Origin of the sequence: Escherichia sp. MOD1-EC5189, assembly GCF_002966045.1 — a bacterium.
Taxonomy (GTDB): Bacteria; Pseudomonadota; Gammaproteobacteria; order Enterobacterales; family Enterobacteriaceae; genus Escherichia; species Escherichia coli_F.
Genome location: NZ_PTRX01000012.1, coordinates 1 through 115,343 on the forward strand (window position 1 = coordinate 1; position 115,343 = coordinate 115,343).

General features: G+C 48.7%; 103 protein-coding genes and 3 pseudogenes (1 of these 106 running past the window's edge). 50 read left to right on the plus strand and 56 right to left on the minus strand.

Annotated features, from left to right (window positions below; all coding sequences use genetic code 11):
- From ATB02_RS12260 to ATB02_RS12275, 4 genes and pseudogenes are all read right to left on the minus strand, one after another.
- Positions 1–1,095, minus strand: a pseudogene (locus tag ATB02_RS12260) (IS3-like element IS150 family transposase); the annotation flags it as partial.
- 296 nt (positions 1,096–1,391) lie between these two features.
- Entirely contained in the window at positions 1,392–3,461 is a 2,070-nt protein-coding gene (glyS, locus tag ATB02_RS12265; protein ID WP_105271653.1) for a glycine--tRNA ligase subunit beta, read from the minus strand.
- Positions 3,462–3,470: 9 nt separating this feature from the next.
- A complete protein-coding gene (glyQ, locus tag ATB02_RS12270) occupies positions 3,471–4,382 on the minus strand; it encodes a glycine--tRNA ligase subunit alpha (RefSeq protein ID WP_001168544.1) in 912 nt (303 codons plus the stop codon).
- A gap of 94 nt (positions 4,383–4,476) precedes the next feature.
- Positions 4,477–4,776, minus strand: a complete 300-nt coding sequence (locus ATB02_RS12275; RefSeq protein ID WP_000980161.1) for a YsaB family lipoprotein — start codon at positions 4,774–4,776, stop codon at positions 4,477–4,479.
- Between the two features lie 174 nt (positions 4,777–4,950).
- Here ATB02_RS12275 and wecH point away from each other — a divergent pair, with 174 nt between their 5' ends.
- Entirely contained in the window at positions 4,951–5,946 is a 996-nt protein-coding gene (wecH, locus tag ATB02_RS12280) for an O-acetyltransferase WecH (RefSeq protein WP_105271654.1), read from the plus strand.
- A gap of 41 nt (positions 5,947–5,987) precedes the next feature.
- Here the strand turns inward: wecH and yiaA are convergent, their stop codons facing one another.
- The 4 genes from yiaA to xylA all read right to left on the minus strand — a co-directional run bounded on the left by yiaA (position 5,988) and on the right by xylA (position 9,828).
- Complete coding sequence (gene yiaA, locus ATB02_RS12285; RefSeq protein ID WP_001296808.1) at positions 5,988–6,425, minus strand: inner membrane protein YiaA; 438 nt, start codon at positions 6,423–6,425, stop codon at positions 5,988–5,990.
- 45 nt (positions 6,426–6,470) lie between these two features.
- Positions 6,471–6,812 (minus strand): inner membrane protein YiaB, encoded by a 342-nt coding sequence (gene yiaB, locus ATB02_RS12290; RefSeq protein WP_010360977.1) that lies wholly within the window; start codon positions 6,810–6,812, stop codon positions 6,471–6,473.
- A gap of 167 nt (positions 6,813–6,979) precedes the next feature.
- Positions 6,980–8,434: a xylulokinase gene (gene xylB / locus ATB02_RS12295; RefSeq protein ID WP_032304020.1), complete on the minus strand. Its 1,455-nt coding sequence runs from the start codon at positions 8,432–8,434 to the stop codon at positions 6,980–6,982.
- Positions 8,435–8,505: 71 nt separating this feature from the next.
- Complete coding sequence (gene xylA, locus ATB02_RS12300; protein WP_001149573.1) at positions 8,506–9,828, minus strand: xylose isomerase; 1,323 nt, start codon at positions 9,826–9,828, stop codon at positions 8,506–8,508.
- Between the two features lie 365 nt (positions 9,829–10,193).
- Between xylA and xylF the strand changes: the two genes are divergently transcribed.
- From xylF to xylR, 4 genes are all read left to right on the plus strand, one after another.
- The gene (xylF, locus tag ATB02_RS12305; RefSeq protein WP_001296518.1) at positions 10,194–11,186 is read left to right on the plus strand and encodes a D-xylose ABC transporter substrate-binding protein; all 993 of its coding nucleotides are present in this window, start codon (positions 10,194–10,196) and stop codon (positions 11,184–11,186) included.
- A gap of 77 nt (positions 11,187–11,263) precedes the next feature.
- Positions 11,264–12,805 (plus strand): D-xylose ABC transporter ATP-binding protein, encoded by a 1,542-nt coding sequence (xylG, locus tag ATB02_RS12310; RefSeq protein ID WP_105271655.1) that lies wholly within the window; start codon positions 11,264–11,266, stop codon positions 12,803–12,805.
- Positions 12,783–13,964: a xylose ABC transporter permease XylH gene (gene xylH / locus ATB02_RS12315; protein WP_000045978.1), complete on the plus strand. Its 1,182-nt coding sequence runs from the start codon at positions 12,783–12,785 to the stop codon at positions 13,962–13,964. Before xylG ends, xylH begins: the two co-directional genes overlap by 23 nt.
- A 77-nt stretch (positions 13,965–14,041) precedes the next feature.
- Entirely contained in the window at positions 14,042–15,220 is a 1,179-nt protein-coding gene (gene xylR, locus ATB02_RS12320; protein ID WP_000494495.1) for a D-xylose utilization transcriptional activator XylR, read from the plus strand.
- 108 nt (positions 15,221–15,328) lie between these two features.
- Here the strand turns inward: xylR and ATB02_RS12325 are convergent, their stop codons facing one another.
- Positions 15,329–16,153 carry a protein bax gene (locus tag ATB02_RS12325; protein WP_001364291.1) on the minus strand — a complete coding sequence of 275 codons (825 nt, stop codon included), beginning with the start codon at positions 16,151–16,153 and terminating at the stop codon, positions 15,329–15,331.
- A 319-nt stretch (positions 16,154–16,472) separates the two neighbouring features.
- On the opposite strand from ATB02_RS12325, the gene malS reads away from it, so the two are divergent.
- Together malS and avtA are read left to right on the plus strand one after the other, a co-directional pair.
- Positions 16,473–18,503 carry an alpha-amylase gene (gene malS, locus ATB02_RS12330; RefSeq protein WP_105271656.1) on the plus strand — a complete coding sequence of 677 codons (2,031 nt, stop codon included), beginning with the start codon at positions 16,473–16,475 and terminating at the stop codon, positions 18,501–18,503.
- Between the two features lie 177 nt (positions 18,504–18,680).
- Positions 18,681–19,934: a valine--pyruvate transaminase gene (gene avtA, locus ATB02_RS12335; protein WP_039020896.1), complete on the plus strand. Its 1,254-nt coding sequence runs from the start codon at positions 18,681–18,683 to the stop codon at positions 19,932–19,934.
- Positions 19,935–20,085: 151 nt separating this feature from the next.
- Here avtA and ATB02_RS12340 read toward each other — a convergent pair whose 3' ends face one another.
- Both ATB02_RS12340 and yiaJ read right to left on the minus strand, forming a co-directional pair.
- The gene (locus ATB02_RS12340; protein WP_001353579.1) at positions 20,086–20,559 is read right to left on the minus strand and encodes a 4Fe-4S binding protein; all 474 of its coding nucleotides are present in this window, start codon (positions 20,557–20,559) and stop codon (positions 20,086–20,088) included.
- Between the two features lie 101 nt (positions 20,560–20,660).
- Positions 20,661–21,509 (minus strand): IclR family transcriptional regulator YiaJ, encoded by an 849-nt coding sequence (gene yiaJ, locus ATB02_RS12345; RefSeq protein ID WP_000514241.1) that lies wholly within the window; start codon positions 21,507–21,509, stop codon positions 20,661–20,663.
- A gap of 200 nt (positions 21,510–21,709) precedes the next feature.
- On the opposite strand from yiaJ, the gene yiaK reads away from it, so the two are divergent.
- The 9 genes from yiaK (at position 21,710) to araD (ending at position 29,758) form a co-directional block, all read left to right on the plus strand.
- Positions 21,710–22,708 (plus strand): 3-dehydro-L-gulonate 2-dehydrogenase, encoded by a 999-nt coding sequence (yiaK, locus tag ATB02_RS12350; RefSeq protein WP_105271657.1) that lies wholly within the window; start codon positions 21,710–21,712, stop codon positions 22,706–22,708.
- Between the two features lie 11 nt (positions 22,709–22,719).
- Positions 22,720–23,187: a YhcH/YjgK/YiaL family protein gene (locus tag ATB02_RS12355; protein WP_088542263.1), complete on the plus strand. Its 468-nt coding sequence runs from the start codon at positions 22,720–22,722 to the stop codon at positions 23,185–23,187.
- 117 nt (positions 23,188–23,304) lie between these two features.
- Complete coding sequence (gene yiaM, locus ATB02_RS12360) at positions 23,305–23,778, plus strand: 2,3-diketo-L-gulonate TRAP transporter small permease YiaM (protein ID WP_000721665.1); 474 nt, start codon at positions 23,305–23,307, stop codon at positions 23,776–23,778.
- 2 nt (positions 23,779–23,780) lie between these two features.
- On the plus strand, positions 23,781–25,058 hold the full coding sequence (yiaN, locus tag ATB02_RS12365; RefSeq protein WP_000279617.1) for a 2,3-diketo-L-gulonate TRAP transporter large permease YiaN: 1,278 nt from the start codon (positions 23,781–23,783) through the stop codon (positions 25,056–25,058).
- Between the two features lie 12 nt (positions 25,059–25,070).
- On the plus strand, positions 25,071–26,057 hold the full coding sequence (gene yiaO / locus ATB02_RS12370) for a 2,3-diketo-L-gulonate TRAP transporter substrate-binding protein YiaO (RefSeq protein ID WP_105271658.1): 987 nt from the start codon (positions 25,071–25,073) through the stop codon (positions 26,055–26,057).
- Between the two features lie 3 nt (positions 26,058–26,060).
- A complete protein-coding gene (gene lyxK / locus ATB02_RS12375; RefSeq protein WP_105271659.1) occupies positions 26,061–27,557 on the plus strand; it encodes an L-xylulokinase in 1,497 nt (498 codons plus the stop codon).
- Positions 27,554–28,216: a 3-keto-L-gulonate-6-phosphate decarboxylase UlaD gene (gene ulaD, locus ATB02_RS12380; protein ID WP_105271660.1), complete on the plus strand. Its 663-nt coding sequence runs from the start codon at positions 27,554–27,556 to the stop codon at positions 28,214–28,216. Before lyxK ends, ulaD begins: the two co-directional genes overlap by 4 nt.
- Positions 28,209–29,069 carry an L-ribulose-5-phosphate 3-epimerase gene (locus ATB02_RS12385; protein WP_002431801.1) on the plus strand — a complete coding sequence of 287 codons (861 nt, stop codon included), beginning with the start codon at positions 28,209–28,211 and terminating at the stop codon, positions 29,067–29,069. Before ulaD ends, ATB02_RS12385 begins: the two co-directional genes overlap by 8 nt.
- Complete coding sequence (gene araD / locus ATB02_RS12390) at positions 29,063–29,758, plus strand: L-ribulose-5-phosphate 4-epimerase (protein WP_000893136.1); 696 nt, start codon at positions 29,063–29,065, stop codon at positions 29,756–29,758. Before ATB02_RS12385 ends, araD begins: the two co-directional genes overlap by 7 nt.
- A 31-nt stretch (positions 29,759–29,789) precedes the next feature.
- Here the strand turns inward: araD and ATB02_RS12395 are convergent, their stop codons facing one another.
- On the minus strand, positions 29,790–30,605 hold the full coding sequence (locus tag ATB02_RS12395; RefSeq protein ID WP_105271661.1) for a helix-turn-helix domain-containing protein: 816 nt from the start codon (positions 30,603–30,605) through the stop codon (positions 29,790–29,792).
- 225 nt (positions 30,606–30,830) lie between these two features.
- On the opposite strand from ATB02_RS12395, the gene ATB02_RS12400 reads away from it, so the two are divergent.
- Positions 30,831–32,231: an MFS transporter gene (locus ATB02_RS12400; RefSeq protein WP_000204811.1), complete on the plus strand. Its 1,401-nt coding sequence runs from the start codon at positions 30,831–30,833 to the stop codon at positions 32,229–32,231.
- Between the two features lie 10 nt (positions 32,232–32,241).
- The gene (locus ATB02_RS12405; protein WP_105271662.1) at positions 32,242–34,212 is read left to right on the plus strand and encodes a glycoside hydrolase family 127 protein; all 1,971 of its coding nucleotides are present in this window, start codon (positions 32,242–32,244) and stop codon (positions 34,210–34,212) included.
- A gap of 129 nt (positions 34,213–34,341) precedes the next feature.
- Here the strand turns inward: ATB02_RS12405 and ATB02_RS12410 are convergent, their stop codons facing one another.
- Complete coding sequence (locus ATB02_RS12410; RefSeq protein WP_105271663.1) at positions 34,342–35,082, minus strand: MipA/OmpV family protein; 741 nt, start codon at positions 35,080–35,082, stop codon at positions 34,342–34,344.
- A gap of 123 nt (positions 35,083–35,205) precedes the next feature.
- Here ATB02_RS12410 and ATB02_RS12415 point away from each other — a divergent pair, with 123 nt between their 5' ends.
- Positions 35,206–36,180 (plus strand): LysR family transcriptional regulator, encoded by a 975-nt coding sequence (locus tag ATB02_RS12415; protein ID WP_000164020.1) that lies wholly within the window; start codon positions 35,206–35,208, stop codon positions 36,178–36,180.
- Here ATB02_RS12415 and ATB02_RS12420 read toward each other — a convergent pair.
- Together ATB02_RS12420 and ATB02_RS12425 are read right to left on the minus strand one after the other, a co-directional pair.
- Positions 36,177–37,313 (minus strand): HlyD family secretion protein, encoded by a 1,137-nt coding sequence (locus tag ATB02_RS12420; protein WP_000364885.1) that lies wholly within the window; start codon positions 37,311–37,313, stop codon positions 36,177–36,179. The two genes, ATB02_RS12415 and ATB02_RS12420, sit on opposite strands and share 4 nt — an antisense overlap.
- 5 nt (positions 37,314–37,318) lie before the next feature.
- Positions 37,319–37,642 (minus strand): DUF3302 domain-containing protein, encoded by a 324-nt coding sequence (locus ATB02_RS12425; RefSeq protein WP_105271664.1) that lies wholly within the window; start codon positions 37,640–37,642, stop codon positions 37,319–37,321.
- A gap of 182 nt (positions 37,643–37,824) precedes the next feature.
- Between ATB02_RS12425 and ATB02_RS12430 the strand changes: the two genes are divergently transcribed.
- On the plus strand, positions 37,825–38,139 hold the full coding sequence (locus ATB02_RS12430) for a hypothetical protein (RefSeq protein ID WP_123059847.1): 315 nt from the start codon (positions 37,825–37,827) through the stop codon (positions 38,137–38,139).
- Here ATB02_RS12430 and ATB02_RS12435 read toward each other — a convergent pair.
- The 14 genes from ATB02_RS12435 to ATB02_RS12505 form a co-directional block, all read right to left on the minus strand.
- On the minus strand, positions 38,136–38,546 hold the full coding sequence (locus ATB02_RS12435; protein ID WP_000499744.1) for a type II toxin-antitoxin system HicB family antitoxin: 411 nt from the start codon (positions 38,544–38,546) through the stop codon (positions 38,136–38,138). The two genes, ATB02_RS12430 and ATB02_RS12435, sit on opposite strands and share 4 nt — an antisense overlap.
- Positions 38,547–38,562: 16 nt before the next feature.
- On the minus strand, positions 38,563–38,748 hold the full coding sequence (locus ATB02_RS12440; protein WP_000833473.1) for a type II toxin-antitoxin system HicA family toxin: 186 nt from the start codon (positions 38,746–38,748) through the stop codon (positions 38,563–38,565).
- Between the two features lie 277 nt (positions 38,749–39,025).
- Entirely contained in the window at positions 39,026–40,564 is a 1,539-nt protein-coding gene (gene aldB, locus ATB02_RS12450; protein ID WP_000183978.1) for an aldehyde dehydrogenase AldB, read from the minus strand.
- A 200-nt stretch (positions 40,565–40,764) separates the two neighbouring features.
- Entirely contained in the window at positions 40,765–41,916 is a 1,152-nt protein-coding gene (gene yiaY, locus ATB02_RS12455) for an L-threonine dehydrogenase (protein WP_105271666.1), read from the minus strand.
- A 189-nt stretch (positions 41,917–42,105) separates the two neighbouring features.
- Positions 42,106–43,950, minus strand: a complete 1,845-nt coding sequence (selB, locus tag ATB02_RS12460; RefSeq protein ID WP_105271667.1) for a selenocysteine-specific translation elongation factor — start codon at positions 43,948–43,950, stop codon at positions 42,106–42,108.
- Positions 43,947–45,338 carry an L-seryl-tRNA(Sec) selenium transferase gene (gene selA / locus ATB02_RS12465; protein ID WP_000206234.1) on the minus strand — a complete coding sequence of 464 codons (1,392 nt, stop codon included), beginning with the start codon at positions 45,336–45,338 and terminating at the stop codon, positions 43,947–43,949. The genes selB and selA overlap by 4 nt, the downstream gene beginning before the upstream one ends.
- 97 nt (positions 45,339–45,435) lie before the next feature.
- On the minus strand, positions 45,436–46,044 hold the full coding sequence (locus ATB02_RS12470; protein WP_000779792.1) for a glutathione S-transferase: 609 nt from the start codon (positions 46,042–46,044) through the stop codon (positions 45,436–45,438).
- 156 nt (positions 46,045–46,200) lie between these two features.
- Entirely contained in the window at positions 46,201–50,010 is a 3,810-nt protein-coding gene (locus ATB02_RS12475; protein ID WP_105271668.1) for a S6 family peptidase, read from the minus strand.
- Positions 50,011–50,181: 171 nt separating this feature from the next.
- Positions 50,182–50,700, minus strand: coding sequence for a fimbrial protein (locus ATB02_RS12480; protein ID WP_105271669.1), 519 nt, complete (start codon positions 50,698–50,700; stop codon positions 50,182–50,184).
- On the minus strand, positions 50,693–51,214 hold the full coding sequence (locus ATB02_RS12485) for a fimbrial protein (protein ID WP_105271670.1): 522 nt from the start codon (positions 51,212–51,214) through the stop codon (positions 50,693–50,695). Before ATB02_RS12485 ends, ATB02_RS12480 begins: the two co-directional genes overlap by 8 nt.
- A 13-nt stretch (positions 51,215–51,227) precedes the next feature.
- A complete protein-coding gene (locus ATB02_RS12490; RefSeq protein WP_105271671.1) occupies positions 51,228–52,199 on the minus strand; it encodes a fimbrial protein in 972 nt (323 codons plus the stop codon).
- Between the two features lie 29 nt (positions 52,200–52,228).
- Positions 52,229–52,909: a fimbrial chaperone gene (locus tag ATB02_RS12495; protein WP_001334045.1), complete on the minus strand. Its 681-nt coding sequence runs from the start codon at positions 52,907–52,909 to the stop codon at positions 52,229–52,231.
- Between the two features lie 7 nt (positions 52,910–52,916).
- Positions 52,917–55,274 carry a PefC/AfrB family outer membrane usher protein gene (gene pefC, locus ATB02_RS12500; RefSeq protein ID WP_105271672.1) on the minus strand — a complete coding sequence of 786 codons (2,358 nt, stop codon included), beginning with the start codon at positions 55,272–55,274 and terminating at the stop codon, positions 52,917–52,919.
- A gap of 71 nt (positions 55,275–55,345) precedes the next feature.
- Complete coding sequence (locus tag ATB02_RS12505; RefSeq protein WP_001361567.1) at positions 55,346–55,873, minus strand: fimbrial protein; 528 nt, start codon at positions 55,871–55,873, stop codon at positions 55,346–55,348.
- Positions 55,874–56,667: 794 nt separating this feature from the next.
- On the opposite strand from ATB02_RS12505, the gene ATB02_RS26925 reads away from it, so the two are divergent.
- Together ATB02_RS26925 and ATB02_RS12515 are read left to right on the plus strand one after the other, a co-directional pair.
- Positions 56,668–57,123 carry a sigma factor-like helix-turn-helix DNA-binding protein gene (locus ATB02_RS26925; protein ID WP_274540901.1) on the plus strand — a complete coding sequence of 152 codons (456 nt, stop codon included), beginning with the start codon at positions 56,668–56,670 and terminating at the stop codon, positions 57,121–57,123.
- A 191-nt stretch (positions 57,124–57,314) separates the two neighbouring features.
- Positions 57,315–58,144: pseudogene (locus ATB02_RS12515) on the plus strand (helix-turn-helix transcriptional regulator).
- Between the two features lie 155 nt (positions 58,145–58,299).
- Here the strand turns inward: ATB02_RS12515 and ATB02_RS12520 are convergent.
- Positions 58,300–59,436 (minus strand): HlyD family secretion protein, encoded by a 1,137-nt coding sequence (locus ATB02_RS12520; RefSeq protein ID WP_105271674.1) that lies wholly within the window; start codon positions 59,434–59,436, stop codon positions 58,300–58,302.
- 2 nt (positions 59,437–59,438) lie between these two features.
- Entirely contained in the window at positions 59,439–59,801 is a 363-nt protein-coding gene (locus ATB02_RS12525; protein WP_000479624.1) for a DUF3302 domain-containing protein, read from the minus strand.
- A 536-nt stretch (positions 59,802–60,337) separates the two neighbouring features.
- Here ATB02_RS12525 and mtlA point away from each other — a divergent pair.
- The 3 genes from mtlA (at position 60,338) to mtlR (ending at position 64,349) form a co-directional block, all read left to right on the plus strand.
- Positions 60,338–62,251 (plus strand): PTS mannitol transporter subunit IICBA, encoded by a 1,914-nt coding sequence (gene mtlA, locus ATB02_RS12530; RefSeq protein WP_000093242.1) that lies wholly within the window; start codon positions 60,338–60,340, stop codon positions 62,249–62,251.
- Between the two features lie 362 nt (positions 62,252–62,613).
- Positions 62,614–63,762 (plus strand): mannitol-1-phosphate 5-dehydrogenase, encoded by a 1,149-nt coding sequence (mtlD, locus tag ATB02_RS12535; RefSeq protein ID WP_105271675.1) that lies wholly within the window; start codon positions 62,614–62,616, stop codon positions 63,760–63,762.
- On the plus strand, positions 63,762–64,349 hold the full coding sequence (gene mtlR, locus ATB02_RS12540) for a mannitol operon repressor MtlR (protein WP_000228261.1): 588 nt from the start codon (positions 63,762–63,764) through the stop codon (positions 64,347–64,349). Before mtlD ends, mtlR begins: the two co-directional genes overlap by 1 nt.
- 10 nt (positions 64,350–64,359) lie before the next feature.
- Here the strand turns inward: mtlR and yibT are convergent, their stop codons facing one another.
- Positions 64,360–64,569: a protein YibT gene (yibT, locus tag ATB02_RS12545; protein WP_000517099.1), complete on the minus strand. Its 210-nt coding sequence runs from the start codon at positions 64,567–64,569 to the stop codon at positions 64,360–64,362.
- Between the two features lie 283 nt (positions 64,570–64,852).
- Here yibT and ATB02_RS12550 point away from each other — a divergent pair, with 283 nt between their 5' ends.
- The 7 genes from ATB02_RS12550 to trmL all read left to right on the plus strand — a co-directional run bounded on the left by ATB02_RS12550 (position 64,853) and on the right by trmL (position 76,004).
- On the plus strand, positions 64,853–65,215 hold the full coding sequence (locus ATB02_RS12550) for a YibL family ribosome-associated protein (protein WP_000665680.1): 363 nt from the start codon (positions 64,853–64,855) through the stop codon (positions 65,213–65,215).
- 562 nt (positions 65,216–65,777) lie between these two features.
- Positions 65,778–66,467: a DUF3251 domain-containing protein gene (locus ATB02_RS12555; protein ID WP_105271676.1), complete on the plus strand. Its 690-nt coding sequence runs from the start codon at positions 65,778–65,780 to the stop codon at positions 66,465–66,467.
- A 43-nt stretch (positions 66,468–66,510) separates the two neighbouring features.
- Entirely contained in the window at positions 66,511–71,448 is a 4,938-nt protein-coding gene (locus tag ATB02_RS12560) for a YadA-like family protein (RefSeq protein ID WP_105271677.1), read from the plus strand.
- Between the two features lie 416 nt (positions 71,449–71,864).
- Complete coding sequence (gene lldP, locus ATB02_RS12570; RefSeq protein WP_001297977.1) at positions 71,865–73,520, plus strand: L-lactate permease; 1,656 nt, start codon at positions 71,865–71,867, stop codon at positions 73,518–73,520.
- Positions 73,520–74,296 carry a transcriptional regulator LldR gene (lldR, locus tag ATB02_RS12575; RefSeq protein WP_105271678.1) on the plus strand — a complete coding sequence of 259 codons (777 nt, stop codon included), beginning with the start codon at positions 73,520–73,522 and terminating at the stop codon, positions 74,294–74,296. The genes lldP and lldR overlap by 1 nt, the downstream gene beginning before the upstream one ends.
- Positions 74,293–75,483 carry a quinone-dependent L-lactate dehydrogenase gene (gene lldD / locus ATB02_RS12580; RefSeq protein ID WP_105271679.1) on the plus strand — a complete coding sequence of 397 codons (1,191 nt, stop codon included), beginning with the start codon at positions 74,293–74,295 and terminating at the stop codon, positions 75,481–75,483. The genes lldR and lldD overlap by 4 nt, the downstream gene beginning before the upstream one ends.
- A gap of 47 nt (positions 75,484–75,530) precedes the next feature.
- The gene (gene trmL / locus ATB02_RS12585) at positions 75,531–76,004 is read left to right on the plus strand and encodes a tRNA (uridine(34)/cytosine(34)/5-carboxymethylaminomethyluridine(34)-2'-O)-methyltransferase TrmL (protein ID WP_000932361.1); all 474 of its coding nucleotides are present in this window, start codon (positions 75,531–75,533) and stop codon (positions 76,002–76,004) included.
- Positions 76,005–76,056: 52 nt separating this feature from the next.
- Here trmL and cysE read toward each other — a convergent pair whose 3' ends face one another.
- The 5 genes from cysE to ATB02_RS12610 form a co-directional block, all read right to left on the minus strand.
- Positions 76,057–76,878, minus strand: a complete 822-nt coding sequence (cysE, locus tag ATB02_RS12590) for a serine O-acetyltransferase (protein ID WP_001277561.1) — start codon at positions 76,876–76,878, stop codon at positions 76,057–76,059.
- Between the two features lie 79 nt (positions 76,879–76,957).
- Entirely contained in the window at positions 76,958–77,977 is a 1,020-nt protein-coding gene (gene gpsA, locus ATB02_RS12595; protein WP_001076194.1) for an NAD(P)H-dependent glycerol-3-phosphate dehydrogenase, read from the minus strand.
- Positions 77,977–78,444, minus strand: coding sequence for a protein-export chaperone SecB (secB, locus tag ATB02_RS12600; protein ID WP_000003377.1), 468 nt, complete (start codon positions 78,442–78,444; stop codon positions 77,977–77,979). Before secB ends, gpsA begins: the two co-directional genes overlap by 1 nt.
- Before the next feature lie 62 nt (positions 78,445–78,506).
- A complete protein-coding gene (gene grxC / locus ATB02_RS12605) occupies positions 78,507–78,758 on the minus strand; it encodes a glutaredoxin 3 (protein WP_000024392.1) in 252 nt (83 codons plus the stop codon).
- Positions 78,759–78,899: 141 nt separating this feature from the next.
- Entirely contained in the window at positions 78,900–79,331 is a 432-nt protein-coding gene (locus ATB02_RS12610; RefSeq protein ID WP_001156181.1) for a rhodanese-like domain-containing protein, read from the minus strand.
- Between the two features lie 244 nt (positions 79,332–79,575).
- On the opposite strand from ATB02_RS12610, the gene gpmM reads away from it, so the two are divergent.
- From gpmM to ATB02_RS12630, 3 genes are read left to right on the plus strand one after another with little or no spacing between them, the layout of a single operon-like run.
- A complete protein-coding gene (gene gpmM, locus ATB02_RS12620; protein ID WP_001353573.1) occupies positions 79,576–81,120 on the plus strand; it encodes a 2,3-bisphosphoglycerate-independent phosphoglycerate mutase in 1,545 nt (514 codons plus the stop codon).
- Between the two features lie 33 nt (positions 81,121–81,153).
- A complete protein-coding gene (envC, locus tag ATB02_RS12625) occupies positions 81,154–82,413 on the plus strand; it encodes a murein hydrolase activator EnvC (protein WP_230146813.1) in 1,260 nt (419 codons plus the stop codon).
- A gap of 3 nt (positions 82,414–82,416) precedes the next feature.
- Positions 82,417–83,376 (plus strand): divergent polysaccharide deacetylase family protein, encoded by a 960-nt coding sequence (locus tag ATB02_RS12630; RefSeq protein WP_000483841.1) that lies wholly within the window; start codon positions 82,417–82,419, stop codon positions 83,374–83,376.
- On the opposite strand, the gene waaH is transcribed toward ATB02_RS12630, so the two are convergent.
- The 4 genes from waaH to yibB form a co-directional block, all read right to left on the minus strand.
- Positions 83,363–84,397, minus strand: coding sequence for a UDP-glucuronate:LPS(HepIII) glycosyltransferase (gene waaH / locus ATB02_RS12635; protein ID WP_000982074.1), 1,035 nt, complete (start codon positions 84,395–84,397; stop codon positions 83,363–83,365). The two genes, ATB02_RS12630 and waaH, sit on opposite strands and share 14 nt — an antisense overlap.
- A gap of 411 nt (positions 84,398–84,808) precedes the next feature.
- Complete coding sequence (gene tdh / locus ATB02_RS12640) at positions 84,809–85,834, minus strand: L-threonine 3-dehydrogenase (protein ID WP_000645982.1); 1,026 nt, start codon at positions 85,832–85,834, stop codon at positions 84,809–84,811.
- A gap of 13 nt (positions 85,835–85,847) precedes the next feature.
- On the minus strand, positions 85,848–87,044 hold the full coding sequence (kbl, locus tag ATB02_RS12645; protein ID WP_001213834.1) for a glycine C-acetyltransferase: 1,197 nt from the start codon (positions 87,042–87,044) through the stop codon (positions 85,848–85,850).
- A 274-nt stretch (positions 87,045–87,318) separates the two neighbouring features.
- Positions 87,319–88,176, minus strand: coding sequence for a protein YibB (gene yibB, locus ATB02_RS12650; protein ID WP_000842814.1), 858 nt, complete (start codon positions 88,174–88,176; stop codon positions 87,319–87,321).
- Positions 88,177–88,479: 303 nt separating this feature from the next.
- Here yibB and rfaD point away from each other — a divergent pair, with 303 nt between their 5' ends.
- The 4 genes from rfaD to rfaL are packed head-to-tail and all read left to right on the plus strand — an operon-like array spanning position 88,480 to position 92,669.
- Positions 88,480–89,412 carry an ADP-glyceromanno-heptose 6-epimerase gene (gene rfaD / locus ATB02_RS12655; protein WP_000587750.1) on the plus strand — a complete coding sequence of 311 codons (933 nt, stop codon included), beginning with the start codon at positions 88,480–88,482 and terminating at the stop codon, positions 89,410–89,412.
- Positions 89,413–89,421: 9 nt separating this feature from the next.
- Entirely contained in the window at positions 89,422–90,468 is a 1,047-nt protein-coding gene (gene rfaF, locus ATB02_RS12660) for an ADP-heptose--LPS heptosyltransferase RfaF (protein WP_000699228.1), read from the plus strand.
- A 3-nt stretch (positions 90,469–90,471) separates the two neighbouring features.
- Positions 90,472–91,464 (plus strand): lipopolysaccharide heptosyltransferase RfaC, encoded by a 993-nt coding sequence (gene rfaC / locus ATB02_RS12665; RefSeq protein ID WP_105271680.1) that lies wholly within the window; start codon positions 90,472–90,474, stop codon positions 91,462–91,464.
- On the plus strand, positions 91,461–92,669 hold the full coding sequence (gene rfaL / locus ATB02_RS12670) for an O-antigen ligase RfaL (protein WP_105271681.1): 1,209 nt from the start codon (positions 91,461–91,463) through the stop codon (positions 92,667–92,669). The genes rfaC and rfaL overlap by 4 nt, the downstream gene beginning before the upstream one ends.
- Positions 92,670–92,703: 34 nt before the next feature.
- Here rfaL and ATB02_RS12675 read toward each other — a convergent pair whose 3' ends face one another.
- The 7 genes from ATB02_RS12675 to rfaQ are packed head-to-tail and all read right to left on the minus strand — an operon-like array spanning position 92,704 to position 99,656.
- Positions 92,704–93,846: a lipopolysaccharide N-acetylglucosaminyltransferase gene (locus ATB02_RS12675; RefSeq protein ID WP_105271682.1), complete on the minus strand. Its 1,143-nt coding sequence runs from the start codon at positions 93,844–93,846 to the stop codon at positions 92,704–92,706.
- Positions 93,847–93,854: 8 nt separating this feature from the next.
- Complete coding sequence (locus tag ATB02_RS12680) at positions 93,855–94,868, minus strand: glycosyltransferase family 8 protein (protein ID WP_105271683.1); 1,014 nt, start codon at positions 94,866–94,868, stop codon at positions 93,855–93,857.
- A gap of 24 nt (positions 94,869–94,892) precedes the next feature.
- On the minus strand, positions 94,893–95,600 hold the full coding sequence (rfaY, locus tag ATB02_RS12685; protein WP_000639950.1) for a lipopolysaccharide core heptose(II) kinase RfaY: 708 nt from the start codon (positions 95,598–95,600) through the stop codon (positions 94,893–94,895).
- Between the two features lie 25 nt (positions 95,601–95,625).
- Positions 95,626–96,633, minus strand: a complete 1,008-nt coding sequence (gene waaO / locus ATB02_RS12690; protein ID WP_105271684.1) for a lipopolysaccharide 3-alpha-galactosyltransferase — start codon at positions 96,631–96,633, stop codon at positions 95,626–95,628.
- Positions 96,634–96,686: 53 nt separating this feature from the next.
- Complete coding sequence (gene rfaP / locus ATB02_RS12695) at positions 96,687–97,484, minus strand: lipopolysaccharide core heptose(I) kinase RfaP (RefSeq protein ID WP_024212122.1); 798 nt, start codon at positions 97,482–97,484, stop codon at positions 96,687–96,689.
- On the minus strand, positions 97,477–98,601 hold the full coding sequence (locus tag ATB02_RS12700) for a glycosyltransferase family 4 protein (RefSeq protein ID WP_001604104.1): 1,125 nt from the start codon (positions 98,599–98,601) through the stop codon (positions 97,477–97,479). The genes rfaP and ATB02_RS12700 overlap by 8 nt, the downstream gene beginning before the upstream one ends.
- Entirely contained in the window at positions 98,598–99,656 is a 1,059-nt protein-coding gene (gene rfaQ, locus ATB02_RS12705; RefSeq protein ID WP_105271685.1) for a lipopolysaccharide core heptosyltransferase RfaQ, read from the minus strand. The genes ATB02_RS12700 and rfaQ overlap by 4 nt, the downstream gene beginning before the upstream one ends.
- A gap of 412 nt (positions 99,657–100,068) precedes the next feature.
- Between rfaQ and waaA the strand changes: the two genes are divergently transcribed.
- Positions 100,069–101,346: a lipid IV(A) 3-deoxy-D-manno-octulosonic acid transferase gene (gene waaA, locus ATB02_RS12710; protein WP_000891553.1), complete on the plus strand. Its 1,278-nt coding sequence runs from the start codon at positions 100,069–100,071 to the stop codon at positions 101,344–101,346.
- Positions 101,347–101,353: 7 nt separating this feature from the next.
- Positions 101,354–101,833: a pantetheine-phosphate adenylyltransferase gene (coaD, locus tag ATB02_RS12715; protein WP_001171862.1), complete on the plus strand. Its 480-nt coding sequence runs from the start codon at positions 101,354–101,356 to the stop codon at positions 101,831–101,833.
- Between the two features lie 38 nt (positions 101,834–101,871).
- Here coaD and mutM read toward each other — a convergent pair whose 3' ends face one another.
- From mutM to radC, 4 genes are all read right to left on the minus strand, one after another.
- Entirely contained in the window at positions 101,872–102,681 is an 810-nt protein-coding gene (mutM, locus tag ATB02_RS12720) for a bifunctional DNA-formamidopyrimidine glycosylase/DNA-(apurinic or apyrimidinic site) lyase (protein ID WP_001114527.1), read from the minus strand.
- 97 nt (positions 102,682–102,778) lie between these two features.
- On the minus strand, positions 102,779–102,946 hold the full coding sequence (gene rpmG / locus ATB02_RS12725) for a 50S ribosomal protein L33 (protein WP_001051798.1): 168 nt from the start codon (positions 102,944–102,946) through the stop codon (positions 102,779–102,781).
- A gap of 20 nt (positions 102,947–102,966) precedes the next feature.
- On the minus strand, positions 102,967–103,203 hold the full coding sequence (rpmB, locus tag ATB02_RS12730; RefSeq protein WP_000091955.1) for a 50S ribosomal protein L28: 237 nt from the start codon (positions 103,201–103,203) through the stop codon (positions 102,967–102,969).
- A 216-nt stretch (positions 103,204–103,419) separates the two neighbouring features.
- The gene (gene radC, locus ATB02_RS12735) at positions 103,420–104,088 is read right to left on the minus strand and encodes a RadC family protein (RefSeq protein ID WP_001297375.1); all 669 of its coding nucleotides are present in this window, start codon (positions 104,086–104,088) and stop codon (positions 103,420–103,422) included.
- 171 nt (positions 104,089–104,259) lie between these two features.
- On the opposite strand from radC, the gene coaBC reads away from it, so the two are divergent.
- From coaBC to slmA, 3 genes are all read left to right on the plus strand, one after another.
- On the plus strand, positions 104,260–105,480 hold the full coding sequence (gene coaBC / locus ATB02_RS12740) for a bifunctional phosphopantothenoylcysteine decarboxylase/phosphopantothenate--cysteine ligase CoaBC (protein ID WP_000050139.1): 1,221 nt from the start codon (positions 104,260–104,262) through the stop codon (positions 105,478–105,480).
- On the plus strand, positions 105,458–105,916 hold the full coding sequence (gene dut, locus ATB02_RS12745) for a dUTP diphosphatase (RefSeq protein ID WP_000976070.1): 459 nt from the start codon (positions 105,458–105,460) through the stop codon (positions 105,914–105,916). Before coaBC ends, dut begins: the two co-directional genes overlap by 23 nt.
- 106 nt (positions 105,917–106,022) lie before the next feature.
- Positions 106,023–106,619, plus strand: a complete 597-nt coding sequence (slmA, locus tag ATB02_RS12750; protein WP_000818601.1) for a nucleoid occlusion factor SlmA — start codon at positions 106,023–106,025, stop codon at positions 106,617–106,619.
- 43 nt (positions 106,620–106,662) lie between these two features.
- On the opposite strand, the gene ATB02_RS12755 is transcribed toward slmA, so the two are convergent.
- The 3 genes from ATB02_RS12755 to rph all read right to left on the minus strand — a co-directional run bounded on the left by ATB02_RS12755 (position 106,663) and on the right by rph (position 109,342).
- Positions 106,663–107,622, minus strand: a complete 960-nt coding sequence (locus tag ATB02_RS12755) for a reverse transcriptase family protein (protein WP_103253763.1) — start codon at positions 107,620–107,622, stop codon at positions 106,663–106,665.
- Positions 107,623–107,918: 296 nt separating this feature from the next.
- Positions 107,919–108,560: an orotate phosphoribosyltransferase gene (pyrE, locus tag ATB02_RS12760; protein WP_000806154.1), complete on the minus strand. Its 642-nt coding sequence runs from the start codon at positions 108,558–108,560 to the stop codon at positions 107,919–107,921.
- Positions 108,561–108,625: 65 nt separating this feature from the next.
- The gene (gene rph / locus ATB02_RS12765) at positions 108,626–109,342 is read right to left on the minus strand and encodes a ribonuclease PH (protein WP_001247087.1); all 717 of its coding nucleotides are present in this window, start codon (positions 109,340–109,342) and stop codon (positions 108,626–108,628) included.
- Positions 109,343–109,468: 126 nt separating this feature from the next.
- Between rph and ATB02_RS12775 the strand changes: the two genes are divergently transcribed.
- The 3 genes and pseudogenes from ATB02_RS12775 to ATB02_RS12785 all read left to right on the plus strand — a co-directional run bounded on the left by ATB02_RS12775 (position 109,469) and on the right by ATB02_RS12785 (position 112,284).
- Positions 109,469–110,332 carry a YicC/YloC family endoribonuclease gene (locus ATB02_RS12775; RefSeq protein WP_000621336.1) on the plus strand — a complete coding sequence of 288 codons (864 nt, stop codon included), beginning with the start codon at positions 109,469–109,471 and terminating at the stop codon, positions 110,330–110,332.
- Between the two features lie 220 nt (positions 110,333–110,552).
- Positions 110,553–111,376: pseudogene (gene dinD / locus ATB02_RS12780) on the plus strand (DNA damage-inducible protein D).
- Between the two features lie 290 nt (positions 111,377–111,666).
- Positions 111,667–112,284 carry a trimeric intracellular cation channel family protein gene (locus ATB02_RS12785; RefSeq protein WP_000924289.1) on the plus strand — a complete coding sequence of 206 codons (618 nt, stop codon included), beginning with the start codon at positions 111,667–111,669 and terminating at the stop codon, positions 112,282–112,284.
- Here ATB02_RS12785 and ligB read toward each other — a convergent pair.
- The gene (gene ligB / locus ATB02_RS12790) at positions 112,281–113,963 is read right to left on the minus strand and encodes an NAD-dependent DNA ligase LigB (RefSeq protein ID WP_105271686.1); all 1,683 of its coding nucleotides are present in this window, start codon (positions 113,961–113,963) and stop codon (positions 112,281–112,283) included. The two genes, ATB02_RS12785 and ligB, sit on opposite strands and share 4 nt — an antisense overlap.
- Positions 113,964–114,220: 257 nt before the next feature.
- Between ligB and gmk the strand changes: the two genes are divergently transcribed.
- The 3 genes in view from gmk to spoT are tightly spaced (at most 54 nt apart) and all read left to right on the plus strand, a layout consistent with a single transcriptional unit that may run on beyond the window.
- On the plus strand, positions 114,221–114,844 hold the full coding sequence (gene gmk / locus ATB02_RS12795; RefSeq protein WP_001295237.1) for a guanylate kinase: 624 nt from the start codon (positions 114,221–114,223) through the stop codon (positions 114,842–114,844).
- A 54-nt stretch (positions 114,845–114,898) separates the two neighbouring features.
- Positions 114,899–115,174: a DNA-directed RNA polymerase subunit omega gene (gene rpoZ / locus ATB02_RS12800; RefSeq protein WP_000135058.1), complete on the plus strand. Its 276-nt coding sequence runs from the start codon at positions 114,899–114,901 to the stop codon at positions 115,172–115,174.
- An 18-nt stretch (positions 115,175–115,192) separates the two neighbouring features.
- Positions 115,193–115,343: the start of a bifunctional GTP diphosphokinase/guanosine-3',5'-bis pyrophosphate 3'-pyrophosphohydrolase gene (gene spoT, locus ATB02_RS12805; RefSeq protein ID WP_032185484.1), read on the plus strand. Its footprint extends 1,958 nt past the window's final position; the window shows 151 of its 2,109 coding nt (coding positions 1–151); the start codon lies at positions 115,193–115,195; its stop codon lies off the right edge, out of view.

Here is a 115,343-nt window from a genome sequence, read left to right on the forward strand (position 1 = left end):
ACTGCCATCCCTGGTCAGAGTGCAGAACAGGATGCTCGTGAGGATTAAGCTTTTTGAATGCCTGATCGAGCATATTCTCAACCATGTTCATCACTGGTCTTTCCGAAAGGCTGTAAGAAATAACTTCGTTGTTGAAGAGATCTATTACTGGAGACAAATACAGCTTGCGCCCATTGACTGCAAATTCAGTAACATCGGTAACCCACTTCTCGTTTGGCCGCGTAGCCTTGAAATCTCTTTGGAGAACATTAGGGGCGGTTTGCCCTACCTCTCCTCTGTAAGAGCGGTATCGCTTGACCTTAATCGCTGCTTTAAGTGAGAGGGTTCCCATCAGGCGCTGAACAGCTTTATGGTTAATCTGTTTCCCTTCTCGATGAAGAGACAGCGTTACCCTACGGTATCCGTATCGGCCTCTATTCTCGTGATAAATCTCACTAATACGCTTTTTAACGTCCGCATACTTGTCAGGCTTGCTGAGAGCCTTTAGATGATAATAAAACGTACTGCGCGGTATCTCCGCAGCCCTGAGAAGCTCATCAAGAGGATAAAACTGCCTTAGCTCGTTGAGTACTTTAACTTTTTCGTGGGATGAGCTAAGGCTTTCAGCTTTTTTAGATACATAAGCCGCGTTTCAAGAAATCGAACTTGCCTTTCAAGATCCTCAATGCGTCGGTCTTTTGACAGCTCCAATGCTGATGCCGCTTTTTCTGGATCAACTGATATTGCAATGTTTCTTTTGGTGCCAATCTTGAGCGCGCGTAAACCAGCTTCTCCGCGCTCTTCATAGACCTTCAGCCACCTGGCTACAGAACCACTACCAGCAAGCATAAAGTGAGCAGCAGCCTGATTAAGGGACATGTGCTGCTCGATCACAGCTTTCACGACCTTAATACGCAACTCTGGATCAGCACTAACGCCTTTAGGTTTGGGAATTAAACCTTTTTCTCCATGTTTTTCATAGAGGGCAACCCATGTCCTGACCTGGGTTCGGGGGACACCAAAACGTGCCGAGATGATCCTGTAACCATCATCAGTTGTGAAGTAGTGATTCACGACTTCAAGGCGCTTTTCAAAAGGGTATTTTGGCTTTGACATATTAGGGGCTATTCCATTTCATCGTCCAACAAAATGGGTGCAGTACACTTTGATTTATAGTCAGGTGGGGCTTTTCTCTGTCTGCCTTTCGGTGAATACCTGAGACAAACAGTCTCAAGCACCCGCAGCTATTCTAGCTTAATAAGTTCGTTTCTTCTCCTTGATATAATCCTAAAAAAATCTCATAAAATTAATATATGAGACAATCTTTATTCATCAGAAGATTATTAAAGGTTGCTCTATTATTTAGCGATAAAAAAGCCTGCCAGATGGCAGGCTTTTTAATAACGACGTTATTACTGCAACAGCGAAATATCCGCAACTCGCAGGAATAATTCGCGCAGTTTCTCCAGCATGGTAAGACGGTTGATTCGCAATTCTTTGTCATCAACCATGACCATCACTTTATCGAAGAAGGCATCAACCGGTTCACGCAGCTCAGCCAGTTCGACCAGCGCATCCTGGTAACGACCTTCAGCAAAGTACGGCTCTAGCTTGTCACGTAGCACCACAACCTGCATCGCCAGTTTAATTTCTTCCGGCTCTTTCAGAGTAGAGGCATTCACGCGGTCGCTCAGCACTTCGTCAGATTTCGCCAGAATGTTAGATACACGCTTGTTCGCCGCCGCCAGTGCTGCAGCTGCATCCAGGGTACGGAAGTGCGATACCGCTTTCATTCGGGCATCGAAATCAGCCGGACGAGTCGAACGACGCGCCAGTACCGCCTGGATGGTGTCAACGGTGTAACCTTCGTCCTGATACCAGGCGCGGAAGCGACCGAGCATAAAGTCGATAACATCATCAACCACGTTGGCATTAGTCAGCTTATCGCCATACAGACGCACTGCTTCTTCGGTCAGGGTTTGCAGGTCAAGATTGAGGTTCTTCTCAACGATAATACGCAGCACGCCAAGTGCGGCACGACGCAACGCAAACGGGTCTTTGTCGCCTTTCGGATGCTGGCCGATACCGAAGATACCCGCCAGAGTATCCATCTTGTCAGCTATCGCCAGCGCACAGGCTACCGGGTTAGACGGCAGGTCATCACCGGCAAAGCGCGGCTGATACTGCTCGTTCAGCGCCACGGCAACATCTTCCGCTTCGCCATCGTGACGCGCGTAGTGCATCCCCATAACGCCCTGGGTGTCGGTGAACTCGAAGACCATGTTGGTCATCAGGTCGCACTTGGACAGCAGGCCCGCACGGGTTGCGTGGTTAACGTCAGCGCCAATCTGTTCAGCAATCCAGCCAGCCAGCGCCTGGATGCGGTCAGTTTTGTCGCGCAGTGTACCCAGCTGTTGCTGGAACAACACGGTTTGCAGGCGCGGCAGGTTATCTTCCAGCCGTTTTTTACGGTCGGTGTTGAAGAAGAACTCGGCATCCGCCAGACGTGGGCGAACGACTTTTTCATTACCGGAAATAATTTGCTGCGGATCTTTCGATTCGATATTGGCAACGAAGATAAAGTTCGGCAGCAGTTTGCCGTCGTTCGCATACACCGGGAAGTATTTCTGGTCACCTTTCATGGTGTAAACCAGCGCTTCAGACGGCACCGCGAGGAATTTCTCTTCGAATTTTGCGGTCAGCACAACCGGCCATTCCACCAGCGAAGCGACTTCTTCCAACAGGCTTTCGCTTAAGTCAGCGTTACCGCCAATCTTACGCGCCGCTTCTTCGGCATCGGCTTTAATCTTCGCCTTACGTTCTTCGTAATCGGCGATGACTTTCCCGCGCTCACGCAGAATTTCCGGATACTGATCAGCATTGTCGATAGTGAATTCCGGCTCGCCCATAAAGCGGTGGCCGCGAATCACGCGATCGGACTGAATGCCCAGAATGGTAGCCGGAATAACTTTGTCGCCCAGCAGCAGGGTCACGGTGTGAACCGGACGCACGAAGTGCACGTCGCTTGCGCCCCAACGCATCAGTTTCGGGATCGGCAGCTTCGCCAGCGAAGTGGCGACCATATTCGGCAGCAGGGCTTCGGTGCTTTCGCCCTTCACGTGGGCGCGATACAGCAACCATTCGCCTTTATTGGTAGTCAGACGCTCAGCCTGGTCAACGGTAATACCGCAACCACGCGCCCAGCCTTCTGCCGCTTTGCTCGGTTTGCCTTCAGCATCGAACGCCTGGGCAATCGCCGGGCCGCGTTTTTCGATTTCACGATCCGGTTGCGCTTCCGCCAGGTTAGCTACTTTCAGCGCCAGACGACGCGGAGCAGCAAACCATTGAACGGTGCCGTGTGCGAGGCCAGCGTTATCCAGCTCCGCAGTAAAGTTCGCAGCAAAGGACTCAGCCAGGCTGCGCAGTGCTTTTGGTGGCAGCTCTTCAGTGCCGATTTCCACCAGAAAAGTTTTCTCAGACATAGCCGCCTCTTACTTATCTTTGTTGCACATCGGGAAGCCGAGGGCTTCACGGGAAGCGTAGTATGCTTCTGCCACTGCTTTGGTCAGGGTGCGAATGCGCAGAATATAGCGCTGACGCTCAGTGACGGAGATAGCTTTACGCGCATCCAGCAGGTTGAAGCTGTGGGCGGCTTTCAGAATACGCTCGTAGGCTGGCAACGGCAGCGGATTTTCCAGCGCCAGCAGCTGCTGCGCTTCTTTCTCGTATTGCTCGAAGCAGGTGAACAGGAAGTCCACATCCGCGTATTCGAAGTTGTAAGTGGACTGCTCCACTTCGTTCTGATGGAACACGTCGCCGTAGGTGGTTTTACCCAGCGGACCGTCGCTCCAGACCAGGTCGTAAACGCTGTCTACGCCCTGAATGTACATGGCCAGACGTTCCAGACCGTAGGTGATCTCGCCGGTAACCGGTTTACACTCCAGACCACCAACCTGCTGGAAGTAAGTGAACTGCGTCACTTCCATGCCGTTCAGCCACACTTCCCAGCCCAGCCCCCAGGCACCCAAAGTCGGGTTTTCCCAGTTATCTTCCACGAAACGGATATCGTGGATAGTCGGATCCATGCCCAGCTCTTTCAGGGAACCGAGGTACAGCTCCTGAATATTGTCCGGCGATGGCTTAATGACCACCTGGAACTGATAGTAGTGCTGTAAGCGGTTGGGGTTTTCGCCGTAGCGACCATCGGTCGGGCGACGAGAAGGCTGAACATAAGCAGCCGCCATCGGTTCTGGCCCCAGCGCGCGCAGACAGGTCATTGGGTGAGAGGTTCCCGCGCCGACTTCCATGTCCAATGGTTGAACAATGGTGCAGCCCTGGCGAGCCCAGTAATCCTGTAAGGTCAGGATCAAGCCCTGGAAGGTCCTGGTATCAAACTTTTGCATATTATTTCGTGCTGGATACGTGTGGATTTAAAGGAAGGGATCAGTATACCCGCTGGATGGAAGATATACAGTACGAAACGGGAAAAAGCAGGGCTTAACGCATGGAAAGATGCAAAAAATGGCCATCCGCGTCAAAAGAACAGACAAACTGCTCTTTCCGGAAGGTATAACCACGCATTTCGTAGCTTCCCTGGAACTGTTCGAAGGCGGTGACGTCGATTTTTTGCTCGCCGGTGTTATAACGTTTTGCCGCCTGATCCTTGCATAACGCTTCCATATTCAACGAACGCAGCGGATCAACTTTTACCCGTTGTGCTTTCTGCACGGGTGGCGGTGTCGAGCATCCCACTAACACTACAAGCGCCATTGCCGGAAAGAAAGAGTTCATCATCATTAAATTACCGTCTGGTTTGCAGGTGAGTCTTATTATTTATATCGGTATAGTGGCTGATATCTTACGAATTTCCTTAAGCCTCTATAAGCTGTAGTGATAAAACTCAGATTATTCCAGTGCGCCAACCGAATGATTTATCGGTCAGACTTTTTTTAACCAGATACAGAGACACAGATGCAGCCCAAAATTTACTGGATTGATAACCTGCGAGGGATAGCGTGTTTAATGGTGGTGATGATTCACACCACAACCTGGTATGTGACCAATGCTCATAGTGTTAGCCCCGCTACCTGGGATATCGCCAATGTTCTGAATTCTGCCTCTCGTGTCAGCGTGCCGCTATTTTTCATGATTTCCGGCTATCTCTTTTTTGGCGAACGCAGCGCCCAGCCGCGCCATTTCTTACGTATCGGCTTATGTCTGCTTTTTTATAGCGCAATCGCACTGCTCTACATTGCGCTGCTTACCTCCATCAATGTGGAGTTAGCGCTGAAAAACCTGCTGCAAAAGCCAGTGTTTTACCACTTATGGTTTTTCTTCGCGATTGCGGTGATTTATCTGGTTTCACCGCTGATTCAGGTGAAGAACGTCGGCGGAAAAATGTTGCTGGTACTAATGGTGGTGATTGGTATTATCGCTAACCCAAATACTGTGCCGCAGAAAATTGACGGTTTTGAATGGCTGCCAATTAACTTATATATCAATGGCGATACTTTTTACTACATCCTGTATGGCATGTTGGGCCGCGCTATAGGGATGATGGACACACAGCATAAAGCACTGTCGTGGGTGTGCGCCGCACTGTTTGCGACGGGGGTTTTTATTATCTCTCGCGGGACATTATATGAATTGCAGTGGCGCGGAAATTTTGCCGATACCTGGTATCTTTACTGTGGGCCGATGGTTTTTATCTGCGCAATCGCACTATTGACTCTGGTTAAAAACACGCTGGATACACATACTGTTCCCGGGCTTGGGCTGATATCACGCCATTCTTTAGGTATATACGGGTTCCATGCATTGATTATCCATGCGCTGCGCACCCGGGGGATTGAGCTTAAAAACTGGCCAATACTGGATATTATTTGGATCTTTTGCGCGACGTTGGCAGCGAGTTTGTTACTTTCTGTGCTGTTACAACGAATCGATAGAAACAGACTAGTGAGTTAAGTAAAAGCCCGGTCACATTGGACTGACCGGGCTTACGTGAATTATTCGCTGTATTCTTCCTGGGTAACCTGTGTTTCTTTTGGTGGGTTTATTCCGGCATCACGAATATTCTTCTGCACCGCTACTGCACCAAACAAGCTTAAGAAGAAAGCCAGCCCATAAAAACCTTTTTCGCTGAGTAATAACGTCGCATTCCACAGACCTACCATCAATAACGCAACAGAGATAATAAAGACAGTCAGGCAGGTCATATAATAAATGGAGGTAGTCGGTATGCCTTCATACTTGTCACGAACGGTCTTTTGATAAGATGCCGCAGAAAACAGTCCTAGCACCAGCACGGCAAAATAATATCCTTTTTCATTTAACTGCATCTCTGCATTCCATAGCCCTAATAGATAGGTAACGATACCACCAACAAGAGCTATCCATGACACAATACTGAATGCCGGAGAATAGGTTGATATTTTGTTGTCCATCACAGTATTCCTTTCATTCCTGAATGTGTAAGAGCTTTATGTTGCTCATGCCGAGCGAAACAAACGCATTTGACCAAACAAGCAAACAAAAAAGGCGATGGGATAAATCACCATTTCATAAGCATTGATAGGCGCATTTAAAACACCGATAAACAAGAGACCGATTGTGATTAACGCTACCAACTGGCAGACATGGATAAAAAAATCATCCAGTTGCCCGAGTTTTTCAGCACGAAGATATGCATAGTTGCCAAAAGTTGCCGTCATTAACACGCCAAGAAAATAGCCTTTTCCACTTAACAATGGGCATGAGATCCATAGCCCAAGCAGATAAACCAGCGCCCCGACAACAAATAATAGTTTTGCCACAGTCTTTGAGGTTTTCATAACGATCTCCATATCTACCAGCGATACATTACGAGTAACCAACGAAAGACAAAACTGAAAAATGCCATTAACAAATGATTTCAGAATAAATTCATACTAAATATTAATTAATTACTGATATATATAGATGTGAATTATCCCCCACCCGGTCAGGCAGGGGATAACGTTTACGCCATTAATGGCAGAAGTTGCTGATAGAGGCGACGGAACGTTTCACGTCGTGGCTGATAAGTGGCATAACGCTGCGCATCTGGTAAATGCGACTGTTCTAACGGCAGTTGTGGCAACAACTCAATGAGCGATTTCTCTGGATTCGCCGCAATCTGCGCCAGCCTTGCTGCGCCCAGTGCTGGCCCCACATCCCCCCCCGTGCGGTAATCGAGTTGCTGACCGCTGATATCCGCCAGCATCTGACGCCAGTACTCACTACGCGCCCCGCCACCAATCAACGTAACACTTTGCGGTTTAATGCCGCAGGCATGCACGACATCCATGCCATCTGCCAGCGCATAACCCACGCCTTCCAGCACTGCTCGCGCCAGTTCATTGGGGCCATGTTGATGAGTCAAACCAAAGAAAACCCCCTTCGCCTGGGGATTATTGTGTGGTGTACGCTCGCCGGAAAGATAAGGCAGAAACCAGACAGGCTCGGCACTTTCATCAGCCTGTTGAGCAGCCGCGATTAAAGCTGGGACATTGTTCAGGCCCGTTAATTTCGCGGCCCAATCCAGACACGACGCTGCACTCAGCATCACAGACATTAAATGCCAACGCTGCGGTAGCGCATGGCAAAAGCTGTGTACGGCGCTTTCTGGCTTGCTTAAGAACCCTTCGCTGACAGCAAAATAGACCCCCGACGTCCCCAGCGATAACATTGCCTGATTAGCATCAACCATTCCTACACCAACCGCACCAGCTGCATTATCACCACCGCCTGCGACAACTGGCACTGCCGCCATACCCCATGCTTTCGCAACTTCAGGTAGCAAAGCACCAGTAATTTCGCTGCCTTCGTATAATGCGGGCATCTGGTCACGAGATAAGTGGCAAGCCTGCAGCATGACGTCACTCCAGTCACGCTTTGCGACATCCAGCCACATGGTGCCAGCTGCGTCAGACATATCGCTGGCAAACTCCCCCGTCATACGCAGACGCAAGTAATCTTTCGGTAATAATACTTTGTCGATTTGACGGAATATCTCCGGCTCATGCCGCTGAACCCATAGCAATTTAGGCGCAGTAAATCCGGGCATCATCAGGTTACCGGTAATCACCCGTGATTGCGGAACTCGCGCTTCCAGCAAAGTGCACTCTTGCGCACAGCGCCCGTCGTTCCACAAAATGGCAGGGCGTAATACCCGTTGCTGGGCATCCAGTAAGGTTGCACCGTGCATCTGGCCGGCAATACCCAATGCTTTAACGTCCTGCAGAGAATGCTGATCGCCCAGAGCTTTCATTGCGCGATCAGTTGCCTGCCACCACTGTTCCGGGTCTTGTTCCGACCAGAGTGGATGCGGGCGCGAAACGGTCAGCTTTTCCGTTTGCGAAGCAACCACCTCACCCTGCTCGTTGAGCAAAATAACTTTTACGCCCGAGGTGCCAAGATCTATCCCGATATACATATCGATCGTTCCTTAAAAAAATGCCCGGTATCGCTACCGATAACCGGGCCAACGGACTGCACAGTTAGCCGTTATTTGTCGAACAGATAATGGTTTACCAGATTTTCCAGTTGCTCCTGGCGACCACTCTGATGCACCGGAGACAAATTATGTTCCTGAGCATATTTGGCTAAATCTGCCAGTGACATTTGGCCTTTCAGGATTTGCTGGCCTAATTCGCTATTCCAGCCGGAATAACGCTGCGCGATGCGTTTATCCAGCTCGCCATCTTCAATCATGCGTGCTGCAATTTTCAGCGCCAACGCCATCGTATCCATCGCGCCGATATGACCGTAAAACAGATCATATTTATCAGTACTTTGACGACGGACTTTGGCATCGAAGTTCAGACCGCCGGTGGTGAAACCGCCTGCTTTGAGAATTTCATACATCACCAGCGCATTCTCTTCCACACTGTTCGGGAACTGGTCGGTGTCCCAGCCCAGTTGTGCATCGCCACGGTTGGCGTCGACAGAACCGAACAGGCCAAGCGCAATGGCGGTGGCTATTTCATGATGGAAAGAGTGACCTGCCAGCGTCGCGTGGTTAGCTTCAATGTTCAGTTTAATCTCTTTTTCCAGACCAAACTGTTTCAGGAAGCCATACACCGTCGCGGCATCGTAATCATATTGATGTTTAGTCGGTTCTTGCGGTTTCGGTTCGATAAGCAACGTGCCCTGGAAACCGATTTTATGTTTATGCTCAACCACCATCTGCATAAAGCGGCCCAGTTGTTCACGCTCCTGACGCAAGTCGGTATTTAACAGCGTTTCGTAACCTTCACGACCGCCCCACAGAACATAGTTTTCACCGCCCAATTTATGGGTTGCTTCCATCGCCGTAACGACTTGCGTCGCCGCCCAACTGAAGACTTCAGGATCTGGGTTCGTCGCTGCGCCCGCGCCGTAGCGAGGGTTTGTAAAGCAGTTCGCGGTTCCCCACAGCAGCTTCACGCCGCTCTCTTCTTGCTTGCCTGCCAGGACATCAACCATTTGCGCAAAATTATTGATGTACTCTTTTAACGAAGCACCCTCAGGGGAAACATCCACATCGTGGAAGCAATAAAATGGCACATGTAACTTGTGGAAAAACTCAAATGCGACATCTGCTTTACGCTTCGCCAACGCCAGTGCCTCACCAGGCTGCTGCCACGGACGATTAAACGCCCCCACACCAAACATGTCCGCCCCGTTCCAGCAGAAGGTGTGCCAGTAGCAGGCGGCAAAACGCAAGTGCTCTTCCATACGCTTGCCCAACACCAGTTCGTCGGGATTATAGTGATGGAATGCTAACGGGTTAGAGGATTTTGAGCCTTCATAACGAACGCGATCGAGCTGGTCAAAATAGGCTTGCATATTGAACTCCATAATCAGGTAATGCCGCGGGTGATGGATGATGTCGTAATATTGGGCACTCCCTTTCAGTTGCTCAATTATGTTATTTCACACTGCTATTGAGATAATTCACAAGTGTGCGCTCGCTCGCAAAATAAAATGGAATGATGAAACTGGGTAATTCCTCGAAGAGAAAAATGCAATAAGTACAATTGCGCAACAAAAGTAAGATCTCGGTCATAAATCAAGAAATAAACCAAAAATCGTAATCGAAAGATAAAAATCTGTAATTGTTTTCCCCTGTTTAGTTGCTAAAAATTGGTTACGTTTATCGCGGTGATTGTTACTTATTAAAGCTGTCCTCTAACTACAGAAGGCCCTACACCATGAAAATAAAGAACATTCTACTCACCCTTTGCACCTCACTTCTGCTTACCAACGTTGCGGCGCACGCCAAAGAAGTCAAAATAGGTATGGCGATTGATGATCTCCGTCTTGAACGCTGGCAAAAAGATCGAGATATCTTTGTGAAAAAGGCAGAATCTCTCGGCGCGAAAGTATTTGTACAGTCTGCAAATGGCAATGAAGAAACACAAATGTCGCAGATTGAAAACATGATTAACCGGGGTGTCGATGTTCTTGTCATTATTCCGTATAACGGTCAGGTATTAAGTAACGTTGTAAAAGAAGCCAAACAAGAAGGTATTAAAGTATTAGCTTACGACCGTATGATTAACGATGCGGATATCGATTTTTATATTTCTTTCGATAATGAAAAAGTCGGTGAACTGCAGGCAAAAGCCCTGGTCGATATTGTTCCGCAAGGTAATTACTTCCTGATGGGCGGTTCGCCGGTAGATAACAACGCTAAGCTGTTCCGCGCCGGACAAATGAAAGTGTTAAAACCTTACGTTGATTCCGGAAAAATTAAAGTCGTTGGTGACCAATGGGTTGATGGCTGGTTACCGGAAAACGCACTGAAAATTATGGAAAACGCGCTGACCGCCAATAATAACAAAATTGATGCCGTGGTTGCCTCAAACGATGCCACCGCAGGTGGGGCAATTCAGGCATTAAGTGCGCAAGGTTTATCAGGGAAAGTAGCAATATCCGGCCAGGATGCGGATCTCGCAGGTATTAAACGTATTGCTGCCGGTACGCAAACTATGACGGTGTATAAACCTATTACATTGTTGGCAAATACTGCCGCAGAAATTGCCGTTGAGTTGGGCAATGGTCAGGAACCAAAAGCAGATACCACACTGAATAATGGTCTGAAAGATGTTCCCTCCCGCCTGCTGACACCGATCGATGTGAATAAAAACAACATCAAAGATACGGTAGTTAAAGACGGATTCCACAAAGAGAGCGAGCTGTAAGCGTTACGCCCCGGCACAGAGCGGGGGCGTGATTTCTCTCCATGCCGTGTAAATTAATTGGCTTAGGTGGAGTCGTTATGCCTTATCTACTTGAAATGAAGAACATTACCAAAACCTTCGGCAGTGTGAAGGCAATTGATAACGTTAGCTTGCGGTTGAATGCCGGCGAAATCGTCTCACTCTGCGGGGAAAATGGGTCTGGTAAATCAACGCTGATGAAAGTGCTGTGTGGTATTTATCCCCATGGCTCCTACGAAGGCGACATTATTTTTGCGGGAGAAGAGATTCAGGCGAGTCACATCCGCGATACCGAACGCAAAGGTATCGCTATCATTCACCAGGAATTGGCCCTGGTGAAAGAATTGACCGTACTGGAAAATATTTTCCTGGGTAACGAAATAACCCACAATGGTATTATGGACTATGATCTGATGACGCTACGCTGTCAGAAGCTGCTCGCACAGGTCAGTTTATCCATTTCACCAGATACCCGCGTTGGCGATTTAGGGTTAGGGCAACAACAACTGGTTGAAATTGCCAAGGCACTTAATAAACAGGTGCGCTTGTTAATTCTCGATGAGCCGACAGCCTCATTAACTGAGCAGGAAACGTCGGTTTTACTGGATATTATTCGCGATCTACAACAGCACGGTATCGCCTGTATTTATATTTCGCACAAACTCAACGAAGTCAAAGCGATTTCCGATACGATTTGCGTTATTCGCGACGGTCAGCACATTGGTACGCGTGATGCTGCCGGAATGAGTGAAGACGATATTATCACCATGATGGTCGGGCGAGAGTTAACCGCGCTTTACCCTAATGAACCACATACCACCGGAGATGAAATATTACGTATTGAACATCTGACGGCATGGCATCCGGTTAATCGTCATATTAAACGAGTTAATGATGTCTCGTTTTCCCTGAAACGTGGCGAAATACTGGGTATTGCCGGACTCGTTGGTGCCGGACGTACCGAGACCATTCAGTGCCTGTTTGGCGTGTGGCCCGGACAATGGGAAGGAAAAATTTATATTGATGGCAAACAGGTAGATATTCGTAACTGTCAGCAAGCCATCGCCCAGGGGATTGCGATGGTACCCGAAGACAGAAAGCGCGACGGCATCGTTCCGGTAATGGCGGTTGGTAAAAATATTACCCTCGCCGCACTCAATAAATTTACCGGCGATATTAGCCAGCTTGATGACGCGGCAGAGCAAAAATGTATTCTGGAATCAATCCAGCAACTCAAAGTTAAAACGTCGTCCCCCGACCTTGCTATTGGACGTTTGAGCGGCGGCAATCAGCAAAAAGCGATCCTCGCTCGCTGTCTGTTACTCAACCCGCGCATTCTCATTCTTGATGAACCTACCAGGGGTATCGATATTGGCGCGAAATACGAGATCTACAAATTAATTAACCAACTCGTCCAGCAGGGTATTGCCGTTATTGTCATCTCTTCCGAATTACCTGAAGTGCTCGGCCTTAGCGATCGTGTACTGGTGATGCATGAAGGGAAACTAAAAGCCAACCTGATAAATCATAACCTGACTCAGGAGCAGGTGATGGAAGCCGCATTGAGGAGCGAACATCATGTCGAAAAGCAATCCGTCTGAAGTGAAATTGGCCGTACCGACATCCGGTGGCTTTTCCGGGCTGAAGTCACTGAATTTGCAGGTCTTCGTGATGATTGCAGCTATCATCGCAATCATGCTGTTCTTTACCTGGACCACCGATGGTGCCTACTTAAGCGCCCGTAACGTCTCCAACCTGTTACGCCAGACCGCGATTACCGGCATCCTCGCGGTAGGAATGGTGTTCGTCATAATTTCTGCTGAAATCGACCTTTCCGTCGGCTCAATGATGGGGCTATTAGGTGGCGTCGCGGCGATTTGTGACGTCTGGCTAGGCTGGCCTTTGCCACTTACCATCATTGTGACGTTGGTTCTGGGACTGCTTCTCGGAGCCTGGAACGGATGGTGGGTTGCATACCGCAAAGTCCCTTCATTTATTGTCACCCTTGCGGGCATGTTGGCATTTCGCGGCATACTCATTGGCATCACCAACGGCACGACGGTTTCCCCCACCAGTGCCGCGATGTCACAAATTGGGCAAAGCTATCTACCTGCCAGCACCGGCTTCATCATTGGCGCGCTTGGCTTAATGGCTTTTGTTGGCTGGCAATGGCGCGGAAGAATGCGCCGTCAGGCTTTGGGTTTGCAGTCTCCGGCCTCTACCGCAGTTGTCGGCCGCCAGGCATTAACGGCGATTATCGTCTTAGGCGCAATCTGGCTGTTGAATGATTACCGTGGCGTTCCCACTCCCGTTCTGCTGCTGACGTTGCTGTTACTCGGCGGAATGTTTATGGCAACGCGGACGGCATTTGGAAGACGCATTTATGCCATCGGCGGCAATCTGGAAGCAGCACGGCTCTCCGGGATTAACGTTGAACGCACCAAACTTGCCGTGTTCGCTATTAACGGATTAATGGTAGCCATCGCCGGATTAATCCTCAGTTCTCGACTTGGCGCTGGTTCACCTTCTGCGGGAAATATCGCCGAACTGGACGCAATTGCCGCATGTGTGATTGGCGGCACCAGTCTGGCAGGCGGCGTCGGGAGCGTGGCCGGAGCGGTAATGGGGGCATTCATCATGGCTTCACTGGATAACGGCATGAGTATGATGGATGTACCGACCTTCTGGCAGTATATCGTTAAAGGTGCGATTCTGTTGCTGGCAGTATGGATGGACTCCGCAACCAAACGCCGTTCTTGATTTTCATAAAAGTTTTCTCAAAACCGGTAACTTATTACCGGTTTTGAGTTTTTGCATGATTCAGCAGGAAAAGAACCATGTTTACTAAACGTCACCGCATCACATTGCTGTTCAATGCTAATAAAGCCTATGACCGTCAGGTAGTAGAAGGCGTAGGGGAATATTTACAGGCGTCACAATCGGAATGGGATATTTTCATTGAAGAAGATTTCCGCGCCCGCATTGATAAAATCAAGGACTGGTTAGGAGATGGCGTCATTGCCGACTTCGATGACAAACAAATCGAGCAAGCACTGGCTAACGTCGACGTCCCCATTGTTGGGGTTGGTGGTTCGTATCACCTTGCCGAAAGTTACCCACCCGTTCATTACATTGCCACCGATAACTATGCACTGGTTGAAAGCGCATTTTTGCATTTAAAAGAGAAAGGCGTTAACCGCTTTGCTTTTTATGGTCTTCCGGAATCCAGCGGCAAACGTTGGGCCACTGAACGCGAATATGCATTCCGTCAGCTTGTCGCCGAAGAAAAGTATCGCGGAGTGGTTTATCAGGGGTTAGAAACAGCGCCAGAGAACTGGCAACACGCGCAAAATCGGCTGGCAGACTGGCTACAAACGCTGCCACCGCAAACCGGGATTATTGCCGTTACTGACGCCCGGGCGCGGCATATTCTGCAAGTATGTGAACATCTACACATTCCCGTACCGGAAAAATTATGCGTGATTGGCATCGATAACGAAGAACTGACCCGCTATCTGTCGCGTGTCGCCCTTTCTTCGGTCGCTCAGGGCGCACGGCAAATGGGCTATCAGGCGGCAAAACTGTTGCATCGATTATTAGATAAAGAAGAAATGCCGCTACAGCGGATTTTGGTCCCACCAGTTCGCGTCATTGAACGGCGCTCAACAGATTACCGTTCGCTGACCGATCCCGCCGTTATTCAGGCCATGCATTACATTCGTAATCACGCCTGTAAAGGGATTAAAGTGGATCAGGTACTCGATGCCGTCGGGATCTCGCGCTCCAATCTTGAGAAGCGTTTTAAAGAGGAGGTGGGTGAAACCATCCATGCCATGATTCATGCCGAGAAGCTGGAGAAAGCGCGCAGTCTGCTGATTTCAACCACCTTATCGATCAATGAGATATCGCAAATGTGCGGTTATCCATCGCTGCAATATTTCTACTCTGTTTTTAAAAAAGCATATGACACGACGCCAAAAGAGTATCGCGATGTAAATAGCGAGGTCATGTTGTAGCGATGATGAGAATTGTCGGCGTCGCATCAGGCAACGCTGCGTGGTTGTCGCATGCGGCGTGAACGCCTTATCCGACCAACAAGTCGGATAAGGCTTCAGGGAATACAATTACATATGCGCCGCGATTAACCGTTGGTTATCCTGGTACATTGCGAACAGGTAGTTGTTATAACTCTTCCCTTTGGTCGAGTAGCCCTTCAGCTTGTGAATCATCGCTGTGGCAGTCACTTCCTGATCCGCTTTACGCAGTTGTGCACGCGATTTACGGAACGAAGAGTAAGCCGGGTGAGTATTCAGGTTAGTGACATAGGCGCTCACCGATTCTTTGACAGAACTGAACTGTGAGTACCCCTTCACTTTACCCGGCGCATTGGTACAACGTCCTTTCATGCACTTCATGCCGAATAGGTTGTTGTTGCTACGCGCCAGTTTCGACGTTCCCCAACCGCTTTCTGCTGCAGCCATCGTCGCCACCATACTGGTAGGAATAATGTCTACGCGTTCAAGCAAGGTATTCCACGGGATTTTTCGCGTATTACCGGACCACTTCACCTTGTAGCGTTTGGCGATGTCTTTCAGACGCGCACGCTCAGCAGGTGACCATTGGCCCTGATACTGTTTTGAAATGAGCCAGTTACGTTCCGCAGTAATGGCCGCATTTTGGCTGGTAATGTAAGGCATTACGGTCCGGAGAAACGCTTTTTTCCTTGGTGTTCCGGAAGGGTATTTTCGCAAATCAGGAAGTGAACTACTCTTTGCACTATTGCGAGAATACTCTTGTTTACTGCTTACCTGTTTATTACTAGCTTTAGTTAAGTGGGACTTTTGACTCGCTGTTGTTGTGTGCGTCTTCGCTAACACCTCACTCGAAAACACCAGAGTGAGTAACATAAGAATCATCGCCCCATATCGTCGTATGGGAGTCAAAATCATCAGGTCTCCTGGTCGGATTTAATCATTCCAACACCTTATATTTTTCACAAATTTGAGAGTTGAATCTCAAATCATATCAAAAATAGCCGTCAAGAGCACCCCAAGGAATAGTCCAAATCTGAAACTATGTCACGTGTTAACGATTCAGATTGGCGCTAAATCGCAGAAAATGTGGGGTTTATCGCAAAATTCGGCCGTTTTTTGCGCGCGATCGCTCACCCTTGCTTCTCATCCTGTGGACTTACCGCTCAGGGATGAGTTTTGTCTGGCTTATCGCTGGCAAACTGTCTGAAATCGCAGCAATAAGGACTCATCCGCCATGAAACTCGCCGCCTGTTTTCTGACACTCCTTCCTGGCTTCGCCGTTGCCGCCAGCTGGACTTCTCCGGGGTTCCCTGCCTTTAGCGAACAGGGAACGGGAACATTTGTCAGCCACGCGCAGTTGCCCAAAGGTACGCGTCCACTCACGCTAAATTTTGACCAACAGTGCTGGCAGCCTGCGGATGCGATAAAACTCAATCAGATGCTTTCCCTGCAACCTTGTAGCAACACGCCACCTCAATGGCGATTGTTCAGGGACGGCGAATATACGCTGCAACTAGACACCCGCTCCGGTACACCAACATTGATGATTTCCATCCAGAACGCCGTCGAACCGGTAGCAAGCCTGGTCCGTGAATGCCCGAAATGGGATGGATTACCGCTCACACTGGATGTCAGCGCCACTTTTCCGGAGGGAGCCGCAGTCCGGGATTATTACAGCCAGCAAATTGCGATAGTGAAGAACGGTCAAATAACGTTACAACCCGCTGCCACCAGCAACGGTTTACTTCTGCTGGAACGGGCAGAAACTGACACATCCGCCCCTTTCGACTGGCATAACGCCACGGTTTACTTTGTGCTGACAGATCGTTTCGAAAACGGCGATCCCAGTAATGACCAGAGTTACGGACGTCATAAAGACGGTATGGCAGAAATTGGTACTTTTCACGGCGGCGATTTACGCGGCCTGACCAACAAACTGGATTACCTCCAGCAGCTGGGCGTCAATACTTTATGGATAAGCGCCCCATTTGAGCAAATTCACGGCTGGGTCGGCGGCGGTACAAAAGGCGATTTCCCGCATTATGCCTACCACGGTTATTACACACAGGACTGGACGAATCTTGATGCCAATATGGGCAGCGAAGCCGATCTACGGACGCTGGTTGATAGCGCGCATCAGCGCGGTATTCGTATTCTCTTTGATGTCGTGATGAACCACACCGGCTATGCCACACTGGCGGATATGCAGGAGTATCAGTTTGGCGCGTTATATCTTTCTGGTGACGAAGTGAAAAAAACGTTGGGTGAACGCTGGAGCGACTGGAAACCCGCCGCCGGGCAAACCTGGCATAGCTTTAACGATTACATTAATTTCAGCGACAAAACAGGCTGGGATAAATGGTGGGGAAAAAACTGGATCAGAACGGATATCGGCGACTACGACAATCCTGGATTTGACGATCTCACCATGTCGCTGGCCTTTTTACCGGATATCAAAACCGAATCAACTACCGCTTCTGGCCTGCCAGTGTTCTATAACAACAAAACGGATACCCACGCTAAAGCCATTGACGGCTTTACCCCTCGAGATTACTTAACCCATTGGTTAAGCCAGTGGGTCCGTGACTACGGAATTGATGGTTTTCGGGTCGATACCGCCAAGCATGTTGAGTTGCCCGCCTGGCAGCAACTGAAAACCGAAGCCAGCGCCGCACTTCGCGAATGGAAAAAAGCGAATCCCGATAAAGCGTTAGATGACACACCGTTCTGGATGACCGGTGAAGCCTGGGGCCACGGCGTGATGCAAAGTGACTACTATCGCCACGGCTTCGATGCGATGATCAATTTCGATTATCAGGAGCTGGCGGCTAAAGCAGTCGATTGTCTGGCGCAGATGGATACGACCTGGCAGCAAATGGCAGAGAAATTGCAGGATTTCAACGTGTTGAGCTATCTTTCGTCGCATGATACTCGTTTGTTTCGAGAAGGGGGCGACAAAGCAGCAGAGTTATTGTTATTAGCGCCAGGTGCAGTACAAATCTTTTATGGTGATGAATCCTCTCGTCCGTTCGGTCCTACCGGTTCTGATCCGCTGCAAGGCACGCGTTCGGATATGAACTGGCAGGATGTTAGCGGTAAATCTGCCGCTAGCGTCGCGCACTGGCAGAAAATCAGCCAGTTCCGCGCCCGCCATCCCGCAATTGGCGCGGGCAAACAAACGACACTTTCGCTGAAGCAGGGCTACGGCTTTGTTCGTGAGCATGGCGACGATAAAGTGCTGGTCGTCTGGGCGGGGCAACAGTAACGTTTCCGGCTTCCCGTTCGTCAGTACCTCGGGAAGCCGCCAACCAGGATAAAATGTCAGCCCTAATCAGCGTTGCAGGATAAAGCACCGCTCCCACTTCAACAGACCGATTTGCACCCCAGCAAATGTAGCGTTATTGTTACCTTCCTTGCTACAGAGTTCGACAGATATCCCGCTATGACATTCTCCCTTTTTGGTGACAAATTTACCCGCCACTCCGGCATTACGCTGCTGATGGAAGATCTGAACGACGGTTTACGCACGCCTGGCGCGATTATGCTCGGCGGCGGTAATCCAGCGCAGATCCCGGAAATGCAGGACTACTTCCAGACGCTACTGACCGACATGCTGGAAAGTGGCAAAGCGACTGATGCACTGTGCAATTACGACGGTCCACAGGGGAAAACGGAGCTACTCACACTGCTTGCCGGAATGCTACGCGAGAAGTTGGGTTGGGATATCGAACCACAGAATATTGCACTAACAAACGGCAGCCAGAGCGCGTTTTTCTACTTATTTAATCTGTTCGCCGGACGCCGTGCCGATGGTCGGGTTAAAAAAGTGCTGTTCCCGCTGGCACCGGAATACATTGGCTACGCTGACGCCGGACTGGAAGAAGATCTGTTTGTCTCTGCGCGTCCAAATATTGAACTGCTGCCAGGTGGCCAATTTAAATACCACGTCGATTTTGAGCATCTGCACATTGGCGAAGAGACCGGGATGATTTGCGTCTCCCGACCGACGAATCCAACAGGCAATGTGATTACTGACGAAGAATTATTGAAACTGGACGCACTGGCGAATCAGCACGGTATTCCGCTGGTGATTGATAACGCTTATGGCGTCCCGTTCCCGGGTATCATCTTCAGCGAAGCGCGCCCGCTGTGGAATCCGAATATTGTACTGTGCATGAGTCTTTCCAAGCTGGGACTACCGGGTTCGCGCTGCGGCATTATCATCGCCAATGAAAAAATCATCACCGCCATCACCAACATGAACGGCATTATCAGCCTGGCGCCTGGCGGTATTGGTCCGGCGATAATGTGTGAAATGATTAAACGTAACGATCTGCTGCGCCTGTCTGAAACAGTCATCAAACCGTTTTACTACCAGCGTGTTCAGGAAACTATCGCTATCATTCGCCGCTATTTACCGGAAGATCGCTGCCTGATTCATAAACCGGAAGGAGCCATTTTCCTCTGGCTATGGTTTAAGGATTTGCCAATTACGACCGAGCAGCTCTACCAGCGCCTGAAAGCACGGGGCGTGCTGATGGTGCCGGGGCACAACTTCTTCCCAGGGCTGGATAAACCGTGGCCACATACACATCAATGTATGCGTATGAACTACGTGCCGGAGCCGGATAAAATTGAAGCGGGGGTGAAGATTCTGGCGGAAGAGATTGAACGCGCCTGGGCTGAAAGTCATTAAAAATTGCCTGATGCGCTACGCTTATCAGGCCTACATCATTTCTGCAATATATTGAATTTGGAATAATTTGTAGGCCGGATAAGGCGTTTAAGCCGCATCCGGCATAAACAAAGCGCACTATTCCTGCGTTAAAAAACGCCGGAAAAACGTTTCAAACAGACTGCTGCCGTAGCCGATGCCGCTGCACTTTCTCGACATCCATGCATTGCAACGCTTGTGTTGGGCAAGCTTCAACACAAGCCGGTCCCGTCGCCCGATGCCAGCACAGATCGCACTTAATCGCCCTCGCCTTTGTGCGTGAAGAAACGACCTCCATCGCACCAAACGGGCAAGCCAGCATACAGCTTTTACAGCCAATACAACGTGATTGTTCAACGAAAATATGCCCATGTTCGCGACTTATCGCGTCAACAGGGCACACATTTGCGCACGGTGCATCTTCACACTGATGGCAGGCTACTGCCGTGGTGTAAGTATGATCTTTAATGACACGAATACGCGAAATAAACTCACCGGGTGACAACGCAGCGCAATCCTGATTCTCCTGATGCGACACTGCGCAAGCCACTTCACAGGTACGGCAACCGATACATTTCGTCGCATCCGCAATAATAAACCGGTTCATGATCACTCCTTTGCACTAAAACAGCAGAGTGCCAGAGAGCGCGTCTCTACTGCTTTGATCCAACGAAGGAAATGTTAAAGTTTTGGCACTTGTCCAGAGCGTTATGTGATCGCGCCCTGGTCGTCCCTGACAGTAAATCCCAGTTCATTAGAAATAGCCTGCGCGGTTTCACGCAGTGGTTTCAGGAGATTTTTCTCCCCCACCTGTTTCAGACGTGATGTCGAAAGCGAAATCGACACGGCGTACGGCACCCGCCCATGAATATCAAACACCGGAACAGCAATACAGGAGACGCCGAGTTCGTTTTCTTCTCTGTCCATCGCCGCTCCGCTTTCACGAATGTGCGCCAGTTCGTCGAACATCGCGGGCAGCTCGGTAATGGTATTGCGGGTTAACGGCTGGATCTCATGCTGATGGCTTTCCCAGTATGACTTCACGTAGTCCGGGTGACCAAACGCCATGTAGATCTTGCCCATTGCGGAACAGTAGAGCGGCATATGCTGGCCTATATAAGCTCGGGTTCGCAGCATCCCGGTCGTGGGTTCCAGCTTATAAATCAAAATAGCGTGATCGTCTTCGCGGCTGGAGAAGTTAATGGTTTCACCAGTGGCGATGTTCAGTGCCTCAAGATGCGGAGCGGCGATATGAATGATATTCAGCGAAGACAGCGCCTTCTGCCCGACGGCAATAAATTTGGTAGTCAGGCGGTAACTCCCTGCGGCGGGCGCGGTGGTCACATAGCCGCAGGATTGTAATCCCTGCAATAAGCGATGGACGGTACTCTTATTTAAACCAGCCAGCTCCGAAAGATGCGCCAACGGACAACCGTTTGGATAGTTGCTCAAAATCTCAATCAGCATCAACCCGCGAAACAGACTTTGGCTTCCGGCTGGACGCTCTTTTTCCTGCGCCATCTCGTTCTCTTTTTTTCCCATCACTTCTTTCCCCATTTTGTCGCGTCCTGATGGTAGCGCAAAGTGTGCCGTAGTTCACGATCTCGACAGATAATTTATAACCACTTGATTTTTAAGTTTTTTGAAATTCATCAATCAGATTGCTTTGTTAAAAAGCGATCGATATATTTGAAATCAGATTTCGCATATTGAAATTTTAAGCCAAAAAAGCGATCAAAAAAACAAGGAAGCCAGGGATGAAAGTGACATTTGAGCAGTTAAAAGCAGCCTTTAATCGAGTCTTAATTTCACGCGGCGTTGACAGCGAAACGGCTGATGCCTGTGCCGAAATGTTCGCCCGCACCACCGAATCCGGCGTTTATTCTCACGGCGTCAACCGTTTCCCTCGTTTCATTCAACAACTGGAAAACGGCGATATCATTCCTGATGCCCAAGCCAAACGTATAACCAGCCTCGGCGCAATTGAACAGTGGGACGCCCAGCGTTCGATCGGTAACCTGACAGCGAAAAAGATGATGGATCGCGCCATTGAACTGGCTGCCGATCACGGTATTGGTCTGGTGGCGTTGCGTAATGCCAACCACTGGATGCGCGGCGGCAGCTACGGCTGGCAGGCGGCGGAAAAAGGCTATATTGGCATTTGCTGGACCAACTCCATCGCCGTAATGCCGCCGTGGGGCGCAAAAGAGTGTCGCATCGGCACTAACCCGCTGATCGTCGCCATTCCTTCTACCCCAATCACCATGGTCGATATGTCGATGTCGATGTTTTCCTACGGCATGTTAGAAGTTAACCGCCTGGCGGGCCGTCAGTTACCGGTCGATGGCGGCTTTGACGATGAAGGCAACCTCACCAAAGAACCTGGTGTAATCGAGAAAAATCGCCGTATTTTGCCAATGGGTTACTGGAAAGGTTCCGGTATGTCGATCGTATTGGATATGATCGCTACTCTTCTTTCTGACGGCGCGTCAGTTGCTGAAGTCACCCAGGATAACAGCGACGAATACGGTGTTTCGCAAATCTTTATCGCCATCGAAGTGGATAAATTGATCGACGGCCCCACCCGCGATGCCAAGCTGCAACGCATCATGGATTATGTTACTACCGCTGAACGCGCCGATGAAAACCAGGCCATTCGCTTACCCGGCCACGAATTTACCACCCTGCTGGCAGAAAACCGCCGTAACGGTATTACCGTTGATGACAGCGTATGGGCAAAAATCCAGGCGTTATAAGGAGATAAGCCATGATTTTTGGACATATCGCGCAGCCTAACCCGTGCCGTTTGCCCGCTGCTATTGAAAAGGCGCTCGATTTTCTGCGCGCCACTGATTTCAACGTCCTGGAGTCGGGCGTTGTCGAAATCGACGGCAAAAATATTTACGCACAAATTATCGACTTAACGACGCGTGCAGTAGAGGAAAACCGTCCGGAAGTGCATCGTCGGTATATCGATATTCAATTTCTGGCGTGGGGCAAAGAGAAAATCGGCATTGCTATTGATACAGGAAATAATAAAGTCAGCGAATCACTATTAGAGCAGCGCGATATTATTTTTTATCACGATAGTGAACATGAATCATTTATAGAAATGATACCGGGTAGCTACGTTATTTTCTTTCCTCAGGATGTTCATCGACCAGGCTGTATTCTGCAAACAGCCTCTGAGATACGAAAAGTTGTGGTTAAAGTCGCATTAACGGCGCTAAATTAATCGAATAATCGTCTACGCCAGAACGCCTGGGTAATGTTATTGCTCTAACTATATTAATAATTCAGGTTGCTGCACATGCAACTTGAATTATGACAAACATAGCCTCAAGGAATAGCTATGAAAAAAATACTTGAAGCAATACTGGCGATTAATCTCGCCGTACTTTCCTGTATTGTGTTTATAAACATTATTTTAAGATATGGTTTTCAGACAAGTATTTTATCTGTAGATGAATTGTCGCGTTATTTATTTGTCTGGTTAACCTTTATTGGCGCGATTGTGGCTTTTATGGATAACGCCCACGTTCAGGTCACCTTTTTGGTGGAGAAACTCTCCCCCGCGTGGCAGCGGCGAGTCGCTCTGGTTACCCATTCCTTAATCTTATTTATTTGTGGCGCTCTGGCCTGGGGCGCAACGCTAAAAACAATTCAGGACTGGAGCGATTATTCACCGATCCTCGGCTTGCCCATCGGCCTGATGTATGCCGCTTGTCTGCCCACCAGCCTCGTTATCGCATTCTTTGAGCTGCGCCTTTTATATCAACTCATCACGCGTAGCAATTCTCTAACGCCGCCACCGCAAGGAGCTTAATCATGGCTGTGCTGATTTTTCTGGGCTGCCTGTTGGGTGGCATTGCTATCGGTTTGCCTATTGCCTGGTCGCTACTGTTGTGCGGGGCGGCGCTTATGTTCTGGCTGGATATGTTTGATGTCCAGATCATGGCGCAAACGCTGGTAAACGGTGCTGACAGCTTCTCCCTGCTGGCGATTCCGTTCTTTGTACTGGCGGGTGAAATCATGAATGCGGGCGGCTTATCAAAACGCATTGTTGACCTGCCGATGAAACTGGTGGGGCATAAACCAGGCGGGTTGGGCTACGTCGGCGTGCTGGCGGCTATGATTATGGCGAGCCTTTCCGGTTCTGCTGTTGCGGATACCGCCGCCGTTGCCGCGCTACTGGTGCCGATGATGCGCAGCGCTAACTACCCGGTCAACCGTGCTGCGGGGCTGATTGCCTCTGGCGGGATTATCGCGCCAATTATTCCCCCTTCCATTCCGTTTATTATCTTCGGTGTTTCCAGCGGATTATCCATCAGTAAGTTGTTTATGGCGGGCATTGCCCCAGGCATTATGATGGGCGCAACGCTGATGCTCACATGGTGGTGGCAGGCCAGTCGTCTTAATTTACCCCGTCAGCAAAAAGCAACGAAACGAGAAATCTGGCAATCTTTTGTTTCCGGTATCTGGGCGCTATTTCTTCCGGTCATTATTATTGGCGGCTTTCGCTCCGGTCTGTTTACCCCTACCGAAGCCGGGGCCGTTGCTGCTTTCTATGCGTTGTTTGTCGCCACAGTTATTTACCGTGAAATGACCTTCGCCACACTTTGGCATGTACTTATTGGCGCAGCGAAAACGACCTCAGTGGTGATGTTTCTGGTGGCCTCGGCACAAGTTTCCGCCTGGCTGATCACCATTGCTGAACTGCCGATGATGGTTTCTGATTTACTGCAACCGCTGGTCGATTCACCGCGTCTGCTGTTTATCGTCATTATGGTGGCTATCCTGATTGTCGGCATGGTCATGGATTTAACGCCGACGGTATTAATTCTTACCCCGGTATTAATGCCTTTAGTTAAAGAGGCAGGAATCGATCCGATTTATTTCGGTGTCATGTTTATCATCAATTGCTCAATCGGCTTAATTACACCGCCTATCGGTAATGTGCTTAACGTTATTTCAGGGGTGGCAAAACTCAAATTCGATGATGCAGTCAGAGGCGTTTTCCCTTACGTCCTGGTTTTATATTCCTTATTAGCCTTATTTGTTTTTATTCCCGATCTCATCATCCTCCCGTTGAAATGGATTAATTAAAAGGAAAATATAATGAAATTACGCTCTGTAACCTACGCATTATTCATTGCTGGCCTCGCTGCATTCAGTACGTCTTCGCTGGCGGCACAATCATTACGTTTCGGTTATGAAACTTCACAAACCGACTCACAACATATTGCAGCGAAAAAATTTAATGAATTATTACAGGAGAGAACCAAAGGTGAGCTGAAATTAAAATTGTTCCCGGACAGTACTCTCGGCAACGCGCAAGCGATGATCAGCGGCGTGCGTGGCGGCACTATTGATATGGAGATGTCTGGCTCGAATAACTTTGCCGGATTATCACCAGTGATGAACCTGCTTGATGTCCCGTTCCTGTTCCGCGATACCGCCCACGCGCATAAAACGCTCGACGGCAAAGTCGGCGATGAACTGAAGGCCTCCCTTGAAGGTAAGGGACTGAAAGTACTGGCCTACTGGGAAAACGGCTGGCGCGATGTCACCAACTCACGCCAGCCAGTTAAAACACCTGCCGACCTGAAAGGGCTGAAAATACGCACCAACAATAGCCCGATGAATATCGCCGCATTTAAAGTATTTGGCGCTAACCCTATCCCGATGCCGTTTGCCGAAGTCTATACCGGACTGGAAACACGCACTATCGACGCTCAGGAACATCCCATCAACGTCGTCTGGTCGGCAAAATTTTATGAAGTGCAGAAGTACCTTTCTCTGACGCACCATGCCTATTCCCCGCTTTTGGTGGTGATCAACAAAGCGAAGTTTGATGGCTTAAGCCCGGAGTTCCAGCAAGCGCTAATTTCATCTGCGCAAGAAGCGGGTAATTACCAGCGCAAATTGGTCGCCGAAAATCAGCAAAAAATCATCGATGGCATGAAAGACGCGGGCGTAGAAGTCATCACCGAACTTGATCGCAAAGCCTTTAGCGACGCACTGGGTACTCAGGTCCGCGACATGTTTGTAAAAGATGTTCCGCAGGGCGCTGACCTGCTGAAAGCCGTGGATGAGGTGCAATAAATCATGACGCAATACTGGCTGGGGTTAGATTGTGGCGGAAGCTGGCTAAAAGCCGGCCTGTATGACCGCGAAGGCCGGGAGGCAGGCGTGCAGCGCCTGCCGCTGTGCGCATTGAGCCCGCAGCCAGGTTGGGCAGAGCGCGATATGGCAGAACTGTGGCAATGCTGCATGGCTGTCATTCGCTCCCTGCTTACCCATTCCAGCGTTAGCGGGGAGCAAATTGTCGGCATCGGTATCTCCGCACAGGGAAAGGGCTTGTTTTTGCTGGATAAAAACGACAAGCCGCTCGGTAACGCCATTTTGTCCTCGGATCGCCGGGCGATGGAAATCGTTCGTCGCTGGCAGGAAGATAGCATCCCGGAAAAACTCTACCCGCTGACCCGACAAACCTTGTGGACCGGGCATCCGGTGTCGCTGTTACGCTGGCTGAAAGAGCACGAACCAGAACGCTACGCGCAAATTGGCTGCGTGATGATGACGCACGACTACCTGCGCTGGTGTTTAACCGGTGTCAAAGGCTGCGAAGAGAGCAATATTTCCGAATCCAATCTCTACAACATGAGTCGCGGGGAATATGACCCGTGCCTCACCGACTGGCTGGGGATCAGTGAAATCAATCACGCCCTGCCGCCTGTTGTTGGATCTGCCGAAATCTGCGGGGAAATCACCGCTCAGACAGCCGCACTGACCGGTCTGAAAGCGGGTACGCCCGTTGTCGGCGGCCTGTTTGATGTGGTTTCTACCGCACTCTGCGCCGGAATCGAAGACGAATTTACCCTCAATGCGGTGATGGGGACCTGGGCGGTGACCAGCGGCATAACCCGCGGTTTAGGTGGCGGTGAAGCGCATCCGTATGTCTATGGCCGCTACGTTAACGACGGTGAATTTATCGTTCACGAAGCCAGCCCTACCTCTTCCGGCAATCTCGAATGGTTTACCGCGCAGTGGGGAGAAATCTCGTTTGCAGAGATCAACCAGGCTGTTGCCAGCTTACCGAAAGCCGGTGGCGATCTCTTTTTCCTGCCGTTCCTGTACGGCAGCAACGCCGGACTCGAGATGACCAGCGGTTTCTACGGGATGCAGGCCATTCACACCCGCGCACACCTGTTGCAGGCCATTTATGAAGGCGTGGTGTTCAGCCATATGACCCATCTCAACCGGATGCGCGAACGTTTTACTGATGTGCACACCCTGCGCGTCACTGGCGGCCCGGCGCATTCCGATGTCTGGATGCAAATGCTGGCGGACGTCAGCGGGCTGCGTATCGAACTGCCGCAGGTGGAAGAAACCGGCTGCTTTGGTGCGGCACTTGCCGCCCGCGTCGGCACCGGAGTTTATCGCGATTTCAGCGAAGCCCAACGTGATTTACAGCACCCAGTACGCACCCTGCTGCCGGATATGACCGCACATCAGCTTTACCAACAAAAATACCAACGCTATCAGCATCTCATTGCCGCACTTCAGGGCTTTCACGCCCGCATCAAGGAGCACACATTATGAGCCGACCACTTCTGCAACTGGCCCTCGACCACTCATCACTTGAAGCCGCACAGCGCGACGTTACGCTGTTAAAAGACAGCGTCGATATCGTCGAAGCGGGCACCATTCTCTGTTTAAACGAAGGGCTTGGCGCGGTGAAAGCCTTGCGCGAACAGTGCCCGGACAAAATCATCGTTGCTGACTGGAAGGTCGCCGATGCTGGTGAAACGCTCGCGCAACAGGCGTTTGGCGCAGGCGCTAACTGGATGACCATCATCTGCGCTGCGCCGCTCGCGACGGTAGAAAAAGGCCACGCAATGGCGCAAAGCTGCGGTGGTGAAATCCAGATAGAGCTTTTTGGTAACTGGACGCTGGACGACGCCCGCGACTGGCATCGTATTGGCGTGCGGCAGGCCATTTATCATCGTGGCCGTGACGCGCAAGCCAGCGGGCAACAGTGGGGCGAAGCCGATCTGGCACGCATGAAGGCGCTTTCCGATATCGGCCTTGAGCTTTCCATTACCGGCGGGATTACGCCTGCTGACCTGCCGCTGTTTAAAGATATCCGCGTGAAAGCGTTTATTGCCGGGCGGGCGCTGGCAGGCGCAGCAAATCCGGCACAGGTAGCTGCCGACTTCCATGCGCAAATCGACGCTATCTGGGGAGGCGCACGTGCGTAATCATCCGTTAGGGATTTATGAAAAAGCACTGGCGAAAGATCTCTCCTGGCCGGAGCGGCTGGTGCTGGCGAAAAGCTGTGGCTTTGATTTTGTCGAAATGTCGGTGGATGAAACTGACGAGCGACTGTCGCGCCTTGACTGGAGCGCCGCACAAAGGACTTCGCTGGTTGCCGCGATGATCGAAACGGGCGTTGGGATCCCGTCGATGTGCCTGTCCGCACATCGTCGTTTTCCCTTTGGTAGCCGTGACGACGCGGTACGCCAGCGAGCACGGGAGATCATGAGTAAAGCAATTCGTCTGGCGCGCGATCTCGGTATTCGCACCATTCAACTGGCGGGCTACGACGTCTATTACGAAGCCCATGACGAAGGCACGCAGCAACGTTTTGCCGAAGGGCTGGCGTGGGCGGTTGAACAGGCAGCCGCCGCGCAGGTGATGCTGGCGGTGGAGATTATGGATACCGCGTTTATGAACTCCATCAGCAAATGGAAAAAATGGGACGAGATACTCGCTTCGCCGTGGTTCACTGTTTACCCGGACGTCGGCAACCTTAGCGCGTGGGGCAATGATGTTCCCGCCGAACTGAAACTGGGCATTGACCGTATCGCCGCGATCCACCTGAAAGATACCCAGCCAGTGACCGAGCATAGCCCCGGACAGTTCCGTGATGTGCCATTTGGCGAAGGCTGCGTCGATTTCGTTGGTATCTTCAAAACGCTGCATGAACTGAACTATCGCGGATCATTTCTGATTGAGATGTGGACCGAAAAAGCCAAAGAGCCGGTGCTGGAGATTATTCAGGCACGGCGCTGGATTGAAGCGCGTATGCAGGAGGCCGGATTTATATGTTAGAACAACTGAAAGCCGATGTACTGGCGGCAAATCTGGCGCTTCCCGCTCACCATCTGGTGACGTTTACCTGGGGCAATGTCAGTGCGGTAGACGAGACGCGGCAATGGATGGTAATTAAGCCTTCCGGCGTCGAGTACGACGTGATGACCGCCGACGATATGGTGGTGGTTGAGATAGCCAGCGGCAAGGTGGTGGAAGGTAGCAAAAAGCCCTCGTCCGATACGCCAACGCATCTGGCGCTTTATCGTCGCTATGCAGAAATTGGCGGTATTGTGCATACCCACTCGCGCCACGCCACCATCTGGTCGCAGGCCGGGCTGGATCTCCCCGCCTGGGGTACCACGCACGCCGATTATTTCTATGGCGCAATCCCCTGCACGCGACAGATGACCGCAGCGGAGATTAACGGCGAGTATGAATACCAGACCGGCAAAGTGATCATTGAAACCTTCGAAGAACGTGGCAGGAGTCCGGCACAAATCCCGGCGGTGCTGGTGCATTCTCACGGCCCGTTCGCCTGGGGTAAAAACGCCGCCGATGCGGTGCATAATGCCGTGGTACTCGAAGAGTGCGCCTATATGGGCCTGTTCTCGCGCCAGCTTGCGCCGCAGCTTCCTGCGATGCAAAACGAACTTCTGGATAAGCATTACCTGCGTAAGCATGGGGCCAATGCCTATTACGGGCAGTAATCTCTCAGACCGGGGCTTCATTGCCCCGGCACTACGAATTGATATGTTCCTTACTGTAACGTCGCTTCCACGCAGCTGGCGTTAAACCGGTGTGTTTGCGAAAAATCTGTCGGAAATAGCCAACGTCATTAAACCCGCACAACGCCGCCACTTCCGTGAGCGATCGCGCTTCGCTAATTAACAGCTTTTCGGCTTCGCGCACCCGCTGGCGGTGGATTGCTTCTGTTAACGTCAGATGAAACACCCGCCGATAGACGCGCCCAAGATAATCGGCATTGCAGTACAGCTCGCGGGCTAAAAGCGCAGTGGAAAGCGGGCGATGATATTGCGTGCGGATCAGTTTCTGCGCTTTCCAGGCAAGCGTGGTACCTGCGGCATCGGCCTGTTCATCAAGACGCGCGTCACGGGTGAGTTGCTGCAAAATCAGCAGCACAATAAACTCCAGCGCCGGAGTGCGTTGATGCTTTTCCTGTTCGCTTAAGAACTGGCGAAACAGGGCCACCAGCGCCTGCGGATCGGCAACCTTCGTTTGTTGCGGCACGCTAAGATGAGTGAGCCAGCGCGGGTCGCTATCCGGCGCTTTAACCTCAAAATGCAGCCAGTAAAATTTGAGATCGGCGGGAAAATCCTCTACCCCAACATGCTGTCGGTTCGGCCAGAGCAATAAACTCTCTCCCGCATCAACCTGAAATATCTGCTCTTCTTCCTGAATCGTTAATCGACCTTTTTCGACAAAGATAATTTCCCATGACTCCAGCCGCCTTGCCGGATGCCTCCCTACGCCACGGGAAATAAATAATCCACCATTTTGCACTTTAATCGGTAACGTCATGGATAATTCGAGCATTGATATGTAATTTCCCGCTTATTCATTAATGATTAAACACATTACCTTTTGATTATTAATCAAAAACATTAATTTCACCTGATCCAATTCACACTTTTAAATTCAGGTCGGAATCGTCACCTTTTTTTACTCTTTTCTCGCCTTGTTGATATTCCCGTTCACGGCAGAATTAATCATGTCATTTCAATAAAACTAAAAATTGCTCCCTATGCACGAGGAATATCTATGACCTCTACACCGATTACTACCGCTGATATCGCTAAAGGTAAAATTGACGATGCGTTATCTGTACGGGAAAAAATAGGCTACGGCCTGGGTGACGCAGGCGGCACCGTAATAACTTGCCTGATCATGAACTTTCTCACCTTTTTCTACACCGACGTTTTTGGCTTAACTCCGGCGCTGGTCGGCACGCTGTTTATTGCACTGCGCGTGTTTGATGCCATCTCCGACCCGGTGATGGGCGTCATTGCCGACCGGACGCAAAGTCGCTGGGGGCGCTTTCGTCCGTGGCAGTTGTGGATTGCCATTCCCATCGGCATTATCGGCATCCTGACGTTCACCGTGCCAGATGCCAGCATGGGAGTAAAAATCGCCTGGGCGTTCGGCACTTACCTGCTCCTTTCAGTCGGTTATACCGCCATCAACGTGCCGTACTGCGCGCTGATCAACACCATGACCACCCGCCACAATGAAGTGATCTCCTGCCAGTCCTGGCGATTCGTTCTCTGCGGCGTAGCGGGATTTCTGGTTTCGGTTGGCCTGCCGTGGATGGTAGATCTCTTCGGTCAGGGTAATGCCGCGCGCGGCTATCAACTGGGCGTCGGCGTGCTGTGCGCCATCGCTGTGGTGATGTTCCTGTGCTGTTTCTTCTGGGTTCGTGAACGGGTGCCACTCTCCACAATGGGGAAATTTACCCTGCGCGAACATCTTGCCGGGCTGCGAAACAACGACCAACTGCTGCTGATGCTGGTCATGTCTTTCCTGCTGATTAACGTCTTTAATATTCGCGGCGGTGGGTATATGTACTTCATTACCTACGTCTTACAAGGCAGTACGGGCTACACGTCGCTGTTCTTCACTATGGTCACCTTCGCCTCCATTATCGGCTCGGTGATTGTCAGCCCGTTAACGCGACGTTTCGATACCGTCAAAATTTACTACTACACCAACCTGCTCCTCGCCGCGCTGGCGGTGTTGATGTGGTTCCTGCCTTCTGGCCCGGCTTATCAAACGCTGTGGCTGGCGGTGATCCTTGGTAATGGCGTGATTCTTGGCTTCACATTGCCATTGCACTTCTCATTGATGGCCTTTGCCGATGACTACGGCGAGTGGAAAACCCGCGTACGTTCTTCCGGCATGAACTTCGCCTTCAATCTGTTTTTCATCAAGCTGGCCTGGGCCTCCAGCGCCGGGATCATCAGCCTGCTGTTTATTTTTGTCGCCTACCAGCCAGGCGTGGAAAACCAGACCGCCAGTTCGCTTGGCGGGATCGCGGCGATGGAAACATTGCTGCCTGCGCTGTTCCACCTGCTGCTGGCGATGGCGATCCGCTTTTGCAAACTCAATAACCCTATGATGTCACGCATTGCTAGCGACCTGCGTCAGCGTCATGTACAGCCTTAAGGAGCACAAGATGAACATTTCGGAAGTCGATCTGCATAAACTGACGGTCAGCGATCCGTTCCTCGGTCAGTACCAACAACTGGTCCGCGACGTGGTGATTCCTTATCAGTGGGATGCCTTGAACGATCGTATCCCAGAAGCGGAACCCAGCCATGCGATTGAAAACTTTCGCATTGCCGCAGGACTGCAAGACGGTGAATTTTACGGGATGGTGTTTCAGGACAGCGACGTCGCCAAATGGCTGGAAGCGGTAGCCTGGTCGCTGTGCCAGAAGCCGGATGCCGAACTGGAAAAAACTGCTGACGAGGTAATCGAACTGGTCGCTTCCGCCCAGTGCGAAGATGGCTATCTCAATACTTACTTTACGGTAAAAGCGCCCAAAGAACGCTGGAGCAATCTGGCGGAGTGTCATGAACTTTACTGCGCCGGTCATCTGATTGAAGCCGGAGTCGCCTTCTTCCAGGCCACGGGCAAGCGGCGCTTGCTGGAAGTGGTTTGCCGTCTGGCCGATCATATCGACAGCGTATTTGGTCCAGGTGAAAGTAAGTTACACGGTTATCCTGGTCACCCGGAAATTGAACTGGCACTAATGCGCCTGTATGAAGTGACCGAAGAGCCGCGCTACCTGGCGCTGACGAACTATTTTGTCGAACAGCGTGGTGCGCAACCGCACTATTACGACCAGGAATATGAAAAGCGCGGGCAGACCTCGCACTGGCACACCTACGGCCCGGCGTGGATGGTGAAAGACAAAGCCTACAGCCAGGCACATTTGCCCATCGCACAGCAGCAAACCGCCATTGGTCACGCGGTACGTTTTGTCTACCTGATGACCGGCGTCGCGCATCTCGCGCGTTTAAGTCACGATGAAAGCAAGCGTCAGGACTGCCTGCGGCTGTGGAACAATATGGCCCAGCGTCAGTTATATATTACCGGCGGCATTGGCTCACAAAGCAGCGGCGAAGCGTTCAGCAGCGATTACGATCTGCCGAATGACACGGTATACGCCGAAAGCTGTGCTTCCATCGGCCTGATGATGTTCGCCCGGCGAATGCTGGAAATGGAAGGCGACAGTCAATATGCCGATGTGATGGAGCGCGCACTGTACAACACCGTGCTCGGCGGCATGGCGCTGGATGGCAAACATTTCTTCTATGTGAATCCGCTGGAAGTACATCCAAAATCGCTGAAATTCAACCATATCTACGATCACGTTAAGCCGATCCGCCAGCGTTGGTTTGGTTGCGCTTGTTGTCCGCCAAATATCGCCCGCGTGCTAACCTCGATTGGTCATTATCTCTACACGCCGCGTGAAGATGCGTTGTATATCAACATCTACGCAGGAAACAGCATGGAAGTGCCGGTAGAAAATGGCACGCTGCGTCTGCGGGTTAGCGGAAACTATCCGTGGCAGGAACAGGTGACAATTGCGGTTGAATCGCCCCAGCCGGTGCGTCATACGCTGGCTTTACGTCTGCCGGACTGGTGCACACAGCCGCAGATTACATTGAATGGGGAAGAGGTCGAGCAGGATATTCGTAAAGGGTATTTGCACATTACCCGCGAATGGCAGGAGGGCGACACGCTGAATCTGACTTTGCCAATGCCGATACGTCGCGTTTACGGTAACCCGCTGGTGCGTCACGTCGCCGGAAAAGTGGCGATTCAGCGCGGCCCGCTGGTGTATTGCCTGGAACAGGCCGACAACGGCGAGTCACTGCATAACCTGTGGCTGCCCGCCGATGCGCCATTTACGACATTTGAAGGTAATGGATTGTTCCGCCATAAGATCTTAATCCAGGCACCGGGTTACCGGTATGAACAGAGCAATCCAGAGCAGCAACCGCTGTGGCATTACGACAGCGCGCCAGCCAAACGCCAGCCGCAAACTCTGACATTTATCCCGTGGTTTAGCTGGGCTAACCGGGGTGAAGGCGAAATGCGGATCTGGGTGAATGAGGAAAAGCATTGCCATCCGTAGGTTGGATAAGGCGCTCGCGCCGCATCCAACGTAGGGTGCACATTGCCTGATGCGACGCTTAACGCGTCTTATCAAGCCTGAAGGTCAGTGCGAGAGCGTAGGCCAGCCGCACCGACATCCACCGGTAAATTAAAAACGCCAGCTCACGCCGGTGACAAAGGTAAAACTCTCATTACGATCAATCATCGGGCTGTCGGTAATCTCTTCCGGCAGCTCGCTGTATCCGGCACTCGCCATCAATACGATGTGCTCTCCTATCGGGTATTTTGCCGTCAGGCTGACATAGGGCACCCAGGCATCCTGCGCGGAATAACTTGCCAGACCGCTACGACGGGACTCACTCTCTGAAATGCCATAGTAATAGTCACTGAAATTCTCGTCATAATAGAGAACGCCCAGTGCAGGTGTCAGCGACAGGCGACCTATCTGCATTTTGTGAAATACCGATAGCTCCCCCACCCAGCCGTTGCTGTTATCCAGAACGTCCGCAGCCGCAGAGGCTTTCACGGTTCCCCAACGCTCGTGGTGATACCAGGCAACCCCCGCCATAGCCTTACTATCACGCTTATCAAGCTGTTGCATGGCATGATCGTCATTATCTGCAGGGTCAAATTCCAGCGGCATCCAGGATGCGGTCAGGCTAAGTTCATTTTTTTCACTTTGCGACAGAATAAAACCTAACGTGGTCTGACGAACATAAAAAGAATCACCTTCATAACTAATCAGCGGAATTGCCTTTGTATTTTCATTATAACCACGATAAGGCGATTCATTATAAGCTGCACCAGCACCAATGGATAATTCAGAAGCAGTAGCGCTTGCCATAAAAGGCAACGTAAATAACGCCACAATATTGCGGTTAATTAACATGTCCGGTATTCCATTTTAAAATAAGATAAAAAAGAGTCGGCATAATAATGCTTACAATTTCTCCGGTGCAAGATTCATATTTATATAGTAATATATAAAATTATATATAATTGGGCTGTTGCGATGACAAAATTACAACTTAAGTACCGGGAGTTAAAAATTATCTCGGTAATCGCTGCCAGTGAAAATATCAGCCATGCCGCGACTGTACTTGGATTCGCACAGGCCAACGTCAGCAAATATCTTGCTGATTTTGAATCAAAAGTAGGTTTAAAAGTCTTTGACCGAACCACCCGGCAGCTGATGCTCACACCTTTTGGTACCGCGCTGTTACCGTACATCAACGACATGCTGGACAGAAACGAGCAACTTAATAATTTTATTGCAGATTATAAGCATGAGAAACGTGGTCGGGTCACCATCTACGCCCCAACCGGCATAATTACCTATTTATCCAAACATGTTATCGATAAAATTAAAGATATCGGTGATATCACCTTATCGCTAAAAACCTGCAATCTTGAGCGTAATGCCTTTTATGAAGGTGTCGAATTTCCCGATGATTGTGATGTTTTAATCAGCTATGCTCCACCAAAAGATGAATCGCTGGTTGCCAGTTTTATTACGCAATATGCCGTAACCGCTTATGCCAGTCAGCGCTATCTTGAGAAACATCCCATTAGCCGTCCTGACGAACTCGAACATCACTCCTGTATTTTGATCGACTCGATGATGATCGACGACGCGAATATCTGGCGCTTCAACGTCGCCGGGAGTAAAGAGGTGCGGGATTATCGCGTGAAGGGAAATTACGTTTGCGACAACACGCAATCGGCGCTGGAGCTGGCACGAAATCACCTGGGGATTGTGTTTGCGCCAGACAAAAGTGTGCAGAGCGACCTGCAAGACGGCACGCTGGTGCCCTGCTTTCAGCAACCGTATGAATGGTGGCTGGATCTGGTGGCTATCTTCCGTAAACGGGAATACCAGCCCTGGCGGGTCCAGTATGTGCTGGATGAAATGCTGCGTGAAATTCGCCACCAGCTTGCTCAGTCGCAGCAACTGCGGCCTGAACAAGCGGCGGAAAGCGAAGATTAATGATCGAGATAAAGGTAATGCACCCAACTGGTCATGCGTAACAGCACTTTGCGCATCACCGAGACATGGCTGAAATGATCAGAGTAAACCGCCACCTGGGCGTAAATACCGTCTGGTAAAGCGCTCAACTCAGTGTGCTCATCCAGTTCAATGGTCGCGATAACGCCATCTGAACCCGGTGCTGTGTTTAACGTCTGTAAGGTGCCGGTCGACTGATAAGCTCCGCCGGGAACAGCTGGACTAATGGCTGCCAGCTTACCGCTGAATACCTTACCTGGCAGAGCATTAAACACCACTTCCGCATCATCGCCGGGAGCCAGTCGCAGCAAGGAGTTCTGACGGAACTGCGCCACAATTTGTCGTTTCTGATCGGGTATAAACACCATCACAGGACGTAGCGGCAGCGATGCGGCATAGGTACCCGGACGAATCAGCACTTGGGTCACATAACCATCGCTCGGCGCACGCACTATCGTCTGCTCAAGGTTATATTTTGCTTCCGCGAGCTGCGCTTTCAGGCTGGCGATTTGAGAATGTTCACCCAACACCAGGCTATCCAGCTGGCTCTGGATCTGTTTTTGTTCCGCCGCCGATGACTTTACGGAGGCTTCCTGCGCCAGATAATTTTGCCGCGCCACATCAATATCGCGTTCTGAAAACGGGTTTACTTTCGCCTGGCTGCCGCGTGCGTAACGCTGGTACTCTTTAGCGAATTTATCCCGCGTGGCCTTTGCCTGCTGAGTATTCGCCGCCATCTCATCTAACTCTGCGCCCAACGCCCGCTGTTTATGTTCTGCGGTAACGATATCCGCCATCAGCCGATCCACCCGCGCCTGATAACGCGTCGGGTCCAGTCGAAATAGCACCTCACCTTTTTTAATCAGCGTATTTTTCTTGTCCGTCACTTCGATCACCACGCCTGTCACCTGCGGGACAACAGGAATAGAAATAACCGCTTTTTGCGCTTTAAAGGTATACGGATGGTTATAGTTCATTAACAGAATTAGACCGCTGACAATAAATATGCCACCCAGGGCCGCGGTGGGAATGGTCCATTTATTTACAGGAATTTTGAAGATCTTAAACATTGCCCATGCGAAAGCCACATAGGTCAAAATAATCAGTAAATCCATAAGTATTACTCGGCAGAAGAGAATTTGATGTCGGCGAGCTGTTTCTCCAGCCCGGCAATACGCTGTTGTAGTTGCACAACGGAGGAGTCATGGTTTTGCATTCCCCATCCCCGCTCCGGGCGGTAAAGCGTGGCCCAAATCCACAAAAATGGCCAGATAACATGCAGCGTAAAAAGACTCACCCAACCAGCAACATGAATGGCGTCGGCATGAGGATGATTACGTTTTTTAGCAATCAGGTAGGGAATATCATGTAAAATAATAATCCCATAGAATATCACCAGAAATACAAAAATAAGCACTCCCAGTGCAAAATAGTCCAGGAACATATTTCCCTCAGAGAATATAAAAAAGAACAATTAACGCATATTATGAAATGCCATGATGCAGTGCAATTTCCTTATTTATATAACGACATATTATTTTTTATATACTTTCTGAAGTGTGCTACCTGGCTTTTCAACAGGTCGAGGTTTATCATATTGAAATAATGGAACTATTGACCAAACTAATGAATAACCCCAGTAAAACATCCACAGTACAGATAAAGCGTATTAAACCTTCAATTATCTACCGTTTATTGCTGATTGGCCTCGGAACACCAATGGTGATTTACGGTCTGGTTTGCGGCATTTTAGGCATGTTTGGCTACGATCAGGTGAGATGGAACGACACCGTGATCCACGGCCTGCTGGCCCTGCCTGCGGGATTGCTTGCAGGCCTGTCAGTCAGTGTGTTCCTCACCGTGGTGATTGGCACCATCGCTTGTTTTGGTCTGTGGCTGTACAGCCTGGTCCGCCCGCTAACCATCGAAACGCGAGATTAAACGCCCGGCAATACACGCCGGGCAGCTTCCGCCAGAAACGCACTTCTGTTGGCGTAGTCTGGGTTATTGCGCACGTAGGTATCAATCTTGTTCAGTAATCTTTTCGGCATCGTAATATTGATACGTTCAGCCCGACCTTCGAACTGATTCATATTGATATCCACCAGCAACCATTGCCCGCCAATAAAGTCCTGCGCACGCTGGACCAGATGTGTTTCCACAGAGCCTGGAAGCGGCAACTCTTCATTCATCTCGCATAAGGTTTCGAAGTGCGCGACCAGTGCACTTCGCGCATCCTGGAAAGCGTTGTCCAGCGTATCACCAGCAAAATAACAGCCTGGAACATCAGGGAAAAAACCACTGGCGCTGCCGTCAGGATCACTGTGGATATAGGCGGGATAAAACATATTGCCTCCTGAAATTTTAAAATGTTAAACCAGCCTGACGCCCAATTTGCGCCAGCGTACCGGGCTTAATATCTTTTTTAGGGTGCGGAACCGTCACCAGACCCGGATGAACAGGGTGGCGGAACTGATGATGACTACCACGGGTTCGAATATGTTCCCAGCCATGCTGCTTCAGGATGGCGATCACGTCTGCACTTTTCACATCCCTGCCCTTCCATGATTATACACACGATACACACACATTTAGCAATAACAATCACGATAGCGCGATTTATATGGGCCGTCAGGGGGATAAAGTTGACTCAGGAATGCCGTTCGGAAGAAGAATAACGGTGTGCAGTAACTTGTTGAAAAGATGTGAGGAGACTCGTAATTAAGTTCAATCAATATTCAGTCATTCAAGACGTAGACATTTGAATTGGTAAAACGCGAAAGCGTCGCATCAGGCAATGAATACCCGATGCGACCAGCTTCTTACATCAGAACAGCCCCAACGGTTTATCCGAGTAGCTCACCAGCAGGCACTTGGTTTGCTGGTAATGCTCAAGCATCATTTTGTGGGTTTCGCGCCCGATACCCGACTGCTTATAGCCACCAAACGCCGCATGTGCCGGGTAAGCGTGATAACAGTTGGTCCACACTCGCCCGGCCTGAATGCCGCGCCCCATCTTATAGGCCAGATTACCGTTGCGGCTCCAGACACCAGCCCCCAGACCATATTGCGTGTCGTTCGCCAGCTCCAGCGCTTCTTCCATCGTTTTGAAGGTGGTTACCGCCAGCACCGGACCAAAAATTTCTTCCTGGAACACGCGCATATTATTCTGACCAAACAGAATCGTCGGTTCGAGGTAGTAGCCGTCTTTCAGTTCGCCTTCCAGCAGCTTGCGCCGCCCACCGGTGAGCACGTCTGCGCCCTCTTTTTTACCGATATCAATGTAGTTGAGGATGGTTTCCAGTTGCCCGTGCGAAACTTGCGCCCCCATTTGCGTCACGCTATCGAGCGGGTTACCGCTGCGAATGCTTTCGACACGGCGGATGGCGCGTTCCATAAAGCGTTCGTAGATAGACTCCTGCACTAAAGCACGGCTTGGACAGGTGCAAACTTCGCCCTGGTTAAAAGCAAACAGTGCAAAGCCTTCCAGCGCTTTATCGAAAAAGGCATCTTCTTCATCCATCACATCAGCAAAGAAGATATTTGGCGACTTGCCGCCCAGCTCTAGGGTTACCGGAATAATATTTTGCGTGGCGTACTGCATAATTTGTTGGCCCACTTCCGTTGAGCCGGTAAACGCCACTTTGGCGATGCGTTTCGAGGTCGCCAGATATTCGCCAATTTCCCCACCAGCGCCGTTAACCACGTTCACCACGCCCGGCGGCAGTAAATCACCAACGATTTCCATTAGCAGCAGTACAGAAAGCGGGGTAAGACGTGCGGGTTTCAGCACCACACAGTTGCCCGCCGCCAACGCGGGAGCCATTTTCCAGCTCGCCATCAACAGCGGGAAGTTCCACGGGATAATCTGCCCCACCACGCCTAACGGTTCGTGGAAGTGATAAGCCACGGTTTCGCTATCCACTTCGCTAATACCGCCTTCCTGCGCCCGAATACACGAGGCAAAATAGCGGAAGTGGTCAATCGCCAGCGGTACATCAGCAGCACTGGTTTCGCGAATGGGTTTGCCGTTATCCCAGGTTTCAGCCGTCGCTAAAAGTTCGAGGTTCTGCTCCATTCGATCGGCAATCTTAAACAGAATCGCCGCGCGATCCTGCACCGAAGTATGCGCCCATTTATCTTTCACTTTATGCGCAGCATCCAGCGCCAGATCGATATCTCGTTTACCCGAAGACGCCACTTCGCACAGTAGCTGCCCGGTCACCGGCGTCAGGTTCTGGTAATACTCGCCGTCGGCGGGCGCGACCCATTCGCCGCCAATAAAGTTGTCATAGCGGGCTTTTAACTTGAGGGGGAAGCCATACTCGCCGGGCTTAATCTGTGCTGAAGGGGGATTATTGGTCATGATCGTCTCCTTGCGGTGTGAGGTATAACAAGGGTAGACGTGACTGGCGAAATCTTCGCCAGCTGGTGATAGCTTTACGACGGCTATCACGAATTTACGGGCAAGGATTACAGAGATAACTAAAACTCTCTCAAAAATCGCAAATTTTGAGAGAGTTGAAAAAATGGCTGACAATTAGCCAGCCATTGTGGGAATGATGATTACATCGCCGCGCGATAAATCGCCACAATTTCTTCGTGAGTTGCCTGAATCGGGTTAGTAAAGCCGCAGGTATCTTTCAGGGCATTGGTCGCCAGTACCGCGAAATCTTCTTCTTTCACGTTCAGGTCACGCAAGCCTGCCGGGATATTCACTTTCTTCGCCAGTTCACGGATGGCATTGATGCACGCTTCTGCACCTTCTGCGTCATTTTTACCTGTCACGTTAACGCCCATGGCAGCAGCGCAGTCACGCAGACGCGCAGCAGCGACTTTGCTGTTGAATACCTGAACGTGTGGCAGCAGAACAGCATTACATACACCGTGTGGCAGGTTGTAGAAACCGCCCAGCTGGTGCGCCATCGCATGAACATAACCCAGAGACGCATTGTTGAACGCCATACCCGCGAGGAACTGAGCGTAAGCCATTGCTTCGCGCGCTTTAGCATTGCTGCCATCTTCAACGGCTAACGGCAGGTTTTCGGCAATCATAGTCACCGCTTTCAGTGCGCAAGCGTCGGTGATCGGCGTGGCGGCAATTGAAACATACGCTTCGATAGCGTGCGTTAAGGCATCCATACCCGTTGCAGCGGTCAGTGACTTCGGCATACCGATCATCAGAGAGGAGTCATTGACAGAAAGCAGCGGAGTTACATGTTTATCAACAATCGCCATTTTGATGTGACGTGCTTCATCGGTGATGATGCAAAAACGGGTCATTTCTGATGCAGTACCCGCCGTGGTGTTGATGGCGATCATCGGCAACTGCGGTTTTGCAGAGCGGTCAACGCCTTCATAATCGCGGATGTCGCCGCCGTTAGCTGCAACCAGCGCAATACCTTTTGCACAGTCGTGCGGAGAACCACCGCCTAAGGAAATCACGCTATCGCAATTATTTTCTTTAAGTAATTTCAAACCTGCAGCGACGTTTTCCGTGGTGGGGTTAGGTTGGGTGCCATCATAAATAACGCTAAAAATATTGCGTTCTTCCAGTGCTTTTTGCACATCACCCGCCATACCCAATTTCGTTAACATATTGTCGGTGACAATTAAGGTACGGGTAAATCCATAATCTGCCATCATATTCATTGCATCATTCAATGAATCAGCACCAATAACATTCACGGAAGGAATAAAAAAGGTTGAAGCTGCCATAATACACTCCTGAAAGAGTAAAAAAGGGCCGGCAGCTTACTGAGGATTTTCATTTGAAAATATGATCAACATTACCGTTTATTAAAATATTTTTAATAAAAAGCACGTTACATTCATCAAATAACGTGCTTCCTTAACATTAATAAGAACTTTGTATTAATTCATATTTATTATGAATTAATCGTTCCCTTATTTTTCGGGAAATAATAATGCGTCGCGCAATAAATGATCATTTCCACGGCGACGCGTAAAGCCAATACGGTCAAAATATTCCAGAATTTGAATTGCCAGCTTTCGGCCTACACCTAAGCGATCGCGGAAATCCGCCGCGCAGGTTGAACCACATTCCTGATCGAGATCGCGGATCATATTGGCAAATTCGACAATCCGATCGTTACGGTAATAACGATCTTTGACGATCGCAGTGATTATCCCCTGTTGGGCCGCCTGGCGTAGCGTCAAACGCATTGCCTGCTCGTCGGTTCCCGTCTCTTTTGCCAGGTCACGCACCCACCACGGCTCGTCACCAAACAGCGGCTCTGCTTTTTGCCAGATGGCCTGCTGCTCTTCGCTGAATCCCGCTTTATGATCCGGCAGATGCAGCCAACCGTGATGACTGAGGATGTCGCCGCTTTCGCGCATCTTTTCAATCAGCAACAGCACCAGCGCTTCATCTTCCATTGGCAACGCCATGCGCCGCAGACGCTCGCGCCCAGGACCTGGTTCATCGCGATGCTGCTCATGATAAGTCGCCAGGGTATCGAGAATTTTCCGCTGCCAACGAGCGGCAACCGGTGCATTCAGCAAGCTGTAACCGGCCTGAATATAGCCCGGTTGCTGCAGCAGTTCACGCATCCCTTCGCCGTTGAGCTGGCGCGCCCAGGCGAAATCAGCAAGGTTAACCGCTCCGCGTTCCAGATGAATAGCTAACGCATCGGCATCGCTCTGCGCCTGTGCAAGAGACGCCAGCCATTGCAGATATTCCGGCTTACGTTTACCGCGACGCGGCGGGTTAAGCATCACCACGCGCGCCCCCGCCAGCGTGTTGCGGGCCGAGATATCGCGTAGCACTAAGCGATCGTTATCTACCAGCCACAGCGGCGTGTCGAACACCAACTCGGCAAGGTTATCTTCCAGCAGCGAAACGCGTCCCGTAACGTGGCTGGCGGCGTGGTGAATATGCAGCGGCTGCCACTGGGTCAACGGTGTATGAGTTTGAAGCTCGACTATCACCCGCGTAAACGGCTCCGGCGGCGCATCGGCAAGCAACCAGTCCCCACGGTTAATCTGTTCTTTTTCCGCATCACCCGCGATGTTAAGCGCAATACGCTGCCCGGCATGAGCTGCATTTGTTGGCTGATTTTGCGCATGCAGCGCACGCACGCGCATCGGTTTATTTACACCAGTCAGCCAGAGTGAATCGCCTACCTTCACTTCCCCACTTAACGCCGTACCGGTGACGACCAGCCCGGCACCTTTTACGGTAAAAGCACGGTCGATAGCGAGGCGGAAGCTATGTTGGCTGGCGTGTTCACGTTCTGGTAACTGAAGCAGATGCTCGCGCAGGGCATCAATTCCCCGGCCTTCGGTTGCTGCGGTGATAAACAGTTTTGCCTCAGCAAAACCGTATTCCCGCAGCACCTCCTTTACCTGGCGTTCAACCTCATCAACACGCGCTTCGTCCACGCGATCGGCTTTGGTCAGCGCCACTGTCAGCATCGGGTTACCGGTCAGCTGCAAAATCGCCAGATGCTCACGAGTCTGTGCCATCACGCCGTCATCGCACGCCACCACCAACAGCGCGTGATCGATTCCCCCGACGCCCGCCAGCATGTTGGAAAGAAATTTTTCATGGCCGGGAACGTCGATAAAACCAGGCACGCGACCATCTGACTGCGGCCAGTAGGCATAGCCGAGATCGATGGTCATACCGCGCTTTTTTTCTTCCGGCAGACGGTCGGCATTTACGCCAGTAATCGCCTGCAATAAGGTCGTTTTGCCGTGGTCAACGTGTCCGGCAGTCGCAATAATCATTTCAACAACATCTCCAAAAACCGTTGCTCATCTTCAAGGCAGCGTAAATCCAGCCACAATCGTCCGTCATAAATACGACCAATCACCGGCACTGGCAATTCACGCCAGCGGGCGGCTAATGACTCAAGGTGGCTACCGCGTCCATCATGGGGTGTAAACGTTAATGCCGCGCTCGGCAGGCGATCAACCGGCAGCGAACCACTGCCAATCTGCGAAAGACATGGCATAACCTGTACCGCAAACTCCGCGCCGTAATGTGCGGCAAGGGGGGCCTGTAAACGTTGTGCCTGGATTTGAATGACCTCTGCGCTGCGGGTAAGCAGACGCAGGGTCGGTAATTTTTCACTCAGCGCCTCAGGGTGTAAATAAAGACGCAACGTGGCTTCCAGCGCCGCGAGGGTCATTTTATCCGCGCGTAATGCACGCTTCAGCGGATGGCTTTGCAGGCGGGCGATCATCTCTTTTTTACCAACAATAATTCCTGCCTGCGGTCCGCCTAACAGCTTGTCGCCGGAGAAGCTCACCAGACTGACGCCCGCCGCAATCAACTCCTGCGGCATTGGCTCTTTCGGCAAACCGTACTGGCTAAGATCGACCAGCGAGCCACTGCCTAAATCCGTCACCACTGGAACATCCAGCTCTTTGCCGAGCGCCACCAGTTCAGCTTCATCTATCGCTTTGGTGAACCCCTGAATGCTGTAGTTACTGGTATGTACTTTCATCAACAGCGCGGTATTTTCATTCACCGCCTGGCGATAATCATTAGCGTGCGTGCGATTGGTGGTCCCCACTTCGTGTAGGGTGCAGCCCGCCTGACGCATGACATCAGGAATACGAAACGCGCCGCCAATCTCCACCAGTTCGCCGCGAGATACCACCACCTCTTTCCCGCTGGCAGTGGCCGCCAACATCAATAACACCGCCGCCGCATTGTTATTAACGATACAGGCATCTTCCGCTCCCGTAATGCGGCACAGCAGCTGCGCCAGCGCCCGATCGCGATGTCCGCGTCCGGCGTCATCCAGATCGTATTCGAGGGTTACTGGCGAACGCATAGCCTGCGCAACAGCCTCCACCGCGGCTTCCGCCTGTAAAGCTCGCCCAAGGTTGGTATGCAGCACGGTTCCCGTCAGGTTGATCACCGGACGCAGCGCGCTTTGCGCCTCTTTCGTCAACCGGGCATCAACTTCTTGCGCCCAGTTTTCACACCATGCGGGTAGCGTCTGGTTGTCACGAATCACTTCTCGCGCTTCGTCAAGCATCTGACGCAGCAACTCCACCACGCGGGTGTGACCATAGGTATCACGCAAAGAAAGGAAAGAGCTATCGCGCAATAAGCGATCAATAGCCGGAAGTTGACTATAGAGGGAACGCGTTTCGGTTGTCATAGGAAACCTGGTTGATCAAGGCCCTCTCACACGGAGAAGGGCGTTTAACATAACCACGGATTGTAACGTGAGATGGGTCAGGAGGACATATCGCGCATCAAGCCTTTGGCGGTTCGGTGCGAGCAAAACTTTCGCGGCTAAACAGGTTTTCGACCAGTTTGACTAAGTGTGGGCGGTCGACACACCAGCCTGGCGCAACGCGGCGGAAATTGAGATATCCGACGGCACAGGCAATGGCGATAGTCGCCAGATTGACCGTATCGGTTTTGAGCGTGCCATCGACCAGATATCCTTCCAGCACATCCAGACTGCGGTTGATTTTCTCCCGCTGGCGTAACAATTCATCTTCAGACTGCTGCGCCGCCGGACGTGCCTGTTCACGCACCGATACCAGCCCGGCATCCATAATGCCATCCGCCAGCGCCTCAATTTTGCGCACTCGCAACGACTCCAGCGGATCGCGCGGCAACATCGCCGGAGCGACATTCATTAATTCAATATATTCAGCGATGATCGGCGAATCAAACCAACATTCGCCCTCTTCGGTCACCAGCACCGGCACTTTCCCTAACGGGTTAAATTGCGCCACGCCGTTGTCTGCGTTATAGGGCAGTTCATTAATAAATTCGAAAGTTATGCCCTTTTCTAACAACAGAATAGAAAGTTTGCGTACAAACGGGCTGGTGTAGCTACCGACGAGTTTCATTATGTTTCCTTTTTGTTAACAAAATATGAGTATGACCCAAGGTTACAAAAAAGCAGGTGTTATTGATATGAGTGTGATGACAAACGCAAGATGGCCCGATACGTACGCATATCGGGCCTTGTAGATGAAACGATCTTTCGGGTGAGATTCTAAATATTAGAATGTATAGCGGATATTAGCATTGATCGCATTATCGACGTTGTACTTACCAAATGCTGATTTCTCAACGGTCAGGCCGATACGGGTATTGTCTTTAATGCGTGTATCAATCCCAATATTGGCTAACATACGACCATCTTTACCGTTGTATACGGTGGACTCACCAGCAAAATCACGGTACGTGGTAGCACCAGTATTACGCAGGTCAAATTGATAACTTAAACCAGCCTTCGCTGTAACCTGCCAGTCGCGACCATCAAGTGTTTTTCCAAACTCCACACCAGTACGGCCAATCAAGGGTTTTGCCTTTTTACGCTCCATGCTGACATCCATACCGTTGTATTGCCAGTTAAAGGTATTGCCTGACAACGTCCCGTAAACCAGTTCGGCCTGCGGTTCAATAAAGACATCAGGCTTCCACTGATAGCGCCAACCCGTTTCTGCGCCTAAATACCATGAGTGAGCAGTATCGTCCGCCTTTAATCCCATCGTTTGCAGTAAATAGTCGTTGCTGTGATGGACATATTTACCGATTACGTCAACATACACGCCTGAATCAAACAATGTCGATGCGTACAGTCCACCACCTACGGAACGGGTTTTCCCCTGATAACTTTCAGCGCTGGCTTTACTATCGGTAACGGTCATCATGACGCCTGTAAAAAGATCTCCCCCCTCAAAATGATGCTTTCTGTCAGCACCAACCTGCAGATGTACGTGGCGATCGGAAAAACCGCCATAACCTGAGCCAGAAGAGTTCATCAACCGAGCCCATGCGCCGGTTTCACCTTTTGTATCGCGCAGGTCACCCATACGACGGTTTAAGTTATTAACCTCAGTCAGAAAGTTTTTAATATTAGTGTTCATCAAACGCTGACCTTCTTTAAGCGCTGTACTATCACTCTGAACATCGAATCCTTTCAGACGCCACTGTGTAGTACCATCGACATTAACCACCTCAATCTTTGGAGTCATTGAGTGAAAGCCTGTTTGTTGGGTCACCGTTTTAAATGCCCGGGTATTGTTGGTTACGTTTTTGGCGGTAATAAGCGGAATATTGCTGACCGACATTTCACTAAGCGACCGGGTCGGTTTCACATACAGAATATTGTTTTCTCCACTAAACGTATCAACAACCTTGATGGCGCTGCTGGTCTTGCCATCTGTAGACATAATAAGCTGACTGTTCTTGAGCGTCAGATTGCCCAGCCATGAAGTTTTGTTCAATGTCCATGAAGTGTTATCAATGCTGACATTAGCCTCTGGTGCGTAGATATCGCCTGTATACAAAATGCCTGATGACGTACTTTGTTTTCCGCTATTCCCAAAGTTAATGTTGGTATCAGACCATGCATTAATGTCGCCATTGACGTCGGTGCCAGAACCAATATTCAGCGTGGATCCGGTCCCCTTGAGATTCCAGGCCGTGGCTGAAAAAGGCGTAAAGGTTGACGATGATTCCCCTAACAATGAGAGTTTTGCCCCATTTCCGAATTCGATAGTACCATCCGATTGCAAACCGGCAGTGCTTGTCAGTTGAGCATTATCAGAGAGTTTGATTACAGAGTGGGTAAACATACTGCTCTCGGTCAGATTCGCGTTAGTCGAAGAGATAGTTACACTACTGTTGCTACTGATAATTCCACCACTGAAGTTCTCATTGACCCGCAGGGCTGAGCCATTTGTCAGATTAACGTTCCCCGTAAAGTGGCTTTGATCTTCTGATGCAGTCGCAACTGATTGACCTTCCACAGGTGTCGTTTTTACGCCATTACCATCATTGGTATCTATATAAAGATCTTCACTGCCCAAAGTAACAGTGGAATTATTGGCATTGATTGTCGTCGTTAATCCTGCATTGCGAGCAAGGTAAAACGCCGCATTGTTGAGATCCAGCGACTTCAGATTAAATTGCCGTGTTTGCCAGTCACTTTGCGTGAAAGAGACAGGTTGGGTGAGCACGGAATCATCGCCCAGCGCCTTTAATTTATTGGCGACTGACTGAGTGCTCACAGCATGGATAACCGGATGTCCCTGAAAAAAGAGGCGCCCCCCCTGCTGCGTCATACTACCCGCTGGCGTATTAATTCCGCCATCAACCACGAAAGTATTATTCACATTGGATGTTGCGTTATTTTTAACATTCACATTGCCAGTGAAAAAACCATGGAACATCGTCGTCACCGGCTTCGTGGTGTCTGTTGAATTAAAATCCAGGTTAGCTGTCGCAAGCGAACCGCTATTGGTTAATATCGCTCCTTCATCAGCTGCATTTAACGCATGAAAGGTTAAATCATTACCGTTAATATCGAGTTTGCCGCCACGATACCCCCATTTGATATTATCCGGGTTCATTTGCTGACTATCGCTCAGTACCAGAGTTGGCCTACCACTAACAATACTGGCGGACTCGAACGCCTGAACCTGACCGTTGCTATCTGGTTTTTGGGCGAGCACAACTGTTCCATCACCCACACTGAGCGTTCCGGGATTGATGCCAGTGCCGGAAATGTTTAACGTCCCGGTACCTAGCTTATGCATACTATCGCCCTTAACACCGTTAACTTGCCAGTTCACGGTATGATCACCATTGACAATAATACCGCCCCCTACCCAAGTCTGATCAGCGTCCGGTTTTACTAGGTAATCACCGTTAAATGTGATCGTACCCGCTCCCTGATTGACAATATCCTTTAATACCACTGTGCCGGTGTTTTCGAAGGACAAATCCTTTCCATGATTAAATGAAACAGCACTACTTCCAGTGTCACGACCATGCATCTCCCAGGCATCCGTTCCCTGGGTCAGCTTACCGGTACCCGTGGAAATATCGTAAGTCCAGTTAATATTTTCGGTTGTACTCGTTGGCGTCACTGGCGCGTCAGTATCAGCCTCAATATTGGCACTCACTTCATTCACTGGAATAACGGTAAACCAGTTGGTTTTTCCTGCATTACCCGCATAGGAATTGAGTACTGCAACCAACACCCATTTATTACGTTGCGTATCCCAGGCAAAAAGGGGAGAGCCACTATCACCGGGGATTCCATAGGAAGGCATAGGGCCGTTAGCCGCAGAATAGGTATTACCAGGGTTGGACACTATTCTCTTGTTTGATGATGTTGGTTTACCAACGGTCCCGCCCGTTCTATATGCGTAACCGCCAGCAAGTTGAGTTAATTTCCCATTACGGTCTTTCACATATTGCGTACCAGTACCAACACGGTAAAAGATCGGAAAACGGTCTTGATTTTGATAAGTTCCGTTGGCAGTACCGGCATCGGTTATATCAGCCGGAACCACTTCGGTTACAATTTTATTTAAACGCGGAGTATGGAAATCTACAGAACTATTATTACGATCAACAAGAATATAAGAACTATCATCTCTGTAGCCAAACCGAACATTCTTATAGCCAGTATTATGCTTTACGCTTACAATATATTGTGGCGAAATTAACGTAGCTACTGTCTGTCCACTATCAACAGCGCTAAAATCTATCATTGGCGCCTTATTCAGTGTGGAGTACAACGTCCCGTCTTTCTTATACAAAGGAATATCCAGCGCTCCGACTGAGAACGTTCCTTTATTTTCAGCGAAATCACGATAGGTCTGATATGGGATATCCATTCCCACAATTGATGCCTGAATTAATGGTGAATAGAGTTGAGTAGCTAAAGTAGTCATTAAAACAACAACAGATTTTAATAGCTTATTTCGAGCTGATTTTTTAACCCCACCAGAAAGTTCAGATACTACAACCAACTCTCTTTTTTTATTTAACTTTAGAGTATATACAAAATTCATTGTCAATATCGCTATAATCTAATTTTTTTACGATGAAATTTTAACTTAATGTATTTAATAATTCGTTTTAGATGTCTGGCGCGCTATTAAGAGTGATTTAACCAGACATTAATACCAATGAAATAACCCCAGCATTAATACCAACCAATTGCCAACTTCCTCAATATTTTATTAATAGTACGTTAACGTTATAGGTAAACTCGCAGTATAGATACCCGCTGGTATATTTCCGGTATGTGGCGTGACGGTGGCTATTAGCGAAGCATCAAATTCCTTATTACTTACAAGATATGGTGCTTTATTTAAAGCTACTGGTGTTCCAAACTGAACAGCTGAACCTCCCTGTTTCCATACAAGTGCAATATCAACCATATTATTACTGGTCGTGATTTTCGAAGCAGTTCCTCCTGTTAATGTAATTTCAAATTTCGAGACACTCCCCGCGCAGTTAATAACAATAGGAACTTCGGTACTATTGTTATCCGCAAATACTCCCGCGGTTGTGACAACAGGAAGCTGAACGGTGGCAGGTAATCCTTGCCCATTATTAATGGTACATTGTGGATTTGTTACTGCCATCGTAATCGGTAGGTTTGCACTTGCCGTTTGTGCAGCAAGTGCATTATTACTCCAGAGAGGAGCCAGCGCAGTCACTGCTATAAGAATATATTTACAGAAAGAGTTAATCATAGCTAACCTCGACAGTTAGACTGGTTGCTATATTGCCACTTTGTATTGTTTGCTCAGGAACCTTTTTTGGTAAAAGTTTAAACTGCCCTAATGCCACATTACTTGATTGTTCCTGAGCATTGAGTTGCAACGACGTATTGTAATTAATATTGGTAAAGTCAGAAGCTGTACTCTTTTTCCACGATAAAGCCAGGCCAACACCAGATAGTCCTGTTTTCATGATATTTGGGTCACTAGTGGAAACTCCATCCTTTGGTACAAACTTTACCGATACCCCGCTAGCAGGCCAACTACATTGCATTGCAAGCGATACAGTCTGCGGAGAAATACTCGCCGCGTCAATCTCATCAATACGTACTCCACCAAAATTCACGTTGTCTGGTGTTAACGTTAATGCACAGGTGTTGAGAGCCATCGTCGCCGTGATGTTTACTCTATTCGAAATAGTTCGCGACGCATAGCAGCAATTGCAAAGTAATGCAATCATGCAAAATAATATTTTCCACTTTCCCATAAAATATCACCAGTTACATATATGTCGCTGTAATTGTTAAATACGTTGATACTTTCCCTGTGGGATAAGTTGATGCTGGCAATACTTTTATTCTTAAACTAAGTGTATTGTAAACATCATTCGTTACTGGAGCATACACCTGAATGCTTTTATTAAGCTGGGGAGGTGTTTCTTTCCCTTGATTATATTGAACCAACTGGAAATTTAGTTTTTTACCATCAGTAGCAGTGGCACTAAAAGTGGCTTGGTTAGCATTAACAACATTCTCAGGATCAAAACGTAAATTAAAACCATTCACTGCGAGTGCTTTGTTAACGCAGTTCCAGGTAACAGTAACAGATTGATATAGAGCTCCTTTATTAATTTCAATGGGTGATATAGTCCCGAAGTCCAAATTAACTGGTGTTGTTGCCATCGAGCAACTACCTAAGTGCATAACTTTATGCGTCAAGGTTGCCGGATTTGCTGTTACCACGACATTAACATTCGTTCCCTTGACATTTCCTTGAGAAGGGGCCGGTAAAGTAAATGTTCGTGTGGAATTATTCTGCCGCCAATACTCATCTGTCAGTGTTAAGATAAGTTTCCCTACTGCCCCAGACCAGGTATCACCGCCGTTTAATTCTTTAGTGGTCTTTAACCCATTCCCCAAACAGGTAAATCCATCAAGGCGCCAGACAACGCCGGGAATGGTAGTAGTTAAAACACCATTACTACAAGTTCCCCCACTGGTAATAGGTAAGACTAAATAACTTTTCCTGTTCATAGTGGTTGTTTCGATATAATCACCACCGCACGAAAAATTCTGCGATACATTAGCAACTAATGTAGCAACGGGTCCATTCTGCGTAGAGTTGTAAGTATTGTAATTTGTAGTCGTATTATCATATCCAAGAGTAATTCTACCACTGGAGCAATCCACCGCCGCATGACTATGTGGCGAAATAAAAAATAGCGTAAATACAAGAAATAATAATTTCTGCATAGCATTCTCCTTAATAATAAAGGTTTGGGCTAGAGTTTATATTCCCGGTCTACGCCATAATCATCAAAAGAAACAATTGAAATATCTTTTCCTGAAAGTTTACTTCCCAGAGATACCTTCTCAAAAGGCGCAAAAGCCGCGATCTTATTTTTAGTTTCTTCGCTAAGTTTCACATCATGACCATTTTGCTTTACATTAATCACTGCAAAATAGTACGGAGAGTTATTATATAAAATCGTATTTCCCCCCTCATGGATGATCTTGATATTTTTCTCCGCATCTTCCCTACCCTCTTTTAGTGACTCAGGCCGATAAATCATCTTAACCTGAGTATGCAATGCTATGGCAAGGGAGTTTGTGCCCTCTTTTGGTGCTTTAGGGATTTCCTGGACGTTGACCCAAAACAGTGATTCTTTGTCTTTGGGTAAACTGTCATTAATTTTCAGGACACGCAAAATTTGTTTATGTCCACCAGAAACTTTGAAAAAGGTCGGACTGGGGGCAAAGTAAACGTTCTGATCTCTTGCATTTGCATTATCGATCCAGATTTGACCGCCATACTCTTGAGAAGATTCATTATTGACCTGGACTGAAATGTTATCCTTATCGCCCGCAAAAATATAACGCGTACTATTGAGAACAAAGGCAGCATGGCTATTAAAGCAGATCAGCAGCAAAGCCAATACTGGCATGAGATTTATTTTTTTCATTACATTGTTACTCACAGTGAATCTCCTGAGTTTGGTCATGGTTTTTCTTCAGTGACTGCGTATTAAATTGACACTGGTCAAGCGAAATAACACCTTCATCGTGTGTTTCAAGGTTCATCAGCAAAATACCACCGTTATTTACATAACCCACTTCTTTACCCTGTGTATTTTTTGCGATGCTACCCATAGGAACGACATAACCATTTTTCCCATAAAGTTTAACCACATAGGTATTAATTTTCTTAAACTTCACATTTTTATAAATGATAGCATTTCCCGTTGGGGTCACATTAATCGCATTATCTGTAAGCTCAATATTCTTCGGTAATTTTTCTGCATTTACAGAAATCGTATTATTGTTATAAGCAGTAAGTGGGATTACCGCCCGACCATATTTATCTCCCGGTAAAGAACCGTTAAACATAACACCGGGGACATCTTTCATTTGCACGATAGCCAGTTGATCATTTTTAACTGGAGTAAATATTATGCCACCTTCTGGCACACCAATTACACTACCACCCAACTGGAGTGAGGTAGATGAATTTTTCCCAGTTTGTGAATACGTTGCTGACGTCTGCATCCAGTCGAATAAATAGGAGGCAGAAAGTGTACCACCGATAGTATCACGCGTCTGGTTAACTGATGCGTTATAACTCAGCCTTTGATTAATCATTCCTGAGATCCCAGTATTCATACTGGTCCCCGTACGTCGATCATAGTTAACATTCGAAAAACTATAATGTGTTTTATCAAACAGACTTAACGGCACACTTAATGACAAACCAACATTATAGTCAGCATCCATATTTTGCAGTCTGGAATAACCACCGTTCAGTGTCATTGTTATTTGATCAAGACTTTTTGTCAGACTTAAGTTAGCACCGACCTCGTTATAATTATCCCAGTAATCTTCCTTCCACGCAGAAAAGTTTAAAAACATACCTTTTTCTGGTAGCTGGTAGGTAACGATTGACTCATAGCGTTGCTTTGGCCTATTTCTTATAAAACTATATGAATTATAAGTAAAATCAGCATAGTCAATATAATCTTCTGAATTAAAACGGTAACCAATAAGCTGTAAATTTGCATTATCACCAAGCGCTTTTGCATATTTTAATGACGTGCTATAGCCTTTTAGATTCTTACCATTATGGTATTTTGCTTGTGATAAGTTGCCACTAAAAGACATGGCTCCAAACCATCCAAACGAGCGAATTAGTCCTAAACCAATATTGTTATAATTTTTATCCAGCAATAAAGAGCTATTGAGTGTAAAAGGCTCGAATCCATAGTCATAACTCATTTGGGCAAACAGACTTTCTTTATCCCGTTCGCCGTTATCTTGGTTAACTTTGCTACCCATGGCGAGGGCGTAGTTATACGTTCCCGGTCTTAACAAATTAGGCAACACTGCGACAGGGAAACGCTGTTCACGAACGGAGCCATCCTCTTCATAGATTTTCATGATCAAATCGCCAGAGTAAACGCCGTTAAGATCGTTGATCACAAATGGTCCCGGAGGCACGACAATAGATTTTAAGGTATAACCACTCTGCTCAATGGTTACCCTGGCATGGGTTCGCGCAATACCATTAATTACCGGCGAATAGGCACGAGAGTTCCACGGATACATATCCTGATTCGATTTAAGCTGAGCACCGTAAAAGGTAAAACCATTATTCAATGAGTTATAAAGCTGTGTCTTGCCCAGTTGCAAATCGGATTTCAGTGATTTGATTGCCCGCGTCAGTAACAGGTTATTAGTATCGAAATTTTCGCCCTGGTAAGCATACCCCCTACCCAATAACACCCATTCGCCCAGATTCACCTGGCCATCAATACTACTGTAGGTGGTTCTTTCCTGGTTGCTATTTTTTGCAGTATTAACGTCATAAGCTATTTTAAAACCGTTACTACCATAGTCCCACACACCACCATCTTTTGCTGCGTCCTGGAAGCCTGCCTGTGGCAAATCAATAGATACTTCTTGCAACGATTGATCAAACGCGACTTTACTGTTCGCCTCATTACCCAGCAAATAGCACTGGCGTGCAGAATTATAAACATTTTTATAAAAATCTTTATTAATTATAATGCCGTTTTCAGTTAGCCATTCATCAGAAAGACATATCCCTTCAGCATCCTCTTTTGCGATGCTCATCTCAGTAGATGACGCGATTTTAGAACCATTGAAAACAACATCAACAACATATTTACCCGGTACGTTTTCTTTATTGCTGTTTAAAACATCAGGAATATCCTTACTCCCTCCACGAATAAAGCTGTAGTTGAACTCTTCGGCAAGAGCACCTTTAGATAGTAAATGAAAAATAATAGCGGCAATAAATATTTCTTTTTTCATTATTTTCCCTTGCCATAAACATCAGGTAATAAGAAGGGAGGAGAGTAATCCTCCCTTCCTTCGCTCATATATTATTTATAAGCAACAACATAACTTGCTGAAGTTGAAAATGCGCCTGGAGTCACAGTACCAGTAGGTTTAACTAACGAAGCACTGTAATCAAAAGATCGAATACCGCCACTAGTTACTTGATAGTTAAAAGTAGTTTGACCGGATTTAACATATGAGCTCGCACCAGTCTCTTGGGCATTAGAAGTAAGTAATGCCATATATGCATTTGTTCCTCCCGTAGTTGCATTGCTAAAACCTTGGGTTGTTAAATTATTTGATGTCCAGCTAATCTGGGCTCCATTTTTTGCCAAGCAAGCATTATCTGAAGGAACAAGCTTAAATTGAACTGAAGCAGGTGTTCCCGTCGTTGATACAGTACCTAAATCAACTGTAGGTATCTCAGCTCCAGAAGCATTTGTAACTTTAAGATCACACGTTGCGCTGGATACAGCCCCTGTAAAATTAACAGTACCATTGTTTGCAGCCATTGCAGTAGAAGTCATCCCAAGTACAGCAAGAATAGCTGAACCTAAAACCAATTTTTTCATTTAATGCTCCTTAAAGCCTTTAAAGAATTGTTAGCCCCAAATTCGGTTAGTCCTATATTTGTTCATGCCCAGAAGTTCATGAACGTCGCAAAAATTACCTCGCATAAGATAAGATGGTCAACAATAAAACCTCATTATCTGGTTTTTATATCTCTTTATTTTATTTAGAAAACACACGCTAAATTAACTTTCATTTTTATTCTTGATGTTTTTATTTTTTATGCTTATTATGAATAGTCTTCAAATTAAGGACGAAATAGTTTTATTTATTGCGCCATTTATTTATATTTAAAGTTATCCTCATGGAAATTGAATGTTTTGATAAGTAAAATTTAAATTTTAGAGTGTATTTAACAACATAATCTTATCTGTCACGACATGCCTATAGTAAAGTTCAATTGTTCTTTTGATGGCAACAGATTGTCTGCTATTGAAGTCGGGATTTTTTGAAGAAAACATATCATTTACCTTGAACATATCTTAATTGTGACAATGAATATCCCTCAACAGATCAACAACATGAAACGACCTTATACTGAAAAATGATTATAGATCACTTATATAAATGCATACGATAATGAGCGTCACCTGAAGTACTCAACTCTACTAAAAGTAATTATTGTTATTTTACTGGTTAATTAGTTATAGTTTTTTATCAAATCTTTATATTTTTAATGTAGATATTAAAAAATCTTTATCTTATAGTTGTCGCATAATATAAAAGATAATATTTTAGGATATGTATGAATCTTGTCTTTATACTTGCCAGTGATAATAATTTTTTCAATTACGGGATGCGGTTGATATCTGATATTAACAAAACATTTCGATGCATAGATTTTACAGAAATCGATGACATAGTCAGAGCTGATTTTGATACAAATGAGATTTATCTTATTTGTGATATTAAAAATTATTATGCATATAGTCTTCTGTTATCCGGAAAATCGATAAAGTGTATTGAGACTAATAATATTAGAATACATCATAACTCTATCTACATTCATAAAAAGAAGTCATCGGTAAGTGAAGCAATAAACTCCTTAAATAATATTGAAATGGAGATTTTATACCTTTTCTATTTTCATGGTAAGAGTGTAAGAGAGATTTCAAAAATGACTAATCTCTCAAAAGAAAAAATCTATTATCGAGTCAGTCGCATCAAAGTTAAGTTGGGGATGAAAACAACCAGGAAATTACCCGCATTATTAAGAATTTTTTTTAACCAAACAATTGAACCTGAGGATTGACTCGTTAATTACGCATAATTTCATTACGATAATATTATTATTCTTATAGTGATTACATCCATTACGCATATAATTCATTGTTTTTTTTAATTATTTGTTAGATTGTTTAAAATTAACTCACGTTGAATTTTCGAGTTTACACAACTTAATAACTCATGGAATTATATATATACAAAGCATGAGGTGGCTTTATGAATAGTCGAGTTACTTGTACAAAGCTTGACATCTCTGTCAATGGAAATCTAGACAAAAATCATACACTTACATTAAAAAAATTCGTTTTTATAATAGCGCAATGATTTTTATTAGAAATGCACAATTAGTTATTAAAGCAAAAGATGGAGATGTTATTAACATCCCTCCTTTTTCTTTATGCTATATAGAAAAGAATCTTGTCGTTGATGCAACATTAAAAGTGCTTGGCAGCGGTATACCTTATGATATCTATACTATTGATAGCTATCTATTAAATAGCGTGTGTAAGGTTATGGAGCCACTTCTTTTAGGCCATCAACTAGTGAGTCAAATAAGAAAAAAAATATTTTTTTATATCCTTGAGGAAACAGATAAAGAAATTTTTAAACGTCTAATTAATAATAACTTACCGAAACACAGACAAGTTTATAAAATAGCCTACTTACTTTCCAGAATCCATGAAATTGAACCTCTTGTTTATTCACTATCAGTTTCAACAGATATCACTTTTACAGAAAAAATCAAAAAAATTATCGAATCAGATTTATCAAGAAATTGGAAGTTAATGGATCTTAGGGATATTTTGCATATGTCTGAGGTTTCGATTAGAAAAAAACTTGAAAAAGAAAACAATAACTTTAATGCGTTGGTGTTAGATATCAGAATGCATCATGCAGCAAAGATGATTACATCCACTGAAAAACATATTAATAGTATTGCATATGATGTTGGATATACCAGTACATCTTATTTCATTCGAAACTTTAAGAGCTATTTTGGTATTACACCGAAACAGTTTTCTCTCAAGGTAAAAAGAAATAATTAAATGTCCACTTTTGGGCATCAAAGGAGCGTTTATATTCTCAGTGGACTAGACAAAAAGGGCACGAGTTTCGCTGCCTGAACAGCGAATTCTCATGTCCTGTATTTGCAATTTTTTGCTCTCAACCACATTTACAAGATTCAATACATTAATATTATTTAATGATCCAAATAAAGATAATGCATCCAACTGGTCATTCTTAGCAGCACTTTCCGCATCACCGAAACATGGCTGAAATGGTCGGAGTAAACTGCCACCTGGGCGTAGATGCCGTCGGGTAAGGCATCGATATCATCGTTAGGGTCCAGTTCAATGGTTCCCAGCACACCGTCCGTGCCGGGCACGACCGTTAATGATTGCAATACCCCTTGCGCCTGATACGAACCGCCAGGCACCACCGGCAAGATGCTGGTCAGTTTGCCGTGGAATACCTGCCCAGGTAGCGCATTAAACACTACTTCCGCATCATCACCAGGTTTCAGACGTAACAGCGAGTTTTGCCGAAATTGGGCGACAATTTGCCGTTTTTGCTCGGGGATGAAAACCATCACCGGACGTAGCGGCAAGGCAGCTGCGTATGTACCTGGGCGGATCAGCACCTGAGTGACGTAGCCATTGCTCGGCGCGCGAATGACGGTCTGCTCAAGGTTATATTTCGCTTCGGTAAGCTGCGCCCTTAAGCTGACAATCTGCGACTGCTCACCGTTAACCATACTGTCGAGCTGGCTCTGGATTTGCGCCTGTTCCGCCACCGAACCTTTCACCAGCGCATCCTGCGCGAGAAAATTCTGCCGCGCATCGTCGATATCACGTTCTGAGAACGGATTTACCGCCGCCTGGCTGCCTTTCAGGTAACGTTGATAATTTTTAAACAAGCGGTCACGCTCCGCTGAAACCTGGGTGGTATTGGCTTGCGCTTCAGTGAGCTGCGCGCGCAGTGTCTTTATATTATGCGTCGCCGTCATCAGGTCAGCCTGAAGTCTGTCGACTCGCGCCTGATAACGTACCGGGTCGAGCTTAAAAAGCACCTCGCCCTTCTGAATAAGCTGATTATTCTTTTCAGTGACTTCAGTCACGATCCCCGTCACCTGTGGCGTGATGGGAATAGCAATCACCGCTTTCTGTGCGGTAAAAGTGTAAGGGTGGTTGTAGTTCATCAACAAAATCAAACCACTCACCAGAAACACGCCTCCCAGCGCCGCCGTCGCCAGCGTCCACTGATTTACCGGAATGCGGAAGATTTTAAAGACCGCCCACGCCAGCGCCACGTAAGTTAAAACAATCAATAGATCCATATTTAGATCTCCGGGAACGTGGAATAGTCAGTCTTTTTCTCGGCGGCGAGTTGATGCTCCAGCCGGGAAATTCGGTCAGAAAGTGCGGCGATTTCCGGGTCAGTCGCTTTCTCCTGCGACGCAACATGTGACTGCATACCCCAGCCACGCTCCGGTTGATAGAGCGTCGCCCAGATCCACAGGAACGGCCAGATAACATGCAGAGTAAACAGGCTCACCCAGCCCGCCGTATGAATAGCGTCGGCATGGGGGTGATTGCGCTTTTTGGCAATCAGATAAGGGATGTCATGTATCGCGATGATTCCATAAAAAATCACCAGAAAGACGAAGATCAGCACTCCCAACGCGAAATAGTTTAGAAACATATCTGCCTCGGATTCACGTTTATCGGTGTTGTTTTTTGGCTGGCAGCCAGAAGGGAGTCAGGCTGATATTTTGACAATAATTCGGGTTCGCGATTCTCGCCATAACACCAAAGAATAATTTTTAGAGGTGATGAGTTGCTTAGTTACATAACGATTTTATGACGAAGGCATAACATGCTGCAGATCACATCAGGTGAACGCCGTAAGAAAATATCTTGTGATTCAGATCACAAAGATTCAACAAACTAACAAAACAAAAATGTGACATTGCTCACATTTAAATGCCATTTTTAGCGAAAATTGCCGTCTTGTTGCTTTTTTACACAAGTATTTTGTGATTCACATCACGTCAATTACCTCTCTACCCCCTATATTTATGTGACCGATATCACACAAAAAGCCGTCGACTGGACAGTTAACCGATTCAGTGCCAGATTTCGCACTATCAACAAGGTCCGGCTACCTCTGCCGCCACATTAACAAAAAACCTCGGGCTTCCAGCCTGCGCGACAGCAAACATAAGAAGGGGTGTTTTTATGTCATCCGATATTAAGATCAAAGTGCAAAGCTTTGGTCGTTTCCTCAGCAACATGGTGATGCCAAATATCGGCGCGTTTATCGCGTGGGGTATCATCACCGCGTTATTTATTCCAACAGGGTGGTTACCGAACGAAACGCTGGCGAAGCTGGTCGGGCCGATGATCACTTATCTCCTGCCACTGCTGATCGGTTATACCGGTGGTAAGCTGGTAGGCGGCGAACGTGGCGGCGTAGTCGGTGCCATCACTACAATGGGCGTTATCGTCGGCGCAGATATGCCGATGTTCCTCGGTTCTATGATTGCAGGTCCGCTGGGCGGCTGGTGCATTAAGCACTTCGACCGCTGGGTAGACGGTAAGATCAAATCCGGTTTTGAGATGCTGGTGAATAACTTCTCCGCAGGCATCATCGGGATGATCCTCGCTATTCTGGCGTTCCTCGGCATTGGCCCGATTGTTGAAGCCCTGTCCAAAATGCTGGCTGCGGGCGTTAACTTCATGGTTGTCCATGACATGCTGCCGCTGGCGTCTATCTTTGTTGAACCGGCGAAAATCCTGTTCCTCAACAACGCCATTAACCACGGTATCTTCTCGCCGCTGGGTATTCAGCAGTCCCATGAACTGGGTAAATCCATCTTCTTCCTGATTGAAGCTAACCCAGGTCCGGGTATGGGTGTTCTGCTGGCGTACATGTTCTTTGGTCGTGGTAGCGCTAAACAGTCTGCGGGCGGTGCGGCAATCATCCACTTCCTCGGTGGTATCCACGAAATCTACTTCCCGTATGTGCTGATGAATCCGCGTCTGATCTTGGCCGTTATCCTCGGCGGTATGACTGGCGTGTTCACGCTGACTATCCTGGGTGGTGGTCTGGTTTCGCCGGCATCTCCGGGCTCTATCCTTGCGGTACTGGCGATGACGCCAAAAGGTGCTTACTTCGCTAACATCGCGGGTGTGTGTGCGGCTATGGCAGTCTCCTTCGTTGTCTCTGCCATTCTGCTGAAAACCAGCAAAGTGAAAGATGAAGATGATATTGAAGCAGCAACTCGTCGTATGCAGGACATGAAAGCTGAGTCTAAAGGTGCGTCTCCGCTGTCTGCGGGCGATGTGACTAACGACCTGAGCCACGTCCGTAAAATCATCGTTGCCTGTGATGCCGGTATGGGTTCCAGTGCGATGGGCGCAGGTGTGCTGCGTAAGAAAATTCAGGATGCAGGTCTGTCGCAGATTTCTGTTACTAACAGCGCGATCAACAACCTGCCGCCAGATGTGGACCTGGTCATCACTCACCGTGACCTGACCGAACGCGCTATGCGCCAGGTTCCGCAGGCACAGCATATTTCGCTGACCAACTTCCTCGACAGCGGCCTGTACACCAGCCTGACCGAACGTCTGGTTGCTGCCCAGCGCCATACTGAAAACGAAGTAAAAGTAAAAGACAGTCTGAAAGACAGCTTTGACGATTCCAGTGCTAACCTCTTCAAACTGGGCGCGGAAAACATCTTCCTCGGTCGCAAAGCGGCCACCAAAGAAGAAGCGATTCGTTTTGCTGGCGAGCAGCTGGTGAAAGGCGGTTACGTTGAGCCGGAATACGTTCAGGCGATGCTGGATCGTGAAAAACTGACCCCGACTTATCTGGGTGAGTCCATCGCGGTACCGCACGGTACGGTTGAAGCGAAAGATCGCGTACTGAAAACGGGCGTGGTGTTCTGCCAGTACCCGGAAGGCGTGCGCTTCGGTGAAGAAGAAGATGACATTGCCCGCCTGGTGATTGGTATTGCTGCCCGTAACAACGAGCACATTCAGGTGATCACCAGCCTGACCAATGCACTGGATGATGAGTCCGTCATCGAGCGTCTGGCGCACACCACCAGCGTGGATGAAGTGCTGGAACTGCTGGCAGGTCGTAAGTAATCCAATCCCACCTCTCCACATGGAGAAGGTGGGGCTAATTGCCTGATGCGCTACGCTTATCAGGCCTACAAAACAAAGCGCAATTTGTTGAATTTGCACGTTCTTGTAGGCCGGATAAGGCATTTACGCCGCATCCGGCGCTGCCCCTCTCCACATGGAGAAGATGGGCTGATTGCCTGATGCGCTACGCTTATCAGGCCTACAAAACAAAGCGCAATTTGTTGAATTTGCACGTTCTTGTAGGCCGGATAAGGCGTTTGCGCCGCATCCGGCGCGGCTCCTCTCCACATGGAGAGGGTTCGGGTGAGGGAAAAGCCTCACCCCAGCCCTCTCGGGTAAAAACATTGATGAAGGTTAATACTATGAAAGCATTACATTTTGGCGCAGGTAATATCGGTCGTGGCTTTATCGGTAAACTGCTGGCAGACGCAGGTATCCAACTGACGTTTGCCGATGTCAATCAGGTGGTACTTGATGCCCTGAATGCCCGTCATAGCTATCAGGTTCATGTGGTCGGTGAAACCGAGCAGGTAGATACCGTTTCTGGCGTCAATGCTGTCAGCAGCATTGGTGATGATGTCGTTGAGCTGATTGCTCAGGTTGATTTAGTCACTACCGCCGTGGGCCCGGTTGTGCTGGAACGTATTGCTCCGGCAATCGCCAAAGGGCTGGTGAAACGTAAAGAACAAGGTAATGAATCCCCACTGAACATTATCGCCTGTGAAAACATGGTACGCGGCACCACGCAGCTGAAAGGCCATGTGATGAACGCCCTGCCAGAAGACGCCAAAGCGTGGGTAGAAGAACACGTTGGCTTTGTGGATTCCGCCGTTGACCGCATCGTACCGCCTTCCGCTTCGGCAACGAACGATCCGCTGGAAGTGACAGTCGAAACCTTCAGCGAATGGATTGTCGATAAAACCCAGTTCAAAGGTGCACTGCCGAACATCCCAGGCATGGAGTTAACCGACAACCTGATGGCATTTGTTGAGCGTAAACTCTTCACCCTGAATACAGGTCATGCTATAACCGCGTACCTCGGAAAACTGGCAGGTCATCAGACCATTCGTGACGCAATTCTCGACGAGAAAATCCGCGCGGTAGTAAAAGGGGCGATGGAAGAAAGTGGCGCTGTACTGATTAAGCGTTACGGTTTTGACGCGGACAAACATGCGGCGTACATCCAGAAAATCCTTGGTCGTTTTGAAAACCCGTATCTGAAAGACGATGTAGAGCGCGTAGGCCGTCAGCCGCTGCGTAAACTGAGTGCTGGCGACCGTCTGATCAAGCCACTGCTCGGAACGCTGGAATATGGTCTGCCACATAAAAACCTGATTGAAGGTATTGCTGCTGCAATGCACTTCCGCAGTGAAGATGATCCGCAGGCTCAGGAACTGACAGCACTGATTGCCGACAAAGGCCCGCAAGCCGCACTGGCGCAGATTTCCGGCCTTGATGCTAACAGCGAGGTTGTATCCGAGGCGGTAACCGCTTATAAAGCAATGCAATAATGGTGGACCAGGCGCAGGACTCCCTGCGCCCGAATAACAGATTGTCAGATATGCAGGCAACAATGGAACAAACCCAGGCCTTTGAAAACCGTGTGCTTGAGCGTCTGAATGCTGGCAAAACCGTGCGAAGCTTTCTGATTACCGCCGTCGAGCTTTTGACCGAGGCGGTAAATCTTCTGGTGCTTCAGGTATTCCGCAAAGACGATTACGCGGTGAAGTATGCTGTAGAACCGTTACTCGACGGCGATGGCCCGCTGGGCGATCTTTCTGTGCGTTTAAAACTCATTTACGGGTTGGGTGTCATTAACCGCCATGAATATGAAGATGCGGAACTGCTGATGGCATTGCGTGAAGAACTAAATCACGACGGCAATGAGTACGCCTTTACCGACGACGAAATTCTTGGCCCCTTTGGTGAGCTGCACTGTGTGGCAGCGTTACCACCGCCGCCACAGTTTGAACCCGCAGACTCCAGTTTGTATGCAATGCAAATTCAGCGTTACCAACAGGCTGTGCGATCAACAATGGTCCTTTCACTGACAGAGCTGATTTCCAAAATCAGCTTAAAAAAAGCCTTTCAAAAGTAAGTACTTTCGCTTACTTCTCCTCTACCTGTTTCGGCCGATAAAGCCGACGATAATACTCCAGACGTTGTAGATATAACGGCACGCTTTCATCAGGTATTCCGGACGGAATCGCATTGCGGGGAGGAAGTTTTTTCAGATACTCCCGGAACGCCTGGCTCGATGCCATGAAATCTACAGCTTTATCGATAAGAAGCGGAACGTTTTCACCTAATTTGCCCATGATGATATCTCCGTATTACCCCGCGCCGGGAATGCGCGGCCGCCAATTTTAGTTTAGATCCCGGTATAAATGACATTAAGGAAAACGTGCTCAATCCTCAATAATGATCCTCTTCTGTTGTCTATCTTTTTTCTTTAAATTTCCTAATTAATCAATAGATTGGGTGATTTTCAAACACATTAATGGTTACAATCTGGAACTATTACAATGCCATCTGTTGTGAACAAAGCACCTGGTCGCGCATACTAGAGGCTATAAATTTATCTCTATCAGAAGTCATCACATGAAAGAAGTCGAAAAAAACGAAATCAAACGTCTCAGCGATCGCCTGGACGCTATCCGCCATCAGCAGGCTGACCTGTCACTGGTTGAAGCCGCAGATAAATATGCCGAACTGGAAAAAGAAAAAGCCACGCTGGAAGCCGAAATTGCTCGCCTGCGTGAAGTTCACAGTCAGAAACTCAGTAAAGAAGCGCAAAAACTGATGAAAATGCCCTTCCAGCGCGCGATTACCAAAAAAGAGCAGGCTGATATGGGCAAGCTGAAGAAAAGTGTTCGCGGACTGGTAGTTGTGCATCCGATGACCGCGCTGGGCCGCGAAATGGGCCTGCAAGAGATGACCGGATTCTCTAAGACCGCATTTTAAGCTTCTATCTCGCCCAGCCTCTCACGATTTACTCGCTCCTGTTGGCACATGCAGGAGCCTGATACCAGATATCGGATATCTTTAACATTCTTATCACTATTGCTTCCATTTCACCGGCTCTTTGAAGCGCATATTACAGGCTAAATTCTGAAATTATGGTATGGAATAAGAAAGTGATATATAAGCGATAACAATGAATTAATACATATTAATGCCTGTAACAGCCATTAATTATTTATATTAATCGCTCAGCATCACACACTTCCCAAGAAAACATCACCATGCTGAATATTAATATTTCTCCTGGTAGGTGTTTTCATCCGGTGAAACATTTGACATTGATTGACATCGATCATTAAAATCCGCGCGATTAATATTATTGGCTACAATCTGAAATTGTCTGACATTTAATGTCATATTCGCACTACCAATTAATACAACAATTAATAGAAAAAGTATCTTATAAATTTATATAACGTATATTTCCACTCGAATCATTCATAAAAAGAATGATTACGCCGTAACAGTTAACGTATCGGGATCATGAAAAGGAATTCACCCTATGAGCATCAAAAAAGCACTATTAAGCATGTTTATAACATTGCCACTCTGGGTATTGACTGGGTGTGACTATATTGAGAAAGCGAATCTGATCGACGATCTTGCCAAACAGCAAGAATTGCAAAAAAGTAAAATAGAGATTCTTGAAAAAGAACAAGAACAAGAACAATATAAAAGAAAAATAGAAATTATTGAAAATCAACAAATTAATATTGCAAACACCACTAAAGTGCTGGCGGGTGTAGTAAAGGCGGTCAAAGACAAACAGGACGAATTTGTCTTCACCGAATTTAACCCAGCACAAACAAAATACTTCATTTTAAACAATGGCTCGGTTGGTTTGGCAGGCCGGGTGCTGGCTATTGATGCGGTTGAAAATGGCAGCGTTATTCGTATTTCGCTGGTTAACCTTTTAAGCGTTCCCGTATTAAATATTGGCTTTCAAGCCACATGGGGCAATGAAAGACCCACCGATGCCAAAGCGCTGGCAAAGTGGCAGCAACTGCTGTTCAACACCACCATGAACTCCACCCTGCAATTAATGCCAGGTCAATGGCAAGACATTAATCTGACATTAAAAGGCGTTTCACCTAATAACCTGAAGTATCTGAAATTGTCCATCAATATGGCCAATCTCCAGTTCGACACTGTTCAACCTGCTGAAACCCGGCAGCGGAAAAACAAAAAATAAATGCAGCTTCTGCGCTTATATCAAGGAATAGAGAGCATCACGAATGAACAAAATATTTAAAGTTATCTGGAATCCGGCAACGGGCAGCTATAGCGTTGCCAGCGAAACGGCGAAAAGTCGTGGGAAAAAGAGCGGGCGCAGTAAGCTCATGCTGGCGACGGTGATTGGTATCAACAGCCTGGCGTTTTCATTCAGCGCATCCGCACAGTTAGTGGGGAAAGATACTGGTCGTGGCGTTGATTATGGTCAGGGTACAGGAACAGGCTGGGTTGCTGTCGGTGAGGATGCAAGAGCAAATGCTTATACAGACACCGGTGGTGGCTCCAGTACCGCAGTGGGTTATCAGTCAAACGCCGAGGGAAGATGGTCAACAGCCATCGGCGGTAAGACTCATTCGATTGGCGAAGCATCAATGGCGTTCGGGATTAATACCACCTCAATAGGCCAGCGAAGTCTCGCTATGGGCGCATCGACAACGTCAACAGGTGACTATTCAATCGCATTTGGTCGTTATGCGGAATCAATAGGCGAATTTTCTATTGCACAAGGTGATAGCGCGAAAACAGGTGCTGATAAAGCCATCGCAGTAGGACATGGGAGCAAAGCCTTAGGAATAATGAGTATCGCCCTCGGTGACACTGCCAATGCCTCGAAAGAATATTCTATGGCACTGGGAGCAAATAGTGCAGCTAACGGCACAGACAGCCTCGCTTTAGGCAGACAATCTCTCGCCAGCGCAGCAAACGCGATTGCCATGGGCGCTGATACCGAAGCCGCTGAAAATGCAACGGCAGTGGGTACTAAAGCGGAGGCAAATGGGCTTAACAGTATCGCGTTGGGCTCCGGGAGTATTGCAAATACCGATAACACGATTGCTCTGGGTAATCAAAGCCAGGCAATCGCTGCGGGCGCCATTGCCATCGGTCAAGGTAATAAAGCTGACGGCGTAAATGCAATCGCACTGGGAAATGGGAGTATTACCGGTGGGGCAAATGCCATTGCTCTTGGACAAGGCAGTTATGCCGGTTTAGAAAATGGCATTGCAATTGGTGCTCAGGCCACTGCTCAAGGTAAAAATTCAATTGCTCTGGGTGCTGGTTCTGTCGCGACTGAAGCGGATACTGTCTCCGTGGGTAACACAACAGCTCAGCGAAAAATTGTCAATATGGCAAAAGGTGATATCGACAATAACAGTACTGATGCCATCAATGGATCACAGCTTTATGCTATCAGTAAGTCAGTAGCAGATAATCTTGGTGGAGGAGCGACCGTCAATTCGCAGGGCGTCGTGACTTCCCCAAATTACAGACTGAAAAATGGTATTTATGGCAATGTTGGCGACGCCTTAGCGGATCTAAACACGAATACGATACAATGGGACTCCCTCAAAAAGGGATTTAGTGCGGCACATGGTACAGATGCCACCAGCAAAATCACTAACGTCACCGCTGGCGAGCTCTCTGACACCAGCACCGACGCCGTTAATGGTTCTCAGCTGAAAACCACTAACGATAACGTGGCGACTAACACCACCAATATCACTAACCTGACTGATACGGTGACTGACCTTAGTGAAGACGCCCTGAAATGGGACGATGCCGCAGGCGCATTCACCGCTGCACACGGCACCAACGCCACCAACAAAATCACTAACGTCACCGCTGGCGAGCTCTCTGACACCAGCACCGACGCCGTCAACGGTTCTCAGCTGAAAACCACTAACGATAACGTGGCAACCAACACCACCAACATCACTAACCTGACTGATACGGTGACTAACCTCGGTGAAGACGCCCTGAAATGGGACGATGCCGCAGGCGCATTCACCGCTGCACACGGCACTAACGCCACCAACAAAATCACCAATGTCACCGCAGGCGAACTCTCTGACACCAGCACCGACGCCGTTAACGGTTCTCAGTTGAAAACCACTAACGATAACGTGGCAACCAACACCACCAACATCACTAACCTGACTGATACGGTGACTAACCTCGGTGAAGACGCCCTGAAATGGGACGATGCCGCAGGCGCATTCACCGCTGCACACGGCACTAACGCCACCAACAAAATCACCAATGTCACCGCAGGCGAACTCTCTGACACCAGCACCGACGCCGTTAACGGTTCTCAGTTGAAAACCACTAACGATAACGTGGCAACTAACACCACCAACATCACTAACCTGACTGATACGGTGACTAACCTCGGTGAAGATGCCCTGAAATGGGACGACGCCGCAGGCGCATTCACCGCTGCACACGGTACTAACGCCACCAACAAAATCAGCAACGTACAAGCTGGCATAGTCTCCTCTGACAGCACTGACGCCATAAATGGCTCACAACTTTACGGTTTGGCTGATTCATTCACGTCGTATCTGGGTGGTGGTGCTGATATTAGCGATACAGGTGTATTAACCGGGCCAACCTATAGTATTGGCGGCACTGACTACACTAACGTCGGGGATGCTCTGGCTGCGATTAACACTTCATTTAGTGATTCTCTCGGTGATGCTCTGCTCTGGGATACAACCGCAGGCAAATTCAGCGCCAAACACGGCATTAATAATGATCCCAGTGTAATCACTGATATTGCAAACGGTGCAGTCTCGTCCACCAGTAGCGACGCTATTAACGGTTCACAGCTTTATGGCGTTAGTGACTACATTGCCGATGCTCTGGGCGGGAACGCTGTGGTGAATGCGGATGGCAGTATCACCGCACCGACTTATGCCATCGCTGGCGGCAGTTACAGCAACGTTGGTGACGCACTGGAAGCGATCGATACCACGCTGGATGACGCCCTGCTCTGGGATGCAACAGCCAATGACGGTGCTGGTGCATTCAGCGCCGGTCGTGGGGTAGATAACACTGCCAGTAAGATTACTAACGTCGCAAATGGTGCAATCTCTGCCACCAGCAGCGACGCGATTAACGGCTCACAACTCTATACCACTAATAAATATATCGCTGATGCTCTGGGCGGTGATGCAGAAGTTAACGCTGACGGTACTATCACTGCGCCGACTTACACCATTGCGAATGCCGAGTACAACAATGTCGGTGACGCTCTGGATGCGCTTGATGAGAACGCGCTGCTGTGGGATGCGACCGCCAATAACGGCGAAGGGGCTTACAACGCCAGTCATGACGGCAAGGCCAGCATTATCACAAACGTTGCTGATGGTAACATTGGTGAAGGTAGCACCGATGCTATCAACGGTTCTCAGCTGTTTAACACCAATATGCTGATCCAGCAGAACAGCGAAGTCATCAATCAGCTTGCCGGTAACACCAGTGAAACCTACATCGAAGAAAATGGTGCAGGTATTAACTATGTGCGTACCAATGACACCGGTTTAACCTTCACCGATGCCAGCGCAGCAGGTATTGGCTCTACCGCTGTGGGGTATAACTCTGTGGCCAAAGGTGATAGCAGCGTGGCCATGGGTTATAACTCTGTTGCCAAAGGCGATAGCAGCGTGGCCATCGGTCAGGACAGCTACAGTGACGTTGATACAGGTATCGCTCTTGGTAGCAGTTCCGTTTCCAGCCGTGTAATAGTTAAAGGTTCTCGTGACACCAGCGTATCGGAAGAAGGTGTTGTGATTGGTTATGACACAACTGACGGTGAACTGCTTGGCGCATTATCAATTGGTGATGAAGGTAAATACCGTCAAATCATCAATGTTGCCGATGGTTCTGAAGCCCATGATGCCGTTACGGTTCGCCAGTTGCAGAATGCGATTGGTGCAGTAGCCACCACGCCGACCAAATACTATCACGCCAACTCAACGGCTGAAGACTCACTGGCAGTCGGTGAAGACTCGCTGGCAATGGGCGCAAAAACCATCGTTAATGGTAATGCAGGTATTGGTATCGGCCTGAACACTTTAGTTCTGGCAGATGCGATTAACGGTATTGCTATCGGTAGCAACGCGCGTGCAAACCATGCAAACAGCATTGCAATGGGTAATGGTTCTCAAACTACCCGTGGCGCACAAACTGGCTACACCGCCTACAACATGGATGCACCGCAGAACTCTGTGGGTGAATTCTCCGTAGGTAGCGAAGACGGTCAACGTCAGATCACCAACGTCGCGGCTGGTTCGGCGGATACCGATGCGGTCAACGTGGGTCAATTGAAAGTAACGGATGCGCAGGTTTCCCAGAATACCCAGAGCATTACTAACCTGAACAATCAGGTGACGAATCTGGATACTCGCGTGACCAATATCGAGAACGGTATTGGCGATATCGTGACCACAGGTAGCACCAAGTACTTCAAGACCAACACCGATGGCGTAGATGCTAACGCCCAGGGTAAAGACAGTGTGGCGATTGGTTCTGGATCCATTGCTGCCGCTGACAACAGCGTCGCTCTGGGTACAGGCTCCGTGGCCAACGAAGAAAACACAATCTCTGTGGGTTCTTCTACCAACCAGCGCCGTATCACCAACGTTGCTGCCGGTGTTAATGCCACTGATGCGGTTAACGTTTCGCAACTGAAGTCTTCCGAAGCAGGTGGCGTTCGCTACGACACCAAAGCTGATGGCTCTATCGACTACAGCAACATTACTCTCGGTGGCGGCAATGGCGGTACGACTCGCATCAGCAACGTTTCTGCGGGCGTGAACAACAACGACGCAGTGAACTATGCACAGTTGAAGCAAAGTGTGCAGGAAACGAAGCAATACACCGATCAGCGCATGGTTGAAATGGATAACAAACTGTCCAAAACCGAAAGCAAGTTGAGCGGTGGTATCGCTTCCGCAATGGCAATGACCGGTCTGCCGCAGGCTTACACGCCGGGAGCCAGCATGGCCTCTATTGGTGGTGGTACTTACAACGGCGAATCGGCTGTTGCTTTAGGTGTGTCGATGGTGAGCGCCAATGGTCGTTGGGTCTACAAATTACAAGGTAGTACCAATAGCCAGGGTGAATACTCCGCCGCACTCGGTGCCGGTATTCAGTGGTAATGATTCATTAATGAATGGGTAAACGCCAAATTGCGTGATGCGCTACGCTTATCAGACCTACGGGATGATTCAGCACATTCCTGTAGGACGGATAAGGCGTTCACGCCGCATCCGGCAAGATAAGGCGCACCAGATCAACAATCTGAGGGCAATTCTCTGATGGGAATTGCCCTTTTCTTTACAGACATCTCCCTCACTCCAAATTGGCCCTACCAATTCTTCGCTTATCTGACCTCTGGTTCACAGTTCCCCAATTAAAACTCACATCAATGTTGCCAATACATAACATTTAGTTAACTATTCATTGTCATTATCCCTACACAACACAATTGGCAGTGCCACTTTTACACAACGTGTGACACGGAGATGAGCAACAGACTCATTACGCGGCGTGTGTGGACTGCAGGAGACCTGCAATGAATCTCTGGCAACAAAACTATGATCCCGCCGGGAATATCTGGCTTTCCAGCCTGATAGCATCGCTTCCCATCCTGTTTTTCTTCTTTGCGCTGATTAAGCTCAAACTGAAAGGATACGTCGCCGCCTCGTGGACGGTGGCAATCGCCCTTGCCGTGGCTTTGCTGTTCTATAAAATGCCGGTCGCTAACGCGCTGGCCTCGGTGGTTTATGGCTTCTTCTACGGTTTGTGGCCCATCGCGTGGATCATTATTGCAGCGGTGTTCGTCTATAAGATCTCGGTGAAAACCGGGCAGTTTGACATCATCCGCTCGTCTATTCTTTCGATAACCCCTGACCAGCGCCTGCAAATGCTGATCGTCGGTTTCTGTTTCGGCGCGTTCCTCGAAGGAGCCGCAGGATTTGGCGCACCGGTAGCAATTACCGCTGCATTGCTGGTCGGCCTGGGCTTTAAACCGCTGTACGCCGCCGGGCTGTGCCTGATTGTTAACACCGCGCCAGTGGCATTTGGTGCGATGGGTATTCCGATTCTGGTCGCCGGGCAGGTAACAGGCATCGACAGCTTTGAGATTGGCCAGATGGTGGGGCGTCAGCTACCGTTTATGACCATTATCGTGCTGTTCTGGATTATGGCGATTATGGACGGCTGGCGCGGTATCAAAGAAACCTGGCCTGCGGTCGTGGTTGCGGGCGGCTCGTTTGCCATCGCTCAATACCTCAGCTCTAACTTCATTGGGCCGGAACTGCCAGACATTATCTCTTCGCTGGTATCGCTGCTCTGCCTGACACTGTTCCTCAAACGCTGGCAGCCGGTGCGCGTATTCCGTTTTGGTGATTTGGGAGCGTCACAGGTTGATATGACGCTGGCCCACACCGGTTACACCGCGGGTCAGGTATTACGTGCCTGGACACCGTTCCTGTTCCTGACTGCTACCGTAACACTGTGGAGTATCCCGCCGTTTAAAGCCCTGTTCGCATCGGGTGGCGCGCTGTATGAGTGGGTGATCAATATTCCGGTGCCGTACCTCGATAAACTGGTTGCCCGTATGCCGCCAGTGGTCAGCGAAGCGACAGCGTATGCCGCCGTGTTTAAGTTCGACTGGTTCTCTGCCACCGGTACCGCCATTCTTTTTGCTGCCCTGCTCTCAATTGTCTGGCTGAAGATGAAACCATCTGACGCTATCAGCACCTTCGGCAGCACGCTGAAAGAACTGGCTCTGCCTATCTACTCCATCGGTATGGTGCTGGCATTCGCCTTTATTTCGAACTATTCCGGACTGTCATCAACACTGGCGCTGGCACTGGCGCATACCGGCCATGCATTCACCTTCTTCTCGCCGTTCCTCGGCTGGCTTGGTGTCTTCCTGACCGGATCGGATACCTCATCTAACGCCCTGTTCGCCGCGCTGCAAGCCACTGCAGCACAACAAATTGGCGTTTCTGACCTGTTGCTGGTTGCTGCCAACACCACCGGTGGTGTCACCGGCAAAATGATCTCGCCGCAATCTATCGCTATCGCCTGTGCGGCGGTTGGCCTGGTGGGCAAAGAGTCTGATTTGTTCCGCTTTACTGTCAAACACAGCCTGATCTTCACCTGTATGGTGGGCGTGATCACCACGCTTCAGGCTTATGTCTTAACGTGGATGATTCCTTAATGATTGTTTTACCCAGACGCCTGTCAGACGAGGTTGCCGATCGTGTGCGGGCGCTGATTGATGAAAAAAACCTGGAGGCGGGCATGAAGTTGCCCGCTGAACGTCAACTGGCGATGCAACTCGGCGTATCGCGAAATTCACTGCGCGAGGCGCTGGCGAAACTGGTGAGCGAAGGTGTGCTGCTCAGTCGACGCGGCGGCGGGACGTTTATTCGCTGGCGTCATGACACATGGTCGGAGCAAAACATCGTCCAGCCGTTGAAAACGCTGATGGCCGATGATCCGGATTACAGTTTCGATATTCTGGAAGCCCGCTACGCCATAGAAGCCAGCACAGCGTGGCATGCAGCAATGCGCGCCACGCCTGGCGAAAAAGAGAAAATTCAGCTTTGCTTTGAAGCAACACTCAGCGAAGACCCGGATCTCGCCTCACAAGCGGACGTTCGTTTTCATCTGGCGATTGCCGAAGCCTCACATAACATTGTGTTGCTGCAAACCATGCGTGGTTTCTTCGATGTCCTGCAATCCTCAGTGAAGCATAGCCGTCAGCGGATGTATCTGGTGCCCCCGGTTTTTTCACAACTGACCGAACAACATCAGGCTGTCATTGACGCCATTTTTGCCGGTGATGCTGACCGGGCGCGTAAAGCAATGATGGCGCACCTTAGCTTTGTTCACACCACCATGAAACGATTCGATGAAGATCAGGCTCGCCATGCACGCATTACCCGCCTGCCTGGTGACCATAATGAGAATTCGAGGGAGAAAAACGCATGATTATTTCCGCAGCCAGCGATTATCGCGCCGCAGCACAACGCATTCTGCCGCCATTCCTGTTCCACTATATGGATGGGGGGGCATATTCTGAATACACCCTGCGCCGCAACGTGGAAGATTTGTCAGAGGTGGCGCTGCGCCAGCGAATTCTGAAAAACATGTCCGACTTAAGCCTGGAAACGACGCTGTTTAATGAGAAATTGTCGATGCCAGTAGCGCTGGCTCCAGTGGGCTTGTGCGGCATGTATGCGCGACGCGGCGAAGTTCAGGCCGCAAAAGCGGCGGATGCGCATGGCATTCCGTTTACCCTCTCGACGGTTTCCGTTTGCCCAATTGAAGAAGTCGCCCCCACCATCAAGCGCCCAATGTGGTTCCAGCTTTACGTACTGCGCGATCGCGGTTTTATGCGTAACGCACTGGAACGGGCAAAAGCCGCGGGTTGTTCGACGCTGGTTTTCACCGTAGATATGCCAACGCCGGGCGCACGCTACCGTGATGCACACTCGGGTATGAGCGGCCCGAACGCGGCAATGCGCCGCTACTTGCAGGCGGTAACGCATCCGCAATGGGCGTGGGATGTGGGCCTGAATGGTCGTCCGCATGATCTCGGTAATATCTCGACTTATCTCGGCAAACCGACCGGACAGGAAGATTACATCGGCTGGCTGGGGAATAACTTCGATCCTTCTATCTCATGGAAAGACCTTGAGTGGATCCGCGATTTCTGGGATGGCCCGATGGTGATCAAAGGGATCCTCGACCCAGAAGATGCGCGTGATGCGGTACGTTTTGGCGCAGATGGCATTGTGGTTTCTAACCACGGTGGCCGCCAGCTGGACGGTGTACTCTCTTCTGCCCGTGCGTTGCCTGCTATTGCAGATGCGGTGAAAGGTGATATCGCCATTCTGGCAGATAGCGGCATTCGTAACGGGCTTGATGTCGTGCGTATGATTGCGCTCGGTGCCGATACTGTACTGCTGGGTCGTGCTTTCCTGTATGCGCTGGCAACGGCGGGCCAGGCGGGCGTGGCAAATCTGCTTAATCTGATAGAGAAAGAGATGAAAGTGGCGATGACGCTCACTGGCGCGAAATCGATTAGCGAAATTACGCAAGATTCGCTGGTGCAAGGGCTGGGTAAAGAGTTGCCTGCGGCGCTGGCTCCGATGGCGAAAGGGAATGCGGCTTAAGAGTTAGATGAATATCTGCTATCCTGCCCCCGCACTAAGGGGGCAGTATGCTAAACATCGTACTTTACGAACCAGAAATTCCGCCAAATACTGGCAACATCATCCGTCTTTGCGCTAATACCGGCTTTCGTCTGCATATCATCGAACCGATGGGATTTGCCTGGGACGACAAGCGCCTGCGCCGCGCAGGACTGGACTACCACGAATTTACCGCCGTTACGCGTCATCATAACTATGCTGCGTTCCTGGAAGCAGAAAATCCCCAGCGTCTGTTTGCCCTCACCACGAAAGGCACACCCGCACACAGCGCCGTAAGTTATCAGGATGGCGACTATCTGATGTTTGGCCCGGAAACACGCGGCCTGCCCGCGAGCATTCTCGATGCCCTGCCCGCTGAACAAAAAATTCGCATTCCAATGGTGCCGGACAGCCGCAGCATGAACCTGTCCAATGCGGTGTCGGTCGTGGTGTATGAAGCCTGGCGGCAGCTGGGGTATCCGGGAGCGGTGTTGAGAGATTAGTTACTGTATGCCGGATAGATGATTACATCGCATCCGGCACAATCACAGGACGTCAGATCCCATCCCCATATTCAAACGTATGGTTAATGCCGTTGAAATGTTGATCCATATCCATTGATGGCTTATCGCTGTCTGGTTTACCGACAATGCGTGCCGGAACGCCAGCGGCGGTGGTATGTGGCGGCACCGGTTGCAGCACCACGGAACCTGCGCCAATCTTCGCACCGCGCCCAACTTCAATATTGCCGAGAATTTTCGCACCTGCGCCAATCATCACGCCTTCACGAATTTTCGGGTGACGGTCGCCGCCAGATTTTCCCGTACCGCCAAGGGTAACGGATTGCAGAATCGACACGTCATTTTCAATCACCGCAGTTTCACCCACCACAATGCCCGTCGCGTGGTCGAGCATGATACCGCGACCAATTTTTGCCGCCGGATGAATATCCACCTGGAACGTCACAGATACCTGGTTTTGCAGAAAAATAGCCAGCGCGCGACGGCCCTGATTCCACAGCCAGTGACCGATGCGATAGGCCTGCAAGGCGTGAAAACCTTTCAGATATAACAATGGGGTTGAGTATTTATCGACTGCCGGGTCGCGGGTACGCACTGCCTGAATATCACAGGCCGCAGAAGCGATCATTTCCGGGTCGGCGGCGTAGGCTTCTTCCACCACTTCACGGATAGCAATGGCAGGCATAATTGGCGATGACAGCTTGTTCGCCAACATGTAACTCAGTGCACTGCCCAGGTTTTCGTGCTTGAGTAGCGTTGCGTGGTAAAAACTGGCCAGCATTGGTTCACAGTCCGCCAGCGTTCTGGCTTCAGCTTTAATATTGTTCCAGACAATTTCCAGTTCTTCACACGACATTGCTTACTCCACACGATGAGATAATGACCGGCCCGTTCTGCGCGGACCGGGTCATAGCGGTAACAAAGGTTCCCTGGTTTTAGTGGCTACTGCGCTCGTCCTTGCGTGCACGACCTAATAACGTCAATGCTGCCTCGCGCGCGTTTTTTCCGCAATATAATACTTGATAAATTTCCTCGGTTATTGGCATTTCAACGCCGAAGCGATGTGCCAGTTCGCGGACTTCTTTCGTATTGCGGTAGCCTTCAACCACCTGACCAATCTTCTCCTGCGCGCTTTGTACATCCATGCCCTGACCGAGCATCATGCCAAAACGGCGGTTACGCGACTGGTTGTCGGTACAGGTAAGTACCAGATCACCCAGCCCCGCCATGCCCATAAAGGTGGCAGGATCGGCCCCCAGCGCCGCGCCAAGACGCGACATTTCAGCCAGACCTCGAGTGATCAGCGCCGTACGCGCATTCGCACCAAAACCGATACCGTCGGACATTCCCGCGCCAATGGCAATGACGTTTTTCACCGCGCCGCCAAGCTGCACACCGATGAAATCCGGATTGCTGTAAACGCGGAAACTTTTGCCGCAGTGCAGCAGTTGCTGGAGATCATCAGCAAAGGTCTGGTCGGTAGAGGCCAGCGAAATGGCCGTCGGTAAACCTGCCGCCAGTTCTTTCGCAAACGTTGGGCCAGAGATAACCGCCAGCGGAATTTGATCGCCTAACGCCTCACGCGCCACGTCCTGTAACAGACGTCCGGTTTCCGCTTCCAGCCCTTTGGTCGCCCACACCAGCCGCGCATCAGGACGCATCAGCGGTTTAATCTGGCGCAGCACTTCCCCAAAGACATGGCTGGGTACGACGACGAGAATATTACGGCTGGCTGCCAGTGCGGTAGCGAGATCGCTTTCAAGATGGAGCGTATCGGGAAAAGGCACATCGGGGAGAAACGCGGCGTTACAGCGGTCGCGTTCAAGCGTTGCGATATGTTCAGGGTCATGGCCCCAGAGGACAACCTCGTGGCCATTTCTTGCCAGGGTGATGGCAAGAGCAGTGCCGTACGAGCCGGCACCGATCACAGTCATTGAAGCATTACGTTGGTTCATCAGGCATCCTGATGTTCTTCAGTACCTTCGCCAGCCTGCTGCTGCAAATAGTTCATGAACAGCGCATCGAAGTTAACCGGCGCAAGGTTCAGTTGCGGGAATGTACCGCGGGATACCATGCTGGTGATGCACTCACGAGCATACGGGAACAGAATGTTCGGGCAGTACGCGCCCAGGCAATGTGCCATCTGGGTGCCTTCGATACCCGCGATGGAGAAAATACCGCCCTGCTGAACTTCGCACAGGAACGCAGTTTCTTCGCCCAGGGATGCCGTTACGGTAACACGCAGTACCACTTCGTAAACGTCATCTGCCAGTTGAGAAGATGCCGTATCCAGATCAAGTTTAACTTCTGGCTGCCAATCTTTCTGGAAAACGTGCGGCGCATTCGGCGCTTCGAAAGAGATATCCTTGGTATAAATACGTTGGATCTGGAAAGTCATTTCAGTGTTGTTTTGTTCTGACATGTGTCGAAAACCCTTAAGTGTTGTCCTTCAATACTGCGCAATGTAATGCCAACGTTCACACGTTATTTCAGCAGGGGATCCAGTCCACCACGTGCATCCAATGCATACAAGTCATCACAGCCGCCAATGTGCTGTGCGTCAATAAAAATCTGCGGAACCGTGGTGCGACCGCTGCGTTTGATCATCTCTTCACGCTTGGCAGCATTGCCATCAATCGGCAGTTCCTGGAAGCTCACGCCCTTGCTGCTCAGCAGTGCTTTCGCACGATGGCAATACGGGCAGGTTTCTTTGGTATAGATTTCAACATTGGCCATAACTTAGCTCCTGTTTTTTTACCCTGTAATTTCATGTTACATGGGTGGCACAAATTGGAGTGTCCCCAGAAGCTTATATCAATAAGTCACTGGGGGCATAATTGCAGCTCACCGCCTGCGGCATGAAAAACGGCAGGTAAATTATTTGCCGCGCACCAGAGGCAAGTTCTCGCCAGCCCAGCCAGCTACGCCCTCTTTCAGCACGAATACTTGCGCAAAACCTGCTTTCGTCAGCGCGTTTGCAGGCTCCTGGCACTGCATGCCAGAACCGTCTACCACGATAACCGGCTTGTCTTTGTGCTTCTCAAGCTCACCAACATTATTGGCTTTGATTTCGCTCGGCAACAGATTGATAGAACCTGCGATATGGCCTTTACGGAAGTCATCACGCTGACGTAAATCCACAACCACAGCGTCTTCTTTGTTGATCAGACGTGTAGCTTCACCACGAGTAATCACCTTCACTTTCGAGGTCAGGCTCTTAAACGTAGTCACAAGAACCGCCACCAGTAACGCGATCCAGGCGATACTCAGTATGGGATGACGGCCAACAAATTGCATAATTTCTTGCATGGGGGGTAACAACTCCCGACGTAGTGATTAAAAAAACCAGGAAAGGAGTATACCTGCGCGGTGCGGCAAATACAGCCAGCGCGTTAACTGGAATGCAATTTTGCGGGGCGCTACGAAAAAAAAGCGTAAATCTGGCATCGGCTTGCCGCGAGCGGTCGTATATTTTGATCTTCAGAGGCTATTTTATCGATTCAGCTGTAGTAAAATTACGCAAATTTTGACTCTTGAGTATGAGGTTGTCGCAATGTCGGTTTCTAAAAAACCTATGGTACTGGTGATTCTGGATGGCTATGGCTATCGCGAAGAACAGCAGGATAACGCCATTTTTAGTGCTAAAACCCCGGTAATGGATGCGCTGTGGGCCAATCGTCCGCATACCCTGATCGACGCTTCCGGTCTGGAAGTCGGTCTGCCTGACCGTCAAATGGGTAACTCCGAAGTAGGCCACGTTAACTTGGGTGCCGGCCGCATCGTGTATCAGGACCTGACTCGTCTGGACGTTGAAATCAAAGATCGCGCTTTCTTCGCTAATCCGGTGCTGACTGGTGCGGTAGATAAAGCGAAAAATGCGGGCAAAGCAGTACACATTATGGGTCTGCTGTCCGCAGGCGGCGTACACAGCCACGAAGATCACATCATGGCGATGGTAGAACTGGCCGCTGAACGCGGCGCAGAAAAAATCTACCTGCACGCATTCCTTGACGGTCGCGACACCCCGCCGCGCAGTGCTGAATCCTCGCTGAAAAAATTCGAAGAGAAATTTGCCGCGCTGGGCAAAGGCCGCGTAGCGTCCATCATTGGTCGTTACTACGCAATGGACCGCGACAATCGTTGGGATCGCGTTGAAAAAGCGTATGACCTGCTGACGCTGGCGCAGGGCGAATTCCAGGCCGACACCGCTGTTGCCGGTTTGCAGGCTGCTTATGCTCGCGACGAAAACGACGAATTCGTGAAAGCGACCGTTATCCGTGCTGAAGGCCAGCCAGACGCGGCAATGGAAGATGGCGATGCGCTGATTTTCATGAACTTCCGTGCTGACCGCGCGCGTGAAATCACTCGTGCTTTCGTGAACGCTGATTTCGACGGCTTCGCGCGTAAGAAAGTGGTTAACATCGATTTCGTGATGCTGACCGAATACGCCGCTGATATCAAAACTGCGGTTGCTTACCCGCCAGCTTCTCTGGTTAACACCTTCGGCGAGTGGATGGCGAAAAACGACAAAACTCAACTGCGTATTTCCGAAACCGAAAAATATGCTCACGTCACTTTCTTCTTTAACGGTGGTGTAGAAGAGTCGTTCAAAGGCGAAGACCGCATTCTAATCAACTCGCCGAAAGTGGCAACTTACGACCTGCAGCCAGAAATGAGCTCCGCAGAGCTGACCGAAAAACTGGTTGCGGCCATCAAGAGCGGCAAATACGACACTATCATCTGTAACTATCCTAACGGCGACATGGTAGGTCACACCGGGGTGATGGAAGCAGCGGTTAAAGCCGTTGAAGCGCTGGATCACTGCGTGGATGAAGTTGCGAAAGCGGTTGAGTCTGTAGGTGGACAACTGCTGATCACCGCTGACCACGGTAACGCTGAACAGATGCGCGATCCGGCAACGGGTCAGGCGCACACAGCGCACACCAACCTGCCTGTTCCGCTGATTTACGTTGGCGATAAGAACGTGAAAGCGGTTGAAGGCGGCAAACTTTCTGACATCGCGCCGACCATGTTGTCGCTGATGGGTATGGAAATCCCGCAAGAGATGACTGGTAAGCCGCTGTTCATCGTGGAATAATCCCTCCCCATGAGGGGAAAGGCGATTAATACCATGACACGGGCCGTGAAACCGCGCAGGTTTGCAATCAGGCCCATCATCTACGCCAGCGTTCTTAGCGCTGGCGTATTGTTGTGCGCCTTTTCCGCCCACGCGGATGATCGCGACCAACTCAAATCTATTCAGGCCGATATCGCCGCGAAAGAGCGCGCGGTACGCCAAAAACAACAACAACGCGCAAGCCTGCTCGCACAATTGAAAAAGCAGGAAGAAGCGATCTCTGAAGCCACTCGCAAGCTGCGCGAAACGCAAAACACACTCAATCAACTGAATAAACAGATTGACGAGATGAACGCGTCGATTGCCAAACTGGAGCAGCAAAAAGCCGCTCAGGAACGCAGCCTCGCCGCACAACTGGATGCCGCATTCCGTCAGGGCGAGCATACTGGTATTCAGCTGATTCTTAGCGGTGAAGAAAGCCAGCGTGGTCAGCGTTTACAGGCTTATTTCGGTTATCTCAACCAGGCGCGACAAGAAACCATTGCTCAGTTGAAACAAACGCGTGAAGAAGTCGCTATGCAACGCGCCGAGCTGGAAGAGAAACAGAGCGAGCAACAAACACTGTTATATGAGCAGCGAGCCCAACAGGCGAAGCTGACCCAGGCGCTGAACGAGCGTAAAAAGACGCTGGCTGGGCTAGAGTCTTCCATCCAGCAAGGTCAACAACAGTTGAGCGAGCTGCGCGCCAACGAATCTCGTCTACGTAACAGCATTGCCCGTGCGGAAGCGGCAGCGAAAGCGCGTGCTGAACGTGAGGCGCGCGAAGCCCAGGCGGTTCGCGACCGTCAGAAAGAAGCGACGCGCAAAGGCACCACCTACAAACCGACCGAAAGCGAAAAATCGCTGATGTCCCGAACTGGTGGCCTGGGCGCGCCGCGTGGTCAGGCATTCTGGCCGGTTCGCGGGCCGACGCTGCATCGTTATGGCGAGCAGCTACAGGGTGAGCTGCGCTGGAAAGGGATGGTGATTGGTGCTTCTGAAGGTACTGAAGTTAAAGCGATTGCCGACGGTCGGGTGATTCTGGCTGACTGGCTGCAAGGCTACGGTCTGGTGGTGGTGGTTGAGCATGGTAAAGGCGACATGAGTCTTTACGGCTATAATCAGAGCGCACTGGTGAGCGTTGGTTCGCAGGTTCGCGCGGGCCAGCCAATTGCACTGGTGGGCAGCAGTGGCGGTCAGGGTCGGCCTTCACTCTATTTCGAAATTCGCCGCCAGGGTCAGGCGGTCAATCCACAGCCGTGGTTGGGAAGATAAGTTTTGTTTCCATTTCGTCGTAACGTTCTTGCATTTGCCGCTCTGTTGGCGCTCTCCTCCCCTGTACTTGCTGGCAAACTTGCCATCGTCATTGATGATTTTGGGTATCGCCCGCACAACGAAAACCAGGTGCTGGCGATGCCCTCCGCTATCTCCGTCGCTGTATTACCCGATTCACCGCACGCCAGAGAGATGGCGACCAAAGCGCATAACAGCGGTCACGAAGTGTTGATTCATCTGCCAATGGCACCGTTGAGTAAACAGCCGCTGGAGAAAAATACGCTGCGCCCGGAGATGAGCAGCGACGAAATTGAGCGCATTATTCGTAGTGCGGTCAATAACGTGCCCTATGCCGTGGGGATCAACAACCACATGGGTAGCAAGATGACCTCTAACCTGTTTGGTATGCAGAAAGTGATGCAGGCACTGGCGCGTTACAATCTTTACTTCCTCGACAGCGTAACCATCGGTAATACCCAGGCGATGCGCGCCGCGCAAGGCACTGGCGTGAAGGTTATTAAACGGAAGGTGTTCCTCGACGATTCACAGAACGAAGCAGACATCCGTGTGCAGTTTAATCGTGCAATTGACCTGGCGCGTCGCAACGGTTCGACCATTGCCATTGGGCATCCTCACCCTTCAACGGTACGCGTGTTGCAACAGATGGTTTATAACCTGCCGCCAGACATTACACTGGTGAAAGCCAGCAGCTTGCTGAATGAACCGCAGGTTGATACTTCTACACCGCCGAAAAACGCTGTGCCTGATGCACCGCATAATCCGTTCCGTGGCGTGAAACTGTGTAAACCGAAGAAACCGCTGGAACCGGTTTATGCTAATCGCTTCTTTGAAGTATTAAGCGAAAGCATCAGCCAGAGCACGCTGATCGTTTACTTCCAGCATCAGTGGCAAGGCTGGGGCAAGCAGCCCGAAGCGGCAAAACTTAACGCTAGCGCAAATTAAAGGCGCTACGCGTAATGCGATGGTGCGACCGCGTTTTGTCGCGCCATTGCCATAAGCGGAAAGACCACAGTAACGCCTGATAACCCACCTTTATGCTGCGTACATTGGAAATCAGGCGCTTATACATACCGGAAGTAAATATCTCAGCAATCATCCGTTGGCGGGTAATAATATCTGGCTCTTTACGTACCGCATGGCAAACACGTAATGCTTCGTAAGTTATTTGTTGATGAAATTCCGGGTAAATCACTATTCTGTCTGCGTAATCGCGATTTAACTTTTCCAACAGTCGGGTAATCTTAATATAGTGGCGTTGATAATTAAGGTTTTTATTTCCCTGTCTATTCAATCGGCTCACTGACGTATTATGCAAATAATATTTATATAACGATTGCTCGGTATATCGCACGCGTTGCGCGTTAAACATAAATTCTGTTGTCCAGACAATATCCTGATGATGTAATCCGGCAATAAATTTAATGTTATTTTTAACAATGACATCACGACGATAAACCCCCATCCAGACAACGTGAGTCCAACGGCGGGAAGAAAGCCCCATCCGCAACCAATCAGGGCCGGTTAATACGCCGGTTGAGCGAAGGCGATCGCTGGGGATGGATTGCCAGGTTTCTCCCGTTTCACGAAAACACCAGTCAGCGTTGCACTGCGCCACGTCGAGGTCGTCCTCTAACGCCATGGTCATCAGCGTTTCGTACATAGTGGGATAGACCTCATCGTCAGCATCGACAAAAGCGACATATTTGCCCGTCGCCACCTCGATCCCACGATTACGCGCCACCGATGCGCCAGCATTCGCCTGATGCAACAAACGAACGTGCGGATAGTTTTCTGCGTAATGCTTTGCTATTTCAACAGAATTATCCGTTGAACCATCGTTAATAATAATGATTTCCAGAGCAGTCCAGGTTTGCGCGATTAAAGATTCCATGCAAGTACGGAAATCATCTCCCGCATTATATAACGGGATAATAACACTGAGTTTATTGGTGCTGTTCATCATAAATACCGACGACCTCTGAAGTTATCCTGATGTTTTACAGGCTTTGTATTAAGAAACTATTAAGCCTGTGAGATATTATTTTTACAGGTGAGAGAGTCACTTCAGGGTAGAGAGATAATGAGAACAGCTATATAAGAGATCAGCGCAATTACGAACTCTTTATTACACTGACAGGATTTTACATATTTAACGGATTATCCTCAGATAAAAGGGCTGGTATTTTGGATTTTCAGATTGTAGACCAAGTGCGCTTTGTTTATGCCGGATGCGGCGTAAACGCCTTATCCGGCCTACCAAATTGTGCAGATTTAATATTTTGCAGGAACCGCGTAGGCATGATAAGCGTAGCGCATCAGGCAATTTTGTGTTTGCCATCAGCTTCAAGGGCTGGTATTCCAGCCCTTGTTCGTGTTAATCCCAGCTCAGAATAACTTTCCCGGACTGGCCCGAACGCATAGCGTCAAAGCCCTTCTGGAAATCATCGATAGAGAAACGATGGGTAATGATCGGCGAGAGATCGAGGCCAGACTGAATCAGAGCCGCCATCTTGTACCAGGTTTCAAACATCTCACGACCGTAAATACCTTTAATGAACAATCCCTTAAAGATCACTTTGGTCCAGTCGATAGACATATCAGACGGTGGAATACCCAACATCGCAATGCGACCGCCGTGGTTCATGGTGTCGAGCATGGTACGAAACGCTGGCGGCGCACCGGACATTTCCAGACCGACATCAAAGCCTTCGGTCATGCCCAGTTCTGCCATCACATCATTGAGGTTCTCTTTAGCGACGTTAACCGCACGGGTGATACCCATTTTACGCGCCAACTCAAGGCGGTATTCGTTAACATCAGTAATCACCACGTTACGTGCACCAACGTGTTTCGCCACCGCCGCCGCCATAATACCAATCGGGCCTGCACCAGAGACCAGCACATCCTCGCCCACCAGATCAAACGACAGCGCGGTATGCACGGCGTTACCGAAGGGATCAAAAATGGAAGCCAGATCATCGGAGATATTGTCGGGGATTTTGAAAGCGTTGAACGCCGGAATCACCAGATATTCGGCGAAGCAGCCCGGGCGATTAACACCAACGCCTATCGTGTTGCGGCACAAATGGGTACGGCCACCACGACAGTTGCGGCAATGACCACAAGTGATATGGCCTTCGCCAGAAACGCGATCGCCGATCTTGAAGCCTTTCACTTCCTGACCGATGCCAACCACCTCACCGACATATTCATGGCCTACAACCATCGGCACCGGGATGGTTTTTTGCGACCACTCATCCCAGTTATAGATGTGAACGTCAGTCCCGCAGATGGCTGTTTTACGGATTTTAATCAGCAGATCGTTATGTCCGAGTTCCGGTTCAGGAACGTCGGTCATCCAGATGCCCTCTTCCGCTTTCAGTTTGGATAACGCTTTCATCTCACATCCTCACTCAGGCGATTACGCCCAGTTGTTTACCAATACGCGTGAACGCTTCTACCGCACGCGTAATTTGCTCAGGGGTATGCGCCGCAGACATCTGGGTACGAATACGCGCCTGACCTTTCGGAACGACCGGATAGAAGAAACCGGTGACGTAAATGCCCTCTTTTTGCAGTTCACGTGCAAATTTTTGCGCCACTACAGCATCGCCAAGCATGACCGGAATAATGGCGTGATCGGCACCCGCCAGGGTAAAGCCCGCCGCCGACATTTGCTCACGGAACTGACGCGCGTTCGCCCACAGACGGTCACGCAGCTCGCTACCCGCTTCAACCATCTCCAGCACTTTGATGGAAGCGGCAACAATGGCCGGTGCCAACGAGTTGGAGAACAGGTACGGACGAGAACGCTGGCGCAGCCACTCAACCACTTCTTTGCGCGCCGCGGTATAACCACCAGACGCCCCGCCCAGCGCTTTACCGAGCGTGCCGGTGATAATATCGACCCGGCCCATCACATCGCAGTATTCATGGGAACCACGACCATTTTCACCGACAAAACCAACGGCGTGGGAGTCGTCTACCATCACCAGGGCATCGTATTTATCTGCCAGATCGCAAACACCTTTCAGGTTGGCAATCACGCCGTCCATCGAGAACACACCATCGGTGGCAATCAGCACATGACGCGCACCGGCTTCACGCGCTTCTTTCAGACGAGCTTCAAGCTCCTGCATATCGTTGTTGGCATAGCGATAGCGTTTAGCTTTACACAGACGCACACCATCAATAATAGACGCGTGGTTCAGTGCGTCGGAGATAATGGCGTCTTCCGCGCCCAGCAGCGTTTCGAACAGGCCACCGTTAGCATCAAAGCAGGAAGAGTAGAGAATCGCATCTTCCATCCCCAGGAAGGCCGCCAGTTTTTGTTCAAGCTCTTTATGGCTGTCCTGAGTGCCGCAAATAAAACGCACCGAAGCCATGCCGAAACCGTGAGAATCCATTCCCGCCTTTGCCGCCGCAATCAGATCCGGATGATTCGCCAGTCCGAGATAGTTATTGGCACAAAAGTTAATGACGTGGCTTCCATCAGCCACAGTGATGTCTGCTTGTTGCGCAGACGTAATAATGCGCTCTTCTTTAAACAACCCTTCCGCCCTTGCGGTTTCCAGATCGTTGGTTAACTGCTGATAAAATTCTCCACGCATTGCGATTCTCCAGACAGGGCAAATTCCAGCACATATTACCCAAACTTATAGGTTGCGACGAGATGACGCGTTAACACTTCTGCAAAATTCAGGATAAATAACGTGTATCTTGATGTCTCTTAACACCTACAGATAGTAGAAAAACTGTACAGTTTTGGCTGGGCATAATGATGAGTGATTTTACTGCATTGATATAAAAAGAAAAAATGATGCCAGAGCATCATTTTTCCAATCTCTTTTGGTATCAAAACGCTACCCACTAATGGAGGGAAACCTATTTTCTTGAAAGAAAAATTCTCAGCGCCTGCATTTTTGCCCCTAAAGTGTTACTCCTGAAGCAGCGAAACAAATCGAACCATTTTCCTCTCCCCAGATAGTTTAGGTTGAAGAGATTGGGGCGTTTGTAATAGCACATGACAAAAATGCCCTGGTCATCATCCACAATGTTATTGTTTAGTGTTATTTTTTGGCTTTCCAGAACCAGTTTATAGAATTCTTTCCATTTATGCTGGGAACCAACAATTGCGCCGCCAATAATATATACATGGTTACCAATCATGAAATCAAAAGCCTGCTGTTGAGATGTGACAGTAAGCCCTTTTTTTATAGTAAAAAAATGCATCTTATTTTCATCAAATGGGAAATCCCAAACTTTCAAGCCTCGTGTTACATTTGGCTTGCGGCAATAACCAAAATCTATCCACGCTACAAGAGGTGTTTTCACTAACCCCATGTTGATAGCTTTATTTACAAAATAGGCTTTAAGGTTACATACCAATACATATTCTGGCGACCAGTACTCTGGATTTTTTAATTGTCGAGGCTCAAGTCTATTTGTAAATGACTTATCTTTTTGAATTTTTTCGATACGACTTCTGATATGTCTAAATTTCTTTTTTATATCGATAACGATAACCGTTGTTGGTTTTCCGTTGCGAATAGCTTCTACCTTTGGTTTCAAATCGGCAGAAGTGAAAATAATCATCTCATTTTCAAGTGCGGCCAGACGCTCAAAGTAACTGAAATAAACGTCTACTGAGCGTGCCAGTTTTTCACGGAACCCTTTATTAGCAGTCCAATCCCCTCTACCAATGTCAAAATAAGCAGTGATAATTGTGGTGGATGATTTCATTACTAATAAGACCATTAATATAAAAATGGAATTATATCATAAATATTAACAGAATGTATACTGTATATTATCCATTCAAATGCTTCAGTTATTTATCAAACATCGGAATATTGATACTAAAGTACTATTCACGTGCAAAACCAACATCCGCCATGAAGGACTCGCTAAAACTAAAACTAGTTTGTTGCAATTAGCATCCTTGCATCTTTATGTAAAGGGCTGAAGGGATTCGGATGTGATGGTATGATTACAGACATTCGTGTCTGAGATTGTCTCTGACTCCATAATTCGAAGGTTACAGTTATGATCATCGTTACCGGCGGCGCGGGCTTTATCGGCAGCAACATCGTTAAGGCCCTGAATGATAAAGGCATCACCGATATTCTGGTGGTGGACAACCTGAAAGACGGCACCAAGTTTGTGAACCTGGTCGATCTGGATATCGCGGACTATATGGATAAGGAAGACTTCCTGATCCAGATTATGGCTGGCGAAGAGTTCGGCGATGTCGAAGCGATTTTCCACGAAGGCGCGTGCTCTTCCACCACCGAGTGGGATGGCAAGTATATGATGGATAACAACTATCAATACTCCAAAGAGCTGCTGCACTACTGTCTGGAACGCGAAATCCCGTTCCTGTATGCCTCTTCCGCGGCCACTTACGGCGGTCGCACCTCCGACTTTATTGAATCCCGCGAGTACGAAAAACCGTTGAACGTCTACGGTTACTCAAAATTCCTGTTTGATGAATATGTTCGCCAAATCCTGCCAGAAGCGAACTCGCAGATTGTTGGCTTCCGCTATTTCAACGTTTATGGACCGCGTGAAGGCCATAAAGGCAGCATGGCGAGCGTTGCTTTCCATCTCAACACTCAGCTTAACAACGGTGAATCACCGAAGCTGTTCGAAGGTAGCGAGAACTTCAAACGTGACTTCGTCTATGTGGGCGACGTGGCTGATGTGAATCTGTGGTTCCTGGAAAATGGCGTTTCCGGCATCTTCAACCTCGGCACCGGTCGTGCAGAATCCTTCCAGGCAGTAGCAGATGCTACGCTTGCTTATCACAAGAAAGGCCAGATCGAATACATTCCGTTCCCGGATAAACTGAAAGGCCGCTATCAGGCGTTCACTCAGGCAGATCTGACGAATCTGCGCGCGGCGGGTTACGACAAACCGTTCAAAACCGTTGCTGAAGGTGTAACGGAATACATGGCCTGGCTGAATCGCGACGCATAAGAGCTCTGCATGAAAATACTGGTGATCGGCCCGTCTTGGGTTGGCGACATGATGATGTCGCAAAGTCTCTATCGCACGCTCCAGGCGCGCTATCCCCAGGCGATAATCGACGTGATGGCACCGGCATGGTGCCGTCCATTGTTATCGCGGATGCCGGAAGTTAACGAAGCTATTCCTATGCCTCTCGGTCACGGAGCGCTGGAAATCGGCGAACGCCGCAAACTGGGTCATAGTCTGCGTGAAAAGCGCTACGACCGCGCCTACGTCTTACCCAACTCCTTCAAGTCCGCATTAGTGCCTTTCTTCGCGGGTATTCCTCATCGCACCGGCTGGCGCGGCGAGATGCGCTACGGTTTACTTAACGATGTACGCGTGCTCGATAAAGAAGCCTGGCCGCTAATGGTGGAACGCTATGTCGCGCTGGCCTATGACAAAGGCATTATGCGTACCGCACAAGATCTGCCGCAGCCATTGTTATGGCCGCAGTTGCAGGTGAGCGAAGGTGAAAAATCATATACCTGTAATCAATTTTCGCTTTCATCAGAACGTCCGATGATTGGTTTTTGCCCGGGGGCGGAGTTTGGTCCGGCAAAACGCTGGCCACACTACCACTATGCGGAGCTGGCAAAGCAGCTGATTGATGAAGGTTATCAGGTGGTTCTGTTTGGCTCAGCGAAAGATCATGAAGCGGGCAATGAGATTCTTGCCGCTTTGAATACCGAGCAGCAGGCATGGTGCCGGAACCTGGCGGGGGAAACACAGCTTGATCAAGCGGTTATCCTGATTGCAGCCTGTAAAGCCATTGTCACTAACGATTCTGGCCTGATGCACGTTGCGGCGGCGCTCAATCGTCCTTTGGTTGCCCTGTATGGTCCGAGTAGCCCGGACTTCACACCGCCACTATCCCATAAAGCGCGCGTGATCCGCCTGATTACCGGCTATCACAAAGTGCGTAAAGGTGATGCTGCGGAGGGTTATCACCAGAGCTTGATCGACATTACTCCCCAGCGCGTACTGGAAGAACTCAACGCGCTATTGTTACAAGAGGAAGCCTGACGGATGCGGGTTTTGATCGTTAAAACATCGTCGATGGGCGATGTTCTCCATACGTTGCCCGCACTCACTGATGCCCAGCAGGCAATCCCGGGGATTAAGTTTGACTGGGTGGTGGAAGAAGGGTTCGCACAAATTCCTTCCTGGCACGCCGCCGTTGAGCGAGTTATTCCTGTGGCAATACGTCGCTGGCGTAAAGCCTGGTTCTCGGCCCCCATAAAAGCTGAACGGAAAGCATTTCGTGAAGCGCTACAAGCAGAGAACTATGACGCAATTATCGACGCTCAGGGGCTGGTAAAAAGCGCGGCGCTGGTGACGCGTCTGGCGCATGGCGTAAAGCATGGAATGGACTGGCAAACCGCTCGCGAACCTTTAGCCAGCCTGTTTTACAATCGTAAACATCATATTGCAAAACAGCAGCACGCCGTAGAACGCACCCGCGAACTGTTTGCCAAAAGTCTGGGCTATAGCAAACCGCAGACTCAGGGCGATTATGCTATTGCGCAGCATTTCCTGACGAACCTGCCTACAGATGCTGGCGAATATGCCGTATTTCTTCATGCAACAACCCGAGATGATAAACACTGGCCGGAAGAACACTGGCGAGAATTGATTGGTTTACTGGCAGATTCAGGGATTCGCATTAAACTTCCGTGGGGCGCGCCGCATGAAGAAGAGCGGGCAAAAAGACTGGCGGAAGGATTTGATTATGTCGACGTATTGCCGAAGATGAGTCTGGAAGGCGTTGCCCGCGTGCTGGCCGGGGCTAAATTTGTGGTGTCGGTGGATACGGGGTTAAGCCATTTAACGGCGGCACTGGATAGACCCAATATCACGGTTTATGGACCTACCGATCCGGGATTAATTGGTGGGTATGGGAAGAATCAAGTAGAGTGTCGTTCTACAAGTATGTCTCTTGCAGATTTGCCAGCTCAAACCGTTTTTCAAAATTTAAATCTTGAAATAATAACCAATAAGTTGACATCGGAGATAAGATGACCTCAACATTATTTTTCTCTCTCGAGAAAAAAAACTGGATAGCGTACTGGAACAGAGCTCTCGTATTCTTATTCATTACCACCTATTTTTTGGGTGGGATTACAAGGTATAAACATCTTATTGTTATTCTTATGACAATAACGACAATCGTCTATCTCTGCAAACGGCCAAAACACTATCTTTCACTATTTAAAACATGTCTTTTTGGTAGTATTGCCATATTAACTATTGCTGCATTGCTATCACTTCTTCAATCCCCAGATGCAGGTGCTAGCATGAAGGAAATTTTCAAAGCTATCATTGAGAATACTTTACTGTGCACAATAGCAATACCGGTCATATTGAGAGACGAGAAAAGAGAAGATGTCGAAAAAATCGTTTTCTTCTCATTTATAAGTGCGTTGGGCTTACGTTGTTTTTCTGAATTGATTGCCTATTATAAGGACTATCAACAAGGGGTAATGCCATTTGCAGATTATAGACACCGTAGCATTTCTGACTCGATGGTCTTTTTATTTCCTGCATTGTTAAATCTCTGGCTTATCAAATCAGCAAAATACCGCATTTCTTTTGCGGTTCTAAGCGTTATTTTTATTTTTCTGATATTAGGAACTTTATCCAGAGGAGCCTGGCTTTCCGTGTTAGTCATTGGATTAATATGGATTCTGATGTTTAAACAATGGAAGTTACTATTAGTAGGAGTAATGGTTTCCATCATTGCATTATCGGTTATTTTCACACATAAGGAGATGACCGCAAAGCTAACGTATAAACTTCAACAAACTAATAGTTCTTATCGTTATGCAAATGGTACTCAAGGCAGCGCACTCGATCTAATATTAGAAAATCCTGTTATTGGTTACGGTTACGGTAACGTTGCATATAAAGATGTCTATAATAAACGAGTCATTGATTATCCACAATGGACCTTTAGACAATCGATAGGGCCACATAATTTTGCGCTATTCATCTGGTTTGGCACTGGTTTATTAGGGCTGGTAAGTCTTATGATGCTATACTGTGCAATATTGAAAGAGTGTATAAAAAATGGCGTCCAGAATAAATACCGCTCACCATATAATGCATATTATATAATCTTACTATCTTTTATAGGTTATTTTGTTATCCGTGGAAACGTAGAACAAATTGAACCAAATTTATTAGGCGTTTACGCCGGCTTATTATTAGCGATGAAAAACAAATAAAAAATAAAAAGGCTGCATAATGCGGCCTTTTTATTTATTCAAACCAATTATGAATAACCTCTTCAAATCTTTGAGTTACGCCATCCCAACTGTAGTGATCAAACACAAAATCCTGACCTTGCTTTGCAACTGCTGTTAATTCAGGATTCGCTAACGTTTTTAAAATATCGCTGCTTATAGAGTCTGCAGTCATAGGTTCTTTTAAATGGAATCCCGTAGTATTTTCTTTGACAAATTCCGTAATCCCCCCACGCGTACTCACTAAAACAGGCTTACCAGCCCCCATAGCTTCAATTGCCACCATGCAAAATGGTTCCTGGAACTGGGAAGGAATGACAACTAAATCTGCCAGTGGGTAATAACAATGCATCTTTTCAGGCGGTATGCTTCCTAACATAATGCAACGATCCTTCAAACGTTTTGCAATTTCCCTGACATTGTGTTGATATGCACCTTTGTCACTTTTACTCATTTCTGTATAATCACCAATCACAACTAATTTTAAATTTTTGTGAGCAGCGGCCAATTTTTCGAATGATTGCATCAACAGTAATATGCCTTTGTCAGGGACGATACGCCCAGCATAAAAAATAATTTTCTCTTCAGGGGAGATATTAAGTTCGCTTCTAGTGATCGGCTGAAAAGTAGATTGATAGGTTTCTAAATCAATTCCATTTGGTACAATCTCAATATCTGCATTTGCTAAATAAGATTGGTAATACTTTTTCAAGTATAAACTAGGCACTATCATTTTAACATTTTGCTCAAGCAATTTTGGTTCAAATGCATTATGCATATGTATAACCACTCTTGCCTGAGGTGCTCGCTTACGAATTTGAGCATATAGCTTCATGCTATTATGAACTACAATAACACTTTCTTTCGTTATAGGAAAATCATGTGCAATATTCAATATTCTCTGTGAATATGGAAGAGGATCAAGTCTTGTCCATTTTTGAAATAACCGCTTATATATGCGGCTGAATCCAACCCTATGAATACTACAATTATCATTAACAAAGGTATAATTTGAGTATCCTGGATTCTTGATACAAACAATACGATTTGGGAAATTGGTACGCTGAGCAACCTGGTACATCCACGTTTCAACAGCGGCCGCTCCGCGAGGAGGAATTGAAAAAATAGGAGTAACTGTAAATATTATTTTATCAACCATCTCGAATATTAACCTTTCATAACATTATATTTAATTGCTGTAAAAACACCATCGAGAAATTTTTTCTGGTAAAGCAAGTGTTTATATTTTTCTTTGTACTCATGTTTTTTAACAGCTTTTTTATAAGGTATATTTCTCCATGGAGATATATTATAAATATTACGAAAATAATCTGCAGATGCGTAGTCCGCCCAATCATGCCATGGCTTAGTTACACCAGTATAATGTATGAAGACAGTTTCATCATTAATAAACTGGGTGTAATATTCACTATTTTTTTCTTCAAATTCTGACTTTATAGTATAAATACAATTATATTTTCTCGGTAATATTTTAGCATGATGTAAAAACATTAAGTTTAAAATATCTTGATCCGGATACTTTAATTTTTTGATAATTGACTCATCTGATAATAGATCAAAGAATTTCTCCGTTAGTCTTTGTTTTAACCATTCCCGTAAATTAATATACATTACACCAGAGTTAAAATAGCTACCGTTAAAATCCTCATTACACAAACGCTCAGCACTTTTACTTTGCATAGCATCAACATCAATTACTACAGCACCATATTCATCTTTAAATTCTAATTCCAGTAACTCATTTAATGAACCCTTACAGACAATATCAGCATCAAGATATAATAATGAATCTAATCGCGAAGAAAAATAATCAAATGAAAGCAAACGATAATAAATAGATACTGGCCAGATATTTGATTGAGGTAACGCTTTCAGTGGCTCAGAATCAATATGATATAATTTAATAACCGTTCGATATTTCGTTGCTAATTGTGATAATAATTCAATATACTCTTTGTCTAAGTAATCAGCGATTATGTGAAAGGTAAAGTTGTTTTTTTTATTATTTTCAAGAATTGAAGCAATTGAAATCGCAGCCCCAATCTGGTAGTTCTCATCAATACCCCATGAGACATTGAACGTTTCCCGTTCATCAATTTTAACAGGGCGCTTGTCCAGTTCAATTATATCTTTAAATCGAGTAAGATGTTTAAAATCCAATTTAATTACCCTTCATCATAAATATTATTTGTTTTTCAATCCCAGCTTGATTTTTACATCCCTGATTGCTTTTTTAATTTTCTTTTTGAATACAAGGTATGTATAGCCAAAGTCTTTCAATTCATTTTTTATATTATAGTGCCGTTCGAGATCAATACGATCTTTCGCTTTTAAAACTGCGGTTGTTTTTTTACCTGAAAGGTCTATTAGTCTTAATCCTTTTTCGGATACTATAAAATTTCCTTTATGAGGATCGCCAGACACCATTCCATGCTGATGCAACTCTTTAATCGATTCTGATAATTGATGCTTCAGATCTTCTGAAATTTCCGAATACTCATTTAACCCCACACCTTCAATATACTCAATGAGCATAATATAATAATGTGAGAAATTTAATGTTTTACGTTCAGCAAGTAAAAAATAGTCATTAATTGATTGGATGCCCTCACCACGTACCCGATCAGTTTGATAAATTAAGTTCTCATAATAATCTTTTTTGACACAAGATTTTAAGAAACGTTCGGCCATTTTATGCTTTGGCGCATAAACTTTAAGCACAAGAGGTCCGCGAGCAGTGTCAATAAGAATGACTTTAGTATCATCAATAGAACGAAAAACTTTTAATGTTTTAATCCTACAAGTTAAAAAGTCATTCAGAACTTGCTCGTAAAAGGGATCATTATCTTTTATGAGAACTTTCAACCCATTTATCGTTTTATTATATATCATGATGAAGTATTTTAACCTTAAATATTTAGAAGCATTTTTCTTTATAATATTTTAAATAATTAAGAATGCCTGCTATATAATGCTTTTGTTTAAATTTATGTTTTGCGCAATACCGATATTGATTGCTATTTACAGGTTTAAGTAAATCTTCTTTACACCACGGAGAAGCAGCTTTGGCGATCAAAAAACTACGTGACACAGGATAATCAGCCCACTCATGCCAGGGTTTTGTAGGCCCTACATAGTGTATGAACACAGTGTCATCATTGACTGGATTATCAACCTTGTCTTTTAATTCATAGTTAATACTATATCGGGTATTATATTTTTCTGATATAAATTTGACTTTACCATTCAATAATACATTCAGGACATCTTGATCAAGGTGGGTGATTTTACTTACCCAATCTGGGTCTCGCAACATTTCAATAGCTTTTGTCGAAATGTTATTTCGATTCCACTCAACAATATTTATCAGCAAAAAACCAGCATTAAAATATCCAGAAGCTAATTGCGGTGTAGTTAGTATCGAGGCTCGATTCTGCCACCATTCAACATCTCTTTCAGCTACAACTGCAGCAATTTCATTAGTAGAAAATTGATAATCTAAGAGTTCTTTAATGCTACCTTTACAAGCAATATCTGCATCAAGATATAGAATTTTTTCATGTTTATTAGAGAAGTAATCTGCAATTATAAATCTGAAATATGTGGCATAAGTCCAGTTTTTCGTGCTTGGTAATGACTTCAGCTTATCACAATTGATAACATAAACATTAATTCTTGAATCATATTGTTTTGCTAAATCAGAAAAATATAACTTATCTTTATCACTGATATAATCTGTGAAAACATGAAACTCACAAGATATTTCTCTATTGTTTAATAGAATAGATGCAATGGCTACACCACATCCAAAAAGAAAATTTCTATCAATTCCAAATGCTATATCAAGAGTATTTTTAGATCTTATATTCTTATAATGGAAATTATACTCAAAAAGGATGATGTCACTATCATTGAGTTGAGACATATTGATTCTGTATCCAAAATTTTGGCTAAAATAAGTTATTCATTTCTAAAGGGTTACAACGATTTTCGAATCGTTCTTTCCCTGATTTTTGTGGCTTTTGCTTCTGCTTGCGACAGCAGCCCTTGTTCCTGCTTGAGAATGTCTTTAAGCGGGGCAGCAAAATACACCTTCATGAACCGCCAGATATCCCGCTGAGTCAGGCCAATATTCATCGAAGAAAAATAAAGCCCAATAAGATCTTTATCGCGCCAACGACGTGGAACGCGCGTGCGAAGCTGCGCCCGGTGCAGGTCAATTACCGAAATTTTTAACTCCTCTTCCCTACCAGAAAAAGGCAAGTGCAGCAGGAAATGACAGATATAACAGTCACGGTGGTTAATGCCCGCAGCATGCATATCGCGCACCATCATCGCGACACGCTTAATAATCATACGCTTTACGCGAACATCTGGAGGGTTAGTCGCCCAGTCAGCACAGTAATCTTCCAGACTGATGGTTGGTGTCAGATCTTCGGTTATAATAAACGAGGTTCTGGTCAGCGGATTAATGCCTTTTTCGCCGAATGCCACCCCATACATAGTATCAACGCCGACATCCCGCAGTCGATGAATCGCATTCCATTCGCGGTCTGCGCCTAATACTGGCATCCGCAATGAGAGTAAATTTTTGATTATCTCTTTCAGGGTCGTGCCGCGATGCCATTTGAGAAAATAGCTTTTGCCCGCCATTTCAAAGCGCAGAGTGCGGCGAGTTTCCAGTTCACGAAAAACCTCACCCTGCAAGGTTTTAACTTCCTCAAAAGGATCTTTACCGCGCCATAACGTGGCAAACGGCTCTTTCAGTTCAACCATCCAGACCACCCGTTATGATATCCGCCGCTTTTTCTGGCAGACTGTATAAATCTTGTGTATCAGCATAATGTCGCGCATTTTCCGCCCAGGCCTGGCGCAATGAAGATTGCGTTAACGCTTTGCGTAAAATCTCATTCAATGTTTCCTGGCGGAATGGCTCAGCAATAGCCTCGCCGCAATTGGCGTCAACAATATAATGCGCATAACCACAAACGGCTGTTGTTAGTACCGGTAATCCTGCAGTAATCGCTTCCAGCAGCACAATTCCCGCCGCTTCCTGGTAGGCAGGATGCAGTAATAAATCCGCCGCCGCCATTAATTCCGAGACATCGTTGCGCCCCGAGAAGAAGTGAACATTACTGCGCACGCCGCGTTTTTCTGCCAGCGCCTCAAATTTTCGCGGTTTATCCTGCCCAACAACATATAGCAATGTGTTGTGGCGCAGCGAATCCGGTAATGAAGCAAGTGCTTCAATGGAACGATCAACACCTTTACGCGTGAAGTCTGAACCGACCTGCAACAATAAATATTGTTGTTCGGTTATTCCATTCTTCTTACGGAAGATTTCACGGCTATTGGCTGGCTGCTGGCTATATTTACGATCAGGATAAATCCCCGGTGGCAGAATATGAAAACGCTCCGCTTCAGTCTGATAATGTTTCTGGAAATCGGCGATTTGCTTGTCCGTCAGCATCAGCAACTGTGTCGGCTTGCCCTGTTCAAAGGTTGCCCGCTCAAAGGCGGCATAATGGCGATAACGTGACGTCAGGCGATAGAAAAAGCCTTTCTCCTGCGCCACTTTCTCGGCATAACAAACATCAGCGGCATAATAAACGTCCAGCCCCGGCATTTTGTTGAATCCAACGACTCTATCGACGGGATGTTCACGTAAATGTTTTTGCACCCAGGCAAAATACTCCGCATTGCGCCCGTGATTGGTATGCGATTTAACCGGCACTTTGATCAGTTCAAATATATCAGGGCATTCGCCTTCCCACGACTGGGCATAAACCCGAACATGATGACCTCGGGCGGCGACTGTCTGAGCAATACGCATAAAATCGCGTTGCAAACCGCCAAAGGGAAAATATTTATATAAACAGAAAGCAACGATCATAACGACGTACCTGTCGTGGAGGATGGCAATAATTTATCAACAGCAGCAATGACATCTGCCGCCGGAATAACCGAAAGATACATCTCATTTCGGTCACGCTGATCGCGTGTTGGCATTTCCCGGTAATCTCCCGCCCAGAATTGAATCATGTTATTTGACCAGGGACGCCAGAAAATATGGTCTGTTGCACCAAACAGCGATATCAGCGGCGTATTAACTGCAGCGGCAATGTGCGCCGGTGCGGAATCAACGCCAATAAACAGCTGCGCATGATCGATTAACGCACCAAGTTCCGGGAAGGTTACCTTTCCGGCCAACGCCGTTACTGGTGGCGTCTGGCATCCCTGCGCAATTTCATTGACGCAGGCCAGATCGTCTTTATCCGGGCCGGACGTCAGAACGACTTCATAGCCACGTGTATGTAAGGCATCAATCACAGCGGAAAACTTGCCGTTGTCCCAGCATTTGAAGATTTGCCGCGCGGTAGGTTGGATAACCACATAATTTTGTCCAACACCTGCGTGATCAAGTTCGCGACGCATACGTTTCCAGCTTGCAGGCGGGTAACTCATGGTTGTCTGCTTCACCAACGATTCAAGTCCCAATGGCGTCAGCACGGATAAGTTACTTTCCACCACATTTCCACCCTGCAACGGCACCAGATGGGTGAAGCTTTTACGCCAAAAAGCAGACTGCCGATGATGATAATCCTGGGAAATTTTCACACGGGCATTTAATAAGCGAACCAGTATAGCAACCATCCATTGATCGGTAAGATTGACGATAAGGTCATACTTATTGGCACGTAATACCTTGATGAGATGAAAAAAGTTGGAAATTTTTTCTGAGGCTTTTGCTTTTTTATTTTTTATGCCGTAGAGCGCGTTAATCTCTGGATTTTCAGACAGAATCGGGATGGTATCCTGATAAAGCAGCACATCGATTTTTGCGTCAGGGTAATTTTTTTTCAGCGAACTAATGACAGGAGTAGTTAATAACATATCCCCATGAAAACGCATCTTAATGAGCAAAATTCTTCGAAATGGCTTATCCACAAGTAACTCTTTTTGTTGAGATTATCCGATTAAGGTGAAGCAGAAAAAGCACGCTACCGCCCCAGGCTCAACAGCTACCTGAATACTGATACCGTACTGATATTGACGCGCTAGTGTATCACTTCTTTCGCGGCAATCCGATCCGAATGATTTTTAAGCACATCGTTGTTTTTCAATAAAGAAATCAATCAAATAAAATCATTAGCAACAATATTCTTTCACTGTTGCTCCGCGATTCCTTACTGCACGTACTGCGGAAATCAATGAATCGCATAAAAATACAAAAAAAGTATAGATGTTCAGCAAGAATTGGCGGGTAAATTGCTATTTAAGTCAAAAACGGGAAAAGTAATGGTAAAGCCACAGCTAAATACATAGAATCCCCAGCACATCCATAAGTCAGCTATTTACTATGCTCGAATTGCTTTACACCGCCCTTCTCTACCTTATTCAGCCGCTGATCTGGATACGGCTCTGGGTGCGAGGACGTAAGGCTCCGGCCTATCGAAAACGCTGGGGTGAACGTTACGGTTTTTACCGCCATCCGCTAAAACCAGGCGGCATTATGCTGCACTCCGTCTCCGTTGGTGAAACGCTGGCGGCGATCCCATTGGTGCGCGCGCTGCGTCATCGTTATCCTGATTTACCGATTACCGTCACCACCATGACGCCAACCGGTTCGGAACGCGTACAATCTGCGTTCGGTAAGGATGTTCAGCACGTTTATCTGCCTTACGATCTACCCGATGCGCTTAATCGTTTCCTGAATAAAGTCGACCCCAAACTGGTGTTGATTATGGAAACCGAGCTATGGCCTAACCTGATTGCGGCGCTACATAAACGTAAAATTCCGTTGGTGATCGCTAACGCGCGACTCTCTGCACGCTCTGCCGCAGGTTATGCCAAACTGGGCAAATTCGTCCGTCGCTTGCTACGTCGAATTACGCTGATTGCCGCCCAAAATGAAGAAGATGGGGCACGTTTTGTGGCGCTGGGTGCAAAAAATAATCAGGTGACCATCACTGGTAGCCTGAAATTCGATATCTCTGTCACGCCGCAGTTGGCTGCCAAAGCAGTAACGCTGCGCCGCCAGTGGGCTCCTCATCGCCCGGTATGGATTGCCACCAGCACTCACGAAGGTGAAGAGAGTGTGGTGATCGCCGCACATCAGGCATTGTTACAGCAATTCCCGAATTTATTGCTCATCCTGGTACCACGTCACCCGGAACGCTTCCCGGATGCGATTAACCTTGTCCGCCAGGCTGGGCTAAGCTATATCACACGCTCTTCAGGGGAAGTCCCCTCAACCAGCACGCAGGTTGTGGTTGGCGATACGATGGGCGAGCTGATGTTACTGTACGGCATTGCCGATCTCGCCTTTGTTGGCGGTTCACTGGTTGAACGTGGTGGGCATAATCCGCTGGAAGCTGCCGCACACGCTATTCCGGTATTGATGGGGCCGCATACCTTTAACTTTAAAGATATTTGCGCACGGCTGGAGCAGGCAAGCGGGCTGATTACCGTCACCGATGCCACTACGCTTGCAAAAGAGGTTTCCTCTTTACTCACCGACGCCGATTACCGTAGTTTCTATGGCCGTCATGCCGTTGAAGTGCTGTATCAAAACCAGGGCGCGCTACAGCGTCTGCTTCAACTGCTGGAACCTTACCTGCCACCGAAAACGCATTGAGGTTGTTATGCAAAAACGGGCGATTTATCCGGGTACTTTCGATCCCATTACCAATGGTCATATCGATATCGTGACGCGTGCCACGCAAATGTTCGATCACGTTATTCTGGCGATTGCCGCCAGTCCCAGTAAAAAACCGATGTTTACTCTGGAAGAGCGTGTGGCGTTGGCACAGCACGCAACTGCGCATCTGGGAAACGTGGAAGTGGTCGGATTTAGTGATTTGATGGCTAACTTCGCCCGTAATCAACACGCTACGGTGTTGATTCGTGGCCTGCGTGCGGTGGCGGATTTTGAATATGAAATGCAGCTGGCGCATATGAATCGCCACTTAATGCCGGAACTGGAAAGTGTGTTTCTGATGCCTTCGAAAGAGTGGTCGTTTATCTCTTCATCGTTGGTGAAAGAAGTGGCGCGCCATCAGGGCGATGTCACTCATTTCCTGCCGGAGAATGTCCATCAGGCATTGATGGCAAAATTAGCGTAGCGTTTATGCCGGATGGTATGCCATCCGGCGCGCATCAATTACTTCTGGCACTGCCGACAATAAAACGTTGCCCGCTGCGCATGTTTCGTCGCCACAATCGGCGTACCGCACACTCGACACGGCTCGCCTTTTCGCCCGTAAACCTGCAATTCCTGAGCGAAATAGCCCGGTTTACCATCACTTTGCAGAAAATCTTTCAGCGTTGTACCGCCCTGCTCAATCGAACGCAGCAACACCGCTTTAATCACCCGAGCTAACAATTCACACTCTGCCAGTGACAGTGATGATGCCAGCCGATCCGGATGGATCCCCGCCGCAAACAGAGATTCGCTGGCATAGATATTCCCTACCCCTACCACCAGCTTGTTATCCATCAGCCACGGTTTAATCGCCGTTTTTTTCTTCGCGCACTTCTGATGCAGATACTCACCGTTGAAATCGTCGCTAAGCGGCTCCGGTCCAAGATGGGCCAGCACATTATGCCCTTCCAGCTCTTTGGTCCACAGCCAGGCACCAAAGCGGCGCGGATCGGTGTAGCGCAGCACTTTACCGTTGCTCATCACCAAATCAACATGGTCATGCTTTTCAGGGGGAAATTCTTCTGGAAGGATGCGCAGGCTGCCAGACATCCCCAAATGAATGATAATCCAGCCCTCCGGCAGCTCCAGCAGCAGATATTTAGCCCGCCGCTGCACGCTAAGCACTGGTTGATCACTTAATCGGTAAATCTCTTCTGAAACCGGCCAGCGCAGGCGTCCGTTGCGCACCACCGCATGAAGAATGGTTGCACCAACGAGATGCGGTTCTATGCCGCGACGGCTGGTTTCAACTTCGGGTAATTCAGGCATAGCATCTCCAGGAATGAACAGATGCAGTCAATATGGGGGCAAGCAGATAACAAAAAACCCCGCCGGAGCGAGGTTTTTTGTTACATCAAAGCGGAAATTATTTGATTTTCGCTTCTTTGTAGATCACGTGCTGGCGAACAACTGGATCGAATTTTTTCAGTTCCAGTTTTTCCGGCTTAGTACGTTTGTTCTTCGTAGTGGTATAGAAGTGACCAGTACCAGCAGAAGAAACCAGCTTGATTTTCTCACGAATACCTTTAGCCATGATTTATTTCCTCTAAGTACTTAGTACTTTTCGCCACGGGCACGCAGTTCAGCCAGAACTGTATCGATGCCTTTTTTATCGATTACACGCATACCTTTAGCAGATACGCGCAGGGTGACAAAACGCTTCTCGCTCTCAACCCAGAAACGGTGAGAGTGCAGGTTCGGCAGGAAACGGCGTTTAGTCGCGTTCAGTGCGTGGGAACGGTTGTTACCGGTCACCGGACGCTTGCCAGTAACTTGGCAGACTCGGGACATGTCTATTCTCCAAAAATCAAATTAGCTCGAGCTTCGTATGGGGTATTGGCGCCTCGTCAGGCTTTACAGCCCGGTCATCGCAGTTCTATGTGAACTCTCGATTGCCAGGCCCAAATGCCAAACCCGAGATTCTCAAAGGTGGCGTAGTATACGCTGACTCAGCGATGTGCTCAAGTCCCGAACAGACAAAGATCCCGAAGGATCGCGCATAGCGGGTTAAATCCAGCCGCGTTCGGCAAAAGAAACATACTCTCCACGCCCAATCACGATATGGTCGAGCACGCGTAAATCCATGAACTGACAACTTTTTATTATCCGTTCGGTAATGAGTTTATCCGCTTTACTGGGTTCAGCACAACCCGAAGGGTGATTATGTGCAAGGATCAGCGCCGAGGCGTTTATTTTTATCGCTTCGCGGATAATTTCCCGAGGATGGACTTCAACATGGTTTAGCGTGCCGGAAAAAAGACGGCTATGCGTTATAACCCTGTGTTGGGAGTCGAGAAAGATCACCATAAAGATCTCCCGCTCCTCGCCCGTGAGCTGGCTTTGTAAAAATTCCCTCGTCATCTCCGGGCTGAGTAAAGGGCTTTCTTCACGCATCCGCACGTTGTAGTAACGCCGCGCCAGTTCAGCAATCCCCTTTAACTGGGCAAATTTCGCCACGCCAATTCCATGAACGCCACTAAACTGTTCATATTCAGAGGTTAACAAGCCATAAAGAGAGCCGAAATTCTCCAGCATCTCTTTTGCCAGGGTTAATACATCTTTACCGCGCGTTCCGGTACGCAGAAATAGCGCCAGCAGCTCGACATCCGTTAAGGCGCTAATACCAAACTTCAGCATTTTTTCGCGCGGCATCAACAGCTGTGCATTGTTTTTCACCTTCACCTCCTTTGTGGTGCTCGCATCCTGTCATAGCCGTTCCGTTAAATCGACGGCCAGTTTTCAATCCTGGAAAGCGCCTCGCAAAGTGATTCTCAGGTGAAGGCACGACAACAAAAGTATTGTGATAAAATCGCCAACTTCTGGTGTCACCCAACAGGAAAAATCATCATGAGCCTGGCCGGTAAAAAAATCGTTCTCGGCGTCAGCGGCGGTATTGCTGCCTATAAAACCCCTGAACTGGTGCGTCGTTTGCGCGATCGCGGGGCCGACGTCCGCGTAGCCATGACCGAAGCGGCAAAAGCCTTTATTACCCCACTTAGCTTGCAGGCAGTTTCGGGGTATCCCGTTTCCGACAGTCTGCTTGACCCGGCAGCCGAAGCCGCTATGGGCCATATTGAGCTGGGTAAATGGGCTGATTTAGTGATTCTCGCCCCTGCCACGGCAGATTTGATTGCCCGTGTTGCTGCCGGAATGGCGAATGACCTGGTATCGACGATTTGCCTGGCTACACCTGCGCCTGTAGCCGTGCTCCCCGCCATGAACCAGCAGATGTACCGTGCCGCTGCCACGCAGCATAATTTAGAGGTGCTTGCTTCCCGTGGTTTGCTCATCTGGGGGCCAGACAGTGGCAGTCAGGCTTGTGGTGATATCGGCCCTGGGCGAATGCTCGATCCGTTAACCATTGTTGATATGGCGGTAGCGCATTTTTCGCCCGTCAACGACCTGAAACATCTGAACATTATGATTACCGCCGGCCCGACGCGTGAACCGCTCGATCCGGTGCGTTATATCTCTAATCACAGCTCAGGCAAGATGGGTTTTGCTATCGCCGCCGCCGCTGCCCGTCGTGGCGCGAACGTCACGCTGGTATCAGGTCCGGTTTCACTACCGACGCCACCGTTTGTTAAACGTGTTGATGTGATGACTGCGCTGGAAATGGAAGCGGCCGTGAATGCTTCTGTACAGCAGCAAAATATTTTTATCGGTTGCGCCGCCGTGGCGGATTATCGCGCAGCTACCGTGGCCCCAGAGAAAATCAAAAAGCAGGCCACGCAGGGTGATGAATTAACAATAAAAATGGTTAAAAACCCCGATATCGTCGCAGGCGTTGCCGCACTAAAAGACCATCGACCCTACGTCGTTGGATTTGCCGCCGAAACAAATAATGTGGAAGAATACGCCCGGCAAAAACGTATCCGTAAAAACCTTGATCTGATCTGCGCGAACGATGTTTCCCAGCCAACTCAAGGATTTAACAGCGACAACAACGCATTACACCTTTTCTGGCAGGACGGAGATAAAGTCTTACCGCTTGAGCGCAAAGAGCTCCTTGGCCAATTATTACTCGACGAGATCGTGACCCGTTATGATGAAAAAAATCGACGTTAAGATTCTGGACCCGCGCGTTGGGAAGGAATTTCCGCTCCCGACTTATGCCACCTCTGGCTCTGCCGGACTTGACCTGCGTGCCTGTCTCGACGACGCCGTAGAACTGGCTCCGGGTGACACTACGCTGGTTCCGACCGGGCTGGCGATTCATATTGCCGATCCTTCACTGGCGGCAATGATGCTGCCGCGCTCCGGATTGGGACATAAGCACGGTATCGTGCTTGGTAACCTGGTAGGATTGATCGATTCTGACTATCAGGGCCAGTTGATGATTTCCGTGTGGAACCGTGGTCAGGACAGCTTCACCATTCAACCTGGCGAACGCATCGCCCAGATGATTTTTGTTCCGGTAGTACAGGCTGAATTTAATCTGGTGGAAGATTTCGACGCCACCGACCGCGGTGAAGGCGGCTTTGGTCACTCTGGTCGTCAGTAACACATACGCATCCGAATAACGTCATAACATAGCCGCAAACATTTCGTTTGCGGTCATAGCGTGGGTGCCGCCTGGCAAGTGCTTATTTTCAGGGGTATTTTGTAACATGGCAGAAAAACAAACTGCGAAAAGGAACCGTCGCGAGGAAATACTTCAGTCTCTGGCGCTGATGCTGGAATCCAGCGATGGAAGCCAACGTATCACGACGGCAAAACTGGCCGCCTCTGTCGGCGTTTCCGAAGCGGCACTGTATCGCCACTTCCCCAGTAAGACCCGCATGTTCGATAGCCTGATTGAGTTTATCGAAGATAGCCTGATTACTCGCATCAATCTGATTCTGAAAGATGAGAAAGACACCACAGCGCGCCTGCGTCTGATTGTGTTGCTGCTTCTCGGTTTTGGTGAGCGTAATCCTGGCCTGACCCGCATCCTCACTGGTCATGCACTAATGTTTGAACAGGATCGCCTGCAAGGGCGCATCAACCAGCTATTCGAGCGTATTGAAGCGCAGTTGCGTCAGGTATTGCGTGAAAAGAGAATGCGTGAGGGTGAAGGTTACACCACCGACGAAACCCTGCTGGCAAGCCAGATCCTGGCCTTCTGTGAAGGTATGCTGTCACGCTTTGTCCGCAGCGAGTTTAAATACCGCCCGACGGATGACTTTGACGCCCGCTGGCCGCTAATTGCTGCGCAGTTGCAGTAATTCTCCCAAACGTTCAGGCAGAAACGTCTGCCTGACGCTTTTCTTACCATGCCACCAGCATTCGCTTTACACTCACCCTCGCCTGTTTAAAGGCCTCATCCTCAGGATTGATTTGCAATAACCAGTTTATTCTTCCCTGCAAAGCATAAAGATACGCCGTTGCCTGTGCGTGGAGATCGCCAGAAGGATCAAGTTCACCACGATGACTAAGATGCGAAATAACGCCATATTTTTGGCACAAGTGTACTTCCTGACGCAGCGCCCGGCGCGCTTCACGGGCAAGCTGTGGCTTGTGATTAACAACAATCCCGGTTACCTGCTGGCGCTTACAGGCAGCTATCAGGCAACTTTTGCGTTGATTGAGGCTCAGGCCCAGCTCCGCTAACAATCCGCATACTTTATTTTTAACCTGGCGGGCATTGAAGTGACCAGAAAAGGTCATGTCATCGCAGTAGCGGGTGTAGGTAATTCCCCGAGCCTGACACCATTCCCCTATGCACTCATCAAAACGGCGCATCACAAGATTGGAAATGGCAGGCGAAGTTGGCGCCCCCTGCGGTAACGCGTCGTTATAGCAACAAAGCCAGGTCAGCATGGTTACCACATTGCGTGGCAACTGGGTCTGGCTAAACACACGCCAGACCTGTAACCAGCTAATGCTATCGAAAAAGTTTTCGATATCGAGTTTAAGGATCTGCGGCTGTTGGCAGTGAGGCTGCGCGTTGCTGACGATTGGGCGACCCTGTCGGTAGGCGGTAGCAAAAGGGGAAAGAGGGAATTGTGAAAGGACGTTCTTAAGAATGTTGCGCTGTACGGTTTTGAGCAAGTAATCAGGGGCTAACACCACCCGCTGACCGCCGTGACGCTTAGAAAGAATAATCCGTCGGTAATGGCGTGCGGCATGATTACTGAGCGCATACAGCCGCTGTATTTCTTTATCGGCGCTCCAGCCCGGCGAGCCGAACAAATCAAGCGCCAGAAGGGTTATCCGGGTAGCATCCATTCCACTCTCCACATCACGGCGACCAAAAGAGGCACCAACAGCGGCAATACCCTCAAACTATCCCGAAGGCGCGTAACTGTACTGAGCGCGTCAGCGCGACGTACGCGAAGCGTACTTAAGTACAATGGAGCGACTTTGGGTATCTGGACAAACTACTGGCGTTAAGTCGGCGACTCGCCGACCCTCCCGGCACAAAAGGCCGGAAACGCTATTGCCACTGCTGGCGAAAGCAGATTAACACGATATCTTAAACCGCATCACGCTGCGCACAGTAAAAACCTGCGCAGCGCATATTTTTAAACGCCGAACTCTTCGCGATAGGCCTTAACCGCCGCCAGATGTTCCGCCATTTCCGGCTTCTCTTCAAGATAAGCAATCAGGTCTTTCAGGGTGATGATAGAGATCACTTTGCAGTTGTAATCACGCTCAACTTCCTGAATTGCCGAAATCTCGCCGCGACCACGCTCCTGACGATCGAGCGAAATCAATACACCAGCAAGCGTCGCGCCATTGGCCTGAATAATTTCCATCGACTCGCGAATCGCCGTTCCGGCGGTGATCACATCATCCACCAGCATTACGCGTCCTTGTAACGCGCTACCAACCAGATTGCCGCCTTCACCGTGGTCTTTTGCTTCTTTGCGGTTAAAGCAGTACGGCAGGTCCAGGTCATGATGCTCCGCCAGCGCCACGGCAGTTGTGGTGGCAATCGGGATCCCTTTGTAAGCAGGGCCAAACAGCAGATCGAACTCAATGCCGGAATCCACTAACGCTTCAGCGTAAAAACGGCCTAACAGTGCCAGATCGCGCCCGGTATTAAACAGCCCGGCGTTGAAGAAATAGGGGCTTTTGCGCCCGGACTTCAGCGTAAACTCGCCAAACTTTAATACCTGCTTGCCAAGCGCAAATTCAATAAACTGGCGCTGATATGGTTTCATGCCTTCGCTCCTCATCTTACTTTTCTACAGACAAAAAAAAGGCGACTCATCAGTCGCCTTAAAAATCAGTTTGCCAGCGCCGCCTTCTGCGTCGCTACAATGGATTCGATTCCCCCTCGGGCCAGCGCCAACAAGGTGAGTAGCTCTTCATGGGTAAACGGCTCGCCTTCCGCCGTTCCCTGCACTTCAATGATGCGCCCGTCTTCGGTCATCACCACGTTCATGTCCGTTTCAGCGGCAGAGTCTTCAACGTATTCCAGATCGCAAACCGCTTCGCCGTTCACAATCCCGACAGAAACCGCGGCTACCATCCCTTTCATCGGGTTGGTTTTCAGCTTGCCATTTTCAACCAGTTTATTCAGGGCATCGGCTAGTGCAACACAAGCACCGGTGATAGAAGCAGTGCGGGTGCCGCCATCAGCCTGAAGTACGTCGCAGTCCAGCGTAATAGTAAACTCACCGAGGGCTTTCAAATCTACTGCGGCGCGCAATGCACGAGCGATCAGACGCTGGATTTCCATCGTGCGGCCGCCCTGCTTACCCTTCGCCGCTTCACGGGCATTACGGGTATGAGTAGAACGCGGCAGCATACCGTATTCTGCGGTGATCCAGCCCTGGCCCTGACCTTTCAGGAAGCGCGGCACGCCTTCTTCAATAGAGGCGGTACACAACACTTTGGTATCGCCAAATTCGACCAGCACCGAGCCTTCTGCATGTTTTGTATAGTTACGAGTCAGGGTAACGGGACGCACCTGATTATTGCTACGGCCTGCTGGACGCATATTGAAATCTCCGGCTTGAAACAAATGTGGCTGCGCATTATACGGACTTCCGGCGGTTATTCCTATCCTGACAAGGCATCGATGGCTATAATCCTTCCACCTCTCCTTTTATAAACAGGAACGTCTATGATCCGCAGTATGACCGCCTACGCCCGGCGTGAAATCAAGGGTGAATGGGGGAGCGCAACCTGGGAAATGCGCTCGGTAAACCAGCGTTATCTGGAAACTTACTTTCGTCTGCCGGAGCAGTTCCGTAGCCTTGAACCTGTCGTTCGCGAGCGTATTCGTTCTCGCCTGACGCGTGGTAAAGTGGAATGTACCCTGCGCTATGAGCCAGATGTCAGCGCACAAGGTGAGCTGATCCTCAACGAAAAACTGGCTAAACAGCTGGTAACTGCCGCGAACTGGGTAAAAATGCAGAGTGACGAAGGGGAAATCAACCCGGTTGATATTCTCCGTTGGCCAGGCGTGATGGCAGCCCAGGAGCAGGATCTCGACGCGATTGCTGCTGAAATTCTCGCGGCGCTGGATGGTACGCTGGATGACTTTATCGTCGCGCGCGAAACCGAAGGTCAGGCGCTGAAAGCATTGATCGAGCAGCGTCTGGAAGGCGTTACCGCCGAAGTGGTCAAAGTCCGCGCCCATATGCCGGAAATCCTGCAATGGCAGCGTGAGCGTCTGGTCGCTAAGCTGGAAGATGCTCAGGTTCAGTTGGAGAACAACCGTCTGGAGCAGGAGTTGGTTCTGCTGGCACAACGAATTGACGTTGCCGAAGAGTTGGACCGCCTCGAAGCGCATGTTAAAGAGACCTACAACATTCTGAAGAAAAAAGAAGCCGTTGGTCGTCGTCTGGACTTTATGATGCAGGAGTTCAACCGCGAGTCAAACACCCTGGCCTCGAAGTCTATCAATGCCGAAGTGACAAACTCTGCCATCGAGCTGAAAGTGTTGATTGAGCAGATGCGCGAGCAGATTCAGAACATTGAATAACTCGTAACGCCAATTCTTACTTTTCAGCCTTCACAAATGCCGCCCACTCAAACAGAGCGGCATTTTTCTTCCCCGCAACTTCAATTCTGTTTTGCGTGCCTGCTCCAGATTTTGCGATGTTTTTTTGCCCAGCACACTGAGAACGTGAGATACTCACAACTGTATATAAATACAGTTACAGATTTACTTTCTTTGCAATCGATATCACATGGAGTGGGCAATGAACGAACATCATCAACCTTTTGAAGAAATACGGCATTATGGCACTGAAGGGCAAGAATTTTGGTCAGCGAGAGAATTGGCACCGTTACTGGATTATCGGGACTGGCGCAATTTTAAAAGGTACTGGCCCGCGCGACTCAAGCGTGCGAAGCCAGCAATCAAGCTGCATCTGACCATTTCGTTGAAACCACCAAAATGGTTGTATTAGGTTCAGGGGCTCAACGAGAACTTGAAGATGTTCATCTCTCCCGCTATGCCTGTTACCTGGTAGTACAAAACGGCGACCCTGCGAAACCGGTTATTGCGGCAGGGCAAACTTATTTTGCTATCCAGACCCGACGGCAGGAGCTGGCTGACGATGAAGCTTTCAGGCAACTTCGTGAAGACGAAAAGCGTCTTTTTCTGAGAAATGAGTTGAAAGAACATAACAAACAATTAGTTGAGGCAGCGCAGCAAGCTGGGGTAGCGACAGCTATCGATTTCGCCATATTTCAGAATCATGGTTACCGGGGACTGTATGGTGGATTAGATCAGAAAGCCATCCATCAGCGGAAGGGGCTGAAAAAGAGTCAGAAGATCCTGGATCATATGGGTTCAACAGAACTGGCGGCTAATCTCTTTCGAGCTACCCAAACAGAAGAAAAACTCAAGCGGGATGGCGTGAATTCAAAACAGCAAGCTAACACCACACACTTTGACGTGGGTCGCAAGGTGAGGCAAACCATTCAGGAACTTGGCGGAACCATGCCTGAGGAGTTGCCGACCCCGCAGGTTAGCATCAAGCAGTTGGAAAACAGTGTAAAAATTACAGAGAAAAAATAGCAGAAACTAAAAACTCTTTTTGTTGATTGAGACACCCGATGAGTAAGCCAAGGTCCAGGTGCAGTGAACACAATGGCTAACATTGCACCTTTCTTTTCCACCCCTCAGTTTTAACCTACTTTTTCTTATGCATTTTCTCAGACAAGAAGTCAGAAGAATGCATCTATGCTACAGAAAATAACAATTTCACATAACTACAAGTTATCAATTCCCTCTCACCTTAAAAAATCTCAATCGTGACAATGCGCACAAATCGCTACCCTGCCAGACAGATTTTTAGGGAGAGAACCATGCTGTTACACATTTTGTATTTGGTTGGCATTACTGCCGAAGCCATGACGGGGGCGCTGGCGGCCGGACGACGGCGCATGGATACATTTGGCGTAATTATTATTGCGACCGCCACGGCAATTGGCGGAGGGTCAGTGCGCGATATTCTGCTGGGCCACTATCCGCTCGGCTGGGTCAAACACCCGGAATATGTGATTATCGTCGCTACCGCCGCAGTACTCACCACTATCGTTGCTCCTGTAATGCCTTACCTGCGCAAAGTGTTTCTGGTGCTCGATGCGCTCGGACTGGTGGTCTTTTCTATCATTGGCGCACAGGTTGCACTGGATATGGGACACGGCCCGATCATTGCCGTTGTCGCAGCTGTGACGACCGGCGTATTTGGCGGCGTTTTGCGCGATATGTTCTGTAAACGCATCCCACTGGTATTCCAGAAAGAGTTGTATGCCGGTGTCTCATTTGCCTCCGCCGTGCTGTACATCGCGCTGCAACACTATGTTTCTAACCATGATGTGGTGATTATCTCCACCCTGGTATTCGGCTTTTTTGCCCGTTTACTGGCGCTACGTCTTAAGCTGGGATTACCGGTCTTTTACTACAGCCACGAAGGTCACTAAGGTTCAAAACCTGTGATCTGCTGGGCAGCCAGCCAACTGCCCAGCTTCTTGATTTGCGCATTTTCCTTCCATTCAATAACCTGTCTGGCGCGCCCCGATCCAGTCCCCGGCAACTGCTGCCAGAACTGTTCTGTGCTAAATAAAAGTTGCGACCAGGACCGTTCATCACTGGCGTTAAGCGCCGCCCGGGTTAGTGGTATTCCCATTGCCATCACCCAGCGAGTAAAAGGCTGCTTACGAGCCAGATTAAACTGATGCCATAACTGTGTGCTTTTACTTTTCGCGATCCCCGGCGTGTTCTGTAATTGCTCTGGCGTTAATAAAAGCCAGGAAAAGATATGCTCAAAGCGATGAGTCTGATGCAGCGCGCGCCAGCCAGCCTCACCAATGCCATCCAGCCCCAGAACCTGTTTTGACCCCAGCCAGACTAAGCGTGAAATGAACTGTTCCCGACAAACATCAGAAGCAAAGTAGCAGGTCAACGAGTTAAAGCGGTTTTCTGGTGGTGTCGGTTTTGTGCGTTCTGTACCGCGCCAGACCACATTATCAATGCGAGGAATACCCTGCCCGGCAAGGCTGACGAGGATCTGATCACCAGGCGCAATATCCCACTCCTGCCAGCGTCTGACGGAACCAACATTCACCCGCTGAACTTTTTTATCATCCAACATGACAGGCACAAGTGACGCAACCACCGAGATTTTACCGCTCTTGCCCACCGCAAACTGAATCGCCTTCACTTCGGCAACCTGAGCTACAGGTTGATATTTCCAGGCCACCAGCCACTCTGCCTGGCCCGGCAGCCAATGGCGAGATTCGGGTTCCTTAGACGCTCGTACAACCACGCCATCGGTGACGAAGGGTAATTTCGCTTTCCACCACTCATTGCGTATGCGCTCAACCTCATCAGCATTGTTAACCGCACGGGTATACGTCTGCGTTAGAGTAAAACCTGCGGTAGTCAGCTGCTGTAAACGATCGGTCATTAACTGCGTTCCATCCGGCCATGCCCAGACAAAAACGCCCAGTGAATTCAGCGTGTCGCTATTCCCCTGGCGCATCAGGAGACCAGCAACTTTTGAGCGGGCATTTATTCCCCCCATTTGTTGTTGGATATGCCCCTCGCGCTTGAGAAATATTTCCCCCTGAAGTGTACTATTGACTAAAGGCCCGCTAACGGTTTGCGGCACAGAGGGAATTAAGCGAACTTTCTGCGTCCAGTCCTCCCCTTTCAGGCCATTGCCGCGACTGATTGCTTTGTTCAGTTTCCCGTCCCGATAAACCAGGGTTACCGCAACGCCATCGACTTTCGGCTGCACCCAAAGATCGTTGTGTTCACGCATCCAAAGACGTAGTGCATTTTTATCCGCTAATTTACGCACGCCTGTATGCGCAACTGGATGCATAACTGTGCCTGCCAAAGGTGGCATCATCGCGTCGCGGGGCTCGTTCCCAAAACAGCGTTGCCACTGCGTGAGACGGGCGCTTAACTGATCGTAAACACCGTCTTCAATCTCACTTTCCCCTTCCTTCCAGTAGTCATCGTCCCACTGTTTTATTTGCTGTTGCAGGCGGGAAATTTCTTCCTGTGCTCTGGCTGGCGACCAGGCCGGACAGACCGCCCACGCCGATGATTGCCAGCACAAGATACTTATTAATATCGCCATCCATACTTTCATCATCACCTCCGCTGTAGATAGTCAGGCAGATATACAACGTGATGAAAGCAAAGCCGAGTGGCAAAAACGGAGTCTGCGAGGACGCTTCCTGAGAATCGTCTTTATTGCAGTGAATCACAGGCAAATGCGGAAGCAGCTACGCAAAACGCAACAACTTTGCGCAAAAAGTGTGAGCAAGGGCTACGTCACATGGCCGCGCCGTGTATAATAAGCTCGTATGTAGGCTTTATTTCGCTAATCACATACGAAAGATACTCATGGCTCAAGGCACGCTTTATATTGTTTCTGCCCCCAGTGGCGCGGGTAAATCCAGCCTGATTCAGGCTTTATTAAAAACCCAACCGTTGTATGACACCCAGGTTTCTGTTTCACACACCACACGCCAACCGCGTCCTGGTGAAGTCCACGGTGAACATTATTTCTTTGTTAATCATGATGAATTTAAAGAAATGATTAGCAGAGATGCGTTCCTGGAACACGCAGAAGTTTTTGGTAATTACTATGGCACTTCGCGTGAGGCCATTGAGCAAGTACTGGCGACCGGTGTCGATGTTTTTCTCGATATCGACTGGCAGGGCGCGCAGCAAATTCGCCAGAAGATGCCGCACGCGCGGAGTATCTTTATTTTACCGCCGTCCAAAATTGAACTGGACCGCCGTCTACGCGGTCGCGGTCAGGACAGCGAAGAGGTCATTGCAAAGCGTATGGCGCAAGCTGTTGCAGAAATGAGCCATTACGCCGAATATGATTACCTGATTGTGAATGATGACTTCGATACCGCGTTGACCGATTTGAAGACCATTATTCGCGCCGAACGTCTGCGCATGAGCCGCCAAAAGCAGCGTCATGACGCTTTAATCAGCAAATTGTTGGCAGACTGAACCTGATTTCAGTATCATGCCCAGTCATTTCTTCACCTGTGGAGCTTTTTAAGTATGGCACGCGTAACTGTTCAGGACGCTGTAGAGAAAATTGGTAACCGTTTTGACCTGGTACTGGTCGCCGCGCGTCGCGCTCGTCAGATGCAGGTAGGCGGAAAGGATCCGCTGGTACCGGAAGAAAACGATAAAACCACAGTAATCGCGCTGCGCGAAATCGAAGAAGGTCTGATCAACAACCAGATCCTCGACGTTCGCGAACGCCAGGAACAGCAAGAGCAGGAAGCCGCTGAATTACAAGCCGTTACCGCTATTGCTGAAGGTCGTCGTTAATCACAAAGCGGGTCGCCCTTGTATCTGTTTGAAAGCCTGAATCAACTGATTCAAACCTACCTGCCGGAAGACCAAATCAAGCGTCTGCGGCAGGCGTATCTCGTTGCACGTGATGCTCACGAGGGGCAAACACGTTCAAGCGGTGAACCCTATATCACGCACCCGGTAG

Bases quoted from the DNA above. Each gene is read 5' to 3' on its own strand.
- glyS (WP_105271653.1), bottom strand. From the start codon at position 3,461: ATGTCTGAGAAAACTTTTCTGGTGGAAATCGGCACTGAAGAGCTGCCA.
- glyQ (WP_001168544.1), bottom strand. From the start codon at position 4,382: ATGCAAAAGTTTGATACCAGGACCTTCCAGGGCTTGATCCTGACCTTA.
- ATB02_RS12275 (WP_000980161.1), bottom strand. From the start codon at position 4,776: ATGATGATGAACTCTTTCTTTCCGGCAATGGCGCTTGTAGTGTTAGTG.
- wecH (WP_105271654.1), top strand. From the start codon at position 4,951: ATGCAGCCCAAAATTTACTGGATTGATAACCTGCGAGGGATAGCGTGT.
- yiaA (WP_001296808.1), bottom strand. From the start codon at position 6,425: ATGGACAACAAAATATCAACCTATTCTCCGGCATTCAGTATTGTGTCA.
- yiaB (WP_010360977.1), bottom strand. From the start codon at position 6,812: ATGAAAACCTCAAAGACTGTGGCAAAACTATTATTTGTTGTCGGGGCG.
- xylB (WP_032304020.1), bottom strand. From the start codon at position 8,434: ATGTATATCGGGATAGATCTTGGCACCTCGGGCGTAAAAGTTATTTTG.
- xylA (WP_001149573.1), bottom strand. From the start codon at position 9,828: ATGCAAGCCTATTTTGACCAGCTCGATCGCGTTCGTTATGAAGGCTCA.
- xylF (WP_001296518.1), top strand. From the start codon at position 10,194: ATGAAAATAAAGAACATTCTACTCACCCTTTGCACCTCACTTCTGCTT.
- xylG (WP_105271655.1), top strand. From the start codon at position 11,264: ATGCCTTATCTACTTGAAATGAAGAACATTACCAAAACCTTCGGCAGT.
- xylH (WP_000045978.1), top strand. From the start codon at position 12,783: ATGTCGAAAAGCAATCCGTCTGAAGTGAAATTGGCCGTACCGACATCC.
- xylR (WP_000494495.1), top strand. From the start codon at position 14,042: ATGTTTACTAAACGTCACCGCATCACATTGCTGTTCAATGCTAATAAA.
- ATB02_RS12325 (WP_001364291.1), bottom strand. From the start codon at position 16,153: ATGATTTTGACTCCCATACGACGATATGGGGCGATGATTCTTATGTTA.
- malS (WP_105271656.1), top strand. From the start codon at position 16,473: ATGAAACTCGCCGCCTGTTTTCTGACACTCCTTCCTGGCTTCGCCGTT.
- avtA (WP_039020896.1), top strand. From the start codon at position 18,681: ATGACATTCTCCCTTTTTGGTGACAAATTTACCCGCCACTCCGGCATT.
- ATB02_RS12340 (WP_001353579.1), bottom strand. From the start codon at position 20,559: ATGAACCGGTTTATTATTGCGGATGCGACGAAATGTATCGGTTGCCGT.
- yiaJ (WP_000514241.1), bottom strand. From the start codon at position 21,509: ATGGGGAAAGAAGTGATGGGAAAAAAAGAGAACGAGATGGCGCAGGAA.
- yiaK (WP_105271657.1), top strand. From the start codon at position 21,710: ATGAAAGTGACATTTGAGCAGTTAAAAGCAGCCTTTAATCGAGTCTTA.
- ATB02_RS12355 (WP_088542263.1), top strand. From the start codon at position 22,720: ATGATTTTTGGACATATCGCGCAGCCTAACCCGTGCCGTTTGCCCGCT.
- yiaM (WP_000721665.1), top strand. From the start codon at position 23,305: ATGAAAAAAATACTTGAAGCAATACTGGCGATTAATCTCGCCGTACTT.
- yiaN (WP_000279617.1), top strand. From the start codon at position 23,781: ATGGCTGTGCTGATTTTTCTGGGCTGCCTGTTGGGTGGCATTGCTATC.
- yiaO (WP_105271658.1), top strand. From the start codon at position 25,071: ATGAAATTACGCTCTGTAACCTACGCATTATTCATTGCTGGCCTCGCT.
- lyxK (WP_105271659.1), top strand. From the start codon at position 26,061: ATGACGCAATACTGGCTGGGGTTAGATTGTGGCGGAAGCTGGCTAAAA.
- ulaD (WP_105271660.1), top strand. From the start codon at position 27,554: ATGAGCCGACCACTTCTGCAACTGGCCCTCGACCACTCATCACTTGAA.
- araD (WP_000893136.1), top strand. From the start codon at position 29,063: ATGTTAGAACAACTGAAAGCCGATGTACTGGCGGCAAATCTGGCGCTT.
- ATB02_RS12395 (WP_105271661.1), bottom strand. From the start codon at position 30,605: ATGCTCGAATTATCCATGACGTTACCGATTAAAGTGCAAAATGGTGGA.
- ATB02_RS12400 (WP_000204811.1), top strand. From the start codon at position 30,831: ATGACCTCTACACCGATTACTACCGCTGATATCGCTAAAGGTAAAATT.
- ATB02_RS12405 (WP_105271662.1), top strand. From the start codon at position 32,242: ATGAACATTTCGGAAGTCGATCTGCATAAACTGACGGTCAGCGATCCG.
- ATB02_RS12410 (WP_105271663.1), bottom strand. From the start codon at position 35,082: ATGTTAATTAACCGCAATATTGTGGCGTTATTTACGTTGCCTTTTATG.
- ATB02_RS12415 (WP_000164020.1), top strand. From the start codon at position 35,206: ATGACAAAATTACAACTTAAGTACCGGGAGTTAAAAATTATCTCGGTA.
- ATB02_RS12420 (WP_000364885.1), bottom strand. From the start codon at position 37,313: ATGGATTTACTGATTATTTTGACCTATGTGGCTTTCGCATGGGCAATG.
- ATB02_RS12425 (WP_105271664.1), bottom strand. From the start codon at position 37,642: ATGTTCCTGGACTATTTTGCACTGGGAGTGCTTATTTTTGTATTTCTG.
- ATB02_RS12430 (WP_123059847.1), top strand. From the start codon at position 37,825: ATGAATAACCCCAGTAAAACATCCACAGTACAGATAAAGCGTATTAAA.
- ATB02_RS12435 (WP_000499744.1), bottom strand. From the start codon at position 38,546: ATGTTTTATCCCGCCTATATCCACAGTGATCCTGACGGCAGCGCCAGT.
- aldB (WP_000183978.1), bottom strand. From the start codon at position 40,564: ATGACCAATAATCCCCCTTCAGCACAGATTAAGCCCGGCGAGTATGGC.
- yiaY (WP_105271666.1), bottom strand. From the start codon at position 41,916: ATGGCAGCTTCAACCTTTTTTATTCCTTCCGTGAATGTTATTGGTGCT.
- selB (WP_105271667.1), bottom strand. From the start codon at position 43,950: ATGATTATTGCGACTGCCGGACACGTTGACCACGGCAAAACGACCTTA.
- selA (WP_000206234.1), bottom strand. From the start codon at position 45,338: ATGACAACCGAAACGCGTTCCCTCTATAGTCAACTTCCGGCTATTGAT.
- ATB02_RS12470 (WP_000779792.1), bottom strand. From the start codon at position 46,044: ATGAAACTCGTCGGTAGCTACACCAGCCCGTTTGTACGCAAACTTTCT.
- ATB02_RS12475 (WP_105271668.1), bottom strand. From the start codon at position 50,010: ATGAATTTTGTATATACTCTAAAGTTAAATAAAAAAAGAGAGTTGGTT.
- ATB02_RS12480 (WP_105271669.1), bottom strand. From the start codon at position 50,700: ATGATTAACTCTTTCTGTAAATATATTCTTATAGCAGTGACTGCGCTG.
- ATB02_RS12485 (WP_105271670.1), bottom strand. From the start codon at position 51,214: ATGGGAAAGTGGAAAATATTATTTTGCATGATTGCATTACTTTGCAAT.
- ATB02_RS12490 (WP_105271671.1), bottom strand. From the start codon at position 52,199: ATGCAGAAATTATTATTTCTTGTATTTACGCTATTTTTTATTTCGCCA.
- ATB02_RS12495 (WP_001334045.1), bottom strand. From the start codon at position 52,909: ATGAAAAAAATAAATCTCATGCCAGTATTGGCTTTGCTGCTGATCTGC.
- pefC (WP_105271672.1), bottom strand. From the start codon at position 55,274: ATGAAAAAAGAAATATTTATTGCCGCTATTATTTTTCATTTACTATCT.
- ATB02_RS12505 (WP_001361567.1), bottom strand. From the start codon at position 55,873: ATGAAAAAATTGGTTTTAGGTTCAGCTATTCTTGCTGTACTTGGGATG.
- ATB02_RS26925 (WP_274540901.1), top strand. From the start codon at position 56,668: ATGCGGTTGATATCTGATATTAACAAAACATTTCGATGCATAGATTTT.
- ATB02_RS12520 (WP_105271674.1), bottom strand. From the start codon at position 59,436: ATGGATCTATTGATTGTTTTAACTTACGTGGCGCTGGCGTGGGCGGTC.
- ATB02_RS12525 (WP_000479624.1), bottom strand. From the start codon at position 59,801: ATGTTTCTAAACTATTTCGCGTTGGGAGTGCTGATCTTCGTCTTTCTG.
- mtlA (WP_000093242.1), top strand. From the start codon at position 60,338: ATGTCATCCGATATTAAGATCAAAGTGCAAAGCTTTGGTCGTTTCCTC.
- mtlD (WP_105271675.1), top strand. From the start codon at position 62,614: ATGAAAGCATTACATTTTGGCGCAGGTAATATCGGTCGTGGCTTTATC.
- mtlR (WP_000228261.1), top strand. From the start codon at position 63,762: ATGGTGGACCAGGCGCAGGACTCCCTGCGCCCGAATAACAGATTGTCA.
- yibT (WP_000517099.1), bottom strand. From the start codon at position 64,569: ATGGGCAAATTAGGTGAAAACGTTCCGCTTCTTATCGATAAAGCTGTA.
- ATB02_RS12550 (WP_000665680.1), top strand. From the start codon at position 64,853: ATGAAAGAAGTCGAAAAAAACGAAATCAAACGTCTCAGCGATCGCCTG.
- ATB02_RS12555 (WP_105271676.1), top strand. From the start codon at position 65,778: ATGAGCATCAAAAAAGCACTATTAAGCATGTTTATAACATTGCCACTC.
- ATB02_RS12560 (WP_105271677.1), top strand. From the start codon at position 66,511: ATGAACAAAATATTTAAAGTTATCTGGAATCCGGCAACGGGCAGCTAT.
- lldP (WP_001297977.1), top strand. From the start codon at position 71,865: ATGAATCTCTGGCAACAAAACTATGATCCCGCCGGGAATATCTGGCTT.
- lldR (WP_105271678.1), top strand. From the start codon at position 73,520: ATGATTGTTTTACCCAGACGCCTGTCAGACGAGGTTGCCGATCGTGTG.
- lldD (WP_105271679.1), top strand. From the start codon at position 74,293: ATGATTATTTCCGCAGCCAGCGATTATCGCGCCGCAGCACAACGCATT.
- trmL (WP_000932361.1), top strand. From the start codon at position 75,531: ATGCTAAACATCGTACTTTACGAACCAGAAATTCCGCCAAATACTGGC.
- cysE (WP_001277561.1), bottom strand. From the start codon at position 76,878: ATGTCGTGTGAAGAACTGGAAATTGTCTGGAACAATATTAAAGCTGAA.
- gpsA (WP_001076194.1), bottom strand. From the start codon at position 77,977: ATGAACCAACGTAATGCTTCAATGACTGTGATCGGTGCCGGCTCGTAC.
- secB (WP_000003377.1), bottom strand. From the start codon at position 78,444: ATGTCAGAACAAAACAACACTGAAATGACTTTCCAGATCCAACGTATT.
- grxC (WP_000024392.1), bottom strand. From the start codon at position 78,758: ATGGCCAATGTTGAAATCTATACCAAAGAAACCTGCCCGTATTGCCAT.
- ATB02_RS12610 (WP_001156181.1), bottom strand. From the start codon at position 79,331: ATGCAAGAAATTATGCAATTTGTTGGCCGTCATCCCATACTGAGTATC.
- gpmM (WP_001353573.1), top strand. From the start codon at position 79,576: ATGTCGGTTTCTAAAAAACCTATGGTACTGGTGATTCTGGATGGCTAT.
- envC (WP_230146813.1), top strand. From the start codon at position 81,154: ATGACACGGGCCGTGAAACCGCGCAGGTTTGCAATCAGGCCCATCATC.
- waaH (WP_000982074.1), bottom strand. From the start codon at position 84,397: ATGATGAACAGCACCAATAAACTCAGTGTTATTATCCCGTTATATAAT.
- tdh (WP_000645982.1), bottom strand. From the start codon at position 85,834: ATGAAAGCGTTATCCAAACTGAAAGCGGAAGAGGGCATCTGGATGACC.
- kbl (WP_001213834.1), bottom strand. From the start codon at position 87,044: ATGCGTGGAGAATTTTATCAGCAGTTAACCAACGATCTGGAAACCGCA.
- yibB (WP_000842814.1), bottom strand. From the start codon at position 88,176: ATGAAATCATCCACCACAATTATCACTGCTTATTTTGACATTGGTAGA.
- rfaD (WP_000587750.1), top strand. From the start codon at position 88,480: ATGATCATCGTTACCGGCGGCGCGGGCTTTATCGGCAGCAACATCGTT.
- rfaF (WP_000699228.1), top strand. From the start codon at position 89,422: ATGAAAATACTGGTGATCGGCCCGTCTTGGGTTGGCGACATGATGATG.
- rfaC (WP_105271680.1), top strand. From the start codon at position 90,472: ATGCGGGTTTTGATCGTTAAAACATCGTCGATGGGCGATGTTCTCCAT.
- rfaL (WP_105271681.1), top strand. From the start codon at position 91,461: ATGACCTCAACATTATTTTTCTCTCTCGAGAAAAAAAACTGGATAGCG.
- ATB02_RS12675 (WP_105271682.1), bottom strand. From the start codon at position 93,846: ATGGTTGATAAAATAATATTTACAGTTACTCCTATTTTTTCAATTCCT.
- rfaY (WP_000639950.1), bottom strand. From the start codon at position 95,600: ATGATATATAATAAAACGATAAATGGGTTGAAAGTTCTCATAAAAGAT.
- waaO (WP_105271684.1), bottom strand. From the start codon at position 96,633: ATGTCTCAACTCAATGATAGTGACATCATCCTTTTTGAGTATAATTTC.
- rfaP (WP_024212122.1), bottom strand. From the start codon at position 97,484: ATGGTTGAACTGAAAGAGCCGTTTGCCACGTTATGGCGCGGTAAAGAT.
- ATB02_RS12700 (WP_001604104.1), bottom strand. From the start codon at position 98,601: ATGATCGTTGCTTTCTGTTTATATAAATATTTTCCCTTTGGCGGTTTG.
- waaA (WP_000891553.1), top strand. From the start codon at position 100,069: ATGCTCGAATTGCTTTACACCGCCCTTCTCTACCTTATTCAGCCGCTG.
- coaD (WP_001171862.1), top strand. From the start codon at position 101,354: ATGCAAAAACGGGCGATTTATCCGGGTACTTTCGATCCCATTACCAAT.
- mutM (WP_001114527.1), bottom strand. From the start codon at position 102,681: ATGCCTGAATTACCCGAAGTTGAAACCAGCCGTCGCGGCATAGAACCG.
- rpmG (WP_001051798.1), bottom strand. From the start codon at position 102,946: ATGGCTAAAGGTATTCGTGAGAAAATCAAGCTGGTTTCTTCTGCTGGT.
- rpmB (WP_000091955.1), bottom strand. From the start codon at position 103,203: ATGTCCCGAGTCTGCCAAGTTACTGGCAAGCGTCCGGTGACCGGTAAC.
- coaBC (WP_000050139.1), top strand. From the start codon at position 104,260: ATGAGCCTGGCCGGTAAAAAAATCGTTCTCGGCGTCAGCGGCGGTATT.
- dut (WP_000976070.1), top strand. From the start codon at position 105,458: ATGATGAAAAAAATCGACGTTAAGATTCTGGACCCGCGCGTTGGGAAG.
- slmA (WP_000818601.1), top strand. From the start codon at position 106,023: ATGGCAGAAAAACAAACTGCGAAAAGGAACCGTCGCGAGGAAATACTT.
- ATB02_RS12755 (WP_103253763.1), bottom strand. From the start codon at position 107,622: ATGGATGCTACCCGGATAACCCTTCTGGCGCTTGATTTGTTCGGCTCG.
- pyrE (WP_000806154.1), bottom strand. From the start codon at position 108,560: ATGAAACCATATCAGCGCCAGTTTATTGAATTTGCGCTTGGCAAGCAG.
- rph (WP_001247087.1), bottom strand. From the start codon at position 109,342: ATGCGTCCAGCAGGCCGTAGCAATAATCAGGTGCGTCCCGTTACCCTG.
- ATB02_RS12775 (WP_000621336.1), top strand. From the start codon at position 109,469: ATGATCCGCAGTATGACCGCCTACGCCCGGCGTGAAATCAAGGGTGAA.
- ATB02_RS12785 (WP_000924289.1), top strand. From the start codon at position 111,667: ATGCTGTTACACATTTTGTATTTGGTTGGCATTACTGCCGAAGCCATG.
- ligB (WP_105271686.1), bottom strand. From the start codon at position 113,963: ATGAAAGTATGGATGGCGATATTAATAAGTATCTTGTGCTGGCAATCA.
- gmk (WP_001295237.1), top strand. From the start codon at position 114,221: ATGGCTCAAGGCACGCTTTATATTGTTTCTGCCCCCAGTGGCGCGGGT.
- rpoZ (WP_000135058.1), top strand. From the start codon at position 114,899: ATGGCACGCGTAACTGTTCAGGACGCTGTAGAGAAAATTGGTAACCGT.